The sequence below is a fragment of the Faecalicatena contorta genome, assembly GCF_003149105.1.
Classification (GTDB): Bacteria; Bacillota; Clostridia; order Lachnospirales; family Lachnospiraceae; genus Muricomes; species Muricomes contortus_C.
In genome coordinates this window covers 419,034-534,376 of sequence record NZ_QGDS01000001.1, presented here as the reverse complement: position 1 = coordinate 534,376, position 115,343 = coordinate 419,034, and the positions used below count along the sequence as shown (strand labels likewise).

The 115,343-nt window shown below is 42.2% G+C and carries 106 protein-coding genes (2 of these 106 cut by a window edge); 9 read left to right on the top strand and 97 right to left on the bottom strand.

The window, feature by feature from the left end; translation table 11 throughout:
- The 26 genes from A8805_RS02545 to A8805_RS02425 form a co-directional block, all read right to left on the bottom strand.
- Positions 1 to 2,809, bottom strand: partial view of an EAL domain-containing protein gene (locus A8805_RS02545; RefSeq protein WP_109708626.1) — the 5' portion only. The gene continues 179 nt to the left of window position 1, outside the view; 2,809 of the gene's 2,988 nt are visible here — the first part of the coding sequence; it begins with the start codon at positions 2,807 to 2,809; the stop codon falls past the left edge of the window.
- Positions 2,810 to 2,849: 40 nt separating this feature from the next.
- Positions 2,850 to 4,319, bottom strand: coding sequence for an extracellular solute-binding protein (locus A8805_RS02540; RefSeq protein ID WP_109708625.1), 1,470 nt, complete (start codon positions 4,317 to 4,319; stop codon positions 2,850 to 2,852).
- 18 nt (positions 4,320 to 4,337) lie between these two features.
- Entirely contained in the window at positions 4,338 to 4,688 is a 351-nt protein-coding gene (rsfS, locus tag A8805_RS02535; RefSeq protein WP_109708624.1) for a ribosome silencing factor, read from the bottom strand.
- Positions 4,689 to 4,700: 12 nt separating this feature from the next.
- Complete coding sequence (yqeK, locus tag A8805_RS02530) at positions 4,701 to 5,270, bottom strand: bis(5'-nucleosyl)-tetraphosphatase (symmetrical) YqeK (RefSeq protein ID WP_181392714.1); 570 nt, start codon at positions 5,268 to 5,270, stop codon at positions 4,701 to 4,703.
- Complete coding sequence (nadD, locus tag A8805_RS02525) at positions 5,267 to 5,881, bottom strand: nicotinate-nucleotide adenylyltransferase (RefSeq protein WP_109708622.1); 615 nt, start codon at positions 5,879 to 5,881, stop codon at positions 5,267 to 5,269. The genes yqeK and nadD overlap by 4 nt, the downstream gene beginning before the upstream one ends.
- A 9-nt stretch (positions 5,882 to 5,890) precedes the next feature.
- Positions 5,891 to 6,181 carry a ribosome assembly RNA-binding protein YhbY gene (gene yhbY, locus A8805_RS02520; RefSeq protein ID WP_109708621.1) on the bottom strand — a complete coding sequence of 97 codons (291 nt, stop codon included), beginning with the start codon at positions 6,179 to 6,181 and terminating at the stop codon, positions 5,891 to 5,893.
- Positions 6,182 to 6,199: 18 nt separating this feature from the next.
- A complete protein-coding gene (gene obgE / locus A8805_RS02515; RefSeq protein ID WP_109708620.1) occupies positions 6,200 to 7,483 on the bottom strand; it encodes a GTPase ObgE in 1,284 nt (427 codons plus the stop codon).
- Positions 7,484 to 7,765: 282 nt separating this feature from the next.
- The gene (rpmA, locus tag A8805_RS02510; protein ID WP_109708619.1) at positions 7,766 to 8,050 is read right to left on the bottom strand and encodes a 50S ribosomal protein L27; all 285 of its coding nucleotides are present in this window, start codon (positions 8,048 to 8,050) and stop codon (positions 7,766 to 7,768) included.
- A 5-nt stretch (positions 8,051 to 8,055) separates the two neighbouring features.
- Entirely contained in the window at positions 8,056 to 8,400 is a 345-nt protein-coding gene (locus A8805_RS02505; RefSeq protein ID WP_109708618.1) for a ribosomal-processing cysteine protease Prp, read from the bottom strand.
- An 11-nt stretch (positions 8,401 to 8,411) separates the two neighbouring features.
- Positions 8,412 to 8,720: a 50S ribosomal protein L21 gene (rplU, locus tag A8805_RS02500; RefSeq protein ID WP_109708617.1), complete on the bottom strand. Its 309-nt coding sequence runs from the start codon at positions 8,718 to 8,720 to the stop codon at positions 8,412 to 8,414.
- 105 nt (positions 8,721 to 8,825) lie between these two features.
- Positions 8,826 to 9,611 carry an amidohydrolase family protein gene (locus A8805_RS02495; protein WP_109708616.1) on the bottom strand — a complete coding sequence of 262 codons (786 nt, stop codon included), beginning with the start codon at positions 9,609 to 9,611 and terminating at the stop codon, positions 8,826 to 8,828.
- A gap of 9 nt (positions 9,612 to 9,620) precedes the next feature.
- A complete protein-coding gene (locus A8805_RS02490) occupies positions 9,621 to 10,034 on the bottom strand; it encodes a CBS domain-containing protein (RefSeq protein ID WP_109708615.1) in 414 nt (137 codons plus the stop codon).
- A gap of 20 nt (positions 10,035 to 10,054) precedes the next feature.
- The gene (locus A8805_RS02485; protein ID WP_109708802.1) at positions 10,055 to 11,374 is read right to left on the bottom strand and encodes an aspartate kinase; all 1,320 of its coding nucleotides are present in this window, start codon (positions 11,372 to 11,374) and stop codon (positions 10,055 to 10,057) included.
- Positions 11,375 to 11,556: 182 nt separating this feature from the next.
- Complete coding sequence (gene ybaK / locus A8805_RS02480) at positions 11,557 to 12,036, bottom strand: Cys-tRNA(Pro) deacylase (protein WP_109708614.1); 480 nt, start codon at positions 12,034 to 12,036, stop codon at positions 11,557 to 11,559.
- A 114-nt stretch (positions 12,037 to 12,150) separates the two neighbouring features.
- Positions 12,151 to 13,050, bottom strand: coding sequence for an SPL family radical SAM protein (locus tag A8805_RS02475; protein ID WP_109708613.1), 900 nt, complete (start codon positions 13,048 to 13,050; stop codon positions 12,151 to 12,153).
- A 204-nt stretch (positions 13,051 to 13,254) separates the two neighbouring features.
- Positions 13,255 to 14,448: a ribonuclease E/G gene (locus A8805_RS02470; RefSeq protein ID WP_109708801.1), complete on the bottom strand. Its 1,194-nt coding sequence runs from the start codon at positions 14,446 to 14,448 to the stop codon at positions 13,255 to 13,257.
- Entirely contained in the window at positions 14,448 to 15,290 is an 843-nt protein-coding gene (locus A8805_RS02465) for a TIGR03936 family radical SAM-associated protein (protein ID WP_109708612.1), read from the bottom strand. Before A8805_RS02465 ends, A8805_RS02470 begins: the two co-directional genes overlap by 1 nt.
- Complete coding sequence (locus A8805_RS02460; protein WP_109708611.1) at positions 15,280 to 17,139, bottom strand: TIGR03960 family B12-binding radical SAM protein; 1,860 nt, start codon at positions 17,137 to 17,139, stop codon at positions 15,280 to 15,282. Before A8805_RS02460 ends, A8805_RS02465 begins: the two co-directional genes overlap by 11 nt.
- A 109-nt stretch (positions 17,140 to 17,248) precedes the next feature.
- Entirely contained in the window at positions 17,249 to 17,380 is a 132-nt protein-coding gene (locus A8805_RS22745) for a hypothetical protein (protein WP_278321213.1), read from the bottom strand.
- Between the two features lie 89 nt (positions 17,381 to 17,469).
- On the bottom strand, positions 17,470 to 19,167 hold the full coding sequence (locus A8805_RS02455) for a S8 family peptidase (RefSeq protein ID WP_242992229.1): 1,698 nt from the start codon (positions 19,165 to 19,167) through the stop codon (positions 17,470 to 17,472).
- A 91-nt stretch (positions 19,168 to 19,258) separates the two neighbouring features.
- Entirely contained in the window at positions 19,259 to 19,951 is a 693-nt protein-coding gene (locus tag A8805_RS02450; protein WP_109708610.1) for a nuclear transport factor 2 family protein, read from the bottom strand.
- 181 nt (positions 19,952 to 20,132) lie between these two features.
- Positions 20,133 to 20,546 carry an RrF2 family transcriptional regulator gene (locus tag A8805_RS02445; protein ID WP_109708609.1) on the bottom strand — a complete coding sequence of 138 codons (414 nt, stop codon included), beginning with the start codon at positions 20,544 to 20,546 and terminating at the stop codon, positions 20,133 to 20,135.
- Between the two features lie 334 nt (positions 20,547 to 20,880).
- Positions 20,881 to 22,224 carry a sensor histidine kinase gene (locus A8805_RS02440; RefSeq protein WP_109708608.1) on the bottom strand — a complete coding sequence of 448 codons (1,344 nt, stop codon included), beginning with the start codon at positions 22,222 to 22,224 and terminating at the stop codon, positions 20,881 to 20,883.
- Positions 22,212 to 23,039: a LytR/AlgR family response regulator transcription factor gene (locus A8805_RS02435; RefSeq protein ID WP_207657666.1), complete on the bottom strand. Its 828-nt coding sequence runs from the start codon at positions 23,037 to 23,039 to the stop codon at positions 22,212 to 22,214. Before A8805_RS02435 ends, A8805_RS02440 begins: the two co-directional genes overlap by 13 nt.
- Positions 23,040 to 23,274: 235 nt before the next feature.
- Complete coding sequence (locus A8805_RS02430; protein WP_109708606.1) at positions 23,275 to 24,249, bottom strand: beta-ketoacyl-ACP synthase 3; 975 nt, start codon at positions 24,247 to 24,249, stop codon at positions 23,275 to 23,277.
- 151 nt (positions 24,250 to 24,400) lie between these two features.
- Positions 24,401 to 25,138, bottom strand: a complete 738-nt coding sequence (locus A8805_RS02425; protein WP_109708605.1) for a GNAT family N-acetyltransferase — start codon at positions 25,136 to 25,138, stop codon at positions 24,401 to 24,403.
- Between the two features lie 706 nt (positions 25,139 to 25,844).
- Here A8805_RS02425 and A8805_RS02420 point away from each other — a divergent pair.
- Positions 25,845 to 27,218: an amidase family protein gene (locus tag A8805_RS02420; protein WP_109708604.1), complete on the top strand. Its 1,374-nt coding sequence runs from the start codon at positions 25,845 to 25,847 to the stop codon at positions 27,216 to 27,218.
- A 228-nt stretch (positions 27,219 to 27,446) separates the two neighbouring features.
- Here A8805_RS02420 and A8805_RS02415 read toward each other — a convergent pair whose 3' ends face one another.
- From A8805_RS02415 to A8805_RS02325, 19 genes are all read right to left on the bottom strand, one after another.
- Positions 27,447 to 29,192 (bottom strand): ABC transporter ATP-binding protein, encoded by a 1,746-nt coding sequence (locus tag A8805_RS02415; RefSeq protein WP_109708603.1) that lies wholly within the window; start codon positions 29,190 to 29,192, stop codon positions 27,447 to 27,449.
- Positions 29,189 to 30,964, bottom strand: coding sequence for an ABC transporter ATP-binding protein (locus A8805_RS02410; protein ID WP_109708602.1), 1,776 nt, complete (start codon positions 30,962 to 30,964; stop codon positions 29,189 to 29,191). Before A8805_RS02410 ends, A8805_RS02415 begins: the two co-directional genes overlap by 4 nt.
- A gap of 72 nt (positions 30,965 to 31,036) precedes the next feature.
- On the bottom strand, positions 31,037 to 31,651 hold the full coding sequence (locus A8805_RS02405; RefSeq protein WP_109708601.1) for a TetR/AcrR family transcriptional regulator: 615 nt from the start codon (positions 31,649 to 31,651) through the stop codon (positions 31,037 to 31,039).
- A 180-nt stretch (positions 31,652 to 31,831) separates the two neighbouring features.
- Positions 31,832 to 32,146 carry a hypothetical protein gene (locus A8805_RS02400; RefSeq protein WP_109708600.1) on the bottom strand — a complete coding sequence of 105 codons (315 nt, stop codon included), beginning with the start codon at positions 32,144 to 32,146 and terminating at the stop codon, positions 31,832 to 31,834.
- Positions 32,147 to 32,351: 205 nt separating this feature from the next.
- On the bottom strand, positions 32,352 to 32,780 hold the full coding sequence (locus A8805_RS02395) for an RNHCP domain-containing protein (RefSeq protein ID WP_109708599.1): 429 nt from the start codon (positions 32,778 to 32,780) through the stop codon (positions 32,352 to 32,354).
- Positions 32,781 to 33,207: 427 nt separating this feature from the next.
- Entirely contained in the window at positions 33,208 to 34,491 is a 1,284-nt protein-coding gene (gene hisIE, locus A8805_RS02390; RefSeq protein ID WP_109708598.1) for a bifunctional phosphoribosyl-AMP cyclohydrolase/phosphoribosyl-ATP diphosphatase HisIE, read from the bottom strand.
- A 14-nt stretch (positions 34,492 to 34,505) separates the two neighbouring features.
- Positions 34,506 to 35,096, bottom strand: a complete 591-nt coding sequence (gene hisB, locus A8805_RS02385) for an imidazoleglycerol-phosphate dehydratase HisB (RefSeq protein ID WP_109708597.1) — start codon at positions 35,094 to 35,096, stop codon at positions 34,506 to 34,508.
- 129 nt (positions 35,097 to 35,225) lie between these two features.
- Positions 35,226 to 36,554 (bottom strand): histidinol dehydrogenase, encoded by a 1,329-nt coding sequence (gene hisD / locus A8805_RS02380; RefSeq protein WP_109708596.1) that lies wholly within the window; start codon positions 36,552 to 36,554, stop codon positions 35,226 to 35,228.
- A gap of 2 nt (positions 36,555 to 36,556) precedes the next feature.
- On the bottom strand, positions 36,557 to 37,201 hold the full coding sequence (gene hisG / locus A8805_RS02375; protein WP_109708595.1) for an ATP phosphoribosyltransferase: 645 nt from the start codon (positions 37,199 to 37,201) through the stop codon (positions 36,557 to 36,559).
- Entirely contained in the window at positions 37,198 to 38,460 is a 1,263-nt protein-coding gene (gene hisZ / locus A8805_RS02370; RefSeq protein ID WP_109708594.1) for an ATP phosphoribosyltransferase regulatory subunit, read from the bottom strand. The genes hisG and hisZ overlap by 4 nt, the downstream gene beginning before the upstream one ends.
- Before the next feature lie 129 nt (positions 38,461 to 38,589).
- Positions 38,590 to 39,123, bottom strand: a complete 534-nt coding sequence (locus tag A8805_RS02365; RefSeq protein ID WP_109708593.1) for a Holliday junction resolvase RecU — start codon at positions 39,121 to 39,123, stop codon at positions 38,590 to 38,592.
- Between the two features lies 1 nt (position 39,124).
- Positions 39,125 to 40,096: an RluA family pseudouridine synthase gene (locus tag A8805_RS02360; RefSeq protein ID WP_109708592.1), complete on the bottom strand. Its 972-nt coding sequence runs from the start codon at positions 40,094 to 40,096 to the stop codon at positions 39,125 to 39,127.
- 21 nt (positions 40,097 to 40,117) lie between these two features.
- The gene (locus A8805_RS02355; protein WP_109708591.1) at positions 40,118 to 40,897 is read right to left on the bottom strand and encodes an SDR family NAD(P)-dependent oxidoreductase; all 780 of its coding nucleotides are present in this window, start codon (positions 40,895 to 40,897) and stop codon (positions 40,118 to 40,120) included.
- A gap of 24 nt (positions 40,898 to 40,921) precedes the next feature.
- A complete protein-coding gene (locus A8805_RS02350) occupies positions 40,922 to 42,817 on the bottom strand; it encodes a YgiQ family radical SAM protein (RefSeq protein WP_109708590.1) in 1,896 nt (631 codons plus the stop codon).
- Positions 42,818 to 42,820: 3 nt separating this feature from the next.
- Positions 42,821 to 43,495 (bottom strand): HAD family hydrolase, encoded by a 675-nt coding sequence (locus tag A8805_RS02345; RefSeq protein ID WP_109708589.1) that lies wholly within the window; start codon positions 43,493 to 43,495, stop codon positions 42,821 to 42,823.
- Positions 43,489 to 44,196 carry a pseudouridine synthase gene (locus A8805_RS02340; protein WP_109708588.1) on the bottom strand — a complete coding sequence of 236 codons (708 nt, stop codon included), beginning with the start codon at positions 44,194 to 44,196 and terminating at the stop codon, positions 43,489 to 43,491. The genes A8805_RS02345 and A8805_RS02340 overlap by 7 nt, the downstream gene beginning before the upstream one ends.
- Positions 44,197 to 44,212: 16 nt before the next feature.
- Complete coding sequence (locus tag A8805_RS02335; RefSeq protein WP_109708587.1) at positions 44,213 to 45,616, bottom strand: RsmF rRNA methyltransferase first C-terminal domain-containing protein; 1,404 nt, start codon at positions 45,614 to 45,616, stop codon at positions 44,213 to 44,215.
- Between the two features lie 190 nt (positions 45,617 to 45,806).
- A complete protein-coding gene (locus tag A8805_RS02330) occupies positions 45,807 to 46,652 on the bottom strand; it encodes a M23 family metallopeptidase (RefSeq protein ID WP_242992226.1) in 846 nt (281 codons plus the stop codon).
- 58 nt (positions 46,653 to 46,710) lie between these two features.
- The gene (locus tag A8805_RS02325) at positions 46,711 to 48,153 is read right to left on the bottom strand and encodes an aminoacyl-histidine dipeptidase (protein WP_109708586.1); all 1,443 of its coding nucleotides are present in this window, start codon (positions 48,151 to 48,153) and stop codon (positions 46,711 to 46,713) included.
- Positions 48,154 to 48,261: 108 nt separating this feature from the next.
- Between A8805_RS02325 and A8805_RS02320 the strand changes: the two genes are divergently transcribed.
- Positions 48,262 to 49,191 (top strand): transporter, encoded by a 930-nt coding sequence (locus tag A8805_RS02320; protein ID WP_109708585.1) that lies wholly within the window; start codon positions 48,262 to 48,264, stop codon positions 49,189 to 49,191.
- Here A8805_RS02320 and A8805_RS02315 read toward each other — a convergent pair.
- The 7 genes from A8805_RS02315 to A8805_RS02285 form a co-directional block, all read right to left on the bottom strand.
- A complete protein-coding gene (locus A8805_RS02315) occupies positions 49,177 to 49,767 on the bottom strand; it encodes an ATPase (protein WP_109708584.1) in 591 nt (196 codons plus the stop codon). The two genes, A8805_RS02320 and A8805_RS02315, sit on opposite strands and share 15 nt — an antisense overlap.
- Positions 49,768 to 49,769: 2 nt before the next feature.
- The gene (gene coaD / locus A8805_RS02310; protein ID WP_109708583.1) at positions 49,770 to 50,261 is read right to left on the bottom strand and encodes a pantetheine-phosphate adenylyltransferase; all 492 of its coding nucleotides are present in this window, start codon (positions 50,259 to 50,261) and stop codon (positions 49,770 to 49,772) included.
- Positions 50,255 to 50,830, bottom strand: coding sequence for a 16S rRNA (guanine(966)-N(2))-methyltransferase RsmD (gene rsmD, locus A8805_RS02305; protein ID WP_278321210.1), 576 nt, complete (start codon positions 50,828 to 50,830; stop codon positions 50,255 to 50,257). Before rsmD ends, coaD begins: the two co-directional genes overlap by 7 nt.
- A 290-nt stretch (positions 50,831 to 51,120) precedes the next feature.
- Complete coding sequence (locus A8805_RS02300) at positions 51,121 to 51,327, bottom strand: alpha/beta-type small acid-soluble spore protein (RefSeq protein WP_109708581.1); 207 nt, start codon at positions 51,325 to 51,327, stop codon at positions 51,121 to 51,123.
- A gap of 142 nt (positions 51,328 to 51,469) precedes the next feature.
- Complete coding sequence (gene recG / locus A8805_RS02295) at positions 51,470 to 53,527, bottom strand: ATP-dependent DNA helicase RecG (protein WP_109708580.1); 2,058 nt, start codon at positions 53,525 to 53,527, stop codon at positions 51,470 to 51,472.
- 8 nt (positions 53,528 to 53,535) lie between these two features.
- Entirely contained in the window at positions 53,536 to 55,197 is a 1,662-nt protein-coding gene (locus tag A8805_RS02290; protein ID WP_109708579.1) for a DAK2 domain-containing protein, read from the bottom strand.
- A gap of 14 nt (positions 55,198 to 55,211) precedes the next feature.
- On the bottom strand, positions 55,212 to 55,571 hold the full coding sequence (locus A8805_RS02285; protein WP_181392724.1) for an Asp23/Gls24 family envelope stress response protein: 360 nt from the start codon (positions 55,569 to 55,571) through the stop codon (positions 55,212 to 55,214).
- Positions 55,572 to 55,789: 218 nt separating this feature from the next.
- Between A8805_RS02285 and rpmB the strand changes: the two genes are divergently transcribed.
- Positions 55,790 to 55,975, top strand: a complete 186-nt coding sequence (gene rpmB / locus A8805_RS02280) for a 50S ribosomal protein L28 (RefSeq protein ID WP_009244733.1) — start codon at positions 55,790 to 55,792, stop codon at positions 55,973 to 55,975.
- A 102-nt stretch (positions 55,976 to 56,077) separates the two neighbouring features.
- On the opposite strand, the gene A8805_RS22740 is transcribed toward rpmB, so the two are convergent.
- From A8805_RS22740 to ruvA, 10 genes are all read right to left on the bottom strand, one after another.
- Positions 56,078 to 56,212 (bottom strand): hypothetical protein, encoded by a 135-nt coding sequence (locus tag A8805_RS22740; protein WP_278321209.1) that lies wholly within the window; start codon positions 56,210 to 56,212, stop codon positions 56,078 to 56,080.
- A 48-nt stretch (positions 56,213 to 56,260) separates the two neighbouring features.
- Complete coding sequence (locus A8805_RS02275) at positions 56,261 to 56,671, bottom strand: GerW family sporulation protein (RefSeq protein WP_109708577.1); 411 nt, start codon at positions 56,669 to 56,671, stop codon at positions 56,261 to 56,263.
- Between the two features lie 69 nt (positions 56,672 to 56,740).
- Entirely contained in the window at positions 56,741 to 57,700 is a 960-nt protein-coding gene (locus tag A8805_RS02270; RefSeq protein WP_109708576.1) for a DUF2953 domain-containing protein, read from the bottom strand.
- A 130-nt stretch (positions 57,701 to 57,830) separates the two neighbouring features.
- Positions 57,831 to 58,196 carry a hypothetical protein gene (locus A8805_RS02265; protein ID WP_109708575.1) on the bottom strand — a complete coding sequence of 122 codons (366 nt, stop codon included), beginning with the start codon at positions 58,194 to 58,196 and terminating at the stop codon, positions 57,831 to 57,833.
- An 18-nt stretch (positions 58,197 to 58,214) separates the two neighbouring features.
- Entirely contained in the window at positions 58,215 to 59,564 is a 1,350-nt protein-coding gene (locus tag A8805_RS02260; RefSeq protein WP_109708798.1) for a peptidoglycan D,D-transpeptidase FtsI family protein, read from the bottom strand.
- Between the two features lie 37 nt (positions 59,565 to 59,601).
- Positions 59,602 to 61,029, bottom strand: coding sequence for an FtsW/RodA/SpoVE family cell cycle protein (locus tag A8805_RS02255; RefSeq protein ID WP_109708574.1), 1,428 nt, complete (start codon positions 61,027 to 61,029; stop codon positions 59,602 to 59,604).
- Between the two features lie 13 nt (positions 61,030 to 61,042).
- Entirely contained in the window at positions 61,043 to 63,478 is a 2,436-nt protein-coding gene (locus A8805_RS02250) for a U32 family peptidase (protein WP_109708573.1), read from the bottom strand.
- A 96-nt stretch (positions 63,479 to 63,574) separates the two neighbouring features.
- Positions 63,575 to 63,985 (bottom strand): cell division protein ZapA, encoded by a 411-nt coding sequence (gene zapA / locus A8805_RS02245; protein ID WP_109708572.1) that lies wholly within the window; start codon positions 63,983 to 63,985, stop codon positions 63,575 to 63,577.
- A 160-nt stretch (positions 63,986 to 64,145) separates the two neighbouring features.
- Positions 64,146 to 65,144: a Holliday junction branch migration DNA helicase RuvB gene (gene ruvB / locus A8805_RS02240; protein ID WP_109708571.1), complete on the bottom strand. Its 999-nt coding sequence runs from the start codon at positions 65,142 to 65,144 to the stop codon at positions 64,146 to 64,148.
- Between the two features lie 40 nt (positions 65,145 to 65,184).
- Positions 65,185 to 65,790, bottom strand: a complete 606-nt coding sequence (ruvA, locus tag A8805_RS02235) for a Holliday junction branch migration protein RuvA (RefSeq protein ID WP_109708570.1) — start codon at positions 65,788 to 65,790, stop codon at positions 65,185 to 65,187.
- A 168-nt stretch (positions 65,791 to 65,958) separates the two neighbouring features.
- Here ruvA and A8805_RS02230 point away from each other — a divergent pair, with 168 nt between their 5' ends.
- Complete coding sequence (locus A8805_RS02230; RefSeq protein WP_109708569.1) at positions 65,959 to 66,945, top strand: FAD:protein FMN transferase; 987 nt, start codon at positions 65,959 to 65,961, stop codon at positions 66,943 to 66,945.
- A gap of 88 nt (positions 66,946 to 67,033) precedes the next feature.
- Here A8805_RS02230 and rnfB read toward each other — a convergent pair whose 3' ends face one another.
- From rnfB to A8805_RS02165, 13 genes are all read right to left on the bottom strand, one after another.
- Positions 67,034 to 67,834 (bottom strand): RnfABCDGE type electron transport complex subunit B, encoded by an 801-nt coding sequence (rnfB, locus tag A8805_RS02225; protein WP_109708568.1) that lies wholly within the window; start codon positions 67,832 to 67,834, stop codon positions 67,034 to 67,036.
- A gap of 12 nt (positions 67,835 to 67,846) precedes the next feature.
- Positions 67,847 to 68,422 (bottom strand): electron transport complex protein RnfA, encoded by a 576-nt coding sequence (locus A8805_RS02220; protein WP_109708567.1) that lies wholly within the window; start codon positions 68,420 to 68,422, stop codon positions 67,847 to 67,849.
- Between the two features lie 12 nt (positions 68,423 to 68,434).
- The gene (gene rsxE / locus A8805_RS02215; protein ID WP_109708566.1) at positions 68,435 to 69,106 is read right to left on the bottom strand and encodes an electron transport complex subunit RsxE; all 672 of its coding nucleotides are present in this window, start codon (positions 69,104 to 69,106) and stop codon (positions 68,435 to 68,437) included.
- Positions 69,099 to 69,713 carry an RnfABCDGE type electron transport complex subunit G gene (locus A8805_RS02210; RefSeq protein WP_109708565.1) on the bottom strand — a complete coding sequence of 205 codons (615 nt, stop codon included), beginning with the start codon at positions 69,711 to 69,713 and terminating at the stop codon, positions 69,099 to 69,101. Before A8805_RS02210 ends, rsxE begins: the two co-directional genes overlap by 8 nt.
- Complete coding sequence (locus A8805_RS02205) at positions 69,713 to 70,579, bottom strand: RnfABCDGE type electron transport complex subunit D (RefSeq protein ID WP_420319461.1); 867 nt, start codon at positions 70,577 to 70,579, stop codon at positions 69,713 to 69,715. Before A8805_RS02205 ends, A8805_RS02210 begins: the two co-directional genes overlap by 1 nt.
- 84 nt (positions 70,580 to 70,663) lie before the next feature.
- Positions 70,664 to 71,983, bottom strand: a complete 1,320-nt coding sequence (rsxC, locus tag A8805_RS02200; RefSeq protein ID WP_109708563.1) for an electron transport complex subunit RsxC — start codon at positions 71,981 to 71,983, stop codon at positions 70,664 to 70,666.
- Positions 71,984 to 72,195: 212 nt separating this feature from the next.
- The gene (rpsA, locus tag A8805_RS02195; protein ID WP_109708562.1) at positions 72,196 to 73,281 is read right to left on the bottom strand and encodes a 30S ribosomal protein S1; all 1,086 of its coding nucleotides are present in this window, start codon (positions 73,279 to 73,281) and stop codon (positions 72,196 to 72,198) included.
- Entirely contained in the window at positions 73,262 to 74,122 is an 861-nt protein-coding gene (gene ispH / locus A8805_RS02190) for a 4-hydroxy-3-methylbut-2-enyl diphosphate reductase (RefSeq protein ID WP_109708561.1), read from the bottom strand. Before ispH ends, rpsA begins: the two co-directional genes overlap by 20 nt.
- 13 nt (positions 74,123 to 74,135) lie before the next feature.
- On the bottom strand, positions 74,136 to 74,792 hold the full coding sequence (gene cmk / locus A8805_RS02185; RefSeq protein WP_109708560.1) for a (d)CMP kinase: 657 nt from the start codon (positions 74,790 to 74,792) through the stop codon (positions 74,136 to 74,138).
- Positions 74,793 to 74,943: 151 nt separating this feature from the next.
- The gene (locus tag A8805_RS02180; protein WP_109708559.1) at positions 74,944 to 76,173 is read right to left on the bottom strand and encodes an NAD(P)/FAD-dependent oxidoreductase; all 1,230 of its coding nucleotides are present in this window, start codon (positions 76,171 to 76,173) and stop codon (positions 74,944 to 74,946) included.
- Positions 76,166 to 77,119: a MurR/RpiR family transcriptional regulator gene (locus A8805_RS02175; protein ID WP_330405687.1), complete on the bottom strand. Its 954-nt coding sequence runs from the start codon at positions 77,117 to 77,119 to the stop codon at positions 76,166 to 76,168. The genes A8805_RS02180 and A8805_RS02175 overlap by 8 nt, the downstream gene beginning before the upstream one ends.
- 174 nt (positions 77,120 to 77,293) lie before the next feature.
- Entirely contained in the window at positions 77,294 to 79,942 is a 2,649-nt protein-coding gene (locus tag A8805_RS02170; RefSeq protein WP_242992224.1) for a PAS domain S-box protein, read from the bottom strand.
- Positions 79,912 to 81,699, bottom strand: a complete 1,788-nt coding sequence (locus A8805_RS02165; protein ID WP_109708557.1) for an aminopeptidase P family N-terminal domain-containing protein — start codon at positions 81,697 to 81,699, stop codon at positions 79,912 to 79,914. The genes A8805_RS02170 and A8805_RS02165 overlap by 31 nt, the downstream gene beginning before the upstream one ends.
- A gap of 502 nt (positions 81,700 to 82,201) precedes the next feature.
- On the opposite strand from A8805_RS02165, the gene A8805_RS02160 reads away from it, so the two are divergent.
- The gene (locus A8805_RS02160; protein WP_109708556.1) at positions 82,202 to 83,545 is read left to right on the top strand and encodes a peptide MFS transporter; all 1,344 of its coding nucleotides are present in this window, start codon (positions 82,202 to 82,204) and stop codon (positions 83,543 to 83,545) included.
- Between the two features lie 46 nt (positions 83,546 to 83,591).
- On the opposite strand, the gene A8805_RS02155 is transcribed toward A8805_RS02160, so the two are convergent.
- The 14 genes from A8805_RS02155 to A8805_RS02090 form a co-directional block, all read right to left on the bottom strand.
- Positions 83,592 to 85,580 (bottom strand): 2-isopropylmalate synthase, encoded by a 1,989-nt coding sequence (locus tag A8805_RS02155; RefSeq protein ID WP_109708555.1) that lies wholly within the window; start codon positions 85,578 to 85,580, stop codon positions 83,592 to 83,594.
- A 123-nt stretch (positions 85,581 to 85,703) separates the two neighbouring features.
- A complete protein-coding gene (locus A8805_RS02150) occupies positions 85,704 to 86,957 on the bottom strand; it encodes a D-alanyl-D-alanine carboxypeptidase family protein (protein WP_109708554.1) in 1,254 nt (417 codons plus the stop codon).
- Between the two features lie 99 nt (positions 86,958 to 87,056).
- Positions 87,057 to 87,626 carry an SMC-Scp complex subunit ScpB gene (scpB, locus tag A8805_RS02145; RefSeq protein ID WP_109708553.1) on the bottom strand — a complete coding sequence of 190 codons (570 nt, stop codon included), beginning with the start codon at positions 87,624 to 87,626 and terminating at the stop codon, positions 87,057 to 87,059.
- Between the two features lie 17 nt (positions 87,627 to 87,643).
- Complete coding sequence (locus tag A8805_RS02140) at positions 87,644 to 88,408, bottom strand: segregation and condensation protein A (protein ID WP_109708552.1); 765 nt, start codon at positions 88,406 to 88,408, stop codon at positions 87,644 to 87,646.
- A gap of 149 nt (positions 88,409 to 88,557) precedes the next feature.
- Positions 88,558 to 89,433 (bottom strand): metallophosphoesterase, encoded by an 876-nt coding sequence (locus A8805_RS02135; RefSeq protein ID WP_109708551.1) that lies wholly within the window; start codon positions 89,431 to 89,433, stop codon positions 88,558 to 88,560.
- On the bottom strand, positions 89,426 to 90,082 hold the full coding sequence (gene deoC / locus A8805_RS02130) for a deoxyribose-phosphate aldolase (protein ID WP_109708550.1): 657 nt from the start codon (positions 90,080 to 90,082) through the stop codon (positions 89,426 to 89,428). Before deoC ends, A8805_RS02135 begins: the two co-directional genes overlap by 8 nt.
- 163 nt (positions 90,083 to 90,245) lie before the next feature.
- Positions 90,246 to 91,496: a D-alanyl-D-alanine carboxypeptidase family protein gene (locus A8805_RS02125; RefSeq protein ID WP_109708549.1), complete on the bottom strand. Its 1,251-nt coding sequence runs from the start codon at positions 91,494 to 91,496 to the stop codon at positions 90,246 to 90,248.
- 66 nt (positions 91,497 to 91,562) lie between these two features.
- Positions 91,563 to 92,336, bottom strand: a complete 774-nt coding sequence (locus tag A8805_RS02120) for a YibE/F family protein (protein ID WP_109708548.1) — start codon at positions 92,334 to 92,336, stop codon at positions 91,563 to 91,565.
- Positions 92,333 to 93,472, bottom strand: coding sequence for a YibE/F family protein (locus tag A8805_RS02115; protein ID WP_109708547.1), 1,140 nt, complete (start codon positions 93,470 to 93,472; stop codon positions 92,333 to 92,335). Before A8805_RS02115 ends, A8805_RS02120 begins: the two co-directional genes overlap by 4 nt.
- A 132-nt stretch (positions 93,473 to 93,604) precedes the next feature.
- On the bottom strand, positions 93,605 to 94,435 hold the full coding sequence (locus tag A8805_RS02110; RefSeq protein WP_109708546.1) for a TIGR03943 family putative permease subunit: 831 nt from the start codon (positions 94,433 to 94,435) through the stop codon (positions 93,605 to 93,607).
- Positions 94,436 to 96,025 carry a permease gene (locus A8805_RS02105; RefSeq protein ID WP_109708545.1) on the bottom strand — a complete coding sequence of 530 codons (1,590 nt, stop codon included), beginning with the start codon at positions 96,023 to 96,025 and terminating at the stop codon, positions 94,436 to 94,438.
- A gap of 3 nt (positions 96,026 to 96,028) precedes the next feature.
- Positions 96,029 to 96,994, bottom strand: a complete 966-nt coding sequence (locus A8805_RS02100) for a CobW family GTP-binding protein (protein WP_109708544.1) — start codon at positions 96,992 to 96,994, stop codon at positions 96,029 to 96,031.
- A 154-nt stretch (positions 96,995 to 97,148) separates the two neighbouring features.
- Positions 97,149 to 97,904 carry an ABC transporter ATP-binding protein gene (locus A8805_RS02095; RefSeq protein ID WP_109708543.1) on the bottom strand — a complete coding sequence of 252 codons (756 nt, stop codon included), beginning with the start codon at positions 97,902 to 97,904 and terminating at the stop codon, positions 97,149 to 97,151.
- A complete protein-coding gene (locus A8805_RS02090; RefSeq protein WP_109708542.1) occupies positions 97,892 to 100,501 on the bottom strand; it encodes a hypothetical protein in 2,610 nt (869 codons plus the stop codon). Before A8805_RS02090 ends, A8805_RS02095 begins: the two co-directional genes overlap by 13 nt.
- A gap of 331 nt (positions 100,502 to 100,832) precedes the next feature.
- Here A8805_RS02090 and A8805_RS02085 point away from each other — a divergent pair, with 331 nt between their 5' ends.
- Positions 100,833 to 101,012, top strand: coding sequence for a hypothetical protein (locus tag A8805_RS02085; protein WP_109708541.1), 180 nt, complete (start codon positions 100,833 to 100,835; stop codon positions 101,010 to 101,012).
- A gap of 195 nt (positions 101,013 to 101,207) precedes the next feature.
- Complete coding sequence (locus A8805_RS02080; RefSeq protein ID WP_109708540.1) at positions 101,208 to 101,921, top strand: J domain-containing protein; 714 nt, start codon at positions 101,208 to 101,210, stop codon at positions 101,919 to 101,921.
- Between the two features lie 91 nt (positions 101,922 to 102,012).
- On the opposite strand, the gene A8805_RS02075 is transcribed toward A8805_RS02080, so the two are convergent.
- Positions 102,013 to 104,439, bottom strand: a complete 2,427-nt coding sequence (locus tag A8805_RS02075; protein WP_109708539.1) for a cation-translocating P-type ATPase — start codon at positions 104,437 to 104,439, stop codon at positions 102,013 to 102,015.
- 432 nt (positions 104,440 to 104,871) lie between these two features.
- Here A8805_RS02075 and A8805_RS02070 point away from each other — a divergent pair, with 432 nt between their 5' ends.
- Both A8805_RS02070 and A8805_RS02065 read left to right on the top strand, forming a co-directional pair.
- On the top strand, positions 104,872 to 106,233 hold the full coding sequence (locus A8805_RS02070) for a Mur ligase family protein (protein ID WP_109708538.1): 1,362 nt from the start codon (positions 104,872 to 104,874) through the stop codon (positions 106,231 to 106,233).
- Positions 106,230 to 106,988, top strand: a complete 759-nt coding sequence (locus A8805_RS02065; RefSeq protein WP_109708537.1) for a type 1 glutamine amidotransferase — start codon at positions 106,230 to 106,232, stop codon at positions 106,986 to 106,988. The genes A8805_RS02070 and A8805_RS02065 overlap by 4 nt, the downstream gene beginning before the upstream one ends.
- 114 nt (positions 106,989 to 107,102) lie before the next feature.
- Here the strand turns inward: A8805_RS02065 and A8805_RS02060 are convergent, their stop codons facing one another.
- From A8805_RS02060 to gdhA, 7 genes are all read right to left on the bottom strand, one after another.
- Positions 107,103 to 109,721 carry a cation-translocating P-type ATPase gene (locus A8805_RS02060; protein WP_109708536.1) on the bottom strand — a complete coding sequence of 873 codons (2,619 nt, stop codon included), beginning with the start codon at positions 109,719 to 109,721 and terminating at the stop codon, positions 107,103 to 107,105.
- Positions 109,722 to 109,952: 231 nt separating this feature from the next.
- On the bottom strand, positions 109,953 to 110,822 hold the full coding sequence (gene sdaAA, locus A8805_RS02055; protein ID WP_109708535.1) for an L-serine ammonia-lyase, iron-sulfur-dependent, subunit alpha: 870 nt from the start codon (positions 110,820 to 110,822) through the stop codon (positions 109,953 to 109,955).
- On the bottom strand, positions 110,823 to 111,488 hold the full coding sequence (gene sdaAB, locus A8805_RS02050) for an L-serine ammonia-lyase, iron-sulfur-dependent subunit beta (RefSeq protein ID WP_109708534.1): 666 nt from the start codon (positions 111,486 to 111,488) through the stop codon (positions 110,823 to 110,825).
- A gap of 475 nt (positions 111,489 to 111,963) precedes the next feature.
- Positions 111,964 to 112,752, bottom strand: coding sequence for a TPM domain-containing protein (locus A8805_RS02045; RefSeq protein ID WP_109708533.1), 789 nt, complete (start codon positions 112,750 to 112,752; stop codon positions 111,964 to 111,966).
- Positions 112,753 to 112,777: 25 nt separating this feature from the next.
- Positions 112,778 to 113,353 carry a LemA family protein gene (locus A8805_RS02040; RefSeq protein WP_109708532.1) on the bottom strand — a complete coding sequence of 192 codons (576 nt, stop codon included), beginning with the start codon at positions 113,351 to 113,353 and terminating at the stop codon, positions 112,778 to 112,780.
- A gap of 281 nt (positions 113,354 to 113,634) precedes the next feature.
- Positions 113,635 to 113,769, bottom strand: coding sequence for a hypothetical protein (locus A8805_RS22735; RefSeq protein ID WP_278321208.1), 135 nt, complete (start codon positions 113,767 to 113,769; stop codon positions 113,635 to 113,637).
- Between the two features lie 284 nt (positions 113,770 to 114,053).
- Positions 114,054 to 115,343, bottom strand: the 3' portion of a protein-coding gene (gene gdhA, locus A8805_RS02035) for an NADP-specific glutamate dehydrogenase (protein WP_109708531.1). 45 nt of this gene lie beyond the right edge of the window; the window shows 1,290 of its 1,335 coding nt (coding positions 46-1,335); the start codon falls outside the window, past its right edge; its stop codon occupies positions 114,054 to 114,056.

Genomic DNA, 115,343 nt, shown 5'->3' with positions numbered 1-115,343 from the left:
CTTTTGCGTAGGAAATTATGTTTTCTACAATCTTTTGTTTATCAATGTTAAGGTGAATTCCGGAAATAATCTCTCTATCAATTTTGATGTATTTCGGAGCAAGTTCGAGGAGAACCCGCTCGCCGTTATAACCACTGCCATAATCATCCAGGGCAAAATCTGAATTCCATCGGTTGACCAGAACACGCTTTACTTCCATTGCTTCTTTATTTATCTGTGAATCCTCTGTAATTTCGAAGACAAAATGATCCAGGTACCCTCTGCATTTCGTTTCAATTAATTCTATAGTCTGGTTATCTAATTTATAATCCGCCAGAGAATTGATGAAAACTTTGCAGTCAGAAGATATGACATTATTTCTGATAAATTGCATGTATGCGTGGGAAGCTTTCTTCCATGTAAGTTGTTCTATCTTGTCCAGCTTGTGCTCTTCTTTGGCTATTGACAATATTTCGTCTGGCCGCCTCAAAGTAGGCATAGTGCCTCTCATCAGGGCTTCATAGGCAAAAATTTCACCAGTGTGGGCATCAACGATTGGCTGGAAATAATATTCCACCTTCTCCTTTTCTATTAATTCAGAGAGTTCACGGCGATTCTGGGATATGTACTCTTCACTGTGGTATGCACCGATATCAAAATCACTGATTTCCCCTTTTGTAGAATGTTTGACCTGATACATTGCAAAGTCAGAATACTGTTGAAGCTGCTCATAATGAATAGAATCTCTGGGATACCAGGATATTCCTCCTGACATTTTTATTTTTTGAGGAATTCTGGGCGGTAGAAGGATGAATTCGGAGTCAATTCCTTCTCTTAGTCTGTTCAGTGCCTGATTAATCTCCTCCTCCGTGTCGTATCCATAGAAAAATAAGTGAAATTCATCTCCGGAAATTCGGGCAATGATTGTATCAGGAGGAGTATATTTCCGGAAGCATTCCGCGGCTGTCTGAATATACTTATCACCGTAATCATGTCCGTACTTGTCGTTAATATATTTTAGGTTATCCAGATCTATCATGACCAATGCTGCTTTTTTTAAGTGTTCTTTGCCTTTTTTAAAAAGCTGGGGCATAATACGCAGAAATGCTCTTCTGTTTTTTAGCCCTGTGAGCAAGTCATGGTCACGCTCATGTTCAATAAGCTGTTTTTCCTGAATGGTTTTTGTAATATCCTCTACAACGCCAATAACTCTTTTATCTTCTAATACAGAATAACTAAGTTTGATATAGGAATGCCGTTCCCCGTAAGGAACTTTATATAAGGTATAGCCATCAGACTCTTCCTTTTTATAAATATCGAAGGCTTTTAGTTGCTGCTGAAAAGAATGAATATCCAAACTATGGGTGGATACTTTATTTTCACCGAAAATATCAAAGAATCCATCTGTAATAAACAGTGTTCCAGTTGCCAGATTCATTTCAAACCCTGCAATCCTTATACTTGCTTTGTTTAGAATCTGGGTGAATTTTGTTGCTGAGTCGATTACATCACGGCTTAATTTCTCGATGGAAATTTCCATCTGGTCAAATTCATAGATATTCGTCCTCGGCAGATGGAGCTTTTTATGGGTATCCAGTTTCTGCATGTTTTTTGAAACAAGGTGAATGGGTCTGGTTATCATAAAACTTACAAGGGCACTGCCTGAAACTCCGATGATAATAGTAAGAAAAATTGCAATTGCAATGTAGGAAAGAATGTGGGTGGAAAACTCTGTAATATCCTTCTGCTTTACGGCACCTGCAAGTCCCCATTGCTCGGATTCAAAAGGCCCGTTAGAATCATATAGCTGGAGATATTCTATGTCCAGGAAATATTTTTCTTTGTCTTCAGACTGGAAATACAATGTCCCATCTTCTGCACGCTGTACATCAAATGGACGTACAGCAGATACTACACTGTTATCGGAAGAGAAAATAATTTGATAATCATCATTGTCTGCCTTCTTTGTCACTAATAAATAACAAGCGGCTTTGTTGTCCATTAATTCCTCGGCAGGAAGCAATGTGGATATATAGTCCAGAGTAATTTCCATTCCGATTACACCATATGTCTGCCCTTTTGAAGTTATAAGAGGCAGTGTATAGGAAATCATAAGCTTGTCATCTCCTTTAAGAACATGGGGAGGTGACCAGTAGCCCAATTGAGATAGTGAGGACGCATTTGGATTTTTGTAACTTTGCTCCTGGGGATTTAAAAGCAAATCGTAGACGCCCGGAGAGTCCGCATGGAACTCAAACTGCGGCTTCCAGCAGCGATCAGTTGAAATATCCAAATTGTGCACCAGTTCAACGGGACCTCTTTCAATTAATAAATCACTATTGCGAATGGATGGACTGGTTTCAGGATCCAAGTCTCTGAAATAAACACCCGGCTTGCGAAAAGAATCCTGTGTTCTCAGTTCCTCTGGATTATCGGTATTAAATGCAACAAAAACACCTGTTACTTTGTTGGCACGCAGCATGTCTATCAGATTATCAGAAATGTCCGAAAGAAGAGGATAACAGGCATCCGAGTTTTCATCGATGCGATTCAAATCAATTGTTCCGTTTTTGTTCAGCTCCTCTGCTCTTTGATTGATAAACTGTAGAGTATGAGACATATTAGACCAACTGTTTATCATTTCGTTCTGCAAGTAGCTGGCCCGGTTGATGACCTTTCCCTGAACGATGCCCTTTGCATTATCATTCAGTTCCTGAATTGCACCGCCAAATATAAAGGTTCCTGAAAGAAGAAGGACTTCCATTAAAGTCAGGAGGACCATAGGAATCAATATTCTATTCAGTATAGGCTGTGCCTTCTGCTTTCTCATGTGTATTCCTGTGCCTTTCTTCCTGAATACTGTGCTATTTCTACTTAACGTTAATCAGTGCTTCCAGAGATGACTTTGTGTCCTGATACCATCTATCAAAATTATCATCCGAAGTATATTTGCTGACTGCCTCTTGCCGGGACATTCCAGCTTGAATTGAGGCAACTACTTCTGCCCTGTCCTGAAACGCTTTATCAGATAGTGAATATTCCAGTATATTTCTGGCACTTGTCCCCTGTTCAAAGGCACGAGTTGTATACAAAGTGCTGTCTTCGATTTGCTGGAGAGAAGCATCCAGTACCTGTACTACACTATTATTTGCCTCCTGAAGGCTGCCCTCAATCAGCTCTTTATTATTTGCGTTTTTCTTTACCGGCAGGTAACCGGAAGAAACAGCAAAACGTATATTCTGCTCGGTATCTGTAAACCATTTTAGAAATTCTACAGAAGCTTTGATTTCAGCTTCGCTGCCTGCTTTCGTGACTACCATACCGGCTCCCTGCTGTACGGAAAATCTTTCACTATTTTCAAATTGGGGGCATTCAAAAGCCTGCATTTCAATGTCATATGTATGAGTATCATCCAGGGTAACCTGATCGGGGAAGAATGTAGCACCTGCTGAGGAACCGATAAAAGACAATATATTTCCTGTTTTAATGTCATCGCTGCGAAACTTGCCGGAAGAAGCAAAGTAACCATTGATGTAAGGAATATAGTAATTATCCCAAAGCCTGCGGATAACTTTCTTGTCAAAATTTAACGATGGAACACCATCTTTTATGGAAAAGATCTCTATACCCATTTGGCGTGCACCTATAATAAAATAATTTGCCATGGCATCCCTGCCAAAGAAGGCCTTTCCATCATCAGGTATTTCGGTGAGACTGTCCGTCCATTCATAATATTTTTGAGAAACTGCGGTAACTCCCCCTACCGTAGAGATATCTTTCAAAGAAGCGCCGGTTGCTTTGGAAAACTTGTCCCAGTCGGTTTTGTTAAGCATGAATACTTCGGTAGCTTTTGCAACGGGGAAGATTTTCAGACTGTCCTCGGATGAAAATCTTCCTTCGTCAATATAGCTGCTTATATACTCTTCTATTTCATCGTCGGTCATGTATTTTTTTAAATCAACAGCCAGTCCTCTTTTGTCCACGGCGTAGGCAGTATCTGCGTAGGCGGCGAATACATTGGGGATGTCTTTTGCTCCGACCTTTCCATCGATAGAGGCCATCACATTCTCCTCAAGGTCGCTTACGTTTCCGAGGCTGGATGCCTTTACCTTAATGCCCAGTTCACTGCCGTATCCTTCATTGAACTCTGAGACGAGCTTGTGCATTGCGTCTTGCTGTGCTCCATTATAATAATGCCATATTTCAATGGTCACAGGGTGGTCCGGGTCCAGAAGGCTTTCTTCTTCACTATTTATCATTTTTGCAGAAGAACAGCCGGGCATCAGGAAAAGGACCAGTACCATAAACAGGCTGGCAGTTTTCTTTAGTGTATATCTCATATAATATCCTCTCCTGTTTTATAAAGAAGTGATGTCTACATCTTTTCCGTCCCGCCAGATTCTCTCCAAATCATAGAACAATCTATTTTCCTTATCAAAGATGTGTACGATGATATCGCTGAAATCAAGTAAAACCCAGCTTCCGGTTCCGTAACCTTCCCGCTGTTTCAGTTCATATCCTTCTTTATGGAGACATTCCTCCACATGATCTACAAGGGCTTTAACCTGACTTTCGTTATTTCCGTTTGCAATAATAAAATAGTCTGCAAGGACAGAAACACCTGCAATATCAATAATTTTGATATCCTCTCCCTTTTTCTCGTCCAATGCATTGTAGGCAATACGTGCCATTTCTTTTGCTTTTTCCATAATATCCTCCCTTTATTTTTTTATATGATAATAGTCATATGTCCTGACCGTCATCGAATCAATCTTCCTGCCCGCATTTTCCAGATAGGAAATGGTCGAACCGGCACTTAAAGCGACGGCTTTATCAAGATTAGAAAACGCTGCATGCCTTACCTGCCTTAAAACAGGAATCTCCTGCCGTCCCGGCTCTATATAGTCTGCAATATATATGATTTTTTCCAGCAATGTCATACCGGGCCTGCCTGTAGTATGATAGGTAACCGCACTTAAAATATCCGCTTCTTTTATATTGTATTCATGTTCTGCAAGATACGCTCCAAGCTTTGCATGTATCAGTGCTGGCATCTTTAATTCAGAATCTGTAAGAATGATGCCATACTTTCTGCAAAGATTTATCTGCTCTTTTACAGAGCAGAATTTACCGCAGTCATGGAGGAGGCCTGCAAGCATGGCTTTGGAAATCTCTCCGCCGTGGCACATGGAAAGGGATGCTGCTGTGTACATAACCCCTACCGTATGCTTATACCGCTCTGGTTTTAATCGTTTCTCTAATTTCCTTTGAATTCCTGCAATATCTGTCATGATTTAATATCCTTATACAAATGATGCTCTTTGATATAATCCGCGACTTTATCCGGTACCATATAATGTACGGTGAGTCCTTTAGCCGCCCGGTTTCTTATAGTGGTAGAAGAAATTTCAAGCAAAGGGGCCATCAATAGCTCTATCTCTGCCTCATATTTTTTCTTGAGATATGCAATCTGCTTTTTCATATCCCTCACGTCCTTATCATCTCTCATTGCAGCCAGGATGGTACAGTAAGAAAAGATTCCCTCAAAATACTTCCATTTTTCAATAGAAAAAAGAGAATCTGCTCCTAATATAAAATAGAATTGATTGTCCGGATACATTTCATGAAATTCCAGCATTGTCTGGTAGGTATAAGAATGTATGCCTTCTTTAGCCTCATGCAGAGATAGTTTAAAATGAGGAGATCCACTGATAGCGGCCCGCACCATTTCAACTCTGTGCCCCAGGCAGGTATCCATTTCTCCCGTATCTTTATGGGGTGGATTGCCGTTGGGCAAGAACCAGATTTCATCAAGACTGAATTGTTCAAAGGCGAACTCTCCCAAAAGCAGATGCCCTATATGAATTGGGTCAAATGTGCCTCCCATAATACCTATTTTCATAACGTTTCTTTATGGAAGTACGATTTTCTTCTTGTCGTCCTTCCCCTCCTTGTATAGTACGATTTTTTTTCCGATAACCTGTACAACTTGTGAGCGTGTTCTTTCTGACACTAGGGCAGCCAGTTCTTTGGCATCATCCCCGCAGTTCTGCAACACACTGATTTTAATTAACTCCCGGGCATCCAGGGCCTCTGATATGGCTTCTGTAAGTCCTGGTGTTATACTGGATTTTCCAACTTGGAAAATCGGCTCCATTGTCATGGCAAGACTTTTTAAATAGGCTCTTTGTTTTGTTGTCATTATTTTTATATCTCCTGTTTACTTATAGTAATTAAATTGCAATCCATACATTTTAACCGTATCACCCTCCTGGATACCAGCCTTTTCCAATTCATTCAGAATGCCGGCATCTTTAAGGAACTTTTGGAAAAATGCAAATCCCTTTTCAGAGTCCAGGTTTGTATATCCCAGCATTTTCTCAATCTTAGGTCCTTCTACAACATACATGTCTTTTTCTTTTTCTACCGTATATGGAAGGTCTTCGTAAATCAACTCTTCTTCCGGGAAGTATTCCTGCTCAAATACAACAGGCTTTGTATCCATGCTTTGTAATTGTTCGCTTACATAATACAGCAGTTCCTGAATCCCCTGACCGGAAACTCCTGAAATCGGAAATACCCGTATTCCTTTAGGCTCGAATTCTGCTGTCAGCCTGTCCACCGGATTCTCATCACCTTCAAAAATCAGGTCGGTCTTATTAGCAGCAATAACCTGTGGACGTCCTGCTATCTCAGGATTATAGGCTTCCAGCTCCGCATTGATTTTGTAAATATCATCCACCGGATCACGTCCTTCTGTTCCTGCCGCATCTACCACATGAATCATCATCTTGGTACGCTCAATATGGCGTAGAAATTCGTGTCCCAGTCCTACACCTTCGGACGCTCCTTCAATAAGCCCCGGAATATCGGCCATCACAAATCCTTTAGCCCCTTCCAGGTCCACAACGCCCAGATTTGGATTCAAAGTAGTAAAGTGATAGTTCGCTATTTTCGGGTCCGCATTTGTTACTCTGGAGAGCAATGTAGACTTTCCTACATTGGGGAACCCAATCAGTCCCACATCCGCAATGACTTTCAGCTCCAGATTGACCTCAAGTTCCATAGCCGGCTTTCCTGGCTGGGCATATTTTGGCACCTGCATAGTTGCGGTGGCGAAATGCTGATTTCCAAGACCGCCCCGGCCTCCCTTTAAAACAACCTGGCGGCGGTTGCTGCCTGACATATCAGCAATGACTTTCCCTGTCTTTGATTCTTTTATTACTGTCCCTTCCGGCACCCGCAGTATAACGTCGTCTCCATTTTTTCCGTGGCAGCGCCGTTTTCCGCCTTGTTCGCCATCACCGGCAGCAAACTTTCTTTTATGTCTGAAATCTACCAGTGTGTTCAGGCCCTCATCCACTTCAAAAATTAAATCTCCGCCTTTTCCGCCGTCACCGCCGTCAGGGCCGCCATTAGGCACATACAGTTCTCTTCTGAAACTGCAGTGCCCATCGCCGCCCTTTCCGGATTTTATAAAAATTTTTGCTCTGTCTGCAAACATAGTCTATACCCTTTTCTAATTTATTTTTCACGCTTTCCAATTTTTCCTAATTATATCATAAGATAGTAGTTTTTACTATTGATAATTCCCCATCTTTATGGATTCTACACTTCCTACTATACAAAAAAGCCTCAGACTGTTAGGTCTGAGGCTGCTCATGCTTATGTCACTTAGGCTTGGTCTTTTCAAGCTTTAGTGGCAAAGTACATCCTGTGGGCTTAGGTGGGGTATTTTCACGCCTTAGTCACATGGATGTTTCCTTATAAGTTACATAAGAATGGATTATTCAGCTACAGGATAAATGGAAACCTGCTTTTTATCTCTTCCTTTTCTCTCATACCTGACAACACCGTCTGTTAAAGCAAACAGAGTATCATCATTGCCGCGCCCTACATTCACACCTGGGTGGATTCTTGTTCCGCGCTGTCTGTAAAGGATGTTGCCAGCTTTTACAAACTGTCCGTCAGCTCTTTTAGCACCTAATCTCTTAGACTCGGAGTCACGGCCGTTCTTGGAAGAACCAACTCCTTTTTTATGAGCAAAATATTGAAGGTTCAATTTCATCATGGTTGTTACACCTCCTTGAAGATAATATCAATGTATGGTTCATAATCGCTGTCATCTTCTATTTCCTGTAATCCAAGAATCATAGTTTTTAACAGCAATTCAGCATCATGTGTAGGCTTGCCTCCTGTAAAACGGAATTCAATCAGTCCCTGTGCATCTTCAGAATCGTCTGAAACTACAGAAATCTTGTCCGATGTATACCGTTCAATGGCATTCAGGGTGTTGATGATGAGTGCGGAAGCCGCAGCACATACAATATCCATGCCTTCATCAGCAAATCCGGCATGACCCTGTGCGTCAAAACCTACATATTCATGCCTGTCGGTTTTGTAAATAGTTACCTTAATCATTCTGCCACCTGTTAGGCATTGATTTTGTCGATTTTAACTGCAGTATACTGTTGTCTGTGACCATTTTTCTTATGGTATCCAGATTTTCTCTTATACTTGTAAACGATAACTTTTTTAGCTTTTCCGTCACCAATTACAGAAGCTGTAACTGTTGCACCGCTGACTGTTGGACTTCCAACAACAAGCTTGTCATTATTCACTGCAAGTACCTGGTCGAATGTATAAGTTTCTCCAGCTTCTACCCCAAGTTTTTCTACTTTAATGATATCGCCTTCGGCTACTTTGTACTGTTTACCACCTGTTGCTATAATTGCGTACATATGGCACCTCCTATTATCATTACTCGCCAATTATGGTGTCCAACCGATGGCAGGACTTTAAAACCTCATTGTGCGGCATACTGTAGTAGTATAGCATATAAAATTTTACAAAGTCAATAGTTTTCTGGCATTTTTGTCGAAAACCATGTCCTTCTCTTCTATTGTCAGGGGAAGGGCGTTTAAGTATGCAACTGATGCGGCCTGGCTGGCCCAGGGAGAGTCGGTTGCAAATAAAATTTTCTCCATGCCGTGATTCCGGCAAATCCGCATAAACTGATTATCCTCAATTGCGCCGAATACAACGGCAGTATCCAGATATATCTGCTTTCCGACGAGAAGCCGTTCTACATCATCCCAGCAGAAAAAGCCGCCAAGGTGAGCCAGTACCAGCTTTTCGGGCTGCACTTCATCGATGACCTCTGCAGCCATCTGCGGAGTGGAGTAAATGAAGTCAGGGTATCCGGGGTCATAGCCCGCATGTACACTAATAATAAGCCCCAGTTCTGATGCATAAGATACAATCCGTTTATAACGAATGTCATTGAACAGCGTTTCCTGATAGGCCGGATGAAGCTTGATGCCTTTCAATCCCATACTTTTTAACTCTCTAAGTTCCCCTTTGTAATCAGGGCTGTCCGGATGAATGCCTCCAAAAGAAAGGATATCCCCTTCCTGAAATTGTGATGCAAAGTAATTAACACTTTGAAACTGGGATGTTTTGGTTACAATCGGGAGGACAATGGACAGGTCTATTCCAGCCTCTCTTTCAGATTTCTCAAGCCCTGATGCAGTACCATCCGTAAAAGGGATGGTCTCAAATTTAGAACTTAAAAGGTCCAGTGTGGAGGCGGCAATTTTATCCGGAAAAATATGTGTATGAAAATCAATCATATGGCACCTCTACTTATCAAAATCATTCAGCTTATTATAGCAATATTCTATAATGCTTTTGCGTGTTATAATACCGATAAATTTATCCTGATCATCTACAACAGGTACAAAATTCTGGTTCATAGCTTTTTTAACAAGATCTTTCATATCTGCATCTGCGGCTACCACATCAAAATCCGCCTTCCGCGGGAAATCACGAATAAAAATTTTTTCGGCGCTTTTGAGATTTAAGTTTTTGTAATCCTTGATTCCCCAAAGCAGATCTCCCTCTGTAATCGTTCCTACGAATTCACCCTTCCTGTCCAGTACAGGGATAGCGGAGTATTTATGGTATTCCATTGTCTCCAAGACCTGACGCAGTGTGCAGTCATTGTAAATGTATGCAATTTCACTTTTCGGTTTTAAAAAGAACAAAATGTTCATAACGAACTTGCTGCCTTTCCTTATATTTGTGTTAATACAAAAATTTCATATAATGCTCTTATGGCATTTTTGAATTCATCATGTCTGACACCCACAATGATGTTCAGCTCACTGGAGCCCTGATCAATCATTTTTACATTGATATGAGCATGGGCCAATGCGGAGAAAATTCTTCCCGCAGTGCCTCGGGTTGCTCTCATACCCCGGCCTACAATGGCAATCAGTGCAAGATCAGATTCCAGTTCGATGTGATCTGGGCTTACTGCTTTGTGAATTGCTGAAAGGACGTTCTGTTCCTTTTCTTCAAATTCATCTTTATGAACAAAAATAGTCATTGTATCAATTCCGGAAGGCATATGTTCAATGGAAATGTCATTTTCTTCAAATACCTGCAGTACTTTGCGGCAGAATCCAATTTCAGAGTTCATCATGGCCTTCTCAATTGTAATCGCTGCAAAACCGTCTGTGCCGGCAATACCTGTAATGGTATATTTGGGCCTTCTGCATGTGCCCTCCACAATCAAAGTACCTTTATCTTCCGGGGCATTGGTATTACGTATGTTAATCGGAATACCCGCTTTTCTCACCGGGAAAATAGCATCCTCATGGAGAACGCTTGCTCCCATGTAGGAAAGTTCGCGAAGTTCTCTATATGTGATAGTTTCAATAGATTTTGCGTTTTTGACAATTCTTGGGTCCGCAATCAGAAAGCCGGATACGTCTGTCCAGTTCTCATACATATCAGCAGAAGCTGCCAACGCCACAAGAGACCCTGTAATATCAGAACCACCTCTGGAAAATGTTACAATGGTGCCGTCCTCTTTCGCACCGTAAAATCCTGGGATAACTGCACCGGCCGCCTGTTCCAGGCGTTTGGACAATAAATCATTTGTAGCAACATCATCAAAAGAACCATTCTCACGAAACCGAATGACTTCGGCTGCATCTACAAATTCAAATCCAAGATATGCAGACATGATTTTTCCGTTTAGATATTCCCCTCTGGAGGCGGCGTAGTCTCTTCCGGCCTTTTTATTAAAGTTTTCCTTGATAAGCTCAAATTCCTTGTCCAGAGAAATAGTCAGTTCCAGTCCGTCTATAATCTCATTATACCTATTCTGTATTGCAGAGAGTAAGTCTGTAAAATTCTTCTCCTTCACTGCGGCATCGTAACAGTTATATAATAAGTCTGTCACCTTAGTGTCACTTGAAAATCTTTTTCCCGGAGCGGATGGGATGACATATCTTCTTGATTCATCGGAGCGGATGATTTCGCCGACCTTTTGGAACTGGTCTGCACTTGCCAAAGAACTTCCGCCAAACTTTACTACTTTTTTCATTCTTATTCCTCCGTATACATATAAAGGGTAATCCTTTTCAAAATTTCTGCGTTCTCGGTACATTATTATAACGCAGTCCACTCCTCTTGTAAATCTCTTCTTTTTGATTTTTCTGCATTTTCTGACAAAATATCCTGCATATTCCCTTCTTTATCCAGCCAAAACTGGTTGTTTCTGCAAATTCAAACAATAACGTCTGCATATTCTCCCCGGGACGCCTTCTTTAAGTCATCCGGGGCCAGCTTCAGCTGCATCCCCAGTTTTCCGCCGCTGACACAGATGGCATTCAGTCCTGCAGCCGTTTCATTTATTATAGTAGGAAAGGCTTTTTTCATTCCTATAGCCGTACAGCCGCCCCGGACGTATCCGGTAACTGCGGTAATTTCTTTCACAGGAAGCATGTCTAAGGATTTTTCTTTTACAGCCTTAGCGGCTTTTTTTAAATCTAATTCTGCTTCAATGGGGATTACAAATACATAATGCGCCCCGCTTTTCCCTGTAGTTACCAGTGTCTTGTACACCATCTCATGGGGGAGGCAAAGTTTATCGGCTATTGCAATACCGTCAATAAACTCCTTGCATTCATAGGTCTGATATTCGTAGGCTATTTTATGGCTGTCCAATATACGCATGGCATTTGTTTTTAATTCTTTTTTACTCATTTGGTATCCTCCGTAGGTGTTTCATAGGGGTCAGACCCTTTTGAAAAGGGTCTGACCCCTTTGCTCTCCATATTCAGACTATTCAGACTTATTGGCGCAAAAGGGTCTGGCTTCTTATAAATCATCAAATAGACTGAGCTGTTCAATGATATAAGGTCTCTTATAACTTGCTATGATGTCCGGCATTTTGTAGATAACTTTGCGCTTTTGGCACTCCTGTGTGAATAACTCCCAAAGCTGCCTGGATCTTGGGCTCCTGCATTCATAGGAATTCCCAAAATGATGCCGGTATTTTGCAGCAAGGTCTTCTCCCGGAAATAATTGTTCCAGTTTTGTGTAATACCATTCTCTCTGGTTCTCGCGCAATGTGACTCCAAATGCAGGGTAAATGAACCGGGCGCCTGCATCCGCTGCTTTACGGACAATTTCACTGATATTTTTATTAGTGTCTTCCAGAAAGGGAAGTACAGGCATCAGCAGAATACCGGCATAAATCCCATGGTCGGATAGTTGACGGATAAGTTCGAACCTCTCCGAGGAGGGGGGGACGCCAGGTTCTATTTTTTGTGAGAGCATATCATCGGCTGTTGTAATTGTAATCTTACATAATACTGGAGAATGCTCTCTGATATCTGTCAAAATATCAATATCTCTTGCGAGCAGGGTGCTTTTTGTGGCGATAGCAACACCAAATTCAAAGGCATTGCACAATTCCAGGGCATGACGGGTCAGTTCCAGATCCTTTTCAAATGGATTATAGGGATCACTCATAGCTCCTGTGGAAACTACACCCCGCTTTGTCTTTCTGCGCAGCTCGTCCCGGATAATTTGCAAGGCATTGTCTTTTGCCCTCACTGTATCAAAAGATGTAATTCCATAACAGTCTGAACGGCTGTCACAGTAAATGCATCCATGGCAGCAACCCCGGTATATATTCATATTGTATTCTGTCCCAAACCAAAAGCTGGGATTTTTGGAACGGGTAATGATTGTTTTTGCAGGAATATATTCCATATCAACCTCTATAATACTCCCCTCTTCGACTAACGGGAAATATAAACTTGAATTTTAAGTGGTTTTAAGGTTGTATACAAGAATACAATTTATTTCCTAAAAATAAGTTTGCATATCGGAAATAAAAAGTTTTAAAAATTTATTGTATAATTGTATGCAATTTTAAAAAGTCAAAAAAATATAGGATAACTACTATACCTGTTTTTATTGAGTAAAGTAGGTCTCGTGCAAAGGTCTGCGGACTTTTTTTCGTGTTACTTCTACAAGCTGTAATTCTGTCACATCTACCAGTGTTGCCTGAATAGGGTCTTGGGCTAAATGATGGCGGAAAACCTTCAGCAATTCCTGGGTAGCGGCTTCGTCATCCAGATTAATGAAATCTACAATGATAATTCCTGAAAGATTTCTAAGGCGCAGTTGTTTTGCTGTTTCTTTTGCTGCTTCCAGGTTGATTTTCAAATAAGTTTCAAGGGGATTCTTTTTTGACACAAATTTCCCGGAGTTTACATCTATCACTGTTAAGGCCTCGGTATACTGGATAACCAGATAGGCGCCATTTTTCAGCCATACCCGCTGTCCAAGCGCACGTTCCAGAACGGGCTGGGTATGATACAAGCTTGCCAGGGAAAGCTGGCTGCCGTCATAATGTCTGAGTTTGTTCAAGTCCTCCGGCTGTTCCTTTTCGTAATAGTCTCTGATTTCTTTGTAAAGGTCCTCTCCTTCAATGATAATCTCTGTCAGTCCTTCGGTATAGACATTTTTTAAATCGGATATATAGGAAGGGGAAGACTGGGAAAGACAAGAAAAGCATGTTCGTGTCTGAGCAGTTTTCTTTATTTCATGGTAATTTTTTTCCAGGCTTTTGATTTCCTCTAAAATGTCAGAGAAGTCTGCCTCCTTTGCATTGGTGCGGATGATAATGCCGTATTCTTCATTCTTTAGAGGCTGAAGCCTTTCTTTTAACTCCATCCGCAGTGCTTTAGGGAGTTTCCCTGAAGTTCCGATTCTGGTATTTCCAGATGTCAGAATGGCATACCGGCCGTGAAAACTTAAATCACTGCTCACAGTCGGCGCCTTTGTTTTTACAGCTTCTTTGCTTATCTGAACAACTAGTTCATCCCCGGCACAAAGGGGTTTTTTACTGCTTTTATGAGTGAAAATGGCGTTCTCTGCCTGGTTCATGTCATAATAACATTCTACTTTATTATCAATTTCAATAAATGCGGCTCCGATATTAGGCACGATATTCTTTACTTTTCCTATATAAACATTGCCCAGGGCATGATTTGTGCCCCCTCCGTCTTCCAGAGTGCAGTGTATCTCGACAATATCATCATTTTCCAAAAGAAACATCCAGATTTTACTTTTTTCCTTCATCAGGAGGATTTTTCTTGAAATCATGCGGTCTCTATCTCCATTTCCCATCCCATATCTTCCAAAGGTTTTAACTCTCGTCCGCTGCCAGTTCCCACATCTGCATACATTTCCAGGCGGTGATGGTGAAAATCTACAGTTCCCCACTCCACCTCCAAAAACCGACAGAAGGCTTCCATAACAAGCTCTGGCTTTAGATTCTGAACGCTTCCTGCAGCAACCTGCATATAGAAACTGTTTTCATCTGATAGGGAACTGTGTTCCCTATCAGATGAAAACCCTCCGGGAGATCGCACTGCGGCGGCAGAGGAATTGTTGCTATCGCAACCTGCCGCAGGCGGAGAATCTTGCTTGCAAGATTCTTTCTTATTTGCTTCTAATTTATAAATCAAAGGCTTAATGTCTACCTCATTTTCGCTGCGCTTTGTCTGCTTCCATATCCGGATTTCCGGCTGTGCCAGGAATTCAGATATTTTCGCCTTCCAGCCGGCAGGCAGCGAGCCCTTCTTTAGCGTAGTAAGATAATCAGCAGCGGCTACAATTGCCATCCCTGTCATCTTCTTCTCTTCCCCAATCTGGCGAAAGCTTACGACTTCCATACCTTCCACCATAACATCATTGAGACGTTTTACGGCTTCCTTGCCGGAGATAGCCTCTTTCAGCTCAATATCAAAATACTCGCCGTCACTGGAATGGCCGATTCCTAAAGGACTTGCAAAGGACATAATCATATGAGGGCTGTATCCCTTAGTGAATGCAATGGGAATTCCAGCCCGTCTCATGGCCTTCTGAAAGAACCGCATCACATCCAGGTGCCCGATGAATCTCAGTGCACCATTTTTTTTGAATTTAATTCTAGCCTTCATAACAGACACCTCCTCCAAATTGTGCCGCACCGCAGCCGTAGCATTTGAGTCTGCAATTTGGCGTAATGGTACCTTGTACTGCTCTATCCCATTCTTGTTTCAGGAAGTTTTTGCTTACTCCGATATCAATAAAATCCCATGGAAGTAATTCATCCAGATCTCTTTCCCGGGTTGTATAAAATTCAATGTCTATATTTGTGTTTCGGAATGCCTCTATCCACTTTTCATTGCAGAAAGTTTCCGTCCAGGAGTCATAGAGACAGCCCAGCCTATACGCTTCCTCAATGACTTTTCCCACGCGTCTGTCACCCCGGGCAAATACACCTTCCAGTATTGTTACATCCGCGTCATGCCAGTTATATTTCAGACTTTTTCTGTTTAATTGCTCCTGAAATTCATGTTTCACCACATATGCACGGCGGATATATTCCTCGCTGCTGCACATGGCTGTCCACTGGAAAGGAGTAAATGGTTTTGGTACAAAGAAAGAAGAACTTGCAGTAATCTGACATTTTCCATGGCGCTCTTCCTTAGGTATTTCATAATATCTTCTGGCAATCCTGTCTGACAGTCTTGCGATTTCTTTCATATCTTCATCTGTCTCAGTAGGCAGTCCAAGCATGAAGTATAATTTTACTTTAGACCAGCCTCCTTCAAAAGCTTGTCCTGCGCCATCCAAAATCACTTCCTCCGTCAGGCCCTTATTGACAACATCACGGAGTCTTTGGGAACCTGCCTCCGGTGCAAAGGTAAGGCTACTTTTTTTGATGTCCTGTACCTGGCGCATTACATCCAGTGAAAAGGCATCAATACGCAGAGACGGCAGGGAAATATTTACACCCTCTCCATGGAACTCTTCTATCAAAAAGTTCACCAGCTCCTTCAGTCCAGAGTAGTCACTGGAACTTAAAGAACTTAATGAAATCTCTTCATGTCCTGTATTTTTCAGCATGGCGCGGGCATATTCTTTAAGAGTTTCCAAATCTCTCTCCCGGGTTGGCCGATATAACATTCCTGCCTGGCAGAATCTGCATCCCCGGATGCAGCCGCGCTGGATTTCAAGGACAACCCTGTCCTGGGTTGCTTTGATGAAAGGAACGACAGGTGCCATAGGATAAGGGGCGCCGGTCACGTCCATAACAATCTGCTTTTTGATTTTTTCGGGTACTGACTGTATTTTTCTGGTAAAGGATTCCAGAAGTCCATTCTCGCTGTAGGATGCTTCGTAGAATTGTGGAACATAGATTCCTTCTATACAGGCAGCCTTCTCCAGAAACGTCTCACGGCTTGTCCCTTCTAAACGGCAGGACTTATATAAATCCAGCAATTCATCGTAAACGGTCTCACCTTCGCCGATATAGAATAAATCAAAAAATTCTGCCAGAGGTTCGGGATTGTACGTGCAGGGTCCCCCGCCGATGACAATCGGATGCTCCCATGTGCGTTCTTCACTGTGAACCGGAATCTGACTCAAGTCTAATATTTGCAGGATATTCGTATAACACATCTCATACTGAATTGTAATTCCTAGAAAATCAAAGTCTTTGACAGGGTCCTGGGATTCCAGTGCGAACAGAGGAATCTGCTCCCTGCGCATGACCTTATCCAAGTCTATCCAGGGGGAGTAGACTCTTTCGCACCATACGTCCTCACGCTGATTGAACATATCGTATAAAATCTGAATTCCAAGATGTGACATTCCAATCTCGTATACATCCGGGAAGCATATAGCAAAGCGCACGTCCACTTTACCCGCGTCCTTATTTACCGAATTCACCTCATTGCCGATATAGCGGGCAGGCTTCTCGATTTCTAGTAATATTTCATCATTTAAAGCAAGTTTTCTCATGTTTTTCCTCTCATGTTTTGTTACTATTTGCAATTTCGGAATTGCTGTATTATTGTTGAAATCCTCTTACAAAAAGAAGATTTTATGCAAAGTCCGCATTGGTATAATCTTAAATATTATATACATTTTGAGGAAGAACTTCAAGTAGATATCCATTATCAATCTCAATATCTAGTATCGTTTTCTGTTCCGGCAGGACTTCCATTGCAAAAGCCATCATTTCCCGGTCAATATCATACACTATCCAAGCTCCGAAAATCGCATTGATGCAAGAGGAAATCATTCAATTTACAAAAATTATGTAAGTTACTTCGGTCAGCCTCGCTACTATTAAATTAATCCTTTAAACAAACCTATAATATCAATTTTCCCATATCCCCAAATTCTATTAGGATAGTCCATATAGTTTTCTCTTGTTGCTCCCCGGATTAGTAATCTGCTGATATCTCTGCCTGATATAGAAGTGTAATTTCCTTTTACTACTGCCCATTCTAATATTAAAGCCATAATTCCTGAACTATGGGCTGCAGCAGCTCCTGTACCAGTTGCACCTCCATAAGTATTTATAATAGTTGGACATTTTATATTAAAGCCTGGAGCTGCCAGATCAGGAGCTATTACATTGCTGGTAGTAAAACCACGGCTGGATTCAAGTAAGATACTGTTAGTGGTCTGATTATAAGCTGTTATAGTAACTGGATTACGGGCGTTACCGGGAGATGTAACCGTTGTATATGGGTTGGGTTCAAGAAAATATGTTTCTTCTGTTATGATATCCCCAGAAGGCAGCCAGGCATTGAATTGAGTAGCTATATTATCGATTCTAATAGCACGCATCTTCCAGATACCACTCAATGCATTTGAAAATCGTATCAAGATTAGTTGTTCTCCGGTTTCTTCTTCTACAATTATGTTGTTTATATATAATTTAGAATTACTGAAAACAAAAGTATGTTCAAGACATTGACTGAATTGGGGTTGAATAACAGATGTTTGTTCGCCATTAGGAGATTCAATTACTATAGCAATTTTACCAGGCGATTTTTGCCATATCTCCATTGAAAACCTCTTATCCAATTCACCTACTCTCAGTTCAAACTCATTATAGGTCTGTCCGTCTGAGATATCTCCACTATAGTGTCTGCGCGTATTGCCTTCATTACCGGCTGAAATGCAAACCCCTATTCTAGGAGTTGTTGAATTGTTATTTAAATATAATGATAATGCACTGTGACCATCATGATCACTCTGACTAGATCCCATTCCTAAACAAATAATCAATGGGCGTTTAAGTCTTTCCGCAGTTTTTCGGATGTATTCAATACCAATTAGTATATTTGTTTCTGGATAACACCGAACAGTGTCAGGTATATTAAATATAGCCCGATTGTTATGTTTTGCTTGAGCAAGTTTAACAACAACAATTTCTGCGTTGGGCGCAACTCCACTAAAATTTTGTGATTCATCTACACTGCCAGCAGCAATTCCGGCCAGCATAGTACCATGTCCATCGTCATCAAAACTAGGTACGATTGATAATGGATTTTGATTCAGTAAGGCAAGATTAATTAATGCTCTATCATACTCCGAACCGAATGGTACATTAGGCTGTATACCGGAACCCTCAATATTTTGATCCCAAAGATACAAAATCCTGGATGTTCCATCAGAATTTAAGAATGCCTGGTGTTGATAATTAATGCCAGTGTCAACAAATCCGATGATTACTCCCTGCCCAAAAAGTCCAAAGTTTGGATTGCTTTGAACTACAGAGATTCCTGAACTCTCAAGCGAAACTGTAGAGCATAAAGTATAGATAGTAGGGAATATATGGTAAGGATAAATTCCTAAGGAACACATATTAAATATATCAACTGGCGAGTGTAAAATCGAATTTCTTTCATTAATCTTCGTTATCTCATATCCATTTCTAAGATTTTCCGCTAATACATTGTCAATTAATAAATCTATATAATTATCATCTAGTGCTTTATGCATGTATGTACCTTTCATTACTTCGTGGCTCATTCATAGTGTATTCAATTAATTTAACTTTATGCAATCCTTATTAACTGCGTGGCGCTCGTAAAATATCTATTTCTGCATGAAAAGCTGCTCACTATATGGATATATAAATTTCTTCTGCCCTACGTTGGGCTTTCTTTAATTCAGTCACCGCCTTTGTAATATCTTCAAAAAGGCTTAGATACATTTCTTTGTATTTTACTAAAGCACTTTCCTCAAGAACATTACCTTGTATAATATCTTTCGCCAATCGAAAACCTGCCTGTATCCCGATCTCCATATAAATTTGTTCATGCTCTGTAGACATGTTGTTGATTGCCTTAAATAATTCTGCTTCTTCTCCCTTGTCAACATAGCCCTGAATTACACGCAGGCGTTCTTCACAGCTGCCCAGCTTTTCGTTCACGCTGTCACCGTACATTAGATATTCTTTTACCGAACTTATACTTGCACAAAAGACCTGCCATATACATATCTGCTTCCCCTTTGCGACTACTTTCCATGCTGCTGGAAAGCACCAATGCTTATCTTTGTTCCCCAAATATGAACCCCTTACATTTCCTAAAATCACAGCAAACGATTCATTTTCCAGATAATCATTGACTTCTATTTGATAATCCGGAAAACAATTGAAAAATCCTTGCCATCCTGTTTTCATTTGCTCTTTATTGGCACTGTCACCGTAGGTATCAATGAAGAGAAAATCTTCTGACATCATTTCAATAATTATAGATAGATTTTTACAGTTTATTGCTCCCATAAACTTTAATATAGTACCTGTATTCATTCTGTTCTCCTCTCTTCTTACTTTAGGGCTTTAATAAAAAACGTTTTCATTGGTTAATCATGTTTAGGAATATTGATAAGCAATCCCAGCATCACAATATCCCATTTTCTATAAAAATGCTGTGCACCTTTCTTTTTTTAGTATGGTCTGTTTTTTCTCAACATCATTATCTGTCTTTCCCTCATATCCTTTTGGACTTTTCAAGCAAAGTTGCCAGTGTTTCCGCTTTCATTTTCTTTTCCAGCTCTTCCTGAATCTCCCGATAAAAGTGATGTACCACACAAAAAGTTGTCGCATTTCTACTGCAATAACCATCCGGTTCCAAACACCGGTTTAATTTTATTGTACCCTCAATGGCTACAATTACATCGTAGATAGAGATATCTTCAAGCGGTCTGCTGATGGTGAATCCGCCATTGATACCATAAACAGCATCCACGAATCCATTTGCTTTTAATTTATTTCCAATCCGAAGCACATATTTCTGCGAAACCGCAAGACGTTCACCTAGTTCAGTGGAAGACACCACTCGTTCTTCCGATGCTAAAAAACTAAGTATACGCAGGGCATAGTCTGTTGTTAGTTGAAGCTGCATCAATCACACCTCCTTCCATTTTTTCGAATGTATACTCTATATTAGAGTTTAATATTCGTCAACATAAATAACTGTTTCGGCTTGTATGTTTTTAGGCACAAAATAGAACGAGACCCCCCATAGTACCGTCCATGTAATTTCCGATTAATCGTATTTATTTCTTTCCTGCAGCATAACCCTGATTATACATTTAACAATACCACTAGCTTGACAAAAAAACAGGAAAATGTAACCGATTTCTATTTTGACGTAACAGACATATCCACTCATATATGAGAAATGAATACAAAAAACCCTGCCGGATAATAGCAGGGTTATAGTATAAAACTGGATGTTATTTTTGAACTGGCTGTTCAACTTCCCCATGCTCAGGAAGGTAGACACTGACAGTAAAGATACGCTGCTTTTGATCCATGTCAATCTGGAGCAGTCCATGCATTTTTTCGACAATTTCCCGTACAGAAATAAGCCCTAATCCATGATTCCAAGCATCCTTTTTGGTGGTAATGGGGTATCCTTTTTCCATATGCACCTCACCATCAAAAGAGTTCATGATCTGTAAGGCTGTCCAGTTGTTCTCACACCAGCAGGTGATTTCTATAAAGCGCTCTTTTTCCGGAACCTTCAAACAGGCTTCGACCGCATTTGTCGAAAGATTGGACAGGATACGGATGCCATCCAATAGAGAAAGCCCGGTATTCTTTGGACTGACGGCCTGGAATTCATAACGGATCTGATGTTCTTCACATAGATTTGCAAGGTCTTGTAACATAGCATCAATGACTACGTGGTTAGAATACTTTTTGTGAATATGTACCGTCCTCTGCATGGTACCGGATAGCTGCTTTATGAGCAGAACCGCTTTGTTGGTTTCTTTGTTTTCAACCAGTGTTTGCAATAACGGCATCATTCGGTTAAAGTCATGTCGGAACACACGAAAGTCTTTGGTATATTTCTCATACGCTCTGTAATGCCGAAGCTGGAGAGCATATTGTTCTTCCAACAGCTTGGCACGCCATTTGTAATCGGTCAATTCCATAATATCTGCTGAATAAATAATGATATAGATGAACATGCCCAAAGTTAGTAAAAAGGCGCACAGGGCAATGAGCGAATACCACTGCGCTTCCCGAATAAATGTACGGCCCGCATTGATTGTCATCAAGTTTATTGCAGCAATGGCTTGATAGATGACAATACGAAGCAGCAAATACTTATTGTTCAGTACCAGTTTCAGCCGCCGGTCAGGCAGCAGTGTTTTGCGCAGCAGGTAAAAACAAAACAACGCAATTGGGATAGCTAGTGCGGTCAGCAGATTGTACATAAATACATTATGCAGAGGATCATCATATCCACCGGGAATAAACAGGACATCAACAGCGGCAAAGAGTCCTCGAAAGCAGTAAACACTGATGACACTTAAGATTGCTCCATAGGCGGATTGCAGCCAATTCATTCCTGTTGTGAACCAAAGAGATATTGTTATTCCCAAAATAGAAATGGGAATAATCAGCCACTGGATATCATATATGGCAAAAATAATATACACGGCGCTAAGAAAGATAAAGGTCAAAATAACTGGCAGTATTTTTCTGCCATCTGGCGGATACAGTTTTTGGTAATACAGGAGGAAGATGAGATAATATCCGATGATAATCGCCGTTGTTACATATAACATGGCTTCTCCCCGCTTCTCTTCTCCCGCATCTGTGTGACATATTTAGAAAACGCCGCGCAAAGCTCGTTATAGTGGGTTGCCCCTACTGGGATACACGTCCCACGTTTTAATACAATTTGAGTGCGGTGAAATTCTGCTATAAAGGGCAGGTGAACTAAATATGACCGGTGACAGCGCACAAAATATTTCGTTTTAAATTCCTGTTCCAAGTGTTCCATGTTCCCGTAAAATTTTTTCGTTTTTCCGCCGTAATGTACGGTGACAAGCCGTCTCCATATTTCAAAATATGTAATCTCCGCAATGGGGATGAAGGTTTTTACACCGCCAAACTCACAGACAAACACAGGCTGCTCTGGTTCTCTCGTCCGTTCAGCCGATTTTCTAAAAATCTGCTCAAACTTTTCTTCGGTGAACCGGTCCTTTACCAGATACTGCACGGCATCCACGTCAAAAGCATCATACACATAATCCTCACAAGAGGTTAAAAAGATAATGGGACTACTGCATCCAGCCGCCCGAAGCCTTTTTGCCGTTTCCATACCATCTATTTTTTTCATTACAATATCCAAATAGAGAATATCAATCTCCAACCCTGATTCTATAAATTCATACAACAGGGATTCACCGCTTGGAAAGCATTTTAGTTCAATATTTACTTGTTGTTTCCTTGCACAGGATTCAATCAGAGTAGAAAATTTAGAAACTGCCTCCTGTTCGTCATCACATAATAGTACATTAAGTCCCATCATTATTTCCTCATACATCTGTTTCTTATCTTTTTGGCAGTCGAAAGCATCGTATTTTTCTATTAACAAACCCTATCAGTGATCAACAATTCAATGAAAAATTTCTTCCAACTCTTCGTTTCACATTTGAATCTGTACCATTCTGTTAGAAGTTTTTTATTCTATATCAAAACCACTACTACAATCAAAACTATATAGGCTGTAAATGATGACCAAGTTTCATTCATTCCCTTAGCAACAAACACTTCCCATCCTCCAAAATTAATTACATAAAACAATACAAATGTAACTAGCATTGTACGGGTTACCATTCTATAATTGCCCCTGCGTAGGTAATACCTTCGCCAAATCCATATATTAATATCTTATCCCCTCGTTTTATTCGTCCATCTTTTAAGGCTAAGATGATTGCAAGCGGAATTGATGAAGAAGTGTTTCCGCATTGTTCAACGCTTGTCAACATTTTTGTTTCATCAAATTCCAACCTTTCGCGTAATGCTTCAATCATACGTAAGTTAGCACTATGAGGTATAAACCAGTCAATATCAGAAGTAGTTAATCCAGCTTCATCTAAGAGACATTTGATATAATTTGAAATGTTTTTGACAACATATGCGTATAAGGCCCTGTCATCCTGCTGTATAAAATGTTCCTTTTCAAATTTGCTTCTTTTGATTGCAGAGGAAAATTGTGTGCAGTATACTTTATCTGCCAAATTACCATCTGTCCTGAAATTGGAAACGAACTTTTTAGGTGATGTATTTTTTTCAATTAACGTTGCTGTTGCTCCACCTCCAAAAAGTATACAAGTGCCCGGGTCTGTGTGATCAAGTTCTTTACTTGGCGTTTCAGCCGTTACTAAAAGAACTTTCTTCGCTTGACCGCTTGCTATATAAGCATTTGCAGTAATAAGGCCGTATGCAAAGCTGGAACTTTCTGCGTGTAAATCATACGTTCCTGCCATATTTATGCCAAAATGCTCTGCAACTATCGCTGATACGCTTGGAGTTAAGTGGTCGTAAACAAAAACAGTAGCAATAATCATATCTATGTCTTTCAATGTAACCGGATAATTGTCCATTAAATTTTGTACTGCCTTTATTCCTAAATCACTTGCAAATTCGTTATCAGCAGATATGAACTTCGTATGAATACCTGTCCGCTTTATAATCCATTCATCACTTGTATCAACCATTTTTTCAAAATCAAAATTTGTCAGCTTTCTTTCAGGGAGATATGAGCCAATAGCCGTTATTATATAATTTGAGTTTATATTCATTCACTTAAATCCTCTCTATCCGTTTCGGTAATAATCTTTATCTGATTTCGAGGGACTTTCCCGTTCTTTTACTAATTTATATTCAGAAGTGGCTACAATTTTTGCATAGTTAATAATTCCTGTTTGCCGGTTTCGCATTATTGGCATTATTTTATTTGACAGATAGTTCATATGTTACATATGAACTATCAAGGTGATATCCAAGTTTTTCTGCCAAAGCAACAGAACGCAAATCATGTGCATCCCAACTAGGATAAATATTTCTTTGTAAACATTCTAATATTAGCTTGGCCCCACATACAGTCGCAAGCCCCTTGCGCCTATATTCAGGCTTTGTATCTATCTCGATTTCAATACCTTCATTATAAGTTGCATAAGGAGAGGCTCCTGCCACTAGTTTTCCCTGATGTAAAATTGCTGTGCCGATTGCTTTATTTTGATAATCTTTGTAGTCCTTAAACTGAGAACACAAATCAAAAGACCACTCTTCTATTCGTGCCATTTCAAATATTTCTTGGTCAAACATTCTAAGTTCATAGCAGTCATCCAGCGTTTTTATATAAGCAGCCAACACTTCCTCATTAAAAATATGAGGTTCTTTTTTGATTGCATAACGTAATGTCTTATTTACTTGCTTGCCATAAAAGCTCTCTATCAACTTTGCCCAAGCCCGGTCCTTTGGTATCAATAGCTTTGTTTTAGCAGGCATAGTGAATAAAGCGCTATTAGGATTACCTGCGAAAAAACAGAAATCGCCAATATCAATCATTGCCGATAAAGGATTTTCATCATCATCTAAAATCATATTCCCCATGTGGCCTTGCAAACATGACCAGATTAACGCTTCGTTCCAACCATCAAACAGAGCGGTCACCTTACATTTGTTCATAGATATAACCTTTCTTTTTAACCTCAATTAATCTGCTTTCCCTTTACGGCTACTTTCCATGCTGCCGGAAAACACGAATGCTTTATCGTTGTTCCCCAAATATGAACCCCTTGCATTTACCAAAATCACAGAAACTTCCAGTTTACAAGAATACTAATTTAATATCAAAACAATTAACTACTAACTGTGAACTATTAAGTCAGCTGTTTTTATTTGGCAAAACTGGAGAACATACAATAAAAAACGAAGAACGCCAGTACCTTCGTTTTTGATAGGAAAGTTATACATTGAAGAGGGGATGTTATATGTTCAACATTGGAGATACTGATGGAAAACATCCCCCTCAATGCAATTTAAAAAGAAGATTTGACATTAGAGGGGTGGTGGTGCTTGTTCCGACATGATGAAAAAGAAAAACAAGCTCCCCTCGAATGCGATTTAAAACATAACATAGCAAATGTCATGTGTCAACAAAGACGGCATAAACTGCATAATATATGTACTTAATTACTTTAAAATTGGGGAACGTTATATAATATGGATAGTTCTAAACAAATATTATCGGGGCTAACTCTATGGTTTCTCCTAATTGATATTTAGCACTCTGTATCTGCTAACGTTACAATGAATAAATTAAAATATATAAGAAGATAATAGTAAAAATATAACTAGATGAGAGAATGTCAAATAGATACAGGAGATTAATATGGCAACCCAAATAAACTTAAACGAAATAACAATAACTGAATTAAATAAGATAATAAAAGACAAAACTTTTTCCATAAAAGAGATTGTTTCACAGTATTTAGAGCAAATCGACTTTTTCGACAAAGGTTCTAAAGGATTAAATTCTATTCTTGAGATAAACCCGGATGCCATTACAATAGCAGAAGAACTTGATGCAAGGAATAAGAATGATCCTGGTTTGCTTTATGGGATACCTATTCTTTTAAAAGATAATATAAATACCGCAGATAATTTACACACATCCGCCGGTTCACTGGCATTAGCAGATTCAAGTCCGGTAACGGATGCTGAGATTGTAAAAATTTTAAGAAAAAAAGGTGTTGTTATTCTTGGCAAAACAAATATGACTGAATTTGCCAATTATATGACTAAAGGAATGCCAAACGGATATAGCTCCAAAGGGGGGATTGTAAAATCACCATACATTTTGGGTGAAAGCCCGGCAGGTTCCAGCACCGGCTCAGGGTCTGCAGTAGCAGCTAATTTATGTGCGGCAGCTTTAGGTACAGATACCTCTGGTTCTATCATATCTCCAGGTTTAAAGAATGGTATTGTAGGGTATCGTCCAGGGAGGGGTGCTTTGAGCATAAAAGGGATCATACCGGTAAGCTTTACTCTTGATATGGTTGGCCCCATGACAAGAACTGTTAAAGATGCAATTATTATTTTTAATGAAATATCAGCTAATAAAATATACTTTACAGAAAATACAAGCCTTAAAGGTACTGTAATAGGAATTGATCAATCTGCCATTGATAATATGTCGCAGGAAGAAAAAAAGAAGTCTAATAGTGTTTTAGATAAGTTAAAGAAAGCTGGTGCAATCTTAAAACGAATGCCTCTTAAAACAATTCCTAATGAAAAGATAGAGAACATTAAAAAATATGAGTTTAAGTATGCTATGAACCAATATTTAGCTGAATTACCACCAGATTACAAAATAAAAAATCTAAAGGACATAATCGAATTTAATAATCTTCATAAAGAAAAAACTTTAAAATATGGTCAAATATTATTAGAAGATGCCCTGTATAATACCTCTGGTGAAATGACAGAATCTATTTATCTGGATGCGTTAAAAAATATAGAGCCGACTAAACGATATATGGAAAATCAGTTAAAGGATGTAAATGTATGTATTGTATTTAAAGACCACCCAATAATTCAATATACAGGCCTACCCGCAATTACAATACCCTGCGGGCTATATAATGATGGAACGCCTTTTGGAATAAATCTCATCGCTCAAACTGATGAAGAATTATTAAACACAGCTTATGCAATAGAACAAATCGCAGGCAGAAGAGTCAAGCCTAAATTTATTGGGTATTAAAAAACTGTAGTTTCCCGGATTTTTAGGCCCCTATTCAGCTTTCACCTCATAATAAATCCCCTTGGCTTTGTCTGTATCCTTCCTACTGCTATTCCCATTGCCAGGCGGATTGGGGGCAGTGCCCCAACCGTCTGAATCAACCAATACTCTCTCTCATTCTTTTTGTTTCATCTGCCATTTTAAAAAGCCGGAATAATAAGTACTGGAAATGATGAAAACGCTCAATTGTCAGGCCGTGCGGCCGCCCAGCTTCCAGCCAATGGATTGTTCCCGCATGCGGATGAAATCAGCGTAAAGGCCGCCTGTCTGAATCAGTTCCTGGTGGGTGCCCCGCTGTGTGATTTTCCCTTGATCCAGCACGAGAATCTGATCCGCATTCTGCACTGTTTTGAGCCGGTGGGCGATCATGATGATAGTCTTGCCGTGGGTAAGTTCGGTAATGGCTCCTTGAAGCAGAGCTTCATTTTCGGGGTCTACATTGGCGGTGGCTTCGTCGAGGATAATAATGGGAGCGTCCTTCAACAATGCCCGGGCAATAGAGATACGCTGCTTTTCGCCGCCTGAGATGGTGGCGCCGCTCTCACCGATAACCGTATTGTATCCATCAGGCAGAGCGGTAATAAAGTCGTGGCAGCAAGCCTTTTTGGCTGCAGTCTCCACCTCCGTCATGGTTGCGTCAGGCTTCCCGAACCTGATATTGTTGGCAATCGTGTCGTTGAACAGATAAACGTTTTGAAACACCATACTGAAATTAGAAAGAAGGCTATCCAGTGTGTATTCCCGTACATCGATGCCGCCCAACGTAATGCGGCCGCTGTCCACATCCCAAAAGCGGGTCATGAGGTTTACGAGGGTGGATTTGCCGCCGCCGGAGGGCCCCACGATGGCAGTAGTGGTTCCCTCGAAAATCTCAAAGGAAACATCGTCGATGACCCTTTTGTTTTCGTAGCGGAAGGTCACGTTTTCCCCCTTGATGGCGCAGGATTTGGGTTTTATGGCTTTGCCGCCCGCATCCATGAGCGGCGTTTCAAATATCTTGTTGATCTTATCCATGGAGAGGTCCAGCACCCGCAACAGGGCGCTGTAATTGCCGGCGGTATCGAGCTGTGCATATACCATAAAAGAGGAAATGACTAACAACAGGCAGCCTACCAGCTCCATGTAGCCACTCACATACAGCGTTACGGTCAGGAATATCATGGCGATACCGAACAGCTTAAGCACCAGACTTTGCAGGCTGGTGTAAGGCACAAAGGTCTTTTCCAGCTTGACATTCACTTCCTCGTTCTCCTTAATGGCAAGGTCAACGGTTTTGTTGGCTTCCTGATCCAGGTTATAAGAACGCACCACCCCTATGCCCTGTACATATTCCAGAATAGATGCCACCAGACGGGTATCGGACGCTGTTTTCAGCGGCGAAACCTTGTGAGACATCTTTTGCAGGAGGGCGTTGACACCGAAGAACGCGGCAATCCCCACAAGGAGCAGTATACCGATGCGCCAGTCGTAGAGAAGGATGGCGAGAGTAAGCATGGCCGTGGTCAAAAGCCCCTGGGTGGTCAGCATGATGACTCTTGTGGCGACGTCCTGTAGATTTTCGGCAGTGTTGGTAGTGATAGAAGTAATGTCACCCAGACTGTTGTCATTGAAATAGCCCATGGGCATATATTTGAGCCGCTCACCAATTTCCACTCGCTTGTTGGTGGCGACCGTATATCCGCCGGCTGTTTGTTTCATGGTCATGCTTCGGCGGGTCAGGGTACAGCCTGCGATGCTCACCAGCATGATGCCAAGGGTTACCCATACGGTTTGTGCACTGACATTGCCCTCGATTAGTGCTGTGAGCACCACGGCAATAGCCGGAATGCGCAACGCCTCAAACACGGCATGGAGCAGCGAAAGGCCGAGAGATTGATAAAACAAGCGGCTCTGATTGCCGCTGAACCGGAAGAATTTTTTAAATATGGCGATCATGCGAGCACCTCCTGTGTTGTTGTTTCAATACTGTCTTTGACCGATGTGTGAGCGTCCCACATATTTTTGTAAAGGGGCGAGGAAAGCAGCAGCTCACAGTGCGTCCCCTGGGCCGCTACCCGTCCGCCTTCAATGACAACAATGCTGTCGGAATCGATGATGGTGGAGAGCCGGTGGGCAATGACGATAAGGGTCTTGCCTGCGACCAGTTTCGATACCGCTGCCTGAATGACCGCCTCGTTTTCTGGGTCTGTGTAGGCGGTTGCCTCATCTAAAATAACGATAGGCGCATTCTTGAGCATGGCACGGGCGATGGTTATTCGCTGTCGCTCGCCCCCCGAGAGATGTCCGCCAGCACTTCCGGCACAGGTCTCATAGCCATTCTCCAGCTGTGTGATAAAGTTATGGCATCCGCTCTGCCGGGCGGCTTCTTCCACCTCGGCGTCGCTGGCCGAGGGCCTGCCCATGCGGATATTTTCCCGGATGCTCTCGTCAAACAGATAATTGTCCTGAGCGACGTAGGCAATCATGTTATTGAGCTGGGTAAGAGGAATTTGGCGTATATCGGTTCCGCCGATGGTGATGCTCCCGTCAGTAGCGTCCCACAGGGAAGCAATCAGCTTGGCAATGGTGGACTTGCCACCACCGGAAGGTCCAACGAGTGCTGTCACGCTGCCTGCTGGTATGGAGAGGTTTATCCCGTGGAGTACCAGCTTTTCCCGATAGGCAAAGCGCACATCGGAAAGGCGGATGCCGTAGTCCTTTACTGTTGCCTGGGCTGTGGGGCGGGCAAGATCAGGCTGGGTGAGTACCTCGTTGATTTCATCTACGATGGTGTTCACTTTGGCTATATCGTCGGTATAGCTCATGGTGGTGATGAGTGGCCCCATAACACCAAGAGACAAAATGATGGACACAACAAAGTTTTCTAGAGGCAGGCTGCCCCCTCTATACAGCATGGCGCCGATGGGAAGTACACTGACCAGTACCGCTGGGAAAACTGACATGGCCAGGGAGAAAAAGGGCAGCGTAGAACGCATCCAGTCAATGGCGGAAGCGGCGGCCTCTCTTGCAGCGGTGGTGAACTTTTCGTAGGATGAAGCCGATTGATTGAAGGCCTTGATGACTTCGATGCCACCGATGTATTCCACGGCTGTATCATTGAGGCGCTTGTTTTTAGCGACATAGTTGGCAAACCGCTCTTCATAGCCGTTCTTCATGCCCATATAGCACAGAAGTCCCAACGGCAGCGGAATCAACGCCGCCAGAGCCATGCGCCAGTCCAGTGCAAAGAGATACGCCATAGTTGCAATGGAAATCAGAACATTGCCGCCCATCTCCGGTACAACGTGGGCCAGAGTAGGCTCTATACTGTCCACTCGTTCCACCAGGATGTTTTTCAGCCTTCCGGAAGGCGTGTCCAGCAGATACCCCATGGGCAGGCGGGTGAGCTTTTTCGTGAGTTTCAAGCGCACCTCGGAAATGACCGCAAAGGTGGACTTGTGGGACAGGGAGGTAGAAATCCCATGAAACAGGTACCGAAGCGCCCAAAATCCAGCGGCAAGCAGGCAGTAAAAGCCGTAAAAGCCGATAGAGAGCTCTCCCCTCAGCAGGGCCAGCACAATTTGCGCTACACAAAAATAAGGCGCTATACCACAAGCCACTCCTACCGTGGCAAAACTGAGGGAGGCAATATATCCGCCCTTGTGGGGCGCTGCCCACTCGAAGAGATGGGAAAACGCTCCCCTTTCTTTTTTATTTTTTTTATCCATTTAATACTCGCTTCCTTTCCTGATATTCAAAAAACGTTTTGGTTAGCAAGGGCTAACTCGTGTCTAAAAAAATTAGGGGCGGAGCCCTAATATTTCATGCCATCCGGCTATGCTGAATCGCTTTACACTGTCCATCACGGCGACAGCCTGGTCGTAAGGCAAATTGTGCGAGACAAGCTCCACCAGATATTGAAAACCAGTCGCAGCGGTCACATGCAGAAACATGTCTTCCACATGCCTGCCATTCTTACCAAGCGTATCACAATAGACCCGGTAGGCCTGCTCCTCAATTTCAATTAGCTGCTCCAAATAAGTGGACCAGCGAGTTCCTTCTGAGTGGCAGAAAACCAGCCGGAAGGCGTCCATATGCTCGTATATATATTCCAGCATCCAGTCTGTACCGGTACGGGCCTTCTCCTCCATGTTTGCGGCCGGCATGATGGAAAGGCTTTTCTCTGTCTGCCGGTGTATTTCCTGGAATTGGGCCAGCATTTCCTCCGCTGGTGCCTGCACCAGCGCATCGAACAACACCTCCTTGTTGGCAAAGTGGTTGTACAGCGCACCGGTTGTGGCCTTTGCTGTTCGAGCAATGCGCCGCATATTGGCGTTTTGATAACCGTAGTCCATGAATTCCTGTTTAGCGCATTCCAAGATACGCTCACGGGTTAAGTTGGAACTGTAACTCATGCTTTCACTCCAAAACCTCTCTTGTTATTTTTCATAACAATGTTATCACTTTTGTCAACTGAAGTCAAGAATAAAATTTGAGCATGAACAAATGCAAAAGAATTGGCTATCGGTTTTGGGCTGATAGTCAATTCTTGGTTGCCACATTCTACTTTCCTGCTTTGATTGAATGTACATTTTTCAAAGTTTTTTCCACACTTCTTTGAGCTCTTTTAAATCTGTCTGACGTTCTATCTGATTGACTATTTTATCGCTGCTTACATTTGCCACATTCAATTTGCCATAGTCCATCCAGACATAACAGATAAAACACAGGATTCCCAGAGATAGCCGGAAAAAGAAACTGTTTTTTGGTCTATCCTGCATGTCATCCTCATACAAATCATGATAAATGTGTCCATATCGGGGATGTATTGCCGGAATGAAGCTGTCCTCATTGTAAAGCTTTCTTGTCTGCCTAAGGAGTTCCCGGCGCCGCTCTTCTGATTCATTCATAGTCTATGTACCTCCTTTGTGACGAAACCTGGAATATGCCTTTTCTGTGGAATAGGATGGCCTGCTTCAATGCTTCTGCAATAGATGTAATAGGAGGGCATCTTCTTATTACATAAAAAGGACATATGATATATCTAACATATCATATGTCCCATTAAAAGTAGTTAGAACGCAACTGCCAAATAATAGCATTTGTTTTTCAGTGTTAGAAATCCATACTTCCATCTCCTGCCATAAGTTTTGTCAGTTCTTCAATTCGTTCCAGTGGAAACGGTGGCAGGCATAAAGGTTTCATAGCAATAGACATCAGTTTCATAGGGTTATCATCTGCTGCCACGCGGTTTGAACTAAGCTTCCCGCAAAGGCGGCAACGGTGAATTATTGCCCACTCTCCATTTTTTCTTACCCATACAGCAACTGGATCCATTATGCCGCCACAGCCAGACTCGCGGTCACCTGGTTTGATGTCAGCATGAATACTAGACAGGCAATTAGGACAATGATTGCGGTGTGCACTGCCAGCGCCAGCTGATACAACCAAGCGTCCGCAAGTTTTACATGTAAAACTGTCTGGGCATGGATGTGTTTGATAATAACCTTTATTATGTTGTCTTCTCTTGTTTTCACGATTCATTGTATTAATTATCTCCTTACACGATAGGTTTATATAGTACTATTTGATCAGCGTCAGGACAATAAAAAAGATAACTCCTAAATGATGAGTTATCGAAATAATACTAAATGCAGATTTTATTGCTTTACAGAAAATAACCTATAATAATCAATACAGATATCTTATTATAACTGCTTAATCATTAAAAAGGCTAATCAATAAATACACTATCTCCTGAATAAGAGGTAGCCTGAGCAAGTATCCGCAAAAAGTACAATAAAAAACTCATCATCTTTCAGATGAAAACAAAATTTTTATTGTCCTATTATTTACGGATAGCAAACATCAAGCCACCTCCTTTCTATTCAACTTTTAAAAGCATACCATAGTATAAAGATTTTGTAAAGAATTATATATTAGAGAAATTTATATAAATACAAAAAATGTTTTACCGGTCAATTAGTTCATTGGTAATATCTTCCCAGGTGATTCCTCTTTCTACCATCAGAACCATTGCGTGATACAGGAAATCAGACATCTCGTATTTGACTTCCTCTGGGTTTGGATTTTTGGCCGCTATGATGATTTCTGTTGCTTCTTCTCCTACTTTCTTCAGGATTTTATCAATCCCTTTTTCAAACAGGTAGTTAGTATAAGATCCTTCTTTTGGATTTTGTTTTCTGTCTGCAATTGTGGCATATACAGATTCAAATACCTGAAGGGGGTTCTTTCCCTCATAATCATTGCCTACAACAGGCTGGAAGAAGCAAGTTTGATTTCCGGTATGGCAGGCAGCACCCACCTGCTCCACCTTTGCCAGTAAGGTATCTTTGTCGCAATCTATGGTCAGTGTTTTCACATATTGATAATGGCCGGAGGTTTCTCCTTTTATCCACTGTTCTTTTCTGCTCCTGCTGTAATAAGTCATTTTACCTGATTTTATAGTATGATCAAAGGCCTCTTCATTCATGTATGCCATCATCAGGACCTCATTTGTCTTATAATCTTGTACAATCACAGGTAAAAGGCCGTCAGAATTCAGCTTAAACTCCGAAAAATCTATTACGCTTTCGAAAGAAGTCATGCGGATATCCTCAGAGGTACAGATATCTTTAAAAGAATTAAAGTCGATATCCTTTTGACTAATAAACAGCCCGGACACTCCTTTTACACCATCGCTTTTTAATATTTTCAGAATTTCAGCCTGTTCCATAGTATCTGTTACGACAACACAAGGAACCTGGGTGACGTTTATGACAGAATTCAAATCCAGCCTGTGCATGAATATAATTTCTGTGCTGTACTCTTCTATAAGATGCTGCTGTTTGAACAGGGCATCAAAATCATTCAAAGATACTGCAATCCGCTCTTTGCCGAATCGCTGGGATACTTCTTCTATCAAATCAATGGACAAAGGCTTGGAAAAATTCAGCATAGCCCGTTTGGCACCTGCATATAAAAGTTTCTTTACATCCTCCTGTCTGCGGACGTTTCCTCCCGCAACCATAGGGATATTAATCACGCGGTTGATTCTTTTTATCAGATCAATAGATTCTTCGTGTTCCTCATCGGAGTTGGATAAATCGAAAACAATCAATTCATCCGCCCCCACATCTCCGTAATGCTTTGCAAGTGATATTACATCATCTGCAATAACTTCTTTATCATCAAACCACCTGACTGCTTTTCCTCCGTCGATGAAAATGCAGGGGGTTAATCTTTTATAACTCATGTGTTTTCTCTCCTTTACAGGCTGCCCTTTGTAGACCATACCTCTTTCATTCTCGGCTCTTCCATAGTTGCCGCGTCCAATGCTTTTCCAAAAGCCTTGAACAAAGCTTCCGCCATGTGGTGATTATTGCCGGGCTCCAGGATTTTTAAATGCAGATTCATAGCAGCACTGTAGGACACTGCATAGAAAAAATCTTTCACCATCTCTGTATCCAGTCCGCCGATCCGGTCACATGTGAATCCGGCCTGATAATTCAGATAGGGGCGCCCGGAAAGGTCTACTGCACATAGGGCAAGGGTCTCATCCATAGGAAGTATAAAACTTCCATAACGTTTGATACCGGATTTGTCTCCCAAAGCACTGGCTATAGCCAAACCTAATACAATACCAGTGTCTTCCACGGTATGATGGCAGTCTACCTCCCAGTCCCCTTTTACATTTACTTCCAGGTCAAACAGGCCGTGCCTGGCAAAACCGTCCAGCATGTGGTCAAAAAATGCAATTCCCGTATCAATTTTATTGTTCCCTTTTCCATCCAGACAGATCGTCAATGCAATATCTGTCTCCTTTGTCTTTCTTGTATAACTACCTATTCTCTCCATCATATTCTCCTTTCAAAAGAAGTCTCCTCTCTCGCTGTCGCTCGGATTCGCTAAGTTGCTTTCACAAGGAAGTTCTTTTCGCTAAACTCGTGAATGACCTCGTTAATCTCAAAGAACGGCCTCGCACTAAGCTCATCTTTCGCTGTCGCTCGGATTCACTAAGTTGCTTTCGGCCTCAAACCGTACTTTTATGGAGTTGGCGTGGGCTGTTAGCTGTTCTGCTTCGGCGAAGCGCTCTATATCCAGGTGTATGGCCTCCAGGGCTTCTTTTGAATAAGAAATAATGCTTGATTTCTTTAGGAAATCATCTACGGACAGTGGGGAAAAGAATTTTGCTGTCCCGTTAGTAGGAAGGACATGGTTAGGTCCTGCAAAATAATCTCCCAGTGGTTCACTGCTGTATTCTCCGATGAAAATTGCACCTGCATTGCGGATTTTTGTCATTACAGTAAAAGGATCTTTTGTCATAATCTCCAAATGCTCTGATGCAATTTCATTTGCTGCATCAATGGCATCTTCCAGAGTATCCGCTACTAAAATATGACCGTAATTATCCAGTGATTTCTGTATGATAGTTCCTCTTGACAAATCCTCCACAAATTTGTCTATCTGTAAAGATACTTTTTCTGCCAGGTCCTGGCTTGTTGTCACCAGTATTGCAGAGGCCAGTTCGTCATGTTCAGCCTGTGACAGCAGGTCCGCTGCTGCGTATCTGGGATTGGCTGTTTCATCTGCAAGCACCAGAATTTCACTGGGCCCTGCGATGGAATCAATGCTGACATGTCCATAAACAGCTTTCTTAGCCAGGGCAACATAGATATTCCCGGGGCCTACGATTTTATCCACCTTTGGTATACTTTCTGTTCCATATGCAAGAGCAGCAATTGCCTGTGCACCGCCCACCTTATAAACGGCAGTGGCACCTGCCTCTTTTGCAGCAACCAATGTGGTAGGATTGACCTTTCCATCCTGCCCCGGCGGGGTTACCATGATAATCTCCTCAACGCCTGCTACTTTTGCAGGCATAATATTCATCAGAACAGAGGAAGGATATACCGCTTTTCCTCCGGGCACATAGACGCCTACTCTTCTAAGTGCTGTCACTTTCTGCCCAAGGAGAGTTCCATCCGGTTTACTGTCAAACCAACTGTACTGCATCTGTTTTGAATGATAAGACTCAATATTCTTCAGAGCCTTCCGTATAATCACAAGGAGAGAGTCATCCACTAGCCCATAAGCTTCTTTCACTTCCTCTTCTGTCACCAGAATGTTGGATGCATCTATGTTGGCCTTGTCAAATCTCCTGGTGTAAGAGAATACTGCTTCGTCACCTTTTTCTTTTACCTCGTTCAATATCTCCCGGACACTGTTCTCATACTGTCCGTAGTTATTAGGGCTGCGCTTTAAGAGATCATCCAGAAGGTTCTTTTTTGTACGTTCGTCCAGTCTTTCTATCCGCATTCTTATCCCTCCTGTAAAAGTTTCCTGAGATTGATAATCAGTTCTTTGATTCTGCCATTCTCCATTCTCATGCTGACAGGATTGACAATCATACGGGCAGACAGAGGGCAGACCTCCTCCAGTACCATAAGACCGTTCTCTTTTAAAGTTGAGCCTGTTTCCACAATATCCACAATAACCTCAGAAAGACCTACGATGGGTGCCAGCTCAATAGAACCATTCATTTTGATAATTTCTACAGTTTGATGTTTTTTGTTATAAAAATAATCTTTTGCTATATTGGGGTATTTTGTTGCTACACGGATAAGCTCACGGTGACGGAGTAATTCTCTTGCATTCTCATGACCGCAGACACACATCCTGCATTTTCCAAAGCCCAGATCCAGTACTTCATGTACCTTGCGCCCTTCTTCTACGATAGTATCTTTCCCGGCTACCCCGATATCCGCAGCGCCATATTCTACATATGTGGGAACATCTGGTCCCTTTGCCAGGAAAAATTTTAATTTCAGCTCTTCATTTACAAAAATCAATTTACGGGAATTTTTATCTTTCATTTCTTCGCATGTAATTCCCATCTTTTCCAGCATCTCCAGCGTTTTACTTGCCAGACGCCCTTTCGTCAGGGCAAAAGTTAAATATCTCATCTCTGCTCCCCTTTTTTACTTCCTGCATTTATCTGCTTTTCTTCTCCTGTCAGCAGGTTTATCATGTCAATGGTCAAATCATCATTTAGATAAAGCATACTAACTGCCTGTGTACGTTTTCCATATGCGATATAATCTTCCTTGCAGTCTCCGGCCTCCCGTTTTTGCATTTCTACGCACCTGCTCTTTTCCCTGAAATCCTTTGCAAGTGCAATTGCCCATTTCAGAGTGGCCTCAGTGTATACAATAATATTAGTATGGCAGGTTTCTACTGAAATTTTCTGCCGGCTTAACGCGCTCATCAGTTCATCAATAATAATCGCAAAACCAATAGAAGGTGTGTTCTTTCCAAACTTTTCTAAAAGGTGATTATAACGGCCTCCTCTTACAATGGCATCTCCTGTGCCATATGTATAGGCCCGGAAAATAATTCCTGTGTAATATCCGTAGTTTCCATTCATGCTGAGATCAAAAGTGATGTGATCTTCTACACCGTAAAGCGTAAGCAGCTTATGCATCTGCTGAAGATGAGATATAGCAAGACGGGCATTCATGCTAGGTGCAATTTCCAGTGCCTTGTCCAGAATCTCCACATCTCCCATTAATTCAGGAAGGACATGAAAGGCCTCTTTGAGGGAATCCTTTACCTGTTTGTTGTCAAGAATTTCCTCCACCCCGAAATAATTCCGATTCGTAATCAGATCATGGACTTCTGTTTTTTCCTCTTCGTCCAAACCTGTTGCATCCATCAGACCCTGAATAAAATCAACATGGCCGATATTTACCTGGAATTCCTTCAGCCCTGCCTTTTTCAAACCGTCCACCAGCATAGCCAGCATTTCCACATCAGCTTCAAGAGAGTCTGCTCCAATCAGCTCCGCACCTAACTGTGTGTTTTCCTTGAGCCGCCCCTGATAGCTGGAATGGTTGATAAAAGTGTTGCCTATATAACAGAGCCGGACAGGGAACTCTTCTGTCTCAAACAACGTTGCTGCCGCACGTGCAATAGAAGGTGTGATGTCCGGGCGCAGTACCAGAGTATTACCGTCCCTGTCAAAAAATTTATATAGTTCTCTGGAAGAAATAGTTCCAATTTCTTTTCTGAATACATCGAAATATTCGAATGTAGGTGTTTGAATGTCCTTGTAACCGTAAACACGCAGAATCTCATGCAGATTTTCTTGTACTGCCAGTTTCTTCCTGCATTCTGTATTATAAATGTCCCTTACCCCTTCGGGAGTATGTAATTTCTGTTCCATATCTGCCTCCTGATGAATCAGGCTGATGTGCACGCATGCTGCTTGCTGCGTTCACCTTACCGCCTTTTCACTTTATCGTGCTAATTCGTTAAAACAACATGTAAATTATACGCAGTTTCAGGGGAAATGTCAATCCCTGGCATCCAAATCCTTCTGTATATAGTCCAGATAAGGAACGAAGCAGCCATTTTTTAATTCCATAAAATATGCAGGGTCCAGTTCCTCCCGGCGGAAGCTTTTCCGTCCCCCGGAGCTTGCCCTGTTCCAGAATTTTTTGATTTCTTCAAAACGCATATAATACAATTCCTGGATGCCGCTGTAGTAAATAATAAGAAATGAAATCCCGCACTGCTTTTCAAACTTCGTCATAAATGATATTTGATGTTCATGGATATTTTGTAAAGGAAAGGTGTCTGCACTGCATTCCTTGGCATCAAAGCAGACCGGAATTCCCTGTACAGCTCCAATATAATCGACGGTACTGATCTTATCGAAATAAGCCAGTGTAATATGCCGCTGTTCTTTATCTATTTTTACAGGGGTGATGGGGGTGGGTATTTTTTGGATCAATGCCAGCCCCATTTCCTCATAACGCTCATTGGTACGGTTAATTAAATCCTCCAGCGTAGAGCCGCGGAGTCCCCGTGAATTCCATGTAGCCATATTATAAAATCCCTTCTGTTTCCTTATTTGCTATATTTTGAAACTGCCGGGGAAGCTCTGCCGTAAACTCTCTGCCGGACAAATTGGAAAGTGACCCCTCAAGAACAGGAAATGTAAGCCTGTATGCATGGAGGAGCTGGTGTGATAACCCATATTTCCTGCTGTACAGTCCGTTTATTCTTGGATTTCCATACTTGGAATCTCCCAGAATCGGATGCCCTATGGATGCAAGATGAGCACGGATCTGATGGGTTTTCCCGGTAATCAGGTGAACCTCCAGAAGTGTGACATTTTGTCCGGTTTTCAGGGGTACAAATTCTGTTTCTATGGCGGTACTTCCAGTATCTTCTTTTTGAGTGATTTCTACCTGGTTCGTCCTTGTATTTTTTTTTAAGAATCCCCGGATATGAGAAGGCTGTTCCACCAATCCGTTTACAAGGCACAGATAATATTTTCCCAGGCTTCTGTCTTTAAAAAGGCGGCTTAGTTCCTGCAAACCTGCCAGGCTTTTTCCTGCCGCTACGATTCCGCTGGTATTTCTGTCCAGCCGGTTGCAGACAGAAGGACGGAAAGTCTGCAGTGCTTCCTCAGTGAGCTGTCCTGACTGTATTAAGTAAGTAATAAAATGTTCCACAAGAGAAACATCCTTGTCAGATGCCTTTTGAGAAAGCATCCCAGCGGGCTTATTTATTAGAACAATATTGTTATCTTCATAGATAATATCCAGTTTTTCTCCGGTACATTGAAAATGCCTGTCTGAAAATTTGGCAATGGTTTCATCAGATAAAAAAAGGGTTATCTTATCCCCTGTCTGAAGCTTTTCACTGCCGGAAGCTTTTTGGCCATTCAGCGTAATATTCTTTTTACGCAGCATTTTATACACAAAGCTTTTCGGTGCTTTGTTCAAATATTTCGCAAGCATCTTATCGAATCTCTGTCCGGTTTCGTTTTCACCAATCATTATTTGCTGCATGATTCTACCTTTCTTGAAATGTTACTGCTTTCGTAACTGTTCTGAACAGATACCTGCTTTCATAATCAGACGGTGGGGGAAAAGTTTTGCTCCCATTTGAGCGGCTTTTATCGGTATGCTGTATACAGAAACCGTTTTTCCCTTTCTTGAGTCCAGCAAAGCTTTTTTTACTACGTTCTCAGGCCGGGCCATAGCTGCATTCTTCCATCGGTTTGTCAACTTACCGGATATAGTAAAGAATTCCGTATCGACCGGTCCCGGGCAGACTGCGGTTACCCGGATTCCCTGTCCCTCCAGCTCTGCTCCCAGCCCGTTTGAAAAGCTTAGGACATAGGACTTTGTAGCAGCATAGACGGCAAAGGAAGGCTGGGGGGCAAAAGCAGCCGCGGAAGCCACATTAATAATTCTGCTTCCCTTTGAAAGATAAGGCAGGCAGGCAAGAGTAATCTTTGTCAATGCCCGGCAGTTCAAATCTACCATTTTTGTTTGAATGGAGGGTTCCTTTTCGGCTATTTCTGATACTGTTCCCTTTTTGCCAAAACCTGCGGCATTGACAAGCATGCGGAGTTCAGGCTTTTCGGCCTCCAGGAAATTCTCCAGGTTTGTATAGAAGTGCTCTTCCAGTAAATCTCCCTCAAATATTCTGAGGGGAAGGCAGGACTCTCTTTTGAGAGTTTCCAGACGGTCCCGCCTTCTGGCTATGACCCAGATTTCATCCAGCGTCCTGTAAAAATGAGGAAGCTGCTTTACAAATTCTTTTCCAATTCCGGATGATGCACCGGTAACAATTGCAATCTTCATGATTTATACTCTCCAGGCTCCGTTTTATACTGCTTTCTTTTTATGAACATTCCGTATGGATTTTTTCCTTCCCGCCTTTTGAGGTTTACCGGGCTCTTTTGACTTTGATTTCCCATGGTCAAATTTGCGCGGCCTCACCAGACATTTTTCCCCGAAACCTACTAAATCCTTCCTTCCGGCTTTGCTCAGAGCTTCTACCACCCGGTCATAGTTCTCCGGATTGCGGTATTGGATCAGCGCACGCTGCAATGCTTTTTCATGAGGATTTTTCGGTACGTAAACCTGTTTCATAGTCCGTGGGTCCAGACCGGTATAATACATACATGTGGATATTGTAGATGGTGTGGGATAAAAATCCTGTACCTGTTCCGGCATATAGCCCAAGTCCCGGCAATATTCAGCCAGCTTTACGGCTGCCTTCATATCAGAGCCGGGGTGGGAGGACATCAGGTAGGGAACCAGATACTGTTGTTTTCCTAAATTCCGGTTCATATCTGTAAATGCCCGGGTAAACTTTTCATAAACGGTGTGGCCTGGCTTTCCCATCTTTTCAAGTACTTCATCTGCTACATGTTCAGGAGCGACTTTAAGCTGGCCGCTGACGTGATAATTGCAGAGCTCTCTCAGGAAAGTCTTGTCCTTGTCTTCCAGCAGATAATCAAACCGGATGCCGGAACGGATAAATACTTTTTTTACCTTAGGAACATTTCTTAATTTCTTTAATAATTCGACGTAATCTTTATGGTCTGCCTCCAGATTATTGCAGGGAGCAGGAAACAGGCACTGCTTATCTTTACAGAGCCCATGTTTTAATTGTTTTTTACAAGATGGATGGCGGAAATTTGCTGTCGGTCCGCCTACATCATGGATATATCCTTTAAAATCCGGTTCCCCTGTCAGGAGATTTGCTTCATCCAGCAGAGATTCATGGCTGCGGGCCTGAATTCTTCTTCCCTGATGGAAAGTCAGAGCGCAGAAATTACAGCCGCCAAAACATCCCCGGCTGCTTGTCAGGCTGAATTTAATTTCTTCAATGGCAGGGACTCCGCCAGCTTTTTCATAGGAAGGGTGGTATGTGCGCATGTAGGGGAGTTTGTAAACATCGTCCATCTGTGTCTGGTCTAAAGGCTTGGACGGTGGATTTTGTATCACATACAGGTGCTCTCCATAAGGCTCAGCCAGCCGTTTTCCGGAAAAAGGGTCTGTATTCTGATATTGTGTATAAAAACTTTTAGCATAGGTTTCCCTGCTGTCCGAAAGCTCATTAAAAGAAGGCAGGATAACCGCGTCATAAACAGAATCCAGGCTTTTTACCTTTACCACCGTTCCATCCAGATAAGTCAGGTCCTCCACTGCAATGCCTGCATCCAGTGCCTGGGCAATCTCTACAATAGAGTGCTCTCCCATTCCATAGGAAATAATGTCCGCTCCTGAGTCCAGGAGGATGGAGCGTTTTATTTTGTCAGCCCAGTAATCATAATGGGCAAGCCTGCGCAGACTTGCCTCGATACCGCCTAAAATAACAGGAGTATGTTTGTAAGTCTGGCGGATCAGGTTTCCGTAGACGACAGCCGCATAATCGGGACGTTTCCCCATAACACCTCCCGGCGTATAGGAATCCTGCCTGCGCCGTTTTTTAGAGACAGAATAATGATTTACCATGGAATCCATATTGCCAGCCGATACAAGAAAACCCAGGCGGGGTTCTCCATATTCAGTAATACTCTCCTTTTTCTTCCAGTCCGGCTGAGAGAGAATTCCCACACGAAAACCATAAGATTCCAAAACACGGCTGATAACAGCATGTCCAAAGGAAGGATGGTCCACATAGGCATCCCCTATCACATAGACAAAATCTACCTGCTCCCAGCCTCTTTCCTGCATATCTTTTTTACATAATGGTAAAAACCCCTGGTTCATCGTTTACACTCCACATATTTCATAAGTACGGTTTTCAATATCATAATAATCCCGGATAAAATAATCGGCCAGCTGCCTTTTTTCCCTTTCATCCGGCTTTGAAAATTCATCTTCTACGGCACATACGGTCATTCCCGCATTTTTGCCTGCCTCAATTCCTCTTGGGACATCCTCAAAGACCAGGCAGGACCCCGGGGAAACCCTCAAATCTTCAGCAACCTTCAGATATACATCTGGTGCCGGCTTTCCGGCTGACACTTCGCAGGAAGTCCGTACAGAGGCGAAATAATCCTGGATATGAAGTGACTTTAATGTTGCATCTACTAATTCTCTGGCATTACTGGTGGCAATCCCCATCAGAACGCCCATAGAGCGCATACGCTCCAAAAATTCACGTGCCCCCCGCTTTAATGAAACCTTTGTCTGGTACAGGTCTATAGTCATTTCCATCCATTCCCTGCGCACGTCATCCAATGTACATCTGAGAGAAGGAAAGGTGTCAAGAAAATATTGTGCTGTTTCTGTATAGCTCATTCCTTCTACGGCCTTGTGAAAATTCATAGGTGCACGGAGGTCATATTTTTTCATATATTGTATATCGACTTCCGGCCAAATCCACATAGAATCCACCAGAGAGCCGTCCAAATCAAATATTACTGCTTTTTTATTTTCTAACATAATTCACTTATCTCTTTCTCTGTTAATTTTCTGTATGTTCCCGGCAAAAGCGTATCGTCCAGCTCCAGACTTCCCATACGGATTCTTTTCAGGTAGAGGACTTCTTTTTCCACTGCCTCAAACATCCGCTTTACCTGGTGGAATTTTCCCTCATGTATGGTGACTTCAATTTCTGATATTTCATCTGCATTTAATATAACCAGCTTTGCAGGAAGAGTCCTGTGTTTCTCTCCAATATCCAGTCCGTCAGAAAAGGCTTGTACGTCTGCTTGACTGACGTTTCCTTTTATGCGGGCATAATAGACCTTATCAACATGCTTTTTGGGTGATAAAAGACGATGTGCCATTTTACCATCATTGGTAATCAGAAGCAAACCTTCTGTATCCTTATCCAGCCGCCCTACAGGGAACAAGTCTTTCCGCCGGCGGCTTTCTATCAAGTCCACGACGGTTTGTTCCTTCTTATCTTCTGTTGCAGATACCACGCCCGCAGGTTTGTTCAGCATATAATATTCATATTCCACATAGCTGACACTTCTGCCCTGATATTCCACCTCATCCTGCTCTGTATCAATTTTGGTTTCCGGTCTTTTTACGACCATCCCTCCGATACTTACCTGTCCCTTTACAATTGCTTTTTTTACTTCACTGCGGGTACCCGCTCCCATATCTGCAAGATATTTATCCAGCCTCAGTTTCATGCTTGTTTCCTTTAATTTAATATTGGCACCGCCAGCCAGGAAGATATTTGTTTTTCAATGTCTGCCCGGCAAGTTTCCCGAATCCCAGGGGGTAACCGTCTACACAGACAAGATACCATCCTTTTTCCTTTGCGGATGTTTTATCCTCTACATCCAGTGTCTCTCCCTTTAGATACTTCATGATTCTTTCATCTCCCAGGGAGAAGTCCAGTATCTTGCTGTATTCCTGCTTTTTGAGACACATGGCCAGTGCCTGGCTGGGTTCAAAGCGGTTCTTTTTCAGTTCCCCCAGAAGGAGTCCCGACCTAAGAAAACGTATCCCGCGCATATCGGGAAGGTCTTCCGGCATATAGTAGATTCTTTCACCATGAATATCCAGACGGGATGCATCCAGCTCCCAGCTAATCTCCTTCCAGAAGGCAGCAAGTTCTTCCGGCAGCTTTGCAGCTTTTACAGTGCCTTTTGAAACTTTCTTTTTCTCTCTTTGCCCCGCCCCGGATTCTTCCCGATTTCCTTTTTTCAGGAGGGCAAGATAATGGCCTTCTCCCCGCATCCTGTGAGGGAAGATACGGACCGTTTCAGAAAGGGAATCATTGCCGCTGCTTGAGAGCTCCGGAATTCCAGGGGCGAACCCTTCATAGGGTTCTATCCGGCATAGCTCAAATTCAGGGTATTGGGATAAAAGATATTCTATAACCTGCTCATTCTCAGAGGCATCAAAGGTACAGGTGGAATATAACAAACTGCCGCCGGGGCTGAGCATAGAAGCCGCCTGTGTGATAATACTTCTCTGAAGTTTGGAAAAGAAGCCGGGGCCATGTTCTTCCCAGGCTTTCACCATCTTCTTGTCCTTGCGGAACATTCCTTCCCCGGAACAAGGTGCATCAATCAGAATCTTATCAAAATACTCTGTGAAATACTCTGTGAGTTTTCCAGGTTCTTCACTTAATACCAACATATTTCCAATGCCGAAGAGCTCCAGGTTTTTCAAAAGACCTTTGGCCCTGGAATTACTGATGTCATTTGCAATCAGTACTCCGCTGCCCTTCAGCTTTGCTCCCAATTCCGTTGCTTTTCCACCCGGTGCAGCGCAGATATCTAAAACCCGCTCTCCCGGCTCCACCGGCAGCCTGTCGGCAGGGGTCATGGCACTGGGTTCCTGCAGATAATACAGTCCTGCAAAATAGTAAGGATGCTTTGCGGGATGGATATGCTCTCCGTCATAATAGAATCCATTACGTATCCAGGGAATAGGCTGGAGGGGCCAGGGAGCGATTTTTAAAAAGTCCTCCACACTAATTTTATTTGTATTTACACGGAGGCCAAAGTGGCGCGGCTCATCAAAGCAGCGTATATAATCCTCATATTCCTCGTGCAGCAGATGCTTCATTTTTTCTTCAAAGGCTCTTGGTAAGTTCATTTCAATTCCTCCACATGGAAAAGATTATATCATGAATTTTACAAAATTTATGATATAATTGCCCATGTGCCTTTCGGCCTTAGCCGAAAATATGGCACGGGCTTAAAATTCGCCAGAGGCATATAATATCCTCATTCATGAGGATATTATACCATATTTGACCGGACATTAGTAGTCCAATCTGCACGCCTTACCGTGGATATACACATTTTATTTTATTATTTTCCATGTATCTGAGAACCCAGTAAGGGTTAACACTGATTTCCTCCTCTTTGTGAAATAAGTAAATTCCTACATGAAGATGGACTGGGAAATTTCCCGTTGTGCCTTCTACTGTGCTGTAGCCGGTATCTCCCATATAGCCCAGTAAATCTCCTGCCTGTACGGTATCGCCCTCCTCAATATCCGCATAGGAAGCCATGTGTGCATAGTAAAAATAAGTCCCGCTGGGTGAGACAATGCCAAGCCTCCAGCCTCCTTGCTCCAGCCAGCCTTTATGCCGTACGACTCCGTCTGTCATACTGACCACAGGATAGTATCCTCTCTCATTTTTATCTGCCATGATATCTGTCCCTTCATGGCCCCGCTTTCCTCCATAATTCCGCGGAAACATCCAGGAGTCTACGTAGGATATACCAGCATCCACGTTATTAGATGGTTCCGGAATCGGAAAATATACCACATCATTCCAGATTCCCCTGCACTGGGCTATGTAATTTTCAAAGCCGTCCCTGCCTGCCCATTTATTTTCCAGGCGCTGGAACAATTTTGAATCTGGTACACTTTTTAGTGGTTTTGCACCAAAATTTGTTTCCAACCAATAAAGACCCAGGCTCTCCCCCGGGTCTTTTGTATTCTGTATGCAGTTCAGCATTTCCTCATTCAGTGTCTGTATGCGGAAGGCCTCTTTTGTTACCGTATCCTCATTCAGCCGTGAAAACCCTCCCAATATTAGCAGCTCATGGATACCGATGGAGAGGAAAAAACACAGAAGAAAATTCAGGAGGATATAGTTGTGCACTCTTTTTCGCTTCAATTTTCAGGATATTCCTTTGCAGATTAAACTCCCTCTAAATATATGTTCCCCAGGCTTGCTATTTGCACTTTTTCAGGATTTCTTTGAGAATGTTCCACATTCTCCCTGTGGAATCAATATCCAGGCGCTCGCTTACAGAATGGACATCATACATTCTTGGTCCGAAGGATACACAGTCCAGGTCAGGCTTTTTCCCGGTCAGAAGGCCGCACTCCAGTCCGGCATGTATGGTTGCAATCTCCGGTTTTTTTCCGTAAACCGCCTCAAAAGCCTCCACTACGATTGGACGGATTTTGGAGTCTTTCTTATACATCCATGCGGGATATTCCCCTGAGAAGCCGTAAGTACCTCCCAGGAACTTAGCCCAGCTGAGAAATCTCTCTTTCATTTCCCCCAGCTTTGATGATACGGAGCTTCGAATCAGGAAATCAAAGGAAATCTTACTTTCTTCTGAGAAAACAATGCCAAGGTTGTCGGAGGTCTCCACAAGCCCTTTCAGAGAACGGCTAAAGCCGTCTACACCATTTGGACAGTTATTCAGGAAAAAAATCGCTTTATGTGTATGGTAATCGGACATAACGGAAAGCTCTGCATTTTCTGTATTTTTTATAGTAATATCTAAATCAGGCTCGTCAGTACCAAATTCCTCTTTCCAGGTATGCAGCATATTTTCAATTATCGTTTCTGCCTCCACGCTGTCCTGTACAAGAATTGTGAACTTGCAGACAGATGGAATCACGTTATCTTTGGAGCCTCCCTGGATATTAAAAAGGGAAACCTTCATATCTTGGTTCAGCCGGTTTAAAAGCCTTCCAGCCAGTTTGTTGGCATTTCCTCTCTGTTGGTCAATCTCTACACCGGAATGTCCGCCTTTCAGGCCGCAGATTGTGACCTCCATACAAGTGCCTGTTTTCTGTACTCTGTCAACAGGCAGGTCCATATGGAAAACGACCCCTCCTGCACATCCTGCGATGATGGTGTCTTCATCCTCAGAATCCAGATTCAAAAGCATCTTTCCATTTAGTGGTGACAAATCAATTGCCTTTGCCCCTTCCATTCCCACTTCTTCGTCTACGGTAAGCAGTATTTCCAGAGGAGGATGTGGAATATCCCTGCTTTCAAGCAAAGCAAGTGCCATAGCCACTGCGATTCCGTCATCTGCCCCCAGAGTAGTGTCTCTGGCCTTCACAAAACCGTCCTCCACATAAAGCTTAAGAGGATCTTTTGTAAAATCATGGTCTGAATTTTCTGTCTTTTCACATACCATGTCAAGATGTCCCTGGATGATGACCGGTTCACTATTTTCGTAATCCGGAGTCCCTGGTTTTTTAATGATTACGTTGCAGAGGTTATCCTGGATAACTTCGAGATTCTTATTTTTGGCAAAATTCACACAATAATCACTGACAGCTTTTGTGTTGAACGTCCCTCTCGGTATCTGGCTTAACTCCTCAAAATAATGGAACACTTCCTGGGGTTTTAACCCGTCTAAAATTGACATTTCTCATTCCTCTTTTCCTATCAGTTGTTAGTTTCATTTTGTCACAAGGAGAATAAAAAATCAACCTGTTTCATATATCTTTATTAAGATCTACCAGGGGGACCTTCTATGAAACGTAATCTGGCTGGACTGGGAATCGTTTTATTATTTGTATGCATGCTTATTTCGCCCAAAGCAGTATTTAACGGAGCCAGTGAAGGTCTTCTTTTATGGTTTCAAATCATTTTGCCTACTCTGTTTCCTTTCATCATTATTACAAATCTTTTGCTGTATACGGATAGTATACACTACATATCCAAAGCCTTTGGACGGATTCTGTGCCATATATTTAAAGTATCGGAAAATGGAAGCTTTGCTGTTATCGTTGGATTTTTATGCGGATACCCTATGGGGGCTAAAGTGACGGCTGACTTAATGACCTCCGATTATATTACAGAGGACGAGGGGAGGTATCTGCTTTCTTTTTGCAATAATACCAGCCCTGTTTTTATTTTGAATTTTATCGTGTGGAAAACATTAGGCAGGGAAGACCTGCTGATTCCTTCACTTTTCATTCTGCTGGGCACGCCGATGATGCTCAGTTTTATTTTCCGCAGATTTTATCTTGGAAAAGGGAATCGGTTTCAAGACTTGAAAAAGAATGGACAAAGCAGAAAAAACTGGAATTTTCGTATTATGGATACATGTATTATGGATAGTTTTGAAACGATTGTAAAAGTAGGGGGGTATATTATCCTGTTTTCTGTCATATTGTCCCTTGTCCAGTCATGTCCCTGGCAGCCTGCACTATTTCAGGTTCTGCTTCCGTCACTGGAAGTGACAACCGGAATCGCACTGATTGGAAAATCGGATATTCCATTTGCCCTGCAGTATTCAGCCATTATGGGGCTGACTTCTTTCGGGGGAGTGTGTGCAGTGGCCCAAACCCAGTGCATGATACAGAAAACTCAACTTTCTATCATTTCCTACATAATAGAAAAACTGGCCGCCGCAGGGGCAACCAGTCTGATAGCATTTTTGTATTTACATTTCATCTAACCCATCCTGTGGATAGTAGTCTGGTTCTCCGTCTACAGGCAGCTCCAGCTCCTCACGGTTTGTGCGCACTACATCATAACATTCCTGAAGGGAGTTGATTAATCCATCATATTTTGTGGTGTAGCTATCCAGTGTATGTCCGATGATACTTTCAGCATTTGCCAGTAAATCATCGGTATATTGAATGGCGCCGATGCGGATTGCATTGGCATCCTCGGTGGCATTATCAATAATCTCCTGTGCCTGGGCAGTAGCCTGTGTGACAATCTCATTTGCCTGGGCATAAGCCTGCAGCATAATTTCATGTTCGCTGACCAGTTCTGTGGTCTGCATCTGGGCTTCTTCAATCATAGCGTCTGCCTTTGCCTGTGCATCTGCAATAATTGCATCCCGGTTGCTTATAATCTTCTGGTATCTTTTAATTTCATCGGGTGTTTTCATTCTGAGTTCGCGTAATAACTCATCCAGATGTTCTTTATTTACGATAATCTTTGTAGTAGACAATGGCTGGAATTTACAATCCCTGTCAATGTATTCTTCGATTTCCTCAATAATCTGCTCGATACGACTGCTCATCGTTACACTCTCCTTTTTGCGTTCATCTTTTTCAGCAATTCCACTTCCACAGTTTCCGGCACAAACTGTGATACATCTCCCCCAAAAACTGCAATTTCCTTAACGGTTGTGGAACTGAGGTATGAATATTCAATACTTGTTGTTAAGAACATGGTTTCGACGCGCGGCTCCAGCTTATGATTTGTCTGTGACATCTGCAGCTCATATTCAAAATCAGTAATCGCACGCAGTCCCCGGATGATGACCTCTGCATTTTGTTGTCTTGCAAAATCAACCAATAACCCGTTAAACGGGACAATTTTTATATTTTTTAAGTCTTTTGTGACTTCCTCTAACATTTTAGCACGTTCTTCTACAGAAAACAACGGCATTTTCGCATTATTATTAAGCACTCCGACTACTAATTCATCAACAATCTTATAAGATCTTTTGATGATGTCCAAATGCCCGTATGTGACAGGATCAAAACTTCCCGGATAGATGGCTCTTAACATATTTCTTCCTTCCCTGCCTTTTCGATGAAGACATGCTTGTTTGCTTTGTATACTTTTTCTTTTATGCAGGAAAAACCTAGTTCTTCAAGATAGGAGAAATCCGTTTCTATGGAAGATTCCACGATGATAACAGTATCATCATACACCATCTGAGAGTCGCAGAGATATTCCAGCACTTTCCTTTCCAATCCCTGATTATAAGGAGGATCCATAAAAATGAAATCAAATTCTTTCTCGCCTTCTAATTGGTAAAGTGCCGCCATAACATCCCGCGTCAGAGTCAGTGCTTTTGATTCCAGCCGGGTTGTCTTTAAGTTCTCCTTAATGCATGCCATGGCCTTGGGATTACTCTCTACAAAAATTGCTTCCCTGGATCCGCGGCTCAATGCTTCTATCCCAATTCCTCCGCTGCCGCTGAATAAATCTAAAAATACACTGTCATAGATAAACGGTGTAATCATATTAAATAATGTCTCTTTTATTCTATCTGTTGTCGGCCTTGTATCAAACCCGTCTAATGTCTTTAACTGTAATCTTTTCGCACTTCCTGCGATGACTCTCATAGACAACACACCCTCATTCTGCTTTTGTTTCCTTACTTATGCATCTTAGGCTTGGTCTTTCAAGCTTTAGTTGCAAAGTACATCCTGTCGACTTGCTTATACTACTTAGTGAGGCTTTTCCGAACTTAGTAGTAAAGCACAACCTGCTGGCTTAGTGAGGTTTTTTCGAACTTAGCAGCATGGTTGTTTCCTTTAGTGACATGGATGTTTCCTTATAATGCTGAATTTTAGCAGAAAAAAGCACTCAGGTCAATCCCAAGTGCTTTTTCTTACGAAATTTGATTCAAAGTGGTTGGTTATTTACCAGCCATCTGTCTTTCCTGCTGTTCGATCATTTTCTTAACCATATAACCGCCAACAGAACCGTTCTGTCTTGAAGTTAAATCTCCGTTGTAACCATCAGTAAGCGGTACTCCAAGCTCACTTGCTACCTCATATTTGAATTTGTCCAGTGCACTCTTTGCTTCTGGTACGGCTGCTCGATTAGATGAACGACTTGCCATGATAGTTTCCTCCTTTTCGTAACTTCTGTTACTTTTTCAGATTTTTTTATAACACTGCTGTGTGTTACAATCATAGTATATGGAGGAATTCATCTTTTACTCTGGAAGTTCCTGCTTTCTTTGGTATAATTTTCTTTATTTTTTAAAGTGTCGTTTCCAGCATTACTTCAGACATATAATGATTCAAATATGCTTTCAATTTTATATATTTTTCCTGTATCAGTTCCGGATCATCGGCCAGAATTTCCTCCGCAGCGCTATTCGCCGCCTGCAAAGTTTTTGCATCTTGAAATACATCTCCCAGACGGAAATCCAGAATCCCGCTTTGGCGGATTCCAAATAAGTCTCCTGGTCCTCTAAGCCGCAGATCTTCGGAGGCAATAAAAAACCCATCATTAGATTTATTTAATATTTCCAGCCGTTCTCTTGTTTCTTTTGCTTTTGAAGCACTCATAAAAATACAGTAAGACTGATATTTCCCTCTGCCTACCCTTCCCCTGAGCTGGTGGAGCTGGGCCAGGCCGAACCGTTCTGCGTTTTCAATCAGCATGACTGTAGAATTTGGAACATCAATTCCTACTTCAATGACGGTAGTGGAAACTAAAACTTGGATTTCATTTCTTCCGAAAGCATCCATAATTTCATCTTTTTGGGCCTGCTTCATTTTTCCGTGGAGATAAGCAATCTGTATGTTGTCTCCGATAGCCTCTTTGAGAAGCTGGGTATAATCTATAACATTTTCTGCTTCCAGGTGTTCACTTTCCTCTACCATAGGGCAGATAACATAGCATTGGCGCCCTTCTGAGACCTGTTTTTGGATAAATCGGTAAGCAGTATCACGATACCCGGTATCTACTACACAATTTTTTATGGGAAGTCTGTTTTTGGGAAGCTCATCGATGACTGAAATATCCAAATCACCATACAGAATAATCGCCAGTGTCCTTGGAATGGGAGTTGCACTCATAACAAGAATGTGTGGCATCGCTCCCTTTCCGGCCAGAGCTTCTCTTTGCTTTACGCCAAACCGGTGCTGCTCGTCCGTTACTACCAGAGCCAGATGATGATACTCCACCTTGTCCTGTATCAGTGCATGAGTACCAACAATAATATCAGCCTCTCCTGAGGCAATCTTTTCGTAAGTCTCTCTCTTTTCTTTTGCTGTCATAGAACCAGTCAGAAGTACTATTTTCAGAGGAATATTGTATTGCCGGAACATAGAAAGGATATTTTCGTAATGCTGTTTTGCCAGCACTTCCGTAGGGGCCATCATTGCACCCTGATATCCGCCAAGTCCCGCAAGCATCAGACCCAGCAAAGCCACAATAGTTTTACCGGAACCAACATCACCTTGAATGAGCCGGGACATGACATGAGGTCCCGACATATCTTTTTTTATTTCAGCCCATACTTTTTTCTGGGCATCCGTCAGTTCATAAGGCAATGCATTTAAAAAGGCATCTATTTGAGGAAATTCCCGGAAGGTAAAGCCATTTGGCACCTTGTCTTCTCTTGTTTTTAATATTCTGAGTGATAGAATGAAAACCAAAAATTCTTCAAATACCAGACGTTCTCTGGCCTGATAGAATTCTTCCTTGCTTTCGGGAAAATGAACACCTCTCATTGCAAAGTTATATTCTGCCAGGTGGTATTTCAGCCGGATATCTTCCGGCAGAAATTCCTGCTTCAAATCAAGGGCTTCCATTGCCTGCAGCATGGCCTTTTTCACTGCATTATTGGTAAGCCCTGCCGTCAGAGGATAAACTGGCTGGAGAGTGTTTCGTTTTTCTTCATATTTTGCACTGGGATAGAAAATCTCAGGATGTTCCATCACCAGGCCGTCCCGTCTTCTGACAACCCTGCCGCGCAATGTGATGACACCTCCACGCAGCGTGTTTTTCAGAAAAGGCATGCGGAACCATATTACCTTTAACGTTCCGGTTAAATCTTTTACAAACAGTCTGGTTACCTGCATCTTACGGTTTCCATCAAACTGAACCTTGCCGAATATTGCGCCAGTAACAGTTACTGTCTTTCCTTCCTCTACTTCCCCCACAGGGACAGCGTCATCATAGACATCATATCCTCTTGGATAATAGCGAAGCAGTTCGCCGATTGTCCGCACACCGGCTTTTTCGAACAAGGCCTGTGTCTTGTCCCCGATTCCTTTTAGTGTGCTGATTTTAGAATTTTCATTCATAGTGTATTCTACTCTACCGATAATACATAATAATAAATTGGCTGACCTCCAAAGTGAGCATCCACGTCCGCATCCGGATACAGTTCTTCAATCTCCTGGGCAAAGCGCATTGCATCTTCCTCCAGAACATCTTTACCATAATACAGGCTGATTAATTCTGTATCGTCATCAACCTGAAGGGAAAGCATTTCTTTTGTTACGGCTTCTACAGACTGGCCCACGGATAAAATTCCCTCATCCCCGATTCCCATGATGTCTCCCTCATGGATTTCTTTATCATCAATGTGGGTATCTCTTACAGCGTATGTGACCTGTCCTGTCTTCACATTCTGGATTTCTTCATTCATATTCTTTTCATTTGTATCAATATCAGCTTCCGGCATATAATTAATGACTGCCGTGATTCCCTGGGGAACAGTTTTAGTCGGTATTACAAGGATGTCCTTATCCTTTGTCAGGGACTGTGCCTGATTTGCCGCCAAAATGATATTCTTATTGTTAGGAAGTATGAAAATATGGTCTGCATTGACTGAATCAATAGCTGTCAGCATGTCTTCCGTACTTGGATTCATGGTCTGTCCGCCTTCAATGATATAATCAACGCCCAGTTCTTTAAAGATATCGTTCATTCCATCTCCGATAGAAACTGCAATAAAACCGACTTCCTTTCTGGGACCTTCCATTTTTTTCGCCTGCTGCTCTGCCGCCAGCTTTTCAGAATCCCGGATGAGCTTTTCCTGATGTTCCTCACGCATATTATCAATCTTCATCCGTGAGAGCTGTCCGTAAGTCAATGCTTTTTGAATAGCCAGACCCGGATCATTGGTGTGCACATGGATCTTCACGATGTCATCATCTGCCACACATACAATAGAATCTCCGATAGATTCAAGATATGCTTTAAAATCCATCTCATTTTTTTCGGAAAATTCTTTTTCAGTCATAATAATGAATTCCGTACAATAACCAAACTTAATATCCGCAGTGGCTTCTGCTCCCGGTTTTACAATAGTGGTTCCAGGGCTTGCTTCAAGAGCACTGTAATCAATTTCCTTGCCCAGGAAGGCATCATAAGCACCGTTAAGCACTTCTAAAAGACCCTGTCCCCCAGAATCCACAACCCCAGCTTCCTTAAGGACAGGGAGCATATCCGGTGTTTTAGAAAGTACATACTCTGCATGCTTTATTACTTCGGGAATAAATATTTCCAAATCAGCCGTTGTCTCTGCCAGCTCGGCCGCTTTTTGGGCAATCCCTTTTGCAACAGTAAGTATAGTTCCTTCCTTTGGCTTCATAACCGCTTTGTACGCCGTTGCCTGGGCACGGTCACAGGCTCTGGCAAGAATCTTCACATCAATCTCTTTATATTCGCGTATTTCCTTTGTAAATCCCCTGAGAAGCTGGGAAAGGATAACGCCGGAGTTTCCTCTGGCGCCACGCAGTGAACCGGAAGAGATTGCCTTGGACAAAGACTGCATATCCGGCCCAATCAGTGAAGTTACTTCTTTTGCTGCGGACATAATTGTCAGCGTCATATTCGTTCCCGTATCTCCGTCAGGAACCGGAAATACATTCAGTTCATTAATAAATTCCTTTTTTGCTTCCAGATTAGCTGCTCCTGCTAAAAACATCTTTGTAAGCAGCTCTGCATTTATCGTATTTGTTGCCACGACAAGTATCCTCCTTAATCAATCACTCTGACACCTTCGACAAAGATATTTATTTTATCTACGGTCATTCCAGTAAATTCTTCTACCTTATATTTTACGTTGTTCATCAGATTGTCAGAAACTGAAAGAATATTTACTCCGTATGCAACAATCACATGAAAATTTAGCTTTAGAACATTATCATCGGATAGTTCTACCTGGATTCCATGGGTGAGGCTCTCTTTCTTCAGCAGCCTTACCAGTCCATCCTTCATATTAACCGCAGCCATCCCGACAATACCAAAACATTCTACTGCCACAGAGCCTGCATACTTGGCAATTACATCCGGGTTGATTGTAATAATTCCAAGTTCCGTACTCATACTGCCCTTCATCATATATTACCTCCAATTCTTAAATGGATTTTTGAACATAATCAACACAGGTATTATACTCTGTTTGGATGAATTTTACAATATGGATTCAAAAAGTATTGATTTTTCATTTTACTTCCAAAAATTCAAAAAAGTGCTTGCATTAGGAAGTTCTTTCTGATAAAATAACAGTGTTGTGAGCCTATATAGGCTATTTCAGATTGTTAGGAGGTGCAATGATGGCTAAATGTGCTATTTGTGAAAAGGGTGCCCATTTCGGTAATAACGTAAGTCACTCTCATAGAAAAACACCAAAAATGTGGAAATCAAATGTAAAGTCCGTTAGAGTTAAGACAGAAGGCGGAGCAAAAAAGATGTACGTTTGTACTTCCTGTTTAAAATCAGGATGCGTAGAACGTGCTTAATGACATTTAAAAGACACGGGAGTACTCACACAACAGTGAGTACTTTTTTTGCGTCAGCCGGGAGCAAACAGGGATCCGCACCAGGCGAACCCTCTCTCTCCGCTACCCGCAGAACAGCTTATACCCCGCCGCCAGACAAATCAGCGTTATGATCAGACCAAATGCATTTGGCAATACAAGCATCAAAAGCATTCCGGCTGCAAACCACAATAATGCGAATCCTACTACTCTTTTCATAATCTCTCGCTTCCGGCATGGGTTTGCTACTATTCTATGCAGCTCTATTTAAATTTGTGCATCATTTTTTTGAGATTCTTCAGAACTTAAAATGTCCATAACATCGTCTTCCGTGACCTTCTCTTCTTTTGCTGTAAATTTATCTACTACATCCGGTACCATATCCAAAATTTTAGTAATGGTATCCTGGTTCTTGATGTTTACTAGTTTTGTTGTACCATTTTTGATAACCAAAACTGCACTGGGGCTTATTTTCCCGCCCAGACCGCCTGTGCCTCTGTCTTTTTTATCACCGGACAGGTATCCAGCCCCCATACCAAAGGATACGTCCACGAGAGGAAGGATGATGGTATCATTAATATGGATAGCATCCCCTACTACCGTTTTGGATGTTATTACATGATCCATGCCCTGAAATAAAGCTTCCACTGTTTTCTTGAAATTGTTTTCTTCTGCCATGCCTGCTCCTCCTTAATTTAAAATATGTTTTATTCTTGCTGATGTAAGTTATTCCTGTGTATATCAAAATTACAGATTAAATTTTCTGATGTGCCGGAATGTGGTGCGGACGTTTTTGTCCCATACCAGATTCCAAAATGATATGATAAGGTATAATGCACGTATATTCCCGGAAATGAATATTTCTCCCTCAAGTATCTCCTGATCAAAGTCGGGCCGGATATCTATATGTTTTCCAAAAAATGGATAAATCATACTGCCGATTGCCAGAACATAGCCTGTAATACTGGGATCTTCAAATCCAAAATGAGCCAAGATCTTTAATTTCTGCGGCTTAAGAAAACGAAGAAGCCGCTTTAATTCTGTAAGTGTTGTCATGAGGGCTGATTTATGGACCTCATCTGTGATAAATTCCAGCAGCTTATCTTTTTTCTCCAACAGTGATTTTATCGTATCACAGATTTTGAAAATTGTATATTTTATCTTTTGGTAAAGGGCCTTTATTTTATTTAGGATCTTTTCATATAGTTCCCGTATTTTAGAAAATAAGTTTTTTTGCGGTTTCGTGTCATCTGCTGTCTTTTCAGTTATTTTTGCAGGTTCTGGTGTGAGGAGAGCCGCAGGTGTTTCTTTTCTTTGTTCTTTCTCTTCTCTTTTTTCCGTCTTTTCCTCTTTTTTGTAAGGAAGTTCTTCAGGTACTTTTTTAGCTGGAATTTTCAGTTCGTCTTCCCATTCTTCCTCCATTTCAGCAGGTCGTTCCTCTATGCCCGGAAGCCAGTTTTTCCATGCAATCCGGATTTTCCAGTCTAGTTTTCCGTCCTCATAGGTCACGTGTCCGCTGACAAGATGAAGAAACCAGGAAAATCTGACCCTGCCGCGCAGAGAGTCCAGTGTCCCTTTACAATCTGCCTCCCCCCGGTAGCACAGAGGCGTAAAAAGAACGACACAAACAAGCAATACGAATAATCCAAGTACTGCCAGCAATATCCATGCTATAATTTTCAGAATTAACAGGATTATATGTAACATCCGTTCTCACACTCTGCCTTCCCCGTATTCTTTTTGACGTATATATCTGCTCAGGACCATGAGCAGATACGCCACAAGCCCATGAAAATTGCCCTTGGCGATGGGGCTTGCTGTTACATCTTCAACGTTTTCACACGGGCTGTGCAGTAAATGCACAGTCCTGTCCTGAACAGTTACTTTGACGTTCCATAATATAACCGCGTATATCCACATCTTCGGTTCTTTCATAAATCTCTTTCACAATGTGCTCTATCAGGTGCAGAGCCCCGTTATATCCTTTGGCAATGCCTACTACAAACAGCGGAGTATCTTCGTAAATGTGCTGTTTCAGTAACAGAGAGGAATAAAACTCCAGGTGGTTTTGCTTTCCCTGTGCCAGGGTTATCACATAGACAAAAGGCTGTGCAGAATTTGCTTTTAGCTTCTGCAAAACCTTCTCTTTTTTAATTTCCAGGTCTTTGCTGACATATAAGTCACAGTAAAATGTCATCTGCATCGTATTCACCGCCAGGTTCTAATAGTAATAAGAATCCAATATCTGCTTTGCAATCGGCACTGCCTTTGCTCCGTCGTTTCCATCGTACCCTTCTATAATTACACTGATAACCAGCTCAGGATTGTCCACATTTGTGAATCCCATAAACCAGGAGTGAGTCTTCTCCCCATCATCCATACTGTATTCTGCCGTACCAGTTTTTCCGGCAGCGGTATAAGACTGGCCGGACAGCAGCGCAGCGGTACCTTCGTCCACAACAGCTTTCATATAATCCTTTAACTGTGCGGCTTCATCTAATGTCATAAGCTTCCGGTAGCTTTTCGGTACATTTTTACGGATTTCAGCCCCTGTGTAATTGGTTACTTTTTCAACGAGATAAGGTTCCATTAATGTTCCTCCGTTGGCAATGGCTGATGTAATCAGTGCCATATGATATGGGCTGACCAGGGTTTCTCCCTGCCCCATAGCTGTCATCATCATCTCTGCACTGTTAGAACTTTCCGTAATTTTAAAAGAACTTTTGGAGGAATCCAGCACAGAAGGCAGCTTTTTATTAAACAACAATTCTTCCGCTGTATTCCGGAAGGCGGTTTTATTTAAAGATAGTCCAATGTTTGCAAAGGAGGAGTTACATGAATTTGCCATAGAGCTTCTCAAATCCTCCAGTCCGTGTGCCGTATTATCAAAACAGTGAATGGTTGTTCCTTCTGTTGTGATTTCTCCTGCACATTCGTAGCTGTAATTTTGATAATCAGCGTGTTCCCGCATATATTCCAGAGCAGTCACCACTTTAAATGTAGAACCAGGTGCATAGAGCCCCTGGGAAGCTCGGTTCAGCAGAGGGCTTTGGCTGTCATCTGAGTTCAGGGCTTCCCAGTTGGCCTCCACACTGTTAGGGTCATAAGAAGGACCGGAAACCATGGCTAAAATTTTACCTGTGCTTGCTTCCATCACAACCACAGCCCCTTTATTGCTGCCAAGTGCATCGTAAGCAGCCTGCTGTAAATCTGCATCCAGAGTTGTGACAACGGTATCACCCATGTTTTTTTCATCTTTAAACTCATTTATAAATTTTTGTACGAAAAAGGCATTAGAGGTAAGTAATTCGAAGTTTTCCACTGACTCCAGGCCGCTTTTTCCTGCAGACGGATAACTATATCCAATGACATGGGCGAATACTGCCCCATAGGGGTAACTGCGTATTTCAGTCCCATCCTCCAAAACCTCTGTCTCCGCCAGTATAGTTCCATTTCTGTCTGCGATATTTCCCCGTATAATTCTGTCGGCAAATGCGTCCTGCCGTTCATTATAGGGACTGTTTACAATGGTTTTTGCACGTACAATATTAAAATATACAATATAGGTCATCAAGGCCAGAAACAAAGCGACAAAGAAATAAGTTACCCTAGCGAACTCTTTGTTTCGGAACTTCTTCAAACGCTGGTTTTTTCCTCTGTTGTTTTTTCCTCGGGGCCTTTTCTGACGGCTCACTTCTTCGAAATTCTCTCTCTCTTCTCTTCTCAATAATCTCTTCCTCGTCTTCCCTTAAAATATACAGACCCTGTATGATCCCAAACATAATCATGGTACTCAGCATAGAGCTTCCTCCATAACTGACCAGCGGCAGAGTAACCCCGGTGGAGGGGATAAACTTCGTAACACCGCCGATTGTCAGGAATACCTGGAATATATAACAGGTTCCAAGACCAAGAGCAATCAATTTATAGAACTGGTTGCGGATTGCCATAGCAATATTTAAAAACATCACATAGCAGCTAACACATACCAAAACCAGACACAATGCAAAAATAAGACCCATCTCCTCCGAGATTGCGGAAAATATAAAATCTTCCGCTGCCACAGGGATACTGTCTGGCAGTCCCTGGTGCAGCCCCATCCCGAACCAGCTTCCTGTTCCGATTGCAAAAAGAGATTGGGCAACCTGATATCCGCCCTCGCTGTAGGAAGCAAAAGGATCCTTCCAGGCGGAAACCCTGACCTGGATATGGTAAAACAAATGATATGCCATAACGGCGGCCACACTGCCGCCTCCGATTCCTGCCAAAGCATACAAAGGCTGCCTTGTTGCCACATAAAGCATCACCAGGTATACCACGAACATAATCAGGGCAGCTCCCAGATCGGTGGAAAAAACCAGTATCAGTACATGGAGTGCCGCCACCGCCGTAGTTATCACGATGTTTTTAAATTCTGTAGATTTATTCAGGCTTGCAGCCACGAAAAATACAAATAATATTTTCACAAATTCAGAAGGCTGGATTCCAAATCCCGCTATGGTAAATCCCAGTTTTGCACCGCCGGAAATCTGTCCTAACACAGCAACGATGCCCAATGCCAGAATTCCGGTTCCTGCATAGATATAAGTCCAGTCCTTCAAAGCTCTGAGCTTGCGTATTATCACCGGAACGATGAGTCCGATAACCATCCCTGCCATTGCAAATATAAACTGCTTTACTGCTTTTTGATAGGTGAGACGCGTAATCATGATAAAACCAATGCTCAGCAGCATACACATATTATTAAGAATCAGCCGGGATACTTTTGGATAAAAAACCCGGTAAAGTATGAGCACTGCAGTCAATAGCAAGACCTGTGCTCCATAAAAAAGCATAAGCTTTTGCTCATTTGTCTGCAGATACATTACAAAATATGCTGTAAACTGGAGCAAAAACATTAGTACGTTCTGACGTATCAGTATCCATTTTTTGTCTTCCTCGTATTCCTGTGCGAATACAGAAAAACACGAAAATGTATAAACTGACATCAGTATAATTATGATATATTTCGATAATTCTACTAATATATTAACCATCTTTCACCTGTTTCTAAGTTATTCCCCGTCTAAAGTGTCCTCTGGTAAATTCCATATCTGCTGTCTCCCTGTGCATGAGCGGGAGCTCCTTCTCTTCAAGATAAATATCCCTGTATGTTTTGAGAATATATTCAGCCTCAGTCCTGTTTTCCTGGGTAAACTGGATTCTAAGTCCCGTGGGAGCCAGATTTAGAATATCTTCCTTCTGGTCCAGCAGAAACAAAGGCGCTGTATTGTATATTACATTGTAACAAAATGTACAGCAATTTCTGACGGGAAATTCTTTCTGATACCTGTCTTTTATCTTTAAGACTCCAGGATTTCCCGTACATCCTCCTGTTGTATTTACAATGCATTGAGCAGATACCATCACGGGAAGTCTTCCGTAAACAATTAATTCTGATTGCGTTATTCCAAGTCTTCCCAGTTCTGCTCTGTTCAATTCAACAGGTGCGGTAAACGAATGCACTTCTTGCTTGTTCCAGAACTGCTTTGCCTGCCGGTTGAATACATATAGATTATGGTCCAATATAACCTTCTTGTCAAATCCTTGTTTCATTAAAAAATGAAAACTTTCGTAATTCCGTATTAAAAAACCGTCAAATCCCATCTGTAGAAATGCAGCATACTGTCTGGAAAAGAAGGAAATTGATTCCCGGCGGAAAATATGAGGCATAGCAAGAAAAATTTCTTTTCCTTTGTCACAGACTTCCCTGCATAGTTCTTTCAATTCCGGCTCTTTTAAAGAATCCTCATACATAAAAGATTCCAGATAAATTCTTTTTACATCAGGACATCCGGCTGCCGCCCGCACCTGTGCATCTGATTCTGCCAGAACAGCCAGCCAGGGTTCTGTGCCGGATAAATTTCTGTTTTTTTTATGAGTGACTCTCTGCTCTGCTGTTTCTTGCTGTTTGTTTCTGGTTCTGTGATATGCTCCGCAGATTTCTTTGATCAGAAGTTCTAAAGCTGCACGTCTGAGCTCATTGATTTGCTGCATGGGCAGGAAAATGGCACCTTCCACTGTAATATCTAATGTTTCAAAGACGAATTCCGTATTTCCGGTCTTCATGAGCTGCTTTTTGATCCGGTTTTTATCCAGGGGCTGATTCTTTGCTTCTTCTGTGTTTTCCTCTGTCCGGACTGTTACGGAAAATCCTTTACAGCCTACGGTTAGAACTGCCGGTTCTCCTGGAGAAGCCCAAAAATTTCCATACAACGGCTCCTTCAGGGTACCTGCCTCATATAGTTTCTGCATTCTCTCCAGCAGTTCCTGCCTGCGGATACGGTATAATATGGTTCCCTTTGCAAAAGTCAATCCCTTTGGCGCGAGAATCTGTACTGCTTTTCCCTTTGGAACTTCATTACCAAAGGTATAATTTTCCTTCTCAACAGCTCCATCCTGCCCCTGTGACATTTCCAGTATATCCCCTTTGTAGATATCTGTAAGAGCCTCTCCCCTTATCTCCCGTCCTTTTTGGGAAAGTATCTTCAATGCAGGCACTCCGGCATGGTTGGGCCGCTTGAGTGAAAGCATTTCTCCGCTGTTATGTTGCCTGTAATATCCCTCACTGAATCCGCCCCGGTTATAAATATCCAGAAGCATTTCCTTGTCGCGCGGGGAAACCTGAAATCCTGCTTTTCCTTTCTGCAGGTAAAGGTCTGTATACTTTCGGTACATAGAGGTGACAAGAGCCACATATTCCGGCTTTTTCATGCGTCCTTCAATCTTAAATGAGTCAATGCCTGCTTCAATCATCTCCGGTATCAGTTCCAGAGTGCAGATATCTTTCAGGCTCAGGAGATACTCTTTTTTTCCGTTCAAAGTATAAGGCAGCCTGCATGGCTGTGCACACTGTCCCCGGTTGCCGCTTCTGCCGCCAATCAGGCTGCTAAGCAGGCATTGTCCCGAATAGCAGTAACAAAGTGCACCATGGACAAAGCACTCTATTTCCAAATCAGTATGCTCTGCCATATCACGTACTTCTTCTAGTGACAGTTCTCTTGACGGAACAATCCGCTCTACTCCCAGTTCCTGCAGAAACAGAGCGCCCTCTGTATTTGTTACTGTCATCTGTGTACTTCCATGGACAGCCATATCCGGGAAATGCTCTCTTACAAAGTCAAGTACACCAATATCCTGAACAATCACTGCATCCAGTCCCCGGCAATAAAGGGGCTCCAGATAATCATAAAGACCGTCCAGCTCGCTGTCCTTTAAAAGTGTATTTACTGTAAGGTAAAGCTTACGCCCATGCAGATGTGCATAGTCAATGGCTTCCAGCAGTTCTTCTTCCGTAAAATTGTCTGCAAAAGCTCTTGCACCAAAGCGGGGACCGCCTGCATAGACCGCATCTGCTCCTGCCAGAACCGCCGCCCGAAAACTGGTATAAGAGCCGGCGGGCGCCAGTATTTCAATTTTCTTTCTGCCTTGTATTCTTTTTGTCAAATCCAATCCTCCTGCTTATACCACTTATTGAAACATTGAACACTTGGCATGGATGTTACCATGAAAGTAAATAAGCTGTCCCAAGACAGCTTATCTTTATTTTCTCCTGTTCTTCATCTCTGTTTCTAGCTTTACAATCTGCATTTGTAAGTCGTTATTTTCTTCCTTCATCTTCGCCAGTTCTTTTTCTGCATTCTCAAGCTTTATCTGGACGGATATCAATTCGTGCTTCAGATCGTACATCTCTTTATCTTTCAGTTCGATATCATTCTCCAGGGAATCACCCTGTTTCTTCGCTTTAAAATAGTCGTCTGCGATATTCAGGGCAAGGAGCACATTACGGGTATCAGCACTTTGCTTCCGGTACCCCTCACTATTGGCACATTCTGTAATCTTATGGTTCAGATAGGAAGAAACTTTCTGGAGGTATTCCTCACCTTCAAATCCACTTAATGTGTAGACTTTCCCTCCAATTAAGACTTCTGTGAAATGTTTTGCTGAACTCATAGCATCCTCCTCGCGTTTCTTACCTGTTATTATAAACTATATGAAAACAAAAACCAACCACTTTTTCAAGTTATTTCCTGCTCAGGAGTATTATTCCTGACAGTTTACAACCTAGCCCATCAGCTTAGTGATGGGCTGCCGTAACCTAAAACAACCACTATTATTCCTGATAAGGCAGGCCCAAGTGTCCATAGGCCAGCTCCGTAGCAACTCTGCCCCGGGGAGTCCTCTGAATGAAGCCGGTTTTGAGCAGATAAGGTTCATAAACATCTTCCAATGTACCTGCATCCTCTGAAATAGTCGCCGCCAATGTATCCAACCCCACAGGCCCCCCCTGGAACTTTTCAATCATGGTAAGTAAAATATTCCGGTCAATATGGTCCAGACCGTATTTATCCACATCCAGCATATCCAGTGCATAATGGGCGACTGCTTCCGTAATGGCTCCGTCGTATTTTACCTGGGCAAAGTCCCGGACTCTTTTCAGCAGACGGTTTGCAAGACGGGGAGTTCCTCTTGAACGCTTCGCCAGCTCCAGTGCTCCGTTCTCATCAATTTCCACATTCAGAACTTGTGCGGACCTCAGAATAATTGTTTTTAACTCCTGTTCCGTATAAAATTCCAGGTGATTGACCACTCCAAATCTGTCCCGCAGAGGAGCAGTCAGCATTCCCGCCCTGGTTGTTGCTCCTACCAGAGTAAACCTGGGCAGATCCAGCCGGATAGAACGGGCTGCAGCGCCCTTTCCAATCATAATATCAATGGCATAATCCTCCATTGCCGGGTATAAAACTTCTTCTACCTGCCGGTTGAGCCTGTGTATCTCATCTACAAAGAGAACATCATTTTCTTGCAGATTGTTAAGAATTGCAGCAATTTCTCCTGGTTTTTCAATAGCCGGTCCGGAAGTGATTTTGATATTCACACCCATCTCATTTGCTATAATCCCGGCCAGAGTGGTTTTTCCCAGCCCGGGAGGACCGTAAAACAGTACATGGTCCAATGCCTCTTTTCTCTCTTTTGCGGCCTTAATATAGATATTTAAGGTTCCCTTTGCCTTTTCCTGTCCGATATAATCATCCAGAAATTGAGGGCGCAGACTGCTCTCAATCTTGATGTCTTCTTCCAGGCTTTCTGTTGTTATAATTCGCTTTGCCATACTCTCCCTTTATATTTCCTCACTTCTGTTTTCCGGTGAATTACAATATTTTTTTTAAAGCTTCCTTCAGCAGATCCTCTACGGTTGGATTCTCCAGAGTCACTTGTTTTACTGCTCTCAGACTTTCTGCGTTTCCATATCCCAGTGCAACCAGTGCCTGTACTGCTTCAGCTTGAATCCCATTAGAATTCCTCGGTACAAAAGCAGTGTCTGATTCCTGTACAGCATTATTCAGGACATCTTCTATACTTAGTTTATCTTTCAGTTCAATAATGAGCTTTTCAGCCGTTTTCTTTCCTATGCCCGGTGCAGCCGAGATTGCCTTCACATCTCCTGACATTACTGCGAAACGCAGGGAGTCCGGTGAAAGCTGGGAGAGGATACTCAATCCTCCTTTGGGACCGATTCCGCTGACTCCGATTACGAGCCGGAACACTTCCAGGTCATCCCTTGTCAGGAAACCAAACAACTGCATCGCATCTTCCCGTACATTCAAATATGTATGGATTTTCACCTCGTTTCCAGGCGGGGGCAGAAGCCCCAGGGACTGGGCCGGCATATAGATGCCATATCCTACCCCTCCTACATCTACAATTACTTTTTCTGTCTCAATTGCGGCAAGTTCACCGCGAATATATGAAATCATAAGTCTCCTCTCTGACGTCTTCGCTGCCTCCAGCCACTATCATAGCATATTGACTTTTAGAATGCAATCACATGTTCGATTGTAATTTTTAAGGAAATTGACTATAATAATCCGGTATGTTTCACGTCACTAAATTAGTACAACGACACCAATGAAAAGGGGAAGTTTATGAAATATATAAGGAAGTCCGGTTTGCTTTTGATAATTCTTTTGACTGTGGTTTTGATGTTTACCCTTTCCGCCTGTTCGAAGCCGCCTTTAGAAAATCCCATAAAGACAACGGGTATTTATTTTGACACCGTAATATCTGTAGAAATATGGGGGAGCACAGATGAGACAATCTTAGAGTACTGCGAGGATATATGTGCACAATATGAACAGCTGCTCAGCAGAACCATTGAAACCAGCGATATCTCCAGAATCAATTCTGCCGGAGGCGCTAAAGTGCAGGTGGATGCCAAGACGGCAGAAGTAATAAGAAAAGGTCTGTATTACAGCCAGTTGTCAGAAGGAGGCTTCGATATTACCATAGCCCCATTAAGTGAGCTGTGGGATATTAAAAATAATCCCGGCAATATTCCGGCCCAATCTGCTATTGACGAGGCTAAAAGTCATGTAAACTATAAAAATGTTGTCCTAGAAGGTAATACAGTCAGCCTGAAAGATCCAGAAGCTGCCATTGATCTAGGCGCAATTGCTAAAGGATTTATTGCAGATGAATTGAAAGTTTATCTGACAGAACAGGGGATTGAGCATGCCCTGATTAACCTGGGCGGCAATATACTGGCTGTAGGAGGAAAAACAGACGGTGAAAACTTCCATATTGGAATACAGAAACCGTTTGATGAAAGAAACACAGTAATGACCAGCGTGGATGTCAATGGAAAATCCGTGGTTTCCTCCGGCACCTACGAAAGATACTTTAAAAAAGACGGAAAAATTTACCACCATCTCCTGAACCCTTCCACAGGCTACCCCTTTGATAATAATCTCCTGCAGGTTACGATTATCTCAGACCTTTCCGTGGACGGGGATGGATTAAGCACTACCTGCTTTGCCCTGGGGCTGGAACAGGGAACTGCGTTGATAGAAAGCCTGGACGGAATCAGTGCTATATTTATAACCGAGGATTACAGCCTGCATTATGCCGGGTAATTACAAGAATGCCTGCCCCAGTGAGTAAACTGCGGGGCAGGCATTTTGCTGTCTGTTTTAATAAATCTGAACTGGTCTTTGTCTTCAATTATGCCCGCGGTGTGATAATTTTTCTCGGACACTTTTCAGCGCATACGCCGTAATTTGCGCATTTAGCAGGGTCAACGTATGCCAGGTTATCTGTCACTGTCACTGCTTTTGCTTCACAATTCTTCTCACAGATACGGCATCCGATACATCCAACCTGACAAACATCTCTCACTGTTTTCCCGTTATCATGAGAATTGCACTGGACAATGTGCTTCTGCTCATAGGGAAACATTTCTATCAACTGCTTAGGACATACAGCTACACATTTTCCGCAGGCTTTACATTTCTCTCTGTCTACGACTGCGATACCTTCCATAATATGTATTGCGTCAAATGGACATGCCCTCACACAAGTTCCAAAGCCAAGGCAGCCATAGCTGCAGCCTTTTGGCCCGCCGTCCTGCATCATATGTGCCATGATACAGTCTTCGATTCCAAAATATTCATATTCATCCTTTGCCAGCTCAGAGGTTCCGCCGCATTTTACAAAAGCTACCTGACGGATCTGCTCTTCTGCAGACATACCCATAATTTCACCAATTTTCTCAGCGACCGGAGTACCGCCTACCGGACATGCACCTATGTCAGCTTCACCTGCTACGATAGCAGCAGCAAGACCGGAACATCCGGGGTATCCACATCCGCCGCAGTTGTTTCCTGGAAGGGCTTCTAAGACAGCCTCTTCTCTCTCATCAACTTCTATGGCAAACTTTTTACCCGATATTCCAAGGAAAACACCGATGAATAATCCAGTGCCGCCGACGATTGCCGCAGCTATTAAAATTCCTGATATACTCATGTCTCTTCCCTCCTAAATTAATCCTGAAAATCCGAAAAAGGCAATTGCCATCAGTCCTGCTGTAACCAGAACGATCGGAGTTCCCTGGAATGATTCTGTAATATCATTGTGTTCAATTTTTTCACGGATACCTGCCATCAGAACAATGGCAACCAAAAATCCGGTTGAAGTCGCAAATCCATTTACTACGCCTTCCAAAACATTGTAAGATTTCTGTACATTCGTCAGCGCAACACCAAGAACCGCGCAGTTGGTTGTAATCAAAGGCAGATATACGCCAAGCGCATTATAAAGCGGCGGCATTGCCTTCTTTAAAAACATTTCTACAAACTGCACCAATGCTGCGATAACAAGAATAAAGACGATAGTCTGTAAGTATTCAAAGTTTGACGGTACAAGAATAAATTTGTAAATCACGCTTGTTGCAAATGATGCGATGGTTATAACAAAAATAACAGCACCGCCCATGCCGGCTGCAGTCTTAACGTTTTTAGAAACACCGAGGAACGGACAAATTCCAAGGAACTGGCTAAGTACAACGTTATTTACAAGTGCAGAACCAACCGCAAGTAATAATAATTCTCTCATTTTGTTCCCCTCCTATTCCTTTTCTTTCATCCCGCAGGTGGCGCATCCTGCACCACATCCCGCTGCTTCAGGTACGGGAGTACCTTTTTTGGCAGCTCTGTTTCTGGCCTTATTCTGTAAAGCTGTCAGCACTGCAAGAACAAAGAATGCACCCGGTGCCAGAATGAAAATGGTAATAGGCTCATAAGAAGTTGGAAGCAGCTGTACGTTAAATATTTTTCCAGAACCGAGGAGTTCTCTGACAATACCGATTGCCATCAAGCCTACGGTAAATCCAAGTCCCATTCCAATACCGTCAAATATGGACGGCAGAATAGGATATTTGGAAGCATAGCTCTCTGCTCTTCCAAGAATAATACAGTTTACAACGATCAGAGGGATATAAATACCAAGGGAATCATACAGGCTTGGAACAAATCCTTCCATTAAAAACTGTACGATTGTAACAAAGGATGCAACAACAACGATGAACGCCGGCATCCTGACGGAATCCGGTATAATTTTCCTCAGCATGGAAATCAACAGGTTTGATAATACAAGTACAACGGTTGTTGAAAGTCCCATACCAATGCCGTTCACAGCAGAAGTTGTAACTGCCAGTGTGGGACACATTCCCAGCATCAGCACGAAGGTAGGATTTTCTTTGACGAGACCGTTATACAGTCTTTCTGTATACTTATTCATTGACACTACCTCCTAACATATTCTGAAAATAAGCCAGAGCAGAATTCACTGCATTTGTTACAGCATTTGTTGTAATTGTAGCTCCGCTGAGTGCATCTATTTTATCATCACCCTGCTCTCCGCTCTTGGTGTAGGAGAATTTGCTTACTTGTTTATCCTGGAACTGGCCTCTGAAATCAGGCTCTGCCGCTTTCATGCCCAGCCCTGCAGTTTCGCTGATAGAAAGCATCTCTACGCCTTTTACAGTTCCGTCTGCCAAAAGCCCCACGGACATGGTAATGTCACCGCTGTATCCCTCATGGGAAACCACAGTAATAACACATCCTAAATCATTTCCATTACCATCTTTTCCTATGACCACTTCGGTAATATCAGCATCGGGATAGCCTGCATTTCTTAATACTTCAGCCGCATCACTCTCATCATAACCGGAATATGCTTCGAAGGAAGCAGCGTCCGGGAGCGCCAGCTTAAATGCCTCCTGCTTCGCCTTCTCCTGGGCAGCCGCAATTGGGGCTTTTGTTACCTCGTAAACGAGTCCCAGAAGAATACCGGCAACCAATGTAATGGTTGTAAGTATAAGTGTATTTTTGATAATTTTATTCATTATTTTTCTCCTCCTTTACCGAATGGTTTTGGAAGGGTAATCTTTTCAATCAATGGCACCAAAAGGTTACCGATGATAATTGCATAGGAGACTCCCTCAGCTGAGCCGCCGAATAACCGGAACAGGCCGGTCAGCAGCCCCAGACAGACGCCATATACAATCTGCCCCCTTGATGTAATAGGAGAAGTCACATAATCTGTAGCCATGAACCATGCACCCAGCATCAGACCTCCTCCGCAGAGATGTGCTGTGATATACTGTGCGTCAAAACCATGACCACCGAAAATTGTGATAAAAATGACGAAGGTTACAATATAAGTACCAGGGACCCTCAAATCAATGACTCCCATCAAAAGGAGGAACATAGCACCTACCATAATTGCAAGAACAGAAGTCTCTCCTATTGTACCCCGTATATTTCCAAGCAGCATAGTCATGGTGTCTACTGCCTGGCCGGCTCTCATATTGGCAAGAGGAGTTGGTCCTGTTACACCGTCATATACGAAGTATGTCATCCTCCCTGTAAAAGAAATAAGAAGGAAGCATCTTGCTGCCAGGGCAGGATTCATGAAATTCTGTCCCAGACCTCCAAATAACTGTTTTACTACGATGACTGCAAATATAGAACCCAAAGCCCCCATCCATAATGGAAGGGTAGGCGGAAGATTCAATGCAAGAAGAAGACCTGTGACCGCCGCACTGAAGTCTTTAATGGTAACTGGTTTATGCATCAGCTTCTGATATATGTACTCTGACAATACGGCGACCGCTGTTGTAACAACAACGAGAAGCCATGCATTTTCATGTCTGAAATTATAAATGCCGAAAATTGTAGCCGGCAATAATGCTATCAGAACCATCAGCATAAGATTGCTGCTGGTTGCTTTATCACGTATATGCGGTGAAGCTGATATGTTATAATTCTCGTTCACTTTTAATTCACCCCTCTGTTAATTTTTCTTTCTGTTTGCCAGAGCAATCTTACGCATTGCCCCAATCGACTGTTTCAGCGGCCGTTTTGCAGGACAGACATAACTGCAGGAACCGCACTCTACACACTCCAGTCCATTCTGTGCCGCAAATGTCTCCTCATCATGCCTCTCTCCATAATCAGCAAGCCTGGCGGGAATAAGCCGGCATGGGCAGACTTCTACACAGCGTCCGCAGTTAATGCATGGCGCCGGTTTTTCTTTTGCAACTGCATCCTCAGAAAATGCCAGAAGAGAAGAGGATGTTTTTGTCACAGGTGTGTCCAGTGTCATCATAGCGAATCCCATCATAGGCCCGCCAGATATCACCTTTTTGGGTTCTGTCTTAAATCCGCCCGCAGCTTCTACAAGTTCCTGCTGGTTTGTCCCTAAAAGAACTTTAAAATTACCGGGATGTTGTATGGCATCCCCACTGACAGTTACGACACGCTCCATCAATGGTCTTCCTTCCATCACCGCATAATGAATTCCGACCAAGGTCTCTACATTATCTACGATACATCCGGCGTCTGCAGGAAGCATGCCGGAATGAATTGCACGTTTTGTTGCGGCATAGATAAGCTGGCGCTCCGCTCCCTGGGGATATTTCGTCTGAAGTACTTGTACCTCCATACGCGGCTCATCTTTTATAGCATCCTTTATTTTTTCAATACACTCTTTTTTATTGTCTTCTATTGCAAAAATACCCTTCGCATGTTCGAAAAGAGAAAGGATCACTCTCATACCACTTACAAGTTCTTCCGTATACTCAAGCATCCTCCGGTAGTCAGCTGTAATATAAGGCTCACATTCCGCACAGTTTGCTATAATATAATCGATTTTCTCAGGTTCTTTCGGTGAAAGTTTTACTCTCGTTGGAAACCCGGCACCACCCATGCCCACGATTCCCGCTTCCGCAATCCGGTTAAGGACCTCTTCCCTTGTCAGTTCTTCCAGCGATTTTACAGGTTCATATTCGCTTTCCTCATAATTCCCGTCATTTTCAATCACAATACAAGTCACTTTGGTTCCGGTAGGATTCAGACGTGTTTCCACTCCTTTGACCGTTCCTGACACAGAGGAATAAACTGGTGCCGATACAAATCCTCCTGCCTCCGCAATTTTCTGGCCCTTTAAAACATGGTCGCCTTTTTGGACAACTGGATTTGCCGGAGCGCCTATATGCTGTGAAAGCGGATACAGTAAATCACTTTTTGGTAGTAATTCTGTAATTGCCTGGTCTTTTGACAAACTTTTACCGTCATTTGGATGGATTCCACCTTTAAAAGTTAAAAACCCCATTCTCTGCTACCTTCCTTTCTTTTTCATATAGTTCATATTGTACTAGAATTTGTGCATAAAAGCTAGCAAATATAGACAATTTATTGCACGTAAATTAGTACAATTTGTTGTTTCTTTAACAACTTCTTAACGTGCCAATATAAAAATAGGTTTTTTAATATATGAAACAGCAAAAAAGTAGAGACCTTTCGGTCTCTACTTTTGTATTAGTTTTATTCTTCTACATCATCCGCATCTTGCGCTTCATCCGGCTCCAAAGCCTTCATGCTCAGGCTGATTTTCTTCTCAGCTTCGTTCAGGTCTACAATCTTAGCTGTAATCTCCTGCCCTACAGAAAGGACATCAGACGGCTTCTCAACATGCGCTCTTGAAATCTGAGAAACGTGAAGCAGTGCATCTACTCCTGGTGCAAGTTCAATAAATGCACCAAAATCTGTCATACGTGCCACTCTGCCTGTAATAACTGTACCCACAGCGAAATCCTCTGAAGCATGTGCCCACGGATTCATCTCCGGGAACTTCAGGCTGAGTGCAACCTTTGTATCATTGATATCTTTTACGAGTACTTTTAAGGTCTCCCCTACCTGGAACACCTTCTTTGGATTCTCTACTCTTCCCCAGGACATCTCGGAAATATGTAACAATCCGTCTACCCCGCCAAGATCAATAAATGCACCAAAGTCTGTTACATTTTTAACAGTTCCTTCAATTGTATCACCAACCTGCAGCTTTGCAAACAATTCTTTTTGCTTTTCTGCTCTCTCTGCTACAAGCAGTTGTCTTCTATCACCAATTACACGGTTTCTTCTAGGATTGAATTCGCTGATAACAAACTCAATCTCCTGTCCTTCATATTTGCTCAAATCCTTCTCATAAGAATCAGATACAAGACTTGCCGGAATGAATACGCGCGCTTCTTCTACTGTTGCACATAAACCTCCTCCGAGGATCTGAGTAACTGTAGCCTTCAGAACTTCTTTGCTCTCAAAAGCTTCTCTCAGTCTCTCATTGCCCTTTTCCGCAGCGAGTCTCTTGTAAGTCAGCAATACTTGGCCCTCACCGTCATTTACCTTCAAAACCTTAACTGTCATTGGATCTCCAACTGAAACAACAGTCGTCAGATCTACTGACTGGTCGTTGGAATACTCATTCTTTGTGATAATGCCGTCTGCCTTATATCCGATATTCAGGATAATCTCGTCCGGCTTAACATCAATGACTGTACCCTCAACTACCTCTCCGTTGTGAATTGTTTTGAATGACTCGTCTAACATTTGTTCAAAAGATAATTCTGACATTATTTTGAACCTCCTCAATTATATTGTTGGGCGTGGATGCCCCTGCTGTAATACCTACTGTTTCCACTGACCCTAATTGATTCAAATCCAAATCGTCAAGTGTCTGTATATAGTACGTATCTTTACATGCTTTCTGGCATATTTCAAATAACTTCTGAGTGTTGGAACTATGCTTGTCGCCAATCACTATCATAGCATCCACCTCTTCTGCAATACGGTGTGCCTCAGTCTGACGTTCTTTCGTTGCACTGCAGATTGTATTTAAAACACTTACATCATAACCCTTTTTAGAAATAATTTCAACTAAATCTTGAAATTTATTGTAATTAAATGTCGTCTGAGCAACAATGCAGACGGCCTTTCCCGGCTCAGCTGTAAATTTTTCTGCTTCCTGGGTGTCTTGTATCACAGTTACGTTTTTCTCTGCCCATCCCTTAATTCCTTCTACTTCAGGATGATTAGGATTGCCTATAATAACGATTTGTGCGCCGTTCTGGCTTTCTCTTTTTACAATCCTATGTATTTTCTTCACAAAGGGACAGGTTGCATCAATTACTGTCAGCCCCTTTTCATTCAACTTTGTACAAATATACTCAGGCACACCGTGGGAGCGGATAATGACAATGCCTTCCGTCAACTGCTCCAGGTCCTCCTGGCTTTTCAGAACTTTGATGCCTTTCTTTTCCATATCCTTAACGACTTCTTCATTATGGATGATTGGACCGTATGTGTATATCTGAATCTGGCTGTCCTTTTCTTTTTCAAGCTGTTCGTAGACTGTGTCTACGGCACGCTTTACGCCGAAGCAGAATCCGGCTGTTTTTGCCCGTTTGACTTCCATCGCTTCCCACCTCCTATTTGCAATGTTTTATAATTTCAGACACCACTTCTTCGATGGTCATGTTGGAACTGTCAATCAGTATTGCATCCTCCGCCTGTTTCAGCGGGGCTGTCTTGCGGTTCATATCTCTGGAATCCCGTTCTTCAATATCCCTCTCAATCTGGCTGTAATCACAGGATATTCCTTTTTCCATCAGTTCATCATAGCGTCTTTTTGCCCTTGTTGATGTGCTGGCTGTCAGATAGATTTTCACATCTGCAAAGGGAAGAATCTTTGTACCGATATCTCTGCCGTCCATAACGACGTCCTCCTTTTTTGCCAGCTCTCTTTGAAGTTCTAAAAGCTTTTCCCTTACCTCCGGGATGGCAGAACTAAAAGAAGCCATGTTCCCCGCCGCCTCTTCTCTGAGACGGGAAGTTATATTCACACCGCCTACATAGACCTGCTGGATTCCGTTTTTATATTTTATGCTCACATCTGCATTTTTGCATGCTGCTATGATTTTCTCCGTTTCACCAGGTGCGATGCCTGCATCTAAAAAATAAACAGCCAGTGCACGGTAAAGGGCACCCGTATCTACGTAAACATAGCCCTTCTGTTTAGCCACCAGCCTGGCTATCGTACTTTTTCCTGCCCCAGCAGGACCATCAATTGCAACATTATATCCCATTGTATTCCTCCCTACTTATGCAACTGATACTTATTGAACTACTAATGTTCAATAAGGTAGGCTTTGTATTTTAAAGTCTTATGTTGCAAAGTACATCCTGTTGACTAAGGCATGGTCTTTTCATGCCTTAGTAACATGGATGTTTCCTTGTTTAGTATACCGCATTGCCTGCCAGATATGCTGTAGACCATGCAATCTGTAAATTAAATCCTCCGGTGAGCGCATCCAGATCCAGTACCTCTCCGGTGAAATACAGCCCCCGGACAAGTTTTGATTCCATAGTTCCGGGATCAATCTGTTTCACGTCCACACCGCCTTTGGTAATAATTGCTTCTTTGAAGCCTCTCAGCCCGGTTAGTGTCATTTCCAGATTTTTTATCAAAGTTACGAATTTCAGTCTTTCCTCCCGGCTTATTTCATGAACCTTTTTATCAGGATCTATTTGGCTCAACTCAAGCATGACCGGTTTTAATTTGCCCGGAAACAGCTTGTCGACTGCATTTTTAAACTGCTTATTCCTGTTTTCTCCAAAATCCCTTAGAACCCGCTGGTCCAGCTGTTCCATAGATAATGCTGGTTTTAAATCAATGGTGAGCCTGAGGTTTTTCTCATTTAATATCGGTCCGATCAGACTGCTTGCGCTGATAATAATTGGACCGCTTACTCCATAATGTGTAAACAGCATCTCTCCAAATTCTTCGTAAATCCTTTTTTTTCCATCATAAATGGCAACATTTACATTGCGTAAGGAAAGACCCTGCAATTCCATGATGTATGGTTCTTTTACTTCCATAGGGACAAGGGAGGGAAATAATTCTGTTACAGAATGTCCGGCTTGTCTGGCAAACCGGTATCCGTCCCCGGTAGAGCCTGTTGACGGATAGGAAATTCCCCCGGTAGCAATAATACAGGCATCTGCCGGTATTTTTTTTCCGTCTGACAGAAGGATGCTTTGGAATTTGCCGTTTTCTGTACATATTTCTTTCACTTCACTGTGCAGGTGTATTTCCACATGAAGCCGTTTTAGCTCCCGGGTCATAGCACCTATGACATCAGAGGAATGGTCAGACTCGGGAAATACGCGGTTTCCTCGCTCTATCTTTATTTTAATGCCTAATTCTTTAAAAAAATCAAGCACCTGTTCATTGGTAAAACTATAAAAGCCACTATATAGAAATTTGGGATTGCTAATCACAGAAGCAAAGAGAGTATCCATATCTCCTGCGTTTGTAATATTACACCTGCCTTTTCCAGTAATGAAAAGCTTTTTCCCCAGCTTTTCATTTTTCTCATATATATGAACTTCATGTCCGTTTCTGGCAGCAAAAATTCCGGCCATCATTCCCGCCGCACCGCCACCGGCTATGAACACCTTACTCATCTTCTTTTCCTTTCGGGTCTGGGGTTACAGAGAGTGTACTTCTCACTTGGTTCAGCTCATCTGCACTGTATACCTGATATTCGTCCCATATTTTTTCTAATGTTTCGAGAGTAGTGATTACTTCATTCTGCTTTTTCATACAGAGAGCCACTACTAAAGCATTAATCACACTAAGGGGAGCAACAAGAGAATCCACAATAGAAGCCATGTCACTTCTTGCAATCAGATTGCAGGAGGAATATAGATTCATAGGAGAATGTATACTGTCGGTCAGTGTAATCACCTTTGCTTTCCTGTTGCTGGCAAATTCCAACGCCTTTAAAGTACGCATGGAATATCTGGGAAAACTGATCCCAATGATAACATCTTTTTCATTAATACGAATAAGCTGCTCAAAAATCTCACTGGAACTGTTTGTGTCCACGGCGGTCACATCTTCGCAGATTAAGTTCAGATAAAATGTAAGAAATGTTGCTAAAGGAGCACAGCTTCGTATTCCAATCACATAAATCTTTCTGGCACTCAGAATCGTATCAATTGCAAGTTCAAAAGCTTTTTGGTCAATAGCTGCAAGAGTCAGCTTAATTTTTTCAATATCAGACTGCAATACGGTGGTAAGAATCTCAGACTGGCTGATTCTGCCGTAAGTCACTTCCATTCTTTGGATAGAATTCAACCGGTTTCGTACCAGCTCTTCCAGAGCTTTCTGAAATCCAGGATATCCTTTATATCCAAGCTGCGTGGCAAAACGTACTACTGTGGACTCACTAACCCCCACAATTTCCCCAAGCCGCGCAGCCGTTAAAAATACTGCTTTATCATAATTCTCACAGACATAGTCGGCGAGGCGCTTTTGTCCCTTGCTGAGACGCTTATATTTTTCCTCAATTCTAAACAACAGCTCATTTGTGCTGTTTTCATTTGTGTTTAAGCTATTTTCATTCACAGTAGTTCCTCTTCTCATGGTTCTGGGAAATGTCCCAGTTTCTTTCTGTTTTACCAATTTAACATTCTGATTATACAATACTGGGATTTTGATTGCAAGGAGGAACATATACGGAAAGCTTTGAGGACTTTATTCTATACTTAATTGAACTGTTAATGTTCAATAAGGTATGATTCAACACTCTTCATTCATAATGATTTCAATCAGCAGACTTGTAGTCTGAGGATCAAATTGCTTCCCGGCATTTCTTTTAAGTTCAAGTATGGCCTCTTCAATAGTCATAGCTTTCCTGTATACACGGTCATTTGTTATTGCATCAAAGGCATCTGCCACTGCCAGGATGCGGCAGACAAGAGGAATTTCTTTCTCTTTTAGTCCCCGGGGATAACCCTTTCCGTCCCAGCGCTCGTGATGAGAAAGAATAAAGTCAGCAACAATTGTAAGGTCAGGGGTTGCCTGGGCAATACGGTAACCAATTTCGGGATGGCGCTTCATTTCATCCCACTCTTCCGGTGTGAGAGAACCGGGCTTCCGCAAAATATTTGGATCAATACTAACCTTACCGATATCATGTAAAAGTGCAAGCAGGGAAAGGTCATCCATATCTTTAGAGGAAAGCCTCAGCTTTCTCCCTATAGAATGACAGTATTTCTCAATCCGCTTTGAATGCTCTTCCGTTTCATTGCTCTTTTCATAAAGAGTAGCCAGTAAGGTGCTGATAATAGCATTCCGATGGCTCTTTCCATCTAAGAGCTTCTGATGATACATATATTTTTCAGCATACTGCAAGACGTCCTGAATATTGCTTTCCATCCTGTCTTTACTTGCGCATCCGAGGGATAAGCTGAGGGACAGGCTGCTCTCATTTATTGGAATCTGAATATCTTTGAGTTTCTGGATAACTGTTTCAGCAGTGTTCAAGCTTGTACGGGGCATCACAACAACAAATTCATCACCGCCCCAGCGGGCGATAACGTCATCTTTATTGCAGTTTTCTGTAAACAATGAAGCGACTTGTTTCAGCAGTCTGTCCCCAGTGCCATGCCCAAAAACATCGTTTATGAGTTTTAAGCCGTTAACATCTCCCATAATGACGGAAATCGGCATATTTTCTGCTGCATCCATACGACCAATAAGTTCATCTATGTAACGTCTGTTGTAGAGTCCGGTCAGGTGATCGTGATAGCTTAAAAATTCAATTTGTCTGCTATGCTCTTTCTCGCCGCTGACATCACGAAATACCATTACAACACCATTTATCCGCCCATCTTCTGATTTTATAGGGGCGGCACTATCCATAATAGGGATGCACCAGCCATGCCGGTTTATTAGTTCTGTATGATTTGCAAGTCCCACAATCCGGCCTGTCTTGAGTACTTCCTGTACGGGGTCCTCAACCCGCTGTCCGGTATATTCATTTTGCAAAGTAAATATTTCGTTAAAGGGCCTGCCCAAAGCCATATTATCCCAGCCTGTTAATTCCTGGGCAACAATGTTGAGGCTGGTGATGATGCCATCATTGTCTGTCGTGACTACACCATCTCCGATGGAGTACAGCGTTGTTCTTAGCATCTCTTTTTCCTGCAATAATTCTTCACGGTAGCGTTCCCGGTCTGTCACGTCAAACAAAATGGCGTAGAGCAGTCTCTGCCCTCTGCCTATAACAGGAGAGGCATAGACGTCTAAAAGCCGGGTTTCTCCGCTTCTGAGGCGGTGCGGGGCAGCAAAAAACAAAGCCTCTCCATTTAATGTACTTTGAAAACGTTCATCCTGCAGCTCCGGAGGTAAAAGATTAAACTCCTGAACATTGTGTCCTAATACCTCTTCTTTTGTATAGCCAAAATAGCTGCATATAGCAGGATTCGCATCTACAATTTTTCCAGTCAGGGAATCAAAAACTACTTTAAGGGCACAATGCTGTTCGAACATGGCCTGAAAACGTCTGTTTAGTGCCTCATGTTCCTCCCTGATATTTTGAAGTTCTGAAACATCCTGGCTGGAACACAGGAGGTAACGTACTTTCCCTTCATCGAATATGGGAGTCAATTCCGTCTGCCAGATCCGGCTTCCCGGTGAAAAGTTAAACACCTGTTCATAGCGGACCGGCTGGCCAGTATTCACGCACTGCTCATAATACTTGATAAGTTTTCGTCCCACTTCCTCACCAACAAGCTGTATGGGGGATAACCCTCTGATATTGTTAAATCCTGTAAGGCGCTGATGAACAATATTATTGAGGACGTATTGGAAACCATTCTTAGTATATTCCACAAGGCTGATGGCATCATGGGTATTATTGAAAATTATATTCAAATCCTTCAGCAATGGAATCAAATCTTCTTTTTGACTGGTTACAGCCTCTTCTTTGTAAGGATGTTGAATAATAACCATAAAGGATGTATTGTCCGAGGGTATAACCGTCATTTTAAGATACCGTTTAAACTCCTCGAACCATTGCACTGTTTCCTGGGTTTTTCCCGACCGTGCAGCATTTTCAAGATATAATGGCCAGGAAAACACTGTAGGGTCTGTATGGCTGAAAATCTCGGACACTCTCTTATTTAACACATGCTCCCTGTTCCATCCTGTCAACTCTTCAAAAGCCGGATTTATATCCAGCAGTGTATAGTTCTCAATCTTATTAGGACTGTCTGCAGGCAGCTTTAAATATCCAATGCCAAAAGACGGGGTATCTGGGATGTTTTTAACTTCAGGTATACTCATATTTATCGTCCCTTCTGTATCAACAGTGCAATAGGTATGGAGTATTTTGGGTGATTTTGAATCTGCTCTTAGACCGCCCTTGTATAGTCTTTGAGCCATTCCTGTTCTTCTTCTGTCAGATGCGGAGCTATAAGCTCGTAAACCTTTTTATGATAATCGTTCAGAAGTACTTTCTCTTTTTCGGTCATCAACTCCGGATTAATGGCATCTAAATCGATGGGAACAAATGTAACAGGTTCAAAATGCATGAACTGACCATATTCATTTTTTACCCCTTTGCATACTAACAATTCATTTTCTATACGAATACCATGTGAATCTTCAATATAGATCCCCGGCTCATCTGTAATAATCATGTTTGCTTCAAATGGGCAGGTTTCATGAGGGCGGTATTGCCAGCGGAAACCTGTAGGAGGTTCATGGATATTTCCAAGGTAGCCTACACCGTGTCCGGTTCCGTGGTTATAGTTTAAGTTTTGCCTCCAGAAAGGTTCCCTTGCCACATAATCAAGATTCATACCAATACAGCCATAAAGAAATCTCGCATCTGCCAGATTCAGCATACTTGCAGCAACTGCAGTAAAATGATCCTTTTCTGTCTGGCTGACCTCACCCAGAGCAATTGTCCGTGTAATATCTGTAGAGCCTTCATAATAATGTCCGCCTGTGTCTGTCAGGAACAGTCCCTCTTCTTTCAGTTCTATGTTCGTCTCAGGAGAAGAAGAGTAATGCACAATCGCTGCATGCTCTTTATAGGCACAGATTGGCTCAAAGCTGGGCCACAGGAAATTTTCCTGCTGTCTGCGGAATTCTTCCAGTTTATCAGATGCGCTAAGCTCTGTGATTTCTATTTTACCTATGTTCTTTTTCAGCCAGTACATAAACTTTGTATGCGCTATGCCGTCTTTAATATGAGCTTTTTTAATATTTTGAACTTCAACATCATTCTTAACGGCCTTCATAATAATAGTAGGATTTTCCCGCTTAACGGTCTTGGCAGCTTTAGGAATATTATTATAAAGTGCATAGTTCATTCGTTTGGGATCAATCAGGATGACATCATCTGCCCCAAATGTCCTGACAGCTTCATAAACATCGTTGTATGCATGTATGCAAACCTGATTCTTTGCAAATTCTGCTTTAATCTCATCATTAAACTTACGTTCATCAGCATAAAGCTCCACAGAATCCATCTTTACAATCGTATAGGAAAGGAGCAGAGGAAAATACTCTACATCATCTCCACGCACATTCAAAAGCCATCCGGTATCATCTAAGCTTGTAATAATATGTGCATTCGCACCAGCTTCCCTCATTTTGGCTCTCACACGCTCCAGCTTAGAGGCGGTTGTCTCACCGGCATATTTTAAATCCAGCAAAAATGCAGGTTTTTCTGATAAAGCTGGCCTGTCTGTCCATATGCTGTCTGCCAGATCACCGTCATAAACAACGCTTCCGCCTTTTGCAGCAGCAATATCAGCATAAGCTTGTCCCTCATCCACTCCTACTGTGCGGCCGTCAAATCCAATCACACCGCCATTCGGAAGTGATTCTTTTAAATATTCTTCAATCGTAGGGACCCCTGGCTCTCCAGCTTTGCGGAGTGCAACTCCGGTCCCTTCCATCTGCAGGGCAGCCTGAATGAAATATCGCCCGTCTGTCCACATACCGGCCTCATCTTTTGTAAAAACAGCCGTTCCCGCAGACCCGGTAAACCCGGTCATAAAAGCTCTCGCCTTAAAGTGTTCCCCAACATACTCACTTTGGTGATAATCTGCCGTAGGGATAACATAAGCATCAATCCCCTTCTCTTCCATTAACTGGCGAAGCCTGTCAACTCTTTCTGAAACTTTCATGAAAAAACCTCCTTTTCTTTCAATACAAAATAGTATATCACTATTTATCTTGTAATACAATTTCAGCAGAGAAATGTTTTGCCATATTTGATTGTGTTTTTGTCCGACCTGTTTAAAATAAAAATTAATTTTTAATGATTTTAGTGTATATTATCTAATTAGAAATAGCAAATATGAAAATGAATGTTTTGATATTTTTTTAACAATAAATAAATATAGTAGATATTAGGAATTGAAATATAAATTTTAAATTTTATGTTATTTTTATTCATTTTAGGTATAATAATACAATGGAAAACTTATAAAAAGTGTATAAAAATTTATTAAAAAAGTATTAAAATTTGTTTGTTCTTTTGTATAAACTATGGTACAATCTTTTCGTGGAGAAAATTTTGACAAAGGAGGTTTTTCTAATCATTTTAGAGAATATCTGGTATGTATTCTCATCAATATTTTGCACTATATTGTGCTAAAATTAAAAGCTAATTGGAGGGTTTTTATTATGGAAGCAACAAAAAAGAGGAAACCTTTTGGTTTTTACGTATGTGCCTTAGGTTTCACATTTGAGCGTTGTGCGTTCTATACAGTAAAATATTTGCTGGCAATTTGGATCGCAACGAATGCAGCAGGCGGCGGCCTTGGGCTGACAGATGCTAAAGCAGCATCTATGTCCGCTATTTTTGTAGCAGCTACTTATATTACACCAATTATCGGTGGATATATTGCTGACTACTGGTTAAGCCCGAGAATCTGTGTTATCACAGGTATGATTTTAATGGGCATTGGTTACTTATGTACATGGCAAGCGAAATCCACTACACTTGTATGGGTGATGATTCTCTTTGTGGCAGTTGGAACTGGTTTATTTAAAGGAAATTTATCTGGTGTAAATGGCCTGTTATTTGAAGACAAGGATGAGTTGACCGAAGCATTCTCCATCCAGTATTCATTTGTAAATATCGGTTCATTCGTCGGAACAACATTTGTTGTGCTTGCAGTAGGCCCGATGGGATATAATTTTGTATTCCTGCTCTGTGCAATCTTCCTTTTTGTAGATGCAATCTGGTTTGGGTTAAATCAAAAAGCATTGGGTGATGCAGGTAAAAAACCATTCAAGCATGACCAGAGAAAGTTCATTGACAGTAAAAAGAAAAAGGCTGAAGAAACACAGCCTCTTACAACAAGTGATAAGAAACGTATCCTTGCTATTGTCCTGGTTACTATGTTTTCAATCGTATTCTGGGTGGTATGGTATATGGCATATATGCCTGCATACTTCTATTTTGGATATGGTGATGGTGCAGACTTCCTGAACCGTGCAAACTGGTATATCGGAAGCTGGCAGGTTCCTACATCCTACTTTGACTCTCTTAATGCAATCACATGTATCATTCTCGGACCAGTACTTGCTGGTGTTTGGGCAAGACTTGCAAGACGTCCTAAGGGCGATTTGAGTATGTTCAAAAAGACATCTCTTGGTATGATTTTAGTCGGATGCTCTTTCGTAGCTATGGTACTTGCTGATATCATCAGAGGCGAAGGTCAGGCATCACTGCTTTGGATTATTGTAATCGCATTATTGATGTCAGTTGGTGAGATGGTCTTCTCTCCTCTTGGCAACTCTTTTATTACAATGTTTGCACCTGCTAAGGTATTAGGCTTGTTGCTGGGACTCTGGCCAATCGCCGTGTTCTTTGCAACCATGATTTATCCGGCACTGTATGCTTTCCTGAAGACAGTTCCATTCCAGGCGGGATATGGTTCAGTTGCAGCCGTTGTAATCATTCTGGGTGTTATTCTTTGGCTTATGAGCGGTAAGCTTGATAAACTTGCTGAAGAAAAATAATATTAAAATAAAGTGGACCGGTGCAGCATTACTGCACCGGTTCTTTTTATCTTCGGTTTCTAAACTGTACAGGGGTCATATGATACATTTTCTTAAACACTCTGTTGAAATGCTCTACGTTTTGATATCCCACCGATTCAGCAATACTTTCTACCGTTGTATTATTGCTCTTTAGCATTGCCCGTGCCTTTTTCATCCGTATTTCCTTTAAGGTATCCCCAAAAGTCATCCCGGATTTTTCTTTAATGTATTTTGACAAATAAGGTTTGGTAAGGAAAAACTTTTCAGATAAATCATCCAGGGTCACATCCTTGTAATTTGCATAAAGATAATTTGTAATTTCTAATAATCTCTCATCTTTACAACTCTCAGAATTCTTAATCTCGTCGATTTTGTTGACAGCTACAACCAATGCTTCCACAGATGCTTTAATAATATCTGCATCAATACCTACACCCCAGTATTTCTTTTTATTGTACACTACCCCTACATAAGCAACCGCTTTAGAGGAAGAGCCTTTCGTCAGGGAATGTTCCTCGTAAAATGCCAGCTCATAATTAATGTCAAAATAATGTTTGATTGCATTGCTTACTGCATCCAGGCGGCCATTCCCCACGCCTGTAATCACCCGGTCAGCACTTGCGTGGTGAATGACAGCTTCTGCCAAAATACCGTTTTCTTGTTTATAGTGACACTCATCTACTGTAAAGACTGGTTTTACAGTAATATAATTATCTTCAAAAATTTGATAAATCCAGTCCGGACTCAGCTCCTTATGGGCCTTATCTGAGACATCCTTTACAATATACCCCACTTCTTCTTTCATCTTATCCGGAAGGTTGATACCAAAATTCTGCTTTAGTATGTAATTAACCCCGCCCTTGCCAGACTGGCTGTTAATCCTTATTACGTCAGAATCATATCTCCTGCCTACATCCTTGGGATCAATTGGAAGATAAGGTACTGTCCAGTGACTATCCCGCTTTTCCTCTCTCCACAACATTCCTTTGGCAATTGCATCCTGGTGGGAGCCTGAAAAAGCAGTAAATACCAAATCTCCCGCATAAGGCTGGCGCGGAGATACTTCCATTCCTGTGAGTCTTTCATACACCTCACATATTTCGCCCATATTAGAAAAGTCCAGTTTTGGATCTACGCCGTGGGAGAACATATTCATTGCAAGGGTGATAATATCCGCATTACCGGTTCTTTCTCCGTTTCCAAAAAGTGTACCTTCTATACGGTCGGCTCCTGCAAGAATTCCCAGCTCGGCATCGCTGACACCGCTACCTCTGTCATTATGGGGATGAAGGGAAAGCAATACATTTTCCCTATACAGGAGATTCTTATGGAAATATTCCACCTGACTGGCAAATACATGAGGCATAGCTATTTCTACAGTAGTGGGAAGATTAATGATGGCCTTGTTCTCCTTGGAAGGTTTCCATATATCAAGAACTGCATTACATACATCCAGTGCATACTCAACCTCTGTCCCCGGAAAACTTTCCGGGCTATATTGGAAGGTAAAGTTTCCTTCTGTCTCTTCTGCCAGCTTTTTCAGCAGTTTTGCCCCATCAACTGCAATTTTTTTGATTTCTTCCGGAGTCTTTTTAAATACCTGCTCCCTCTGGGCAATGGATGTAGAATTATAAACATGTACTACCGCATGGGGGGCACCTTTTACTGCCTCAAAGGTTCTTCTGATGATATGTTCCCTGGCCTGTGTCAGAACCTGGATTGTTACATCCTCAGGAATCATATTCTGCTCAATAAGAGTTCTCAAAAACTGGTATTCTGTCTCAGAAGCTGCCGGGAAGCCAACTTCAATTTCCTTAAATCCCACATCCAGCAAAAGCTGGAAAAATTCAATCTTTTCGTCCAGTCCCATAGGTTCTATCAAAGCCTGATTTCCATCTCTCAAATCTACGCTGCACCATATTGGAGGGGCAGTGATGGAATCCTTTTTCACCCAATCAAAAGCGGGCTTTGGCGGCATGAAATACATCTTCTTATATTTCTCAAAATTTCTCATGATGACATCTCCTTATATTTCATCAAACTAATTGTCTTTTTTTATCTTCCCCCATAGTAACATAAGAAGCTGTCATTAACCAGTGACAAAATTAATCATTTTTATTGATATATTTTAATTTAACTAAATATCTTTTAGGAAATACATACCAAAAACTGTTTTTATATACCATTTTCCAGTCTTTTCGGGTATGCTGCATTGCGCAGTAATATCATAAGTTTTTAATTGTTCTCCATTCAGTGTATATTGTATCTCGCCTACTTTCTGTCCTTTTTTAATGGGAGCTTCTGCTGCTTCCTCCTTTTTCCATTGCATTTCCACTTTTTCATTATCCTTCAGAAGCATTTTCCATTCCTTGTCTTCACCCACTACAGTAAGCGGAATTTCAGTTTCTGTTTCAAAAGGAGATTGACTGTCAATTCCGTTATAAACCTTCAAAGTGCCTGGTTCTACATCCTGCCAGATGTTTTGATATTGATAACGCTCCAGTCCATAATTCATGAGTGTTTTCGTATCCGACCATTTATAGCTTTTGTTATTTGGCCATCCACAGGCAAGCAGCGTTACAATAAAAGTTCTTCCATCCCTTTCCAATGCACCCACATAACAATAGCCCGCATCGCCTGTGAATCCTGTCTTGCCTGAGAGTGCTCCGTCCATCATCTGCAAAAATGCATTGTGGTTTGTGCAGGAGTAGGAACGCTTTCCGGAGCAGTCTGTAAACTGGTAATTGGCTGTTTTCGTAATCTCCAGAAACATATCCTTCCGGGGTGACTCCATAATACAGTACTTCATGATTCTTGCCAGATCTTCTGCGGTGGTATGATGGCTTCCATTTTCGTCTGCCGCATCAAGACCGTTTGGTGTGATGAAATATGTATTCCGGCATCCCAGTTCTTTTGCTTTTGCGTTCATCATATCTGCAAAGCCTTCCACACTTTTTCCGATATTTTCCGCAATAATAACAGCCGAATCATTATGGGATTCCAGCATAAGAGAATATAACAAATCTCTGAGACGCAGTTTCTCCCCCTTTTTCACTCCAAGATGTACCTTAGGCTGGGATGCCGCGTAAGCGCTGACTGTCATTTCATCATCCAGCTTCCCATATTCCAGGGCCAGAATACAGGTCATAATCTTCGTTGTGCTGGCCATAGCCTTCTCCTGCTGTCCATTTTTTGAAAATAAAATACGCCCGCTGTCCGCATCCATCAGGACTGCCGACTGGGCGTATAAGTTTTCTGGTTCTTCTGTCTCTGCCCGGACCTCCTGCATTTGCATTTTCATGCCGGGAAGTCCTGTAAAAAATGTGATACAGCAGATTAGAAGAAGTGCCGTAATTCTATTCTTTTTCCTGCTTCTTGCCTTTTTAGTCATGCTGCGCACTCCACAACATACGATATTATTAGTATTTATGTAGAAACCTATCCGGGTAGAACCACATTTCTTGCAGTTTGGCTATAAACAAGCATTTCATCAGACATCCAGCTTTAACTGTATCTCATCCTCTGCCTCTTCTTTAAAATGCTCTACCTGTTCCGGATTGATTGTGGGCAGCTCGTCCAGTGACTGAATACTAAATCTGCGGAGGAATTCTTCCGTTGTTCCAAACAGCAGCGGCCTGCCGGGGGCATCCATTCGTCCCACTTCTTCCGCGAGTCCATACTCCACCAGTTTATTTACGGCGTGGTCTGATTTTACTCCCCGTATTTTTTCAATTTCCAGTTTTGTGACGGGCTGTTTATAGGCTACAATAGAAAGGGTTTCCAAAAGAACATCTGTCAGGACATACTTTTTCGGCTGCCGGGCAATTTGTATGAGATATTCATACATTTCCCTTTTCGTGCACATCTGGAAGGAATTGTCCAGTTCAATGATACGGACTCCCCTGTCCTCCCTCTCATATTTATCCATCATATTATAAATGATTTTCCTGGCTGTATTATCATCATGTCCTATTACCGCCGCAATTTTGGAAAGCTCCACAGACTCCCCCATTGTAAAAAGAATTGCTTCGATAATACCTTGCAGTTTTTCTATTTCCATATCTATTTCCATCCTTTTCAACTTAGCGGGTCAAGAGTGGGCTTGCCGCACTCAATCATGATATCTCCGCATATTTCCTCCTGTTCTACCCGAATTGTCCCCAGCTTCATTAACTCCAGAACTGCCAGGAAGGTTACTACGATATGCATTTTACTCTTCTGCTCTTCAAGAAGCTGGCGGAAGCTGAATTTTTGATGAGAACGGGCATAATTTTCCACATAGGACAACTTCAAAGGGAGAGGAACTTCTTCTTTTTCAATTTTGCCGAATTTACTTCTTACCGGATCTATTTTATCTTCTTTGCGTTTCATGACATCCTGAAAAACCTGATTCAATTGTTTTAAGGTCAGGTCAGCTAAAAGCAGACCTATATCCACAGGCTCCACATACTCCATTACTTCCGCAGGAACCGTAGGTGCCTTATATAGGACCTGGTCTGCATTAAGGTGTCTGTCTTTTAACTCATAAGCCATATATTTATACATTTTGTACTGAAGAAGCTGTTCTACCAGCTCCTGCCGGGGGTCCTCTTCCTCTCCGTCCTCATTTACCTCTTTGGGCAAAAGCATTCTGCACTTGATATCCAGCAGAGTAACAGCCATTACAAGAAATTCACTCATGACATTCAGATCTTCCTTCTGCATGCCGCGGATGTACTCCATGTATTGGGCCGTAATATCTACAATGGGGATATCGTAAATATCTATTTTATTTTTATCAATTAAATGTAGCAGAAGGTCCAAAGGACCTTCAAACACTTCTAATTTTACTGGTATTCCCATACTTTCCCTCTCCTACTTATGTATCTTAGACTTGGTATTTTCAAGCCTTAGATACAAAGTACATCCTGTTGACTTAGGCGGGGTTCTTTCACGCCTTAGTGACATGGATGTTTCTATATTTATGCATCGTAAGCTTGCACAAGACATTCTTATTCTTTTGTAAAAGGCTGCAGGCTGATGACGACAATTTCCGCATAATTACAGAAACGCAAATTAATTGTGTGGGTGCCCAGCCCCTTGCTCACCGCGATGGCCTGATTCCCTTCCTGAGTCATTTCACCTGAATACTTGGGGAACAGCACAGCCTGAGGCGTAATAATCCCTCCAAGGCCGGGAATACGTATAATGCCCCCATGCAAATGTCCCGACACGGTCAAATCAGCACCCCACTCCTTATAAGCCGGAAAAAAGACCGGATTGTGGGCAAGCAGTATATTGTATTTTCTTTGATCTGATTGTTGTATACAACTGCAGATGTCCTCTGCTGCTACCTTATGTTTCCTGAACTTTTTATAAGTCTTCATAGGAAGCTCCAGCCCGGATATACGCACACAAAGTCTGTCCAGCATAAACTCCTCTGTTTTATTTTCCAGAAGACGGACACCTGAGCTTTGAAGTGCTTTTTTATAACTATTGTATGCACTCTGCTCGTATTTCTGAGGATGTTCCTTTAAACGCTGCTCATGATTTCCAAGAGAATAATACACAGGACAGATGACCGGAAGCCTGGTAATAAGGTTCAGTGCCTCCTGGAAGGAGTAACTTTCTTTTCCTACCAGCATGTCCCCTGCAATCAGAATCAGATCCGGCTTTTCCCTGCGTATAGCTTCTAATAACTCCTTGTTCTGGTCCCCATATACCTTGTTATGCAAATCTGCCAGCAGAATCACCTTTTTTTCTGTATTCAGCAGGTGAAATTTCGGTACACACAAAGAATACCGGGTAACTTTAAAAAAGTGCAGTTCCCGTTTTGCTTCTACGAAGAAAATCAGAAGCAATACAGCTATGATTATCATTTTAATCATGATGGCTTCCTTTTACAATTACAATTCCCGAACTGGTCCCCAGTCTGTCGGCACCTGCACGGACCATGGCCTGGGCCGTCTCCAGTGTCCGGATTCCGCCGGATGCCTTGACTCCCATAACCGGACCGACTGTTTTTCGAAGCAGGGCAACGTCCTCTATTGTAGCGCCATCTGTTGAGAAACCGGTGGATGTCTTCACAAAATCGGCTCCTGCTTCTTTGCATATTCTGCATGCATATTCTTTTTCATCATCTGTGAGAAGGCATGTCTCAAGAATTACCTTTACAATAGCCCTATCCCCGGCAGCCTCCACAACGGAGGCAATATCCTGCTTTACATAGTCCCAGTCCCGGCTTTTAATCATCCCCACATGGATGACCATGTCAATTTCGCCGGCGCCGTCCTCTATCGCTGAAAGTGTCTCGCCCACCTTCCCGTCTGTGGACATGGCTCCCAAAGGAAAGCCTACAACTGTGCATATCTTTACTTCGCTGTCTTTTAAAAGCTGTGCACAGTAATATACAAAACTGGAATTCACACAGACAGAATGGAAGCCATATTTCATGGCCTCCATACAAAGCTTTTTCACATCTTCCTTTGTTGCATCTGCTTTCAAAATTGTATGGTCAATCATTTTTGCAAAATCCATTTTTATCCTCCATTTATATATCGAACTTCCCTTTATCAGCAATCCTTACCTTCTTGAACATTAGTAGTTCAAGAAGTATATAGTCTTATACTATCCTACCATTTTTTCAGGGTAAATTCAATTTTTTATTTTAAGTAACAATTCTCATTTTGAGAATAAGAGACTACGTCCTGAATTGCTCCATTATTTTCTTGAAGTAATCAATTAGTCCGGCTTTTTTTACATTTTTAGAGACAATAATGTCTACTTTACCGATTTTTTTCCCGTCCATCTCATATATCAGATTTCCAACAACATCTCCCTTTTTCACAGGTGCTTCCAGACTTTCTGCAATGTTTACTTTTTTTGTGATGCCTGCCAGGTTTGCGCCTGTTGTATCAAGATACCGGAAGGTATCGGCGTATTCACAGGGCACCATATCTTCTACACCGCCCTTTACTTCAATATCTTTCAACTGCTGCGGGTTTTCGTCTTTATAGAGCTGGCATTTTCCGAAACCATAACTTAACAGGGTTGTGGCATCCTTAAATCTGGCTTTGGAGTCTTCTGCAGCCATAATAACTGCAATCATTTCAATATCATTTTTCTTTGCAGTTGCAGAAACGCAGAATTTTGCCAATCCTGTGGAGCCTGTTTTTAATCCTGTAGCATACTCATACTGTCTGACCAGCTTGTTTGTGTTCGTAAGCCCAAATTCTGAAGTCCCTTTTTTTGTCGTATGGGTGATGTTCTCCATCCATATCATACAATAGTCCTGGATTTTCGGGTACTTTAAGATCAGCTCCCTTGACATTAGGGCAATATCTCTGGCACTTGTTACATGTCCGTCAGCATCCAGTCCGTTGCAGTTGACAAAATTGGTATTTTCCATTCCAAGTCCTTTTGCCCGCTCATTCATCTGTCTGACAAATTCATCTTCACTGCCGCATATGTATTCTGCCATTGCTACGCATGCATCGTTGGCACTGGCAACGGAGATACATTTGAGCATCGTTTCTACGGTCTGCGTCTCTCCCGGCTCCAAGAACACCTGTGAGCCTCCCATAGAAGCAGCAAATTCAGAAACGGTTACCTGATCTTCTAATTTGATTTTTCCTGCTTCCAAAGCATCAAAAATCAGCAGCATGGTCATAACCTTTGTTACGCTCGCAGGCGGACGCGGTGTATCCCCATCTTTCTCATAAATAACTTCCCCTGTAGAAGCCTCCATCAAAATTGCGGACGGTGCGCTGATTTCGGGCCCCGCAGTTTCTGTATCCCCGGTATTTTCTGCGACAGTTTCCTGTGCTTCTGCTGTATCTTCTGGAACCGTTTCCTGTGTATCCTCATAGACAATATATTCTTTCGCCGGCATCGCATATACATTCTGCATACATAGGAATGCACTTAAAATTACCGCCAATACTTGTTTCATAGAAAACTCCCTCTACTATATCGTCTATTACCAATATAGTAGAGGGAGGGGGAGATTAGAACTTACTTATTGCTCAGATAACACGATATTTTCAGGCCGGATAAAATATGCAATACAGATGGATGCAACAGGAACTGCCAGCAGGCAGGCAATTCCACCAAATAGCATAACAGCCACATCCTGAAATAAAAACTTTGAATTCAGAATTGTCTCAAATGTAAATTTACCCATTTTCAGATAAGCAAATAGTAAAATAGATTCCCCTAAATATGCAAACAATAGTGTATTGATGGTGGTACCGATGATCTCTTTTCCTATCTGCAGGCCGGAATGATATAACTCCTTCCTGCTCAAATCCGGCTTATGGGCTGCCACTTCATATACGGATGAAGTAATAGATAATGTTGTATCCAGTACTGCGCCAAGGGTACTGAGCAGATATATGCATACTGCAATATGAAGCATGTTGATGTGAATATCAACACTATAGTAATACATGACATCTTCCTGCATAGCCTGAATCTCATTCAGTCCTCCGCTTTTTGATGCCCATACCATACTATAAATCGCAAACATGAGAAGAAGCATTACAATTGCAGTGGCAAGAAATGCTGCCCCTGTTTTCACATTTTTTCCGTTCTGCTTGACTAAAGTAATGTAACTAATAATTCCTCCTGCTAAGAGCGTAATCAGTATTGGGGAATGGCCGCGGGCTAATAAAATGACTGCCAGGGACAATATAATAATATTTCCGGTAAGTGCCATTACCGAAACGGCACCACGGTCACCGGCTACTACTAGTATTAGTATGAAAAGAACAAGTGCGAGTATCCCTATCATTTTTCTCCTCCTTGTCTGAATCTAAGTTTCATAAATAAAGAGGCAACCAAAATAGAGATGGGAATGGTCAGAACAATTCCGATACTTTCAATCAGAAAACGGCAGATTTCATAAGGAATATGCAGCCGTACGATAGTCAGGAAGCCTATGTCGTTATTCATTCGGATTAAGAAAGAAGGAATCAGGCCGCAGCCAAAAACAAAAAGCAGGACGTTCATCATCGTTCCCATAATATCATATCCAATTTCTCTCCCTGAGCGGAATAATTGAAAGAATGTTACCTGAGGGTTTTTATGAAGAATCTCCCCAAGGGCGGCAGAAATCGTGACTGCTACGTCCATGATTGCTCCCAGCCCTGCCAGCATGACTTCTGCCCGGAATAGCTCACTGGGGTTGTCCAAACTTCCCAGATACTCCATTGTAGAATAATCCAGTGCCCCTTCATATGCCATCACAGTATCAAAAATCCCCATAATTGCTGCCAGAACACATAACGTAGAAACAATAGCCGCCAAAGTTTTTTTGTTGAAACCATTGAGTAATAAAAGTGTTCCAACAGCAAACAAAACCGAAATGATATTACAGATTGCCCAAATATCATCATCTTTTAGAAAACGTGAAAATCCTACAATAAAAATTCCTGCATTTACTACAAGCGTACATATTGTCAGGATTCCTTTTCTCCCGGTTACAAATATAAGCAGAATAACAAGTGCACCAATAAGAGCGGTCAGATGCACATCCCGCTTCAGCCCTCTTATGCCTCCTGTTTGAGACTCTCCATTTACATTTATCAGGACCCGGTCTCCCTTATGGTATTTTTGATTAAGAACGCCAGAATAAGAATATTCGTTTTTTAATGTAATACTTTTACCCTTCCATTCACCGTTTAAAACAATGGCCCTTAGACTCTGTCTGTAATAGATTTCTTTTTCTCCGCGCGTAGCTTCCATTGTCTTCTTTTCTTCAGTATGTACTTCGGTAATTTTTGCTATAGGTGTTTTGTACAGCCATTGATTATTTGCTACAAATATAAGAACGGCAAAATAGATCAATATTAATAAACAGAACCCCTTTCTTTTTTTGGTGGCTAAAAGAATATGCATAATTGTCTTCAGCCGGTTCAGCAGCTTCATGTACGTGAGCCTCTCATTTCATATATTAAAAACTATTTTCACATTATATCACTTTTTATTATATCGTCAAGATTTTTATTACAGCTCAGCTTGGGGCAAAATGTAACCGGGATTATGCTGAGCTGTAACAGATTAAACAAATGGATAAACATACTCTGCCACCGGTTCGGAGGGTGCGATATTAGTAACGGTGATCAGCGGCTCCTCTCTCGTTATGTTTCCATATTGATATTCCCTGATAGAAAAAGTCCCTTCGACAGTAATCCAGTCCTCACTGTTGAGTTCTGAGGCATCCTCATAGATACACCGCACGCCTGTCGGAGATAAATCTGCAATACAGCATGTCATTGCCAGCCTTGAGATAACAAACTCGTCTTCTTTTGGTACTTCAAAATCATTAAAAACAAATCCTGTCATAACTACCGTATACCCTTCATACTGCTTTCCATTAAAATCAAATTCGGCAAGCCAAATTGAGAAATCTTCATTTGAAACAGTGATTTTTTTACTTGCTATATCCAATCCCGGCAATGTACCAGAACTCTCCTCTTTCTCTGATGCAGGCTGAACATCGGCAGGCGCAGTTTTCGCCGAATCCAGTGTAGCACTAGATTGTTTTGTCCCGGATAAATTGGACAAGGAGCCACCGCCAGAATAGTTTTTTGTGATATCCGATACCCCCAGCGGGGCATGAGGAAGCAAAATCAGCAGAATTGGAACCGCCAATATAAGGCAATGTATGGACCGGACTCTATGCTGCGGCCGGAATAGGCGTCTGACTCCTGATAAAGCCCACATTCCCATGACAATTGCTGAAAAATAAAGGTATGGTTTCATCCGCGGCGTGATATAAGAAAGATATTTTCCGCTACCCGCCAAATAAACCAGCAAGGCGGAAAATAAGCAACAACACAGGCACTCCAGTAAAATTTGAAGATTGATTACTCTTACCCTTATCTGCATCTATCTTCCCCCTATTTGATAAAATAAGTATACAACGGTAAAACACACTGCAAAAGATGTAAAAACCAGCCTGCCAATAAAACGTTTTGAAAATCCTGAGGAGAGCATCATCATATTTTTGATATCCATCATCGGGCCAAATACCAGAAAACTCATAATAGCTGCCATTGGAAACTGAGTAGAAAAACTGCGTGCAATTACCGCATCTGATGAGGAGCATAAAGAAAGGATGAAGGCCATCCCCATCATAATTACCATAGATACTGCTGTCCCTGCTTCGCTTTGTATGCCGCCCGACAGGCCCGTGCCTAAAGCTTGAAAAACGGAAGCTACAAAGGAGCCGAGCATCAGATATTTCCCTACGTCAAAAAATTCCGCCTGTGCATGCCGGAAAAACAAATCTATTTTGTTACCGGGCCCGGTCATAGAATCCATATCCTGATAGCAGCCGCAACTGCACATCAGGCCATCAAATCTGCCCGCAGGCAGCACCCGTCCCTTTGAGGAACGAACTGCAAAGCTAAGACCAATGATTATGGATGCAGTGATTCCCATGCAGATGCGCTGTGCTACAATAATCAAGTCTCCCCCAAATGCATAGTAAGTTGATAAGATAACAACCGGGTTGATGACCGGTGCAGCCAGCAAAAATGTAATTGCGGCAGGAAGTGGAATTCCTTTCTTTACCAGGCTCTTAAAAATAGGGATAGAGGCGCAATCACATACCGGCAGGCAAAATCCTCCTAAAATAGCTATTGTTATACCTCCGGCAAGAGATTTTGGAAACCATTTTTCAATCCAGGCTTTTGGAATGAAAATTTGAATGAATGAGGAAAGCAGTACCCCGAGCAGTAAAAACGGAATTGCCTGAAGTATAATTCCCAGGAATACATTTATTATGGTATTTATAGATATTGGCATTTGGCTGAAAACGGGCTTTACCAGAAGGTATAATGCTGCCACACAGAGTAAGGCCAGAAAAAAGGAACTAATTTTAGGACCTGTTTCCCGGAAAACCCATTTGTGTAAATTTCTAAATTCCATGCCTCTGAGCCTATATGTGGCAACACCTGGATTCAGAATTTTTATTGTACGGCGCATCTGCTGATATGCCGCAGTTCCTCCCCCACTTTGTGGGGTACGTAAAATGACAACATCACTATTTGCAATCTGTTCGGGCAGAGCACTTCCCGTCCGCCCCAGCATTTCCTCCAGATTCACAGCCTCGGCAATATGAATTGCCTTTTGGATTTTACAGGAGCCGCACAGCGGCGGACCTAGCAATAACTCCTGAAGCCTGGAAAAGGAAACCATTCCATTCCATTCAATCCAGATTTCATCTGGTTTCCACTCCTTCATACATGCATAAATACCTTGGATAACTTGCTCCGGCTGCTTTTCCAGGTCCTTTTTGGAGAAACTCTTGTTGTTACAATTTCTGAGATGTCTTTGAAATGCCTCCTCACCTGTCTCAAACTGCAGCAATAGCGTTTTTATTTCCCGCCGGTCAGGCTGGTTCAGCAATGAATTTAAAAAGGTGGTTTTTCCCGAGTATAAAAACCCGGTTACGACATAAACAGGTATTGTCATGGCTTAATCTACCTCAAAGAGACTGGTTAACTCTTTCCGGTTCAGCCCATGTCCTATGATACACAGCATATTCCCACCTATCGTACACTCTGTCATCTGGATATTGCCTGGAACGTATTGGATATTGAGATATCCCTGGGCAGTGCGTACAATCCCCTTGGCACGCAGAACAGTTCCCCTCGTATTTTTCTCCATCTGCAAGATTCGTTTCTGCAAATCAGGGAGACTGAATACTCTGGAAGTTCGTATTGTGACAGTCTCAAAAGTCTGCTCAGCAGAATGATGGTGTCTGCAGCCGCACTCTTTGTGATTAGAGTTCTGCATAAGATGATGCCCGCATCTGCACCTGTCTGTATCCTGTCTTTCAATCCTGAGATGATTGTCAGAATGTGAATCAAGAACTTCATCTACTTTTAACTTTGTCCATGGTAAGGATAGAATTTCTGCGTTCGGATTTAAGCCTCGAATCAGCCGGTACGCGTCTTTTACCTTGTCCGGATAATTTTCTGTCCAGCTAAGAAGTATACTATCAGCATGCTTTATCTGATCCTCAAAAAATTCCCCAAAGTTTTCAAGATATACTGAACATCGTTTTACATCCGCAACTGTTATCCTTTTCTTAATCCGGGCAAGGGAGCGAATTCCCTGCTCTCTGCAAAATTTTGTGATGTCGGATAATTTACCTACACCGGAGGGTTCAATTAAGATAACATCAGGATGAAACCGCTCCAGAAGCTCTTTCATGGCTTTTACAAAATTGCCGGAAAGACTGCAGCAGATACAGCCTGAATTTATTTCCCTTACTTCAATATTACCATCCTTCAATAGTGCTGCATCCACACTAATATCCCCAAAATCATTTTCAATCAGCACTATTTTCTTATTGTGGAATCCTTCTTTAAGCAGTTTTTGAATCAATGTAGTTTTTCCGGCTCCTAAAAAGCCTGATATAATGTATATATCTGTCATCGTTCTATTCCTCTTTTCTATTTACTTGGAGTTGATACCTGATATCACAGAAAACTCCCTCTGCTATATCACCTTTAACAATATAGTAGGGGGAGCGGAAGATTTAGAACTTACGATATTAAAATATTTGTAACAAATCTTACTGCCTGTTTATTCATGCCATTTTATCCAATATTAAACGATAGAAGGCCTCATTTGTCCCGGTCTTATTCAGGGTTTCTAATATTGTGCCATCTTTCAGCAGGATAATCTTTTTACAGTACGCTGCCATTTTCGGGTCATGTGTGACCATGACGATGGTTTTCCCGTATTCCCGGTTGATTTTTGCCAGGGTATCAATGACAATTTTACCTGACTCCGAATCCAGGTTTCCAGTCGGTTCATCTGCTAATATCAAGTCTGGATTATTAATTAGTGCACGGCAGATTGCTGCTCTTTGTTTCTCTCCGCCTGATAATTCATAAGGGTCCTTTTCAAGCAGTTGCTCAATTTGGAACTGCTCTGCCAGTTTCCTGGTTTTCTCAGACATCACCTCAGATTTTGCCTTATTTAGTATCATAGGGAGCATAATGTTTTCCTTTACAGAGAGGCTGTCCATGAGATAAAAGTCCTGAAACACAAATCCAATTTGTTTTCTTCTGATATCAGAGAGTATATCCCGATGGAGGTTATTGGTATCGGTTTCCATGAACTTCAAGATGCCGTCTGTTTGCTTGTCAATTAGTCCCAGCACCTTCAGAAGCGTTGTTTTTCCACAGCCGGACTTACCCATAATACCGAGGAACTCTCCCTTTTCTACGTTGAAGCTCAGTCCCTTTAAAACCTCAATACTGTCCTTTTGACCGTCAGGTGTCTGCTTCTGATAATTTCTGATTAAGTCCTTTACCTCCAGTATTTTTACTTCTCCCATTGCATCCGCCTCCATATCAATCTTTTCATCCAGAAATGCCAAACTATCCATAAACCTAAATAAATCAAATAGACAACTGTGCCTATGCGTGCAAACATACTCATATCTTCAGGAGTATATAGCCTTGCTCTTGCGGTAAGAGCAGCAAAGATTATACCGCCACCCCCACCTATTACTAATGGCAAAACAGTAAACATCTTCATTTGCCCCGTCAGTGCCTTCCTCCGGTCCTTTTCTCTCATCCCCAATTTTTCCAGAAAAGTATTCTGCCAGTTCATTTCTTTCGTTTCAGATTCAACCTTCACATAATACTGAAAGAACCCGAGTACCGCTAGTAAAAGCACAATAAAAAGGTAGATCAGTCTTTTAAAGAATATCTGTGCACCAGTATCCACTATCCTCTGTTGTTTTCCATAGAATGGTTGGATAGAATCATCCCACATCCTGTCGTATTGGTGCTTTTCTTCAAGGTACTGCATATCCGCAAGCATTCCGGCATATTCTTTTTCCGGTACCGTATAGCAGACCAATTGTGTCGGTCCCTCTGTCATATTAGAAGTATGATTCTGTGTATAGAATCTCCAGTCTTCAAAAGATGCTGTCTCCCTCATCTCCCATTGGTTTTTATTGTACGCAGTAAGCTTTTTGTACTCTTTCTCAAAATACGAATCATTGAACACGATTAAGTTATCTCCCATCCCCTGATGGAATGTCCCTGTTAATATATCTCGTTCCTCGCTTTTCACTTTCCAGCCTGGAAAAACATTATCTATATCCGAAGGGTTATAAAAAGTAAGGGGCTGCCCGATACGAAGCCGTTTCGTTATCCTGCTGGTATCCCAATCAATGGTATGTGCCTTCACTGTTAAATCTTGCTGATACACCACATGCATCTCATCTCCTGACAGCACAATCTCTTGTGGTGTTTTTCCTAATCCTTTCTTCAATTGTTGGTAAGTGGACGTGGAAATGGCAATATGCTGTCCCTGGGGCCACTGTATGGGGCGTGCTCCTGCCTGCATCCACCCGGACAACATATCAGAACCATATACAGAAGTCATGCGGAACATAGGATATATCTTAGTTTTGGCATCATGCTCATTGGCTATTTCTGCAAGTTTATCCAAATCTGTATCATATGCAGTGCAGACAATATCATAAGGGTACAAATCTGTTATATCCTCTTTCATAAGAGAACCTGTGAACTGCACAATAAATACCGCTAAGATAAAAAAATGTATTACTGACAAATAAAAAAAGTTCCATAGACTTTTCCAGTACCGGTAATAAAGAGGGCGGCTGGAAATCAGCTTCCTGTAATACCGTTCTTTGTTCTTTTCCAGCCTGTTCAGGGATAGGGCAGTGCCTCCTTTTAAAAGCATGAAAATTCCCAGCACACTGAAAATATGGATATACATACTTTCTGCCCAGCTTCTGGAAAAATACCACCGTATCCCGACAGCACTAAGCACAACACCAAATCCAATGCACAACAGAGAATATTTTTTACTGCGTTTCTCTCTTTGTATTTCTGCATTCATATTCATGGAGCGTGACAGGTTCAGAATGTTTTCCTGATTAAATCCAAGTGCCAAAAGTATAATGAACAGATATCCCAGGATGCCGAATCCAACTGTTTTAACACTGACTACTGATGCCAGTGTAATCTCTACTCCGCTATGGGTCAGACCGCTTTGCCAAATTTCCTTAATAATATGAGCTATGGCACCTCCGGACACCATACCAGCCACTCCCGACAGAAAAGCATTTACCGCAAATACAATGGCAAACATCAAAGAAATAGTGCTGCTGCGCATTCCTAGAATCGTAAACAGGCGCATTGCTCTTTTTTGGTCTTTGATATAATAGGAAATAATCATGGTCTGCAGCAAAACAAGAAACAGAACAACTAAAATTTCTGTTTGCTGAAAACTCTGAACAAGTCCGTTTCTGGACAAAATATCTTCTTTACCGTGGACCTGTGTTATCAGGCTATATACTGTAAGAGTAATATACATGCATGATGCACAGAGCAGACATCCTGCTGACAAAATCATTTTTTCCCTTTTCCCATAGGCTGTATTCTTCCGAATGACCCTAAAAAACTCTTTCGAATACTGCCCGGGGAAATAATGCACACGTTTCTTCTCTTCCTTGTCTGCCCTTTCCCGCCTTTTCTGCTCCTCATAGGCCCTATTGATGGCATCCCGTTCTTCCAGCCATCGTGCTCCCATATAATCAAAGGCCACCAGTGTTACGTTAATAACCATATAAAGCTGCTGTGCGAAAAAAGCTATAAAGTAAACGATAAGACTTACCATCGGCAGAAACTCAAAATATTTTGGATTCTTTTTATTCATGAACCAGACAGAACGAATCAAATATAGAATATTGGCGAACAACATAGGAATTAATGTACATAGGCGTATAATCCCCTCTGGACCTCCAACTTCCAGGCTGCCATCTCTAAGTTTAAAAATAATATCCCAGATAGAATAATATTCCCATCCTACAACTAATTTTTCAAAAAGAATACTCAAAAAAATCAGAATTCCGCAAATTATTCTTAACCTCTGAGCTTTCTGTTCTGCTTTCATGATTCTCCTTGTGTAGTGTATTTAGAAAACTAATACACATACTTTTCCCTTCTTTTAGATTATGTCTCTGTTTTCTTCACTTAATCCTTTAGCCAATTCTATAATTTCGAATCTTTTACGGCATTAGTCTGATAGCAATTTTCTGTTTTTTTAAATATTCAATGCTTTACTATAAGTTAAATCAATTACAGATGCTTTTAATTATACCTTATTAAATGTTAGCAATTCAATAAGTATAACATATTTTTTTACTCAGGTTTTTCTAATGGGTATGAAGTAAAAAAACTGACACATACTAATTGCAAAATACCTTTTGAAAGGAGATTTTGCAATGATAAATAATGAAGAACTTCCCATAGGCTTTACCATGGCGCTTGCACAGCATTCCGATGCTCTAAACCATTTTTCCCATCTTCCAAAAGCGGAACAGGAAAGAGTAATTGAGGAGGCAAAGCAAAAACACAGCCACGAAGCTATGAGAAACTACGTGGAAAATATGTTTCAGGGATGAAAAAACACTTTAGACGTAGCTATACTGCGGCGTAAAAGAAAGGCGCCGCAGATATACGGCCAGCCGAGTCATGCCCTTTTCTATTTGTCAAGCAGAGAAACTTCCAACTTCTACAACTTTTCTTGATTTTTCCTATTCCATATCGTAATATAAAGAGTGGGAAAAATAAATAAGAAATAAGGTAAGGAGGAAGCAATGGAAACCCGTACATATTATGACATTCTCGGCGTATCCAAGGAGGCGACTCTGGAGGAAATTACAAGTGCGAAAAATGCTCTGGCAAAGGTATATCATCCTGATGCCAATATGCATACCGACATAGATACGACTGCTTACATGCAGGAAATACTGGAAGCATACCGGATTCTTTCCAATCCGGACAAGAGGAAAAAATACAACCGGGTACTTGCCGGAAAACCGAACCGTGTGTTTCGCACTTACACTGTGGGAAAACCGGAATCCGGGGAAGATACTTCTGCATCATTTGTCACCTATTGGAATGCTGCCTGCAAGCTGAATGAGATTGTATCCCAGAGCGGCAGACTTATGGAATTTATTCCTCAAAAAGAAAGACTCAGGCTCAGCTTTTTTAAGAAATTAGGGAAGCACTATAAGAATGAAACTGCAATTACAGAACAGCTAAACTTGTTGTCATTGCAGGCAATTCAATATATCACAATTTTAAAAACAGCCGGAATTCCTATGAGTTACTGGCAGCCTGATGCTATGAACTGGGTACTGGTCCGCTGGGGACAGAAACAAAATATGGATTACCAGATACTTTTTTCAAAGTACGAGGCTTATGTGGAGCAAAGCAGAACAGGCGCGGAAAAACTGAAACTACGCTCCCAGAACCGTCAATTTCACAATAATTTAAACAAACTGTTGAACTACGCTATTCCAAACTAGAACAAAATGCCAGAAACCAGTAAAGGCTGACTTCTCTGCCTTGACAGGCTTCTGGCATTTCCAATCTGGCAAACACACAGGTTTATGCTTTCTACACTTCTTCTGCACGTCCTCTTAATCTCAGGTAGTAAATTCTCAGTTTCCCAAGGAAAGATGTCAGATAACGCAGCACCGGTTCGGTTGCAATTGAGAACACTACAAACAGCATAACGCATTTTGTTGACATGCCTGTAATGGCAAATAACTGATTTAGGAAGATACTGCAGAAGATCAGTCCTGCAATGCTTACTGTCACTACGATTGTTCTTACCAAATTCATAGGAGCACTAATTTTATACAAAATCATGAATCCTACAATTGCCAGCAGCATGGTGGCCGCCGTTGAAATATCTGTAGAGTTTACGTCAAATGTCTGCCCGAACACGACCAGGGCTCCAACTGCCAGTACATTTGTCAGTGCTGCGGGCAGTGCCTTTAAAAATACATTTGTCAGGAAGTGTCCTTTGATGATATTTTTATTTGGCTCCAGTGCCAGGAAGAACGCCGGCACTCCGATTGTAAACAGGCTAATCAGAGATATCTGTGCAGGCCTCAGGGGGTAAGTAATCATAAATACAACGGAAAACAGCGAAAGCAGGAAAGAAAATATATTTTTTACCAAAAACAGAGTTGCTGAGCGCTGAATATTATTGACAACTCTCCGGCCCTCCATAACCACCTGGGGCATACAGGAAAAATTGGATTCCAGCAGTACAAGTTGTGATGCCTGTACCGCTGCATCACTTCCCGATGCCATGGCAATGCTGCAATCTGCATCCTTTAGTGCCAGTACATCGTTGACGCCGTCTCCGGTCATAGCAACGGTGTTGCCTGCTTCTTTTAATAGTTGTACAAACTGCCGCTTCTGACTTGGAGTCACACGTCCAAATACAGTGTTTTCCAGTACAGCTTTCCGCGTCTGCTCTTCTGTTTTCAGTGAGGACGCATCTACATAATTTTCTGCATTGGCAATACCTGCCTTTTTTGCCACTTCGGATACGGTAACCGGATTATCCCCTGATATGACTTTCACTTCAACTCCCTGTTCAGAAAAATAAGTAAAAGTTTCTTTTGCCTCTTTCCTGATGGGATTCGCCAGAAGGATATAGCCCAAAGGTATAATTCCCTGTCTCAGTGCTTTTCCATCTATTTCACCCTTATAGATTCCGAAGACAAGCACCCTGACCCCTTTTGAAGCATATCCAATGATTTCTTCCTCATATCTTTCATAGTTCTCACGGAGAACAAATTCAGGAGCACCCAGCACATATACATTATCTTCAAAGGTAACACTGCTGTATTTTGTAGCTGAAGAAAATCCGGTCTTACTGATCGGTCTTTTCCCTGACGAGATCTGAAAGTATTCCTTCATGGCAGCAATAGTCGTATTATCGTTCTCCATTGCTGCAGTAAAATCTCCTATCAGCATACTGAAAGTCTCCGCATCACTACTGTCGTAGTCTCTCACCTGGATAACTTCCTGTACTTTCATGGTATTTTCCGTAATAGTTCCTGTTTTATCCACACAGAGCACATTAACGCGCGCCAGTGTTTCGATACATCTCATATCATGAAGCAGAACTTTCTTTTTGGCCAGCCGGACTGAACTGACGGCAAGCGCTATGCTGGCCAGCAGGTAAAGTCCTTCGGGAATCATTCCGATGACAGCAGCCACCATCGAGGTGATGCTGGACTGGAAGCCCTCCTGCTGGAAGAAAAATGCCTGCACAAAGAGTGCAATTCCGATGGGGATAATTGCAATTCCCACACATTTCACAAGTTTATTCAGGGAACGTATCATCTCGGATTGTTCCCCTTCCTGCATTTCCTTCGCTTTCATTGTCAGCCTGGAAATATACGAATCCATTCCCACCTTGTCCAATCTTGCATGGCATTTTCCTGAAACAATGAAACTTCCCGACATGAGTTTATCACCTTTTCTCTTCGTGATTTCATCAGATTCCCCAGTCAGCAGAGACTCATTGACCTGTACCTCTCCGGCACAGACTTCAGCATCTGCACACACCTGATTTCCAGCGTTAAAAATAACAATATCATCCAGTACCAGTTCTTCTGCATCAATAACTGATTTGTGACCGTCCCTTACCACTGTAGCATGAGGGGCATTGAGCATCGTCAGGTTATCCAGTACCTTTTTTGCACGGACCTCCTGTACAATTCCAATCAATGTATTCAATATGATGACTGGGAGAAACGTAAGTTCACGGAATGAACCCGCTATACACAGAAGCACTGTCAGAATTACAAATATCAGGTTGAAATACGTAAAGAGATTATCGTGGATAATCTCCCTGGTTGTTTTGCCGGGCGGGTCTATAGCCGCATTGGTCCACCCATGGAGACTGTGCTGCTGCACTTGTTGGCTGGTCAGCCCCTGGCGGTACTCCGGGCAGTACCGGGGTGTGGGAATTCTCTGGTCCTCTTCTTCTATCATATGCTGTTTTCTTTTTTTCCACATGTATGTTTTTCACCTCATTTTCATGATACACTATCTTGAGTATTTTCCAAATTTAAACATATTCATTCTATCACACAGAAATTGAATTTTCCAAAACTTCATCAAATCTTTATAATTTCTTTCATGAATTGCCATATTATCTGTTCAAATCATTTTAAATTCCTTGTTTTCTGAATCCGTTTCTATTATAATAGTACAAGTATTTTGTTACAGCTCAGCCATGCAGGTTTTCGAGGAAACATCCATGTGACTAAGGAAGCAACCATGCTGCTAAGACTTGAAAAGGCCAAGCCTAAGTGGCATAAGCAATGATACATGCTTATTGAATTACTGACGTTCAATAAGATATTTTGCACTCTGCCCAAGTGAAATGGGGCTTATGCCTGAACTGTAACAATATTTTAAGAAAAGGATAAGAGTTAAAATAAGATTATGAGATTAAGAAGCGTACTTGCAATTAAATGTGCAAAATGCACCAGCTATCTAATTAAAAAACTGAATAGAGGAAGCGGCGTCACTCTTCCGGGGTATGTGGCACGTCTTGTGGACCCCCATATCTTGAGCGTCATGGCAGAGATGGTTAAGGAAAAGACGATTGTAACTATGGGTACAAATGGTAAGACAACGACCAACAGCATTTTGTACCATGCATTAAAAGCGGAAGGGAAAAAGGTCATCATTAACCGCACCGGTGCCAACATGCTCAACGGGATTATTTCAGCTTTTGTTCTCGCTGCAGACAAGAACTGCCGTCTGAATGCGGATTACGCATGTATAGAGGTGGATGAAATAGCCTCTGTCCGGGTTCTGCCCCAGTTAAAGCCAGACTGTGCTCTTCTGACCAATATTTCCCGGGATCAGCTTGACCGTTTTGGCGAGGTTGATATTACATTCAACAAATTGAAAGCTGCTGTTACCAGTGTTCCGAAAACAAAACTGATAATTAATTGTGATGATGTGCTTTCTTATACGCTGGCTTCTGAAAGCGGAAATCCATTTATGACCTATGGCATCAGTGAACAAATATTTGATGATATTTCCCGTTCTGAAATCCGGGAAAGCATTTTCTGCCGTTCCTGTGGAAAGAAACTGGAATATGACTTCTTTCACTATGGACAGCTGGGAATTTACCACTGCCCGAGCTGCGGGCTGAAACGTCCTGAGCCTGATTTTACAGCATCAGAAATTACATGGAATGATGGTTTGTATACATTTTCTATGGATGGGATGCTGATACAGTCAACTTCCCGGACACCTTACAATATTTACAATACGTTATCTGCATATGCAGCATTAAATGCTCTGGGAGCCGAGAGGACTCATTTTCAGGAGATGATAGAATCCTTCGATTATGGAAACAACCGGGAGAGCATCTTTACAATCAATGGTGCAAGAGTTCAGCTTCACCTGGCAAAGAATCCGATTGGATTCCAGCAAAAGATTTCCCTTGTATTAAAGGATAAAAAACCTAAAGATATTATAATTCAGATTAACGATACCTATCAGGATGGTGAAGATATTTCCTGGCTTTGGGATGTTGATTTCCAGTATCTGGCGGATGCTGAGGCTGCTTCTATCATCACAGCGGGAACACGCAGACATGATATGGGGCTTCGTCTGAAATATGAGGACATCTCCTGTGATTCTACCACGGACTTACGCACCTCTGTTACCAGGTGTACAAAAGATGGAACGGGCAATCTTTATGTTATTGTAAATTATTCGGGGCTTTACAGCACCAATCATATGCTGGCAGAATTGGAAAAGACACAGGAAGGAGGGGATATGGCATGAAACTGACAATCGGACACTTATACCCGGACTTGCTGAATTTATATGGAGACAGGGGAAATATCCAGTGTTTTCGCAAACGTCTGGAATGGCGCGGCATGGAGGCTGAAATTCTTCCTATCCTTTCCGGTGATGCTATAGACTTCTCAAAACTGGATATCATTTTGCTGGGAGGCGGCTCTGACCGGGAGCAGGAACTGGTTTGTGAATACTTAAAAAGTATTAAGCAGGATTTTAAGAACTATGTAGAGCAGGACGGAGTTGTCCTGGCTGTGTGCGGTGGATATCAGCTTCTCGGGAAGTATTATAAGACAGACAAGAAAGTAATAGAAGGACTTTCCATTTTAGATATTACCACGGAATGGGAACCAGAGCGGTTAATCCGAAATATCGTCCTGAACAGTCCCCTCTTCGACACTCCTGTAGTAGGGTTTGAGAATCACGGAGGCCGGACCTATATCGGCAGCCACACTCCTTTCGGCAAGGTTTTCTACGGGTTGGGAAATACAGGAAAATCCGGTTATGAGGGTGTTGTTTATAAAAATGTTATCGGAACCTACCTGCACGGCCCTCTTCTTCCTAAAAACCCCCAGGTGTGTGACTATCTGCTGGAGAGAGCGCTGAAAAGAAAATACGGACAGGATGTGACGCTTGAGCCGCTGAAAGATAAACTGGAGCATCTGGCAAACGGATATATCGCCGGACGATACAGTGATAAAAAGTATATTCTTAAAGAAACAATCAAACGGTACACATAAAACTCAGATATATTTTTAAATTTTCTATACAGGTATGATTAAAGGGACTGTGCACCACAACTGATTCATTTAGTTGTGGTGCACAGTCCTTTTTCAAACTTATTCTTTCTTTTATTACCGGCTTCTGTTCCTGAAAGCCAGCTTCACAGCCTTCAGCAGCTGGATAACCGGCAGGTTTACTGCCGCCAGGCCATATACCGTAAATAATTGTCCCATATTGAGTGTCTGCACTTTAAAGACATTTTGAAGTCCAGGTATCATCATAACTCCTGTAATTAATATCAATCCCAGTAAAAATGCTCCTATCAAGTAAATGTTATTAAAGAACCTTCTTGTAAACACAACAGGCCGGTCAGATTTACAGTTAAATCCATGAACAAGACGGGCTGTACATAATGTTCCAAATGCCATTGTGCTTGCCAGAACTGCATTATGGTCAGCATATCCTATCAGGAAGGCAATCATTGTAGTAACACCGATGGACAATCCTTCTGTTCCAATCTTTCTCAGAAAACTTCCAGTGAGGATAGACTCATTCATCGGTCTGGGTTTTTCATCCATCACGTCTTTGGAGTGTGGCTCCAGACCCAGTGCTATGGCCGGTAAACTATCTGTCAAGAGGTTAATGAATAACAGATGTACTGGTGCAAATGGCACCGGAAGCCCCACAATGGAAGCATACAGAACCGCCAGTATAGCTCCGAAATTTCCTGATAAAAGAAATTGGATGGAGTTCTTAATATTGCGGTAGACGTTACGTCCATTTTCCACAGCTTTTATAATCGTAGCAAAATTATCATCTGTAAGTACCATAGAAGCAGCATCCTTGGATACTTCGCTGCCTGTAATTCCCATGGCAACACCAATATCAGCCTGTTTCAATGCAGGTGCATCATTTACGCCGTCTCCCGTCATTGCTACAATATTTGCTTTTTCCTGCCATGCCCGGACAATGCGGATCTTATGCTCTGGTGATACACGCGCATATACAGAAATTCCTTCTACGAAATCTTTCAGCTCTTCATCTGACATATTATCAATCACTGCACCTTCACAGGCTTCTGACTCGTTTTCTAAAATTCCGATTCGTTTCGCAATGGCTGCCGCCGTTACCTTATGGTCTCCGGTTATCATGATAGGGCGGATTCCTGCTCTTTTACAGTCTGCAACTGCAGCTTTAGATTCTTCACGGGGCGGGTCCATCATGGCAATTAAACCGATGAAAATCAAATCCTGCTCATCTTCCAGCGTCATTTCATGACAACCTTCTATTTCTTTGTAAGCAAACCCCAGGACACGCAAGCCGCCTCTTGAAAATTCCTGATTCTGTTCTTCTATTTTTCTTCTGTCTTCTTCTGTAAAACTGCGTACCTTATCATGGATCTGAATAGACTCCATTCTTCCCAGAAGCACATCCACCGCACCCTTGACAATCATAATATGCTTTCCATCCATGATGTGGCCTGTAGCCATAAGCTTTCTGTCGCTGTCAAAAGGATTCTCACACGTTCTGGGATATTTATCCCGCACGTTGTGTGCCTCCAGACCTAATTTACTTCCAAGATTAATCAATGCAGTTTCCGTTGGGTCACCTATCTCAACACCGTCTATATTTGTGGAGTCATTGCACAGAATACTGCTCATAAGCAGTCTGCTGTGTGCCGCATGTTCTACATCTATTTCGTCTGCTGTGATTCTTGTTTCATTTACGTAATACTCTTCCACTGTCATTTTATTTTGGGTCAGAGTACCTGTTTTATCTGAGCATATGATGGAAACGCTGCCCAGGCCTTCCACTGCCTGGAGTTTACGTATAATCGCATGTTCCTTTGCCATTTTCTGAGTTCCGAATGACAAAACAATAGTTACGATAGAGCTGAGAGCTTCCGGTATAGCAGCAACTGCAAGTGCAACCGCAAACAGGAATGCATCTCCCACATGCCCTTCACGCAGGACGCTCACGCCAAATAAAATACCGCAGAATATCAAAATGATAATAGAGAGCTTCTGCCCAAATTGGTCCAGATTAATCTGGAGGGGAGTACGTTTTTCAGAAGTTGTTTTCAGAAGACTTGCTATTTTCCCTACCTCTGTCTCCATACCGATTCCTGTTACAAGGAAGGAGCCCCGTCCATAAGTAACAAAGCTTCCGGAATACGCCATATTTACCCGGTCTCCTAAAGGTACCTCTCCGGCAATCAGTTCTGTAATTTTATCCACGCCAAGGCTTTCCCCGGTCAGTGCACTTTCATCCACCTTCAAGCTCGCACTCTCCAGAATACGGCCGTCAGCAGGGATATAATCTCCTGCATCCAGCATAACAATATCACCTACTGTAACTTCTGTGGATGGTATCGGCACTACATTTCCATCGCGGAGAACCTTTGCCTCCGGTCCCGAAAGTTTTTTCAGACTGGTTAAAGACTGTTCTGCCTTTACAGTCTGCACAGTACCCAGTATGGCATTAATCGTAATTACGATTAAAATAACTACGGCACTCTCTGCATCCCCCAGAAAGCCGGAAACGATTGCCGCAACAATCAGAATAATGACGAGAAAATCTTTAAATTGTTCTAAGAAAATCTGAATTGTTGTCTTTTTCTTTCCCTCGATTAATTCATTGGGTCCATATTGTTCCTGGTGCTTCTTTACCTCTTCCGCAGTGAGAGGCTCCAGTGAACCATTCACCCTTTCTTTCGCCTCGTCTGCGGATACTTGATAAAATTCTTTCATGTAAAATCCTCCATTTCCTGCTCTAGTGCCAAAAGATACTTCTTTGCTGACACAAAAAAGACTCTTATTGCACGTTATGTATGCAATAAAAGTCTCACTATTTAATCACGATACGGATGGAAAGCCATCGTACTGACGACATCGCGAACGCTGCCTAAGCGCTAGTTACTCCCTTTTACTAGTGTTTACTATAACGTAGCTGGCAGGATGTGTCAAGGGAAACTTGCAAAATTATGGCTCCATTTTCCCAGAAATTTCCCTTGCCTTTGGCGTATTTGCCAGCCCGCCTCTTCCTGTCTCGCGCAGGGAAACGTGCATTGACTCTCCTACCTCTCTCATAGCGTCAATCACCTGGTCCGGAGGGATACGGCTTGTGATTCCTGCCAATGCCATATCTGCCGCAGACAATGCGTTGACTGCTCCGATTACATTTCTTTTTACACAGGGGACTTCAACCAGACCGGCAACCGGGTCGCATACAAGTCCAAGCAGATTCTTTAATGCCATCGCGGATGCATGAATGATCTGGGTATTGTCTCCGCCTTTCAGGAAGACCAGCGCTCCTGCAGCCATAGCGGAAGCTGCTCCTACTTCTGCCTGACACCCGCCCGCTGCACCTGCTATAAATGCCCGTGAAGCAATGACCTGTCCGATTCCTGCTGTCACATAGAGACTTTGAATAATCTTTTCTTTGCAAATCTTTCCCTCTTTATATAAGGTAACCAGAACCGCCGGTATCACACCACATGCCCCTGCTGTCGGTGCCGCAACAATCCGCTTCATACATGCATTGGATTCGCCCATTTGCAGGGCTTGTGCAATGACCTTGGAAACAAAATCTCCGCACAGGGTATCTCCGGTTCTGCGGTATGCCTCCATCTGCCCTCCCATACCGCCGACAAGTCCGCTGCTGGAAATCAATTTTTCGTCATAATCATCACTTGCGGAGAGCATGGCATCCCACATCGTTTCCATCGTATGGATGGATTCTTCCTCACGAACGGTCCTTTCCTCCATGTCATCTAATAATATAGCCCTCCAAAAGGAAATTTTCTTTTCTATACATAACTGATTAATTTCTTCCAAAGACTGATAAGACATCTATGCATCCCCCCTGTCTATATATGTCACCTTCATAATACCCTCCTGCTGCTCCAGCCATTTAACGGAAGCTTCAGGGACGGGTTGGTCTATCTCAATCACCATAACAGCCAGTCCGCCTTTTTTCCCCCTGTAAAGCTGAAGCGTTGCAATATTGATAGATTCCCTGGCAAGCATAGAAGTTACTGTCGCCACATGTCCCGGCTGGTCCTGATTGCGTACAATCAGTGTTGGACACTCTCCGGTACAGTTTACCACAATTCCATCTAATTTATTCAGCATGATGCGGCCGCCGCCTAAAGAACAAGCCTGCACCTCTAACAATTTTCCCTCCTCATCATATACCTTTAGAAGTGCGGTATTGGGGTGGGCTTCCCTTATCTGTATATTTTCTATCTTAAAATTTAGTCCCTCCTGAGCCGCAATTTCAAAACTCTGGGGGATTCTCATGTCGTCCGGTTTCATCCCCAAAAGCCCTGCCACAAGTGCCCGGTCCGTCCCGTGTCCCTTTCCGGTTGCGGCAAAAGAGCCGCAAAGCCCGATTTCTGCCTTTACAGGACGGCTCCCCAGCAATGTCCTGGTAACATGCCCGATTCGTACGGCTCCGGCCGTATGAGAGCTGGAAGGCCCTACCATAACCGGCCCTAAAATGTCAAAAATATTCATAATCTGATTCCTCCAAAAACCACTCAAATTCATCCGTTAATCAGTATAGCAGATTCCATGATAAATATCCATGAATTTACATTTTTATATTGAGTTAAAATCACAACAACTAGACTGGTGATTAGCCAGTCAAAAAATACTACCTATTGATAGATTTCCATTCGATACATCAATTCCAACACTTATCATATGTTTCCTCATAAAATAAATTTTGTAATTGTCTCCACTCACACTTATTACAATTCATTTTAGTTCGTTATACGAAAGCTTCTTAGGAGTCTCAACCTGCTTAATCGAATGTTTATAACAAGGGGTGGTTGATATTTCGCACGCTTCGCGAGCTCAACAGAGGCACAACCCATAATATAAAAACACGGCATCGAAACCACGCCGTGTTTTTATAATCCTTTTTAACAGTTATGAGCCCTACCGGCCCGCCTGTACATCTAGAAAAGGGCTCATGCTGCATGCATTGTCAAAATTTCCCGGAAGCACCGCCTCCGCCGGATGACCCGCCCCCGCCAAAAGAACCTCCGCCTCCAAAAGAGCCGCCTCCGAAGTATCCGCCTCCAAACGGACCGCCGAAAAATCCGCCGCCACGCCCGCCTCTGCCGCCGCCACGCAAAAAGATTACGAGAATAAATAATACCAGTCCGATGGTGATCCAGGAGCCGCCATTTGAAGATTCCCCATAATCTTCCTCGGCAAATCCTTCCTGTATGTCCGCATCATCCAAATCGCCTGGTTCAGCCAGATTATACTCAGCGTACACTTCCTTCAGAACTCCGGTATACATGGTCTTAATCCCCATATCCCAATTGTCTTCTTTTAGCGCCGGTGTCCCCAGATTACGGATAATCCTTCCTGCCTTGGCGTCATTAATAGCTCCCTCCAGTCCATATCCTACCTCTATCCTGACTTCTCTTTCCTGTAACGCCAGAAGGATCAAGACACCGGAATTCTGGGATTTATCTCCGATTCCATATTCCCGGAACATCTCATTGGCATAATCTTCTATGGAGTTTCCGTCCAGAGTTTGTATGGCAGCCACTACCACTTGGGCTTTTGTCTTGTCATTCAGCAATTTACTCTGTGCAATGATATATTGCTTAGTGTCATTACTTAAAAGACCTGCAAAATCATTTACATAGAACTCTCTTGTGGGAGCCTGGATACCGGCAGCCGCTTTTACCGGTAAATATGCCAGCATCAGCGTTAAAGCAACCATAATGCTATATACAAAAACATTTTTTATTTTTTTCATATGACTCCTACCATAATACACCCTATTATTCTTCAAAATTGACTTCCGGTACCTGCTGTGCCCCCTCTGCTGCCTGGAAATACTCTGCTTTCTCAAATCCCAGCAAATTAGCAAAAATGTTAGACGGGAATCGCCTTATTTTCTGGTTGTATACTTTAACGGAGTCATTATAATCTTTTCTAGCAACTGCTATCCGGTTTTCCGTACCCGCAAGCTCATCCGAAAGTGCCATAAACTGTTGATTTGCCTTTAGATCAGGATAGTTTTCCACAACCATCAGCAGTCTGCCCAATGCTCCGGACAACTGGTTATCTGCATCTGCCTTTTCTTCCATGCTTGTGGCACCTGCCAGTTTTGCTCTGGCATTGCTTACGTTTTCGATTACCTCTTTTTCATGTTCTGCATAACCTTTTACAGTATTTACCAGGTTGGGAATGAGATCCACCCTTCTTTGCAGCATTGTATCAATATTAGCTCTCTGATTTTCCACATTTTCATTGATTCCCACCAGGGAATTGTACTGGCTGATTCCAACAACCACCAAGACTATAATGATTGCAATTATTACCCATACAGCAATTTTATTTCCGGATCTTTTCATGATTTCATCCTCTTCGCATTGCCGGAAAAACCAGCAATACTTCCATTTCTGTTGATTTCTGTCCACTTGTTTCTTATTGGAAATATATTATATTTATTCTTTGAAAATGTCAATGTTAAGTGCGACATTTTTTTGATTTATTCTTAATTGATTTTCTTAATCTCATTCTAAAACAATTCTGCTGCCATATGTGCGGGCAGTTTGAAAATAATTTCTGCCCTTGTTTTTCTCCCGGTCAGTACCAATAGGCTGTTTTTAGATTTCCCTTGGTATCCAATGAATTAAATCGGCAATGGCTCATGTTTTTCCACTGTTATGTTCTCAACATTAATCAGACCTGTGCAGTGTTCTTTCATGTAATTATTCCATGGAAGCAGCTGTTCTATACCTGCAGGCTCATTTTTGTAGTCCGGCATATAAAGCAGACAAGGATAACATCGACTACTTTGTTAATTCCTGTCTGGTGAGCGGGCGTACTTCAGAAGCAAATTTAGCAGGAATTATATCATAGTAGAATATACGCGCAGGGAAGAAATCAAAAAAGCCCTCCGCTTTACAGCGAAGGACTAAACTTTCACCCCAACTATTTATATATCCCATATCGGTCAAGGGGAAAAATTCTTTTATTTGTAAACTTATAAACACAAAGGGAGAAGTCAATAGAATTTTTCAATACTTGATGCATCATGGAACCCTATTTTTACACAATACCCTGTGCTGTCATAGCATCGACTACTTTTTCAAAGCCTGCTATATTAGCACCTATTACATAATTTCCTTTTACATCATATCTTTCAGCGGCATCTGCCATATTGTGACAGATGTCTACCATAATTCTTCTGAGCAGGGTATCTACCTCTTCAAATGTCCAGCTAAGTCTCTCGCTGTTCTGGGACATTTCCAGCGCTGATGTAGCAACACCGCCGGCATTAGCAGCTTTTCCAGGTGCAAATAAAACACCGTTTGCCTGAAGATATTCAGTTGCCTCCAATGTAGTGGGCATGTTTGCTCCCTCTGCTACTGCAATACATCCATTTTCTACCAGTACTTTCGCGTCATCCAAAAGCAGTTCATTCTGTGTTGCACATGGCAGTGCAATATCAACTTTTACAGACCATACGCCTTTTCCTTCATGATACTCAGAATTTGGACGGTAATTTTTATATTCTGTCAGTCTTGCACGTTTGATTTCTTTGATTTCCTTCAATGCATCCACGTCAATTCCGTCCGGATCATATATCCAGCCGTTGGAATCACTGACAGTTACCACTTTAGCACCAAGCTGATGAGCTTTCTGCGTTGCATAAATTGCAACATTACCGGAACCTGAAACGGATACTGTCTTGCCCGCCAGATCAATTCCATTGAGTTTCAGCATTTCCTGTGTGAGGTAAAGAAGACCATATCCTGTAGCTTCTGTACGTGCCAGGGAACCGCCGTAGCTTAACCCTTTTCCTGTAAGTACTCCTTCTGATAATCCACGGATACGCTTGTACTGTCCATACAGATACCCGATTTCCCTTGCGCCCGTTCCGATATCACCTGCCGGCACGTCTGTATCAGCTCCGATATATTTGCATAACTCAGTCATAAAGCTCTGGCAGAATGCCATAATCTCTCTGTCTGATTTTCCCTTAGGATCAAAATCAGAGCCACCTTTTCCTCCGCCGATTGGAAGACCTGTCAGAGAGTTCTTGAAAATCTGCTCAAATCCCAGAAATTTTATAATACCAAGGTTTACAGATGGATGCAGACGAAGGCCTCCTTTGTATGGTCCGATTGCACTGTTAAACTGAACACGGTATCCTGTGTTTACATTTGCCTGACCATTATCATCTACCCACGGAACACGAAATTTCAGTTGTCTCTCAGGCTCAATCAGTCTTTCCAGCAGAGCGTCTCTGCGGAACTTTTCCTCATTTGCCTCCACAACAACACGAAGGGAATCCAATACTTCTTTTACTGCCTGATGGAATTCCGGCTCCGCAGG

Bases quoted from the DNA above. Each gene is read 5' to 3' on its own strand.
- A8805_RS02540 (WP_109708625.1), bottom strand. From the start codon at position 4,319: ATGAGATATACACTAAAGAAAACTGCCAGCCTGTTTATGGTACTGGTC.
- rsfS (WP_109708624.1), bottom strand. From the start codon at position 4,688: ATGGAAAAAGCAAAAGAAATGGCACGTATTGCCTACAATGCATTGGAC.
- yqeK (WP_181392714.1), bottom strand. From the start codon at position 5,270: ATGACAGATATTGCAGGAATTCAAAGGAAATTAGAGAAACGATTAAAA.
- nadD (WP_109708622.1), bottom strand. From the start codon at position 5,881: ATGAAAATAGGTATTATGGGAGGCACATTTGACCCAATTCATATAGGG.
- yhbY (WP_109708621.1), bottom strand. From the start codon at position 6,181: ATGACAACAAAACAAAGAGCCTATTTAAAAAGTCTTGCCATGACAATG.
- obgE (WP_109708620.1), bottom strand. From the start codon at position 7,483: ATGTTTGCAGACAGAGCAAAAATTTTTATAAAATCCGGAAAGGGCGGC.
- rpmA (WP_109708619.1), bottom strand. From the start codon at position 8,050: ATGATGAAATTGAACCTTCAATATTTTGCTCATAAAAAAGGAGTTGGT.
- A8805_RS02505 (WP_109708618.1), bottom strand. From the start codon at position 8,400: ATGATTAAGGTAACTATTTACAAAACCGACAGGCATGAATATGTAGGT.
- rplU (WP_109708617.1), bottom strand. From the start codon at position 8,720: ATGTACGCAATTATAGCAACAGGTGGTAAACAGTACAAAGTAGCCGAA.
- A8805_RS02495 (WP_109708616.1), bottom strand. From the start codon at position 9,611: ATGATTGATTTTCATACACATATTTTTCCGGATAAAATTGCCGCCTCC.
- A8805_RS02490 (WP_109708615.1), bottom strand. From the start codon at position 10,034: ATGAACATTTTGTTCTTTTTAAAACCGAAAAGTGAAATTGCATACATT.
- A8805_RS02485 (WP_109708802.1), bottom strand. From the start codon at position 11,374: ATGAAAAAAGTAGTAAAGTTTGGCGGAAGTTCTTTGGCAAGTGCAGAC.
- ybaK (WP_109708614.1), bottom strand. From the start codon at position 12,036: ATGAGTAAAAAAGAATTAAAAACAAATGCCATGCGTATATTGGACAGC.
- A8805_RS02475 (WP_109708613.1), bottom strand. From the start codon at position 13,050: ATGGAATATATTCCTGCAAAAACAATCATTACCCGTTCCAAAAATCCC.
- A8805_RS02465 (WP_109708612.1), bottom strand. From the start codon at position 15,290: ATGAAGGCTAGAATTAAATTCAAAAAAAATGGTGCACTGAGATTCATC.
- A8805_RS02460 (WP_109708611.1), bottom strand. From the start codon at position 17,139: ATGAGAAAACTTGCTTTAAATGATGAAATATTACTAGAAATCGAGAAG.
- A8805_RS02455 (WP_242992229.1), bottom strand. From the start codon at position 19,167: ATGAGCCACGAAGTAATGAAAGGTACATACATGCATAAAGCACTAGAT.
- A8805_RS02450 (WP_109708610.1), bottom strand. From the start codon at position 19,951: ATGAATACAGGTACTATATTAAAGTTTATGGGAGCAATAAACTGTAAA.
- A8805_RS02445 (WP_109708609.1), bottom strand. From the start codon at position 20,546: ATGCAGCTTCAACTAACAACAGACTATGCCCTGCGTATACTTAGTTTT.
- A8805_RS02440 (WP_109708608.1), bottom strand. From the start codon at position 22,224: ATGTTATATGTAACAACGGCGATTATCATCGGATATTATCTCATCTTC.
- A8805_RS02430 (WP_109708606.1), bottom strand. From the start codon at position 24,249: ATGAATATAAACTCAAATTATATAATAACGGCTATTGGCTCATATCTC.
- A8805_RS02425 (WP_109708605.1), bottom strand. From the start codon at position 25,138: ATGAACAAATGTAAGGTGACCGCTCTGTTTGATGGTTGGAACGAAGCG.
- A8805_RS02420 (WP_109708604.1), top strand. From the start codon at position 25,845: ATGGCAACCCAAATAAACTTAAACGAAATAACAATAACTGAATTAAAT.
- A8805_RS02415 (WP_109708603.1), bottom strand. From the start codon at position 29,192: ATGATCGCCATATTTAAAAAATTCTTCCGGTTCAGCGGCAATCAGAGC.
- A8805_RS02410 (WP_109708602.1), bottom strand. From the start codon at position 30,964: ATGGATAAAAAAAATAAAAAAGAAAGGGGAGCGTTTTCCCATCTCTTC.
- A8805_RS02405 (WP_109708601.1), bottom strand. From the start codon at position 31,651: ATGAGTTACAGTTCCAACTTAACCCGTGAGCGTATCTTGGAATGCGCT.
- A8805_RS02400 (WP_109708600.1), bottom strand. From the start codon at position 32,146: ATGAATGAATCAGAAGAGCGGCGCCGGGAACTCCTTAGGCAGACAAGA.
- A8805_RS02395 (WP_109708599.1), bottom strand. From the start codon at position 32,780: ATGAATCGTGAAAACAAGAGAAGACAACATAATAAAGGTTATTATCAA.
- hisIE (WP_109708598.1), bottom strand. From the start codon at position 34,491: ATGAGTTATAAAAGATTAACCCCCTGCATTTTCATCGACGGAGGAAAA.
- hisB (WP_109708597.1), bottom strand. From the start codon at position 35,096: ATGATGGAGAGAATAGGTAGTTATACAAGAAAGACAAAGGAGACAGAT.
- hisD (WP_109708596.1), bottom strand. From the start codon at position 36,554: ATGCGGATAGAAAGACTGGACGAACGTACAAAAAAGAACCTTCTGGAT.
- hisG (WP_109708595.1), bottom strand. From the start codon at position 37,201: ATGAGATATTTAACTTTTGCCCTGACGAAAGGGCGTCTGGCAAGTAAA.
- hisZ (WP_109708594.1), bottom strand. From the start codon at position 38,460: ATGGAACAGAAATTACATACTCCCGAAGGGGTAAGGGACATTTATAAT.
- A8805_RS02365 (WP_109708593.1), bottom strand. From the start codon at position 39,123: ATGGCTACATGGAATTCACGGGGACTCCGCGGCTCTACGCTGGAGGAT.
- A8805_RS02360 (WP_109708592.1), bottom strand. From the start codon at position 40,096: ATGCAGCAAATAATGATTGGTGAAAACGAAACCGGACAGAGATTCGAT.
- A8805_RS02355 (WP_109708591.1), bottom strand. From the start codon at position 40,897: ATGAAGATTGCAATTGTTACCGGTGCATCATCCGGAATTGGAAAAGAA.
- A8805_RS02350 (WP_109708590.1), bottom strand. From the start codon at position 42,817: ATGAACCAGGGGTTTTTACCATTATGTAAAAAAGATATGCAGGAAAGA.
- A8805_RS02345 (WP_109708589.1), bottom strand. From the start codon at position 43,495: ATGTTAGAAAATAAAAAAGCAGTAATATTTGATTTGGACGGCTCTCTG.
- A8805_RS02340 (WP_109708588.1), bottom strand. From the start codon at position 44,196: ATGAAACTGAGGCTGGATAAATATCTTGCAGATATGGGAGCGGGTACC.
- A8805_RS02335 (WP_109708587.1), bottom strand. From the start codon at position 45,616: ATGAACTTACCAAGAGCCTTTGAAGAAAAAATGAAGCATCTGCTGCAC.
- A8805_RS02325 (WP_109708586.1), bottom strand. From the start codon at position 48,153: ATGTCAATTTTAGACGGGTTAAAACCCCAGGAAGTGTTCCATTATTTT.
- A8805_RS02320 (WP_109708585.1), top strand. From the start codon at position 48,262: ATGAAACGTAATCTGGCTGGACTGGGAATCGTTTTATTATTTGTATGC.
- A8805_RS02315 (WP_109708584.1), bottom strand. From the start codon at position 49,767: ATGAGCAGTCGTATCGAGCAGATTATTGAGGAAATCGAAGAATACATT.
- coaD (WP_109708583.1), bottom strand. From the start codon at position 50,261: ATGTTAAGAGCCATCTATCCGGGAAGTTTTGATCCTGTCACATACGGG.
- A8805_RS02300 (WP_109708581.1), bottom strand. From the start codon at position 51,327: ATGGCAAGTCGTTCATCTAATCGAGCAGCCGTACCAGAAGCAAAGAGT.
- recG (WP_109708580.1), bottom strand. From the start codon at position 53,527: ATGAATGAAAATTCTAAAATCAGCACACTAAAAGGAATCGGGGACAAG.
- A8805_RS02285 (WP_181392724.1), bottom strand. From the start codon at position 55,571: ATGAAGGGCAGTATGAGTACGGAACTTGGAATTATTACAATCAACCCG.
- rpmB (WP_009244733.1), top strand. From the start codon at position 55,790: ATGGCTAAATGTGCTATTTGTGAAAAGGGTGCCCATTTCGGTAATAAC.
- A8805_RS22740 (WP_278321209.1), bottom strand. From the start codon at position 56,212: ATGAAAAGAGTAGTAGGATTCGCATTATTGTGGTTTGCAGCCGGAATG.
- A8805_RS02275 (WP_109708577.1), bottom strand. From the start codon at position 56,671: ATGGCAGAAGAAAACAATTTCAAGAAAACAGTGGAAGCTTTATTTCAG.
- A8805_RS02270 (WP_109708576.1), bottom strand. From the start codon at position 57,700: ATGTTACATATAATCCTGTTAATTCTGAAAATTATAGCATGGATATTG.
- A8805_RS02265 (WP_109708575.1), bottom strand. From the start codon at position 58,196: ATGCAGATGACATTTTACTGTGACTTATATGTCAGCAAAGACCTGGAA.
- A8805_RS02260 (WP_109708798.1), bottom strand. From the start codon at position 59,564: ATGACCTATATTGTATATTTTAATATTGTACGTGCAAAAACCATTGTA.
- A8805_RS02255 (WP_109708574.1), bottom strand. From the start codon at position 61,029: ATGGTTAATATATTAGTAGAATTATCGAAATATATCATAATTATACTG.
- zapA (WP_109708572.1), bottom strand. From the start codon at position 63,985: ATGAGTTCAGCAAAACATTTCACAGAAGTCTTAATTGGAGGGAAAGTC.
- ruvB (WP_109708571.1), bottom strand. From the start codon at position 65,144: ATGGCAAAGCGAATTATAACAACAGAAAGCCTGGAAGAAGACATCAAG.
- ruvA (WP_109708570.1), bottom strand. From the start codon at position 65,790: ATGATTTCATATATTCGCGGTGAACTTGCCGCAATTGAGACAGAAAAA.
- A8805_RS02230 (WP_109708569.1), top strand. From the start codon at position 65,959: ATGAAATATATAAGGAAGTCCGGTTTGCTTTTGATAATTCTTTTGACT.
- rnfB (WP_109708568.1), bottom strand. From the start codon at position 67,834: ATGAGTATATCAGGAATTTTAATAGCTGCGGCAATCGTCGGCGGCACT.
- A8805_RS02220 (WP_109708567.1), bottom strand. From the start codon at position 68,422: ATGAGAGAATTATTATTACTTGCGGTTGGTTCTGCACTTGTAAATAAC.
- rsxE (WP_109708566.1), bottom strand. From the start codon at position 69,106: ATGAATAAGTATACAGAAAGACTGTATAACGGTCTCGTCAAAGAAAAT.
- A8805_RS02210 (WP_109708565.1), bottom strand. From the start codon at position 69,713: ATGAATAAAATTATCAAAAATACACTTATACTTACAACCATTACATTG.
- A8805_RS02205 (WP_420319461.1), bottom strand. From the start codon at position 70,579: ATGCTGATGGTTCTGATAGCATTATTGCCGGCTACAATTTTCGGCATT.
- rsxC (WP_109708563.1), bottom strand. From the start codon at position 71,983: ATGGGGTTTTTAACTTTTAAAGGTGGAATCCATCCAAATGACGGTAAA.
- rpsA (WP_109708562.1), bottom strand. From the start codon at position 73,281: ATGTCAGAATTATCTTTTGAACAAATGTTAGACGAGTCATTCAAAACA.
- ispH (WP_109708561.1), bottom strand. From the start codon at position 74,122: ATGGAAGTCAAACGGGCAAAAACAGCCGGATTCTGCTTCGGCGTAAAG.
- cmk (WP_109708560.1), bottom strand. From the start codon at position 74,792: ATGGGATATAATGTTGCAATTGATGGTCCTGCTGGGGCAGGAAAAAGT.
- A8805_RS02180 (WP_109708559.1), bottom strand. From the start codon at position 76,173: ATGAGTAAGGTGTTCATAGCCGGTGGCGGTGCGGCGGGAATGATGGCC.
- A8805_RS02170 (WP_242992224.1), bottom strand. From the start codon at position 79,942: ATGGCTCAAAGACTATACAAGGGCGGTCTAAGAGCAGATTCAAAATCA.
- A8805_RS02165 (WP_109708557.1), bottom strand. From the start codon at position 81,699: ATGAAAGTTTCAGAAAGAGTTGACAGGCTTCGCCAGTTAATGGAAGAG.
- A8805_RS02160 (WP_109708556.1), top strand. From the start codon at position 82,202: ATGGAAGCAACAAAAAAGAGGAAACCTTTTGGTTTTTACGTATGTGCC.
- A8805_RS02155 (WP_109708555.1), bottom strand. From the start codon at position 85,580: ATGAGAAATTTTGAGAAATATAAGAAGATGTATTTCATGCCGCCAAAG.
- A8805_RS02150 (WP_109708554.1), bottom strand. From the start codon at position 86,957: ATGACTAAAAAGGCAAGAAGCAGGAAAAAGAATAGAATTACGGCACTT.
- scpB (WP_109708553.1), bottom strand. From the start codon at position 87,626: ATGGAAATAGAAAAACTGCAAGGTATTATCGAAGCAATTCTTTTTACA.
- A8805_RS02140 (WP_109708552.1), bottom strand. From the start codon at position 88,408: ATGGGAATACCAGTAAAATTAGAAGTGTTTGAAGGTCCTTTGGACCTT.
- A8805_RS02135 (WP_109708551.1), bottom strand. From the start codon at position 89,433: ATGATTAAAATGATAATCATAGCTGTATTGCTTCTGATTTTCTTCGTA.
- deoC (WP_109708550.1), bottom strand. From the start codon at position 90,082: ATGGATTTTGCAAAAATGATTGACCATACAATTTTGAAAGCAGATGCA.
- A8805_RS02125 (WP_109708549.1), bottom strand. From the start codon at position 91,496: ATGAAACAAGTATTGGCGGTAATTTTAAGTGCATTCCTATGTATGCAG.
- A8805_RS02120 (WP_109708548.1), bottom strand. From the start codon at position 92,336: ATGATAGGGATACTCGCACTTGTTCTTTTCATACTAATACTAGTAGTA.
- A8805_RS02115 (WP_109708547.1), bottom strand. From the start codon at position 93,472: ATGAAGCTGCTGAACCGGCTGAAGACAATTATGCATATTCTTTTAGCC.
- A8805_RS02110 (WP_109708546.1), bottom strand. From the start codon at position 94,435: ATGCAGATAAGGGTAAGAGTAATCAATCTTCAAATTTTACTGGAGTGC.
- A8805_RS02105 (WP_109708545.1), bottom strand. From the start codon at position 96,025: ATGACAATACCTGTTTATGTCGTAACCGGGTTTTTATACTCGGGAAAA.
- A8805_RS02100 (WP_109708544.1), bottom strand. From the start codon at position 96,994: ATGACAGATATATACATTATATCAGGCTTTTTAGGAGCCGGAAAAACT.
- A8805_RS02095 (WP_109708543.1), bottom strand. From the start codon at position 97,904: ATGGGAGAAGTAAAAATACTGGAGGTAAAGGACTTAATCAGAAATTAT.
- A8805_RS02090 (WP_109708542.1), bottom strand. From the start codon at position 100,501: ATGAAAGCAGAACAGAAAGCTCAGAGGTTAAGAATAATTTGCGGAATT.
- A8805_RS02085 (WP_109708541.1), top strand. From the start codon at position 100,833: ATGATAAATAATGAAGAACTTCCCATAGGCTTTACCATGGCGCTTGCA.
- A8805_RS02080 (WP_109708540.1), top strand. From the start codon at position 101,208: ATGGAAACCCGTACATATTATGACATTCTCGGCGTATCCAAGGAGGCG.
- A8805_RS02075 (WP_109708539.1), bottom strand. From the start codon at position 104,439: ATGTGGAAAAAAAGAAAACAGCATATGATAGAAGAAGAGGACCAGAGA.
- A8805_RS02070 (WP_109708538.1), top strand. From the start codon at position 104,872: ATGAGATTAAGAAGCGTACTTGCAATTAAATGTGCAAAATGCACCAGC.
- A8805_RS02065 (WP_109708537.1), top strand. From the start codon at position 106,230: ATGAAACTGACAATCGGACACTTATACCCGGACTTGCTGAATTTATAT.
- A8805_RS02060 (WP_109708536.1), bottom strand. From the start codon at position 109,721: ATGAAAGAATTTTATCAAGTATCCGCAGACGAGGCGAAAGAAAGGGTG.
- sdaAA (WP_109708535.1), bottom strand. From the start codon at position 110,822: ATGTCTTATCAGTCTTTGGAAGAAATTAATCAGTTATGTATAGAAAAG.
- sdaAB (WP_109708534.1), bottom strand. From the start codon at position 111,488: ATGAATATTTTTGACATTTTAGGGCCGGTTATGGTAGGGCCTTCCAGC.
- A8805_RS02045 (WP_109708533.1), bottom strand. From the start codon at position 112,752: ATGAAAAAAATAAAAAATGTTTTTGTATATAGCATTATGGTTGCTTTA.
- A8805_RS02040 (WP_109708532.1), bottom strand. From the start codon at position 113,353: ATGAAAAGATCCGGAAATAAAATTGCTGTATGGGTAATAATTGCAATC.
- A8805_RS22735 (WP_278321208.1), bottom strand. From the start codon at position 113,769: ATGCCGGACTACAAAAATGAGCCTGCAGGTATAGAACAGCTGCTTCCA.